Origin of the sequence: Shewanella sp. LC6, from assembly GCF_006385735.2 — a bacterium.
Classification (GTDB): Bacteria; Pseudomonadota; Gammaproteobacteria; order Enterobacterales; family Shewanellaceae; genus Shewanella; species Shewanella xiamenensis.
The window spans coordinates 3,703,399-3,818,741 of the sequence record NZ_CP043902.1 but is presented as its reverse complement, the minus strand read 5'-3'; the positions used below and the strand labels follow the sequence as shown (position 1 = coordinate 3,818,741).

Below are 115,343 nucleotides of genomic sequence, written 5' to 3'. Positions count from 1 at the left end.
CTGTGATTTCACTGGCACCTAATCTATTCTTCGGCACCACCATTGCGGTAAATATTTTAGTGCTGTCTAAACACAAAACCGACACCACCACCCAGTTTATCGATGCCAGCGGTTTGTTTAAAAAAGAAACCAACAACAACACCCTCACCAACGAACACATCGAAAACATCATGAAGGTGTTTGCCAGCAAAGAGGACGTGGATCACTTTGCCAAATCCGTTGATTTGGATGTTATCGCAGGCAACAGCTACAACCTTTCGGTGAGCAGTTATGTAGAAGCGAAAGATAATCGCGTAGTCACAAATATTACTGAACTCAATCGAGATCTAAAAACCACTGTTGCAAAAATCGATAAGCTTCGCAGTGATATTGATGTCATCGTGGCGGAAATTGAAGGTGAGGAGCTTGAGGCATGAGCAATATTAGCTTTATGGAAAAGCTGTTGGATGGTGTAGAGGTGGAGTGGAAAGCGCTGGCTGAGCTAGGCGAGTTAGTCCGTGGAAATGGCTTACCAAAAGCCGATTTTACGACTTCGGGTGTGCCTGCTATTCATTACGGACAGATTTACACTCATTACGGGCTTTCTACCGAAACAACGATATCTTACGTTTCGCCTGAAACAGCCAGAAAACTAAAAAAGGTAAACACAGGTGATGTTGTTATCACAAATACAAGCGAAAACCTTGAGGACGTGGGAAAGGCTTTAGTTTATCTGGGTAACTCAGAAGCGGTTACAGGTGGACACGCAACCATCTTTAAACCCAATAAACTTATAATCGGCAAATACTTTGCGTATTTCACGCAAACATCTACTTTTTTTTCCGCGAAGAGAAAACTTGCAAAAGGAACTAAAGTTATTGATGTTTCTGCGACCGATATGGCAAAGATTCAAATCCCCATCCCATGCCCAAATAACCCAGAAAAATCGCTGGCAATACAAGCTGAAATAGTGCGTATTCTGGACGCATTTACCGCCATGACCGCCGAGCTGACCGCCGAGCTTAACATGCGCAAAAAACAATACAACTACTACCGCGAAAAGCTACTTGCTTCAGAACTTCCTTCTAGTAAGACAGCTACTTTAGGTGAAATTCTTGATATGCGTGCTGGTAAGCACATTAAAGCAAAAGACATCTCTGCAATTAAAAATGCTGAGCATAAATACATTTGTTTCGGTGGAAATGGCTCGCGTGGGTTTGTTCAAGAATACAGCCATGAAGGCGATTATGCATTGATAGGTAGGCAAGGTGCTTTGTGTGGAAATGTAAAGCGGGCTAAAGGCAAATTTTATGCGACAGAACACGCGGTTGTTTGTACTCCGAAGGAAGAGATCGATATAGATTGGGCTTTTCATATGCTTACTTTCATGAACTTAAACCAATACAAATCACAATCAGCGCAACCCGGTCTTGCAGTAGGAAATTTAGCTAATTTGACTATTAACGTCCCAACTATTTCTGAGCAAAGAAAGATAGCCAAAATTTTAAACAAATTCGACACGTTAACAACTTCGCTGCAAGAAGGTCTCCCCCGCGAAATCGAGCTACGTCAAAAGCAATACGAGTATTATCGTGACCTGTTATTGAGTTTCCCTGCCAGTCCGGCAGGCGGGCCGAAATCTCATTCAGATGAGGCAGCCTAATGGCCTATCAACCACCTTTTACCATCACCACCGATATTTTGAACTTGGTGGCACAAATCAGCCAGCAGGTGGGTGAATTAAATGCCAGCCAGCTCAATGCCTCGCCGCAACTGCGCAAGCAAAATCGCATTAAAACCATTACTGGCACGCTGGCGATTGAAGGCAATAGCTTAACTGAAGAACAAATCACCGCCATTGTTGAGGGTAAACCTGTGCTGGGCAGCGTGCGTGAGCTGGCCGAGGTAAAAGGCGCGATTGCCGCTTATGATGCACTGCCTACTTTTACGCCTAGCGCCATTGACGATTTACTCACGGCGCACGGTTTAATGCTGTCAGATATTCTTGTGAATGCCGGTGAGTTTCGCAGTAAAGGCGTGGGTATCCATAAAGGTGGTGTGGTGCACCATGTTGCGCCGCCTGCGCATCAGGTATCCGGTTTAATGGCAGATTTACTCCAATGGCTTAAGCAAACAAAAGATCACCCATTGATCGCCAGTTGTGTATTTCATTACGAATTTGAGTTTATTCACCCCTTTGCCGATGGTAACGGCCGAATGGGGCGGTTATGGCAAACACTGATTTTGTCCAAGTGGCATCCGTTGTTTTTATCTTTGCCACTAGAAAGTGTGATTAAAGACCATCAGCAAGCCTATTATCACGCCCTTGAGCAGGCTGATAACCAAGCAGACAGTACGCCGTTTATTCATTTTATGTTGTCGGTTATTCAGCAAACGCTAGCACAAAACGCCTCTGTAAACGCCCTTCTAAAGGAAGGTCAAAACGCCCCTGTAAATACCCTTATCAATGTAACGGGCCTTAAAACGCCTGAGGCTATTTTAGCATTGCTCAGTAACACGCCCGAGCTAACCCGACAACAACTCGCCGATACCTTGAATAAAGACGTTAGAACCATTGGTCGCGCCATTAGCAAACTACAAAAAGAAGGCAGGTTAACTCGGGTAGGTTCAGATAAAACCGGCCATTGGCAAGTCACTGAATAATGCGATGCAGTGGCTGGTTCCATTTTGGAAAACACCACGGCTAACAAAAAAGGATGTAAACGAATGACGACTTATAAAGCGGTGGCAGAATCCAATAACTTTATTGTGTTAGATAAATACACTAAAGAGTGGCAGGTTAACGAAAGCTTTCAAAGCGAAGGTGATTTAGAACGTGAGCTGATTCAGGACCTAAGCAACCAGGGCTATGAGTATTTATCGGCACTAACCACGCCCGATGCCATGCTGGCGAATGTGCGCAAGCAGCTACAAGCCCTTAATAAGGTCGAATTTACCGATGCCGAGTGGGCTCGCTTTTGCGAGCAATACCTGAACACACCAAGCGACAATATTCTTGATAAAACTCGCAAAGTGCACAGTGACTATATTTTCGATTTTGTCTTTGATGATGGCCATATAGAAAACATCTACCTGTTTGATAAGAAGACCATTGCTCGTAACAAAGTGCAGGTCATTAAGCAGTTTGAGCAAACGGGAAGCCATGCCAACCGTTACGATGTGACGATTTTGATCAATGGTTTGCCTTTGGTGCAAATCGAACTGAAAAAGCGTGGTGTGGCGATCCGTGAGGCGTTTAATCAAATACATCGCTACAGCAAAGAAAGCTTTAATAGCGATCACTCCTTGTACAAGTTCTTGCAGCTTTTTGTGATCTCTAATGGCACCGACACGCGCTATTTTGCCAATACCACCAAGCGCGACAAAAACAGCTTCGATTTTACGATGAACTGGGCGAAGTCAGACAATACGCTGATCAAGGATTTAAAAGACTTTACCGCCACTTTTTTCCAGAAAGAGACCTTGCTTGAAGTGATCTTGCGTTACTCGGTGTTTGACGTCAGCAATACCTTACTTGTAATGCGCCCTTACCAAATTGCGGCTACTGAGCGCATTTTATGGAAGATAAAGAGCGCGTTTAACGCTAAGAACTGGAGCAGCACCGAGAGCGGTGGGTACATTTGGCACACTACGGGTTCAGGCAAAACACTCACCAGCTTTAAAGCGGCACGTTTGGCCACCGATTTAGACTGTATCGATAAAGTCTTCTTTGTGGTGGACCGAAAAGACCTCGACTATCAGACGATGAAAGAGTATCAGCGGTTCTCGCCTGATAGTGTGAACGGTTCAGACAGTACCGCAGGGCTTAAGAGTAACCTGGATAAAGACGATAACAAGATTGTCGTCACCACAATCCAAAAGCTCAACAACTTAATCAAAAGCGAAAGCGATTTAGCTATATACAACAAGCAAGTCGTTTTTATTTTTGATGAGTGTCATCGAAGCCAGTTCGGTGAGGCGCAGAAAAACCTGAAGAAGAAATTCAAAAAGTACTACCAGTTTGGCTTCACAGGTACGCCCATTTTCCCAGAAAATGCACTGGGCGCAGAAACCACGGGTAGCGTGTTTGGCCAGCAGTTGCACACGTATGTGATCACCGATGCCATTCGTGATGAAAAAGTACTCAAGTTCAAAGTGGACTATAACGATGTTCGTCCGCAATTTAAGAGCATTGAGACTGAGCAGGATGATAAGAAGCTTAGTGCGGCGGAGAATAAGAAAGCCTTCTTACATCCAATGCGCATTGGTGAAATCTCGCAGTATATTCTGAGCCATTTTAACCAGAAAACACATCGAGCCTATTCTGGCGCCAAAGGGTTTAACGCCATGTTTGCGGTCAGTAGTGTTGATGCGGCGAAAGCCTACTATGAAACCTTCAAAACATTGCAGGCCGAGGCTGAGAATGGACCTACAAGTAAACCTCTGCGCATTGCAACTATCTTCTCATTTGCTGCCAATGAAGAGCAGGACGCCATTGGTGATATTTTAGATGAGAGTTTTGAAGTCAGTGCCATGAACAGCAGCGCAAAAGAGTTTTTGAGCGCCGCGATTAAAGATTACAACGCCATGTTTAAATCTAACTATGGCGTGGACAGTAATGGCTTTCAGAACTACTACCGTGACCTTGCTCAGCGCGTGAAGAATCAAGAAATAGATCTGCTCATAGTGGTGGGGATGTTTTTAACGGGCTTTGATGCGCCTACGCTTAACACCTTGTTTGTTGATAAGAATTTGCGCTATCACGGCTTGATGCAGGCATTTTCTCGCACTAACCGCATTTATGATGCGACGAAGACCTTTGGCAATATTGTTACCTTCCGTGATTTGGAACAGGCAACCATTGATGCAATCACCTTGTTTGGTGACAAAAACACCAAAAACGTGGTGTTGGAGAAGAGCTACAAAGAATACATGGAAGGCTTTAACGATATTGCTACTGGCCAAGCGCGTCGAGGTTTTGTTGATATCGTCAAAGAGCTGCAAGAACGCTTTCCAAACCCAGAAAATATTGAAAAAGAACAAGATAAAAAAGAGTTTGCCAAGCTGTTTGGTGAATACCTAAAAGCAGAAAATATTCTACAAAACTACGATGAGTTTGCTGGATTAAAAGCACTGCAAAGCTTAGATACCAGTGATGAACAAGCTGTTGAAGAGTTTAAGTCAAAGTACTATCTGGACGATGCTGACATCGAGGCAATGCAAACCATCGATATGCCGAGCGAACGTGCTATCCAAGATTATCGCTCTACCTACAACGATACCCGCGACTGGTTGCGACGCGATAAAGAAGGTCAGGATAAAGATAAGTCAACGGTAGACTGGGACGATGTGGTCTTTGAAATTGATTTGCTTAAATCGCAAGAAATCAACCTCGATTACATTCTTGAACTGATTTTTGATCACAATAAGAAGAACAAGAGCAAAGAAGGCTTGATTGAAGAAGTTCGTCGTATGATCCGCGGTAGCCTCGGCAATAGAGCGAAAGAGAGCTTGGTGGTTGATTTTATTAACCAGACAAACCTAGATGAGATCAATGACAAAGCCAGCATTATCGACGCTTTCTTCAAATTCGCCCAGGCGGAGCAGAAGCGCGAAGCCGATGCCATTATTGCCTCTGAAAAGCTCAATATCGATGCTGCCAAACGCTATATTGCGTCATCACTCAAACGTGAGTACGCCTCTGAAAATGGCACAGCACTTAATGAGGCACTGCCCAAACTTAGCCCATTGAACCCACAGTACCGAACCCAGAAGCAAACGGTTTTTCAGAAAATTGCCGCTTTTGTTGAAAAATTCAAAGGTGTGGGTGGGCAGATATAAGTGTTATTACGTGCTCTTTAGGTCGCTGTTTTTACGAAAAAGTTTCCAGGAGGAAAATAATGGTCACATTTGATCAGCTTATGCTCCCGCTAATAAAGGCATTAGTTAACCTTGGCGGCTCAGGCAGCATCGACGAGATATACGAAGCAGTTGTCGAGCTTGAGAAGTTTGATGAGGATACTTTGGCGGTTCTGCACAACCCCGAAAAAAGTAGCCAAACTGAGGTTGGATATCGATTAGCTTGGGCTCGAACCTACCTGAAGAAAGCTGGATACCTTGAAAACTCATCTCGTGGCGTTTGGGCACTTACAGATAAAGCCAGACAGGAACCGGAAATTGATAGCAGAGAAATTGTCAACTTTGTTAGAGATCTGGACCGCAAGCCTGAACAGGCTAATGCTACGACATCTACTCCAGAACTGTCGTCCGATGACTCCCCAGAAGAGGCTATGCTTTGGCGTGAAAAACTGCATCATGTGCTAATTGAAGAAATGAGCCCGGATGCGTTTGAGCGACTAACACAGAGGTTATTGAGAGAATCAGGTTTTATCCATGTTGAAGTGACTGGTCGCACGGGTGATGGTGGTATCGATGGCAAAGGAATTGCCCGAATCAACGGTTTGATGAGCTTTCATATCGCTTTTCAGTGTAAAAAGTACAAAGGTTCCGTTGGGGCTTCCGAGATCCGTGATTTTAGGGGCGCAACCGTTGGTAGAGCTGATCGTGGGATGTTTATCACTACAGGTAGCTTTACAAAAGCTGCCATTGAAGAAGCCAACCGTGATGGCGTTGCTCCGATTGACTTGGTCGATGGTGATCAGTTAGCTGATAAACTCAAGGAACTTAGTTTAGGCGTTAAAACAGAGTTAGTTGAAAAAGTAACTGTTGAACCAGACTGGTTTTTAAGTCTTTAGCTCTATCATCGCTACAGATAAGTGCAAGTTTCTTGCGACTATCTAACAACCTAATTGTTAGTGAACCTTCACACTATCGTGTCGGAGGTTCACTATGTTCAAAAACCTATTTTTTCAAGCCAAAGCACTACCAGAACTGTCATCTCAACTGGATGCAGAAATCCCACGCTATCCGCCATTTCTGAAAGGGTTGCCAGCTGCGTCCCCCGAGGATTTGCAGTCCACACAAGACGAGCTAATTGCCAAACTGCGCCAGGTACTTGGCTTTAATCAGCGTGAGTTTCAAAGGCTAATTCAGCCCTGCATTGATCATCTGGCTGCTTATGTTCATTTGTTGCCAGCTTCTGAGCATCATCATCACAGTGGTGCTGGCGGTTTATTACGTCACTCGTTGGAAGTTGCTTTCTGGGCTGCACAAGCTGCTGAAGGGATCATCTTTGTTGCCAGTGGCACACCGGTTGAGAAAAAAGAGCTGGAACCTAGGTGGCGTGTTGCGGCGGCATTAGGCGGTTTGTTCCATGATATTGGTAAGCCCGTTTCAGACTTGTCCATCACTGACGAAGATGGACGCTATCAGTGGAACCCTTTTTTAGAAACCTTATCCCAGTGGACCACAAATAACAGCATTGAACGCTATTTCATTCGCTGGCGCGACGGACGGTGCAAGCGGCACGAGCAATTTTCAATTCTGGTGTTAAACCGGGTGATGACACCTGGGCTGCTCGCCTGGTTAACCCAGCCGGGCCCTGAGATTTTGCAAGCCATGCTGGAAGCGATTGGCAATACCGATCCAGAGCATGTCCTGTCTAAATTGGTTATTGAAGCTGACCAAACCAGTGTACAGAGAGATCTTAAAGCTCAACGAATTTCCGTTGACGACAATGCCCTTGGTGTCCCAGTTGAACGCTATCTTCTTGATGCCATGAGGCGATTACTTGCCAGTTCGCAATGGCTGGTCAATCAGCGAGATGCCAGAGTTTGGATACGAAAATCGAATCAATCAACCCATCTTTACCTGGTTTGGAAAAGCGCTGCTAAGGACATCATTGAGCTGTTGGCCAAAGACAAGATACCTGGCATTCCAAGAGATCCCGATACCCTTGCGGACATCCTCATTGAGCGAGGATTGGCCACTAAATCCGCCTCAAATGAGCGATATGAAAGCCTTGCCCCTGAAGTTCTGATCAAAGACGACAAGCCAATCTGGTTACCCATGCTGCATATATCTGAGGCCGATTTATTGTTCAGCTCGAATGTGCCAAGTAGCGTGGCACTGTTTAGCAAATCTGAATGGGAAGCAAGAAAGCAAACACAAGCAGAGCCACAGAGTCGCTCCAGTGAGCAGCCAGGCTTGCCTGAAGCGTCATCATCAATTGAACTCAGCAATTCGGCTGAGTCGCCATCGACAAAATCATCCGAACAAGATGATGAACTTCGTCATGCCAGTGATGTTAATAACCCCCAGGCAACTGAAAATGCTCCAGGTGATGGATGTGAAAAGCCTAACAATTCATATGATGGCGCTATCTCAAATAACGTAAACCAGCACGATGCAGAGGCATTGAATCTCCCTGAATCTTTGGCGTGGCTCCCAGAGGCCAGCAGTGCGTTGGTTATGGTTGGTGAACAGATACTGATCCGCTATCCCGATGCCGTAAGACCTTGGTGTGCCCCCCGAAAACTGCTTGCTGAACTCAGTCGATTAGATTGGCTTGAATTAGATCCCGCAAACCCGACTCGTAAGGCCAGAACTGTGACTACGAATGATGGCGTTCAGGAGCAAGGGTTACTGCTGAAAGTGCCAGTTTCTAAAGGGTTAACTGCAATATTAGACCTTTCCAAACAAGACGCAGAACCGGCGGCAGCAATTCAGAACAAAGAGGCTTCACAGCGTCCGAGTCGAACTGAGACAACCACTGCCCAAGCAAAAGAACCCGCCACAAGAACGGAGCGAAAGCAAAAGCCGATTGCGGCCAATGCGAACTCAAGTACCGACCCCAAACACGTGCAGCGGCAACAGATGGTTAATTTTGTGAAAGATTTGCCCATCTTACTGACCGATGGCGATTACCCAGACGTGGATCATAGTGCCGATGGTATTCGCGTCACGATTCAAACCTTACGCCAAGTCGCCAATGAGCATGGCATTCCAGCCGGACAGCTGCTTCGGGGGATCTCGGCCAGTGACCAATGCCAGTTTGATGAGGGGGAAACGGTTCTGTTTACCGCTCACGCTGAACGTTAATCCATTTGAAATTAATCGGATTGCAAACGGTTATGTTGCGGAGCATGAATGAAAGAAAACGCATATGAGATGCCCTGGCGCACGAACTATGAAGCCATGGCCGCAGCAGGTTGGCTGGTTGGTGCAACTGGGGCAATTGCCGCAGAAATGCTGACTGAGCTACCACCTGAGCCATTTTGGTGGATGACAGGGATTTCCTCGGGCATGGCGTTGTACCGCCTGCCTGAGGCTTACCGCCTTTATAAGTTACAGATGGGGCTAAAAGGCAAACCATTGGCATTTATGGCGCTGGCGCATTTGCAAAAGGTAATGGCAAAACATCCTGATGAATTGTGGTTAGGGTATGGCTTTGAGTGGGACCAACGTCATGCTCAACGCGCTTATGAAATCCTAAAGCGGGATAAGCAAACCTTGCTTAACCAAGGTCACGCCTCTTATCGAAAGAATAGCCAAATGGGTTCGACCTGGATTCATGGTGTCGAGCCCAAAGAAGAAGATGTGTACCAGCCAGTTGGTCACACTGAGGGGCACACCTTAATTGTCGGCACGACCGGTGCCGGAAAAACCCGATGCTTTGATGCGATGATCACCCAGGCCATTTTGCGCAATGAAGCCGTGATTATTATTGACCCCAAGGGAGACAAAGAACTTAAGGATAATGCACAGCGAGCCTGTATTGCCGCCGGTAGTCCTGAGCGCTTTGTGTATTTTCATCCGGGTTTTCCAGAGCATTCAGTACGACTTAATCCCCTGAGGAACTTTAACCGGGGTACTGAAATTGCTAGCCGAATTGCGGCCTTAATTCCATCCGAAACCGGTGCTGATCCATTTAAAGCCTTTGGTCAAATGGCACTGAATAACATAGTGCAAGGTCTGTTGCTTACGTCACAACGTCCTGATCTGAAAACACTGAGACGATTCTTGGAAGGTGGCCCAGAAGGCTTGGTAGTAAAAGCCGTCACGGCTTGGGGGGAGCAGGTGTATCCGAACTTTAGTGTGGAGATCAAGCGCTTTACCGAAAAGGCCAATACCTTGGCTAAACAAGCCATGGCGATGCTGCTTTTCTACTACGAACGCATTCAGCCCGTTGCCGCCAATACCGATTTAGAGGGGCTATTGAGCATGTTTGAGCATGACAGAACTCACTATTCCAAGATGGTGGCCTCATTGATGCCGGTGCTCAATATGCTCACATCAAGTGAACTTGGCCCACTGCTATCACCGATTGCAAACGATGTGGATGACAGCCGGTTAATTACGGATTCTGGCCGAATTATCAACAATGCCCAAGTGGCGTATATCGGCTTGGATTCATTGACCGACGCCATGGTTGGCAGCGCCATTGGTTCGTTGCTTTTATCTGATCTCACCGCCGTGGCCGGTGACCGCTATAACTATGGTGTTGAAAATCGCCCCGTAAATATCTTCATCGATGAGGCTGCTGAAGTCGTAAACGATCCCTTCATTCAACTGCTCAACAAAGGCCGTGGCGCAAAAATGCGTTGTGTGATTGCTACTCAGACCTTTGCTGACTTTGCCGCTCGTACAGGCAGTGAAGCTAAGGCTCGCCAGGTGTTAGGTAACATCAACAACTTGATAGCCCTTCGGGTGATGGACGCCGAAACGCAGCAGTACATTACTGACAATCTGCCTAAGACTCGGTTGCAGTACATCATGCAAACTCAAGGTATGTCGTCCAACTCGGACAGCCCCGCGTTATTTACCGGCAATCATGGCGAACGCTTGATGGAGGAAGAAGGCGATATGTTTCCACCGCAGTTATTAGGCCAGCTCCCAAACCTAGAGTACATCGCCAAGCTTTCAGGTGGCCGCGTGATCAAAGGTCGCATTCCTATTTTAACCAGCTCTACACAGGCAGCATAAGGAGTCTGTATGCATCATTCTGTCTGTCTGAAAATGACAACACTTACCAGTAAAGAAATGCTCGCTCAGTGGCAGCAACATAACCCTCAGTTCAAGGAAGCTTTAAGACTGCTTGAAACCGACTGGCCTCATGCGTTGGCTTCAGTGCACTGTTTGGCGGACTATTTAACAGATGCGCTCACGTTAGATGGCCATTCCATCTTTGATTTGTGTCTGTGTAATGGCTTGGGCAGTTATGAAGAAGTCAGTTGTGATGATGACAGTGTACGCCTGTGGCATTTCATTGAGGCACTGACCTGGACTGCCGCCAGTGCTTTAACGGGGATTCGCCTGCGTGATCCTGACCATTTCGAGTGGGCCGCCGTGGATGGTGTGTATTTCTACTCCTGGATTCGTAATCGTCCAAATCGAATGGCGTATCTGGCTGAAGGACACATCGATGTGCGTTATGTCAGTGGCCATACATCGACAAAGCGGCTTCAACAAGTGATTAAAGCCCGGATTATGACGCCAACCGTTGCAGCCATGCTGGCGCGAGTAGAAGAGGATGTTTGGCATGAGCAAGCATAAGTCGGTTTGGCTGCTGTGTCTGGCACTGATGCTGGAGATTATTGCCATTGGCGTGTTAGTGCCCGGTGATTGGACTGGCCGGGTCATTAGTAAAGAAAAGCAGATGATCCAAAATCAATTGGGCGCTCAAACAAGCTATTGGATAGGTCAAACTAGCCATGGCTGGTATCAGTCATGGATTGTGGATACACAGATGGAGCAATCTGTGCGTGATTTTCTAATCCCCACTGAAGAACAACGACTGCGCTCTAAAGGGATGGAGAACATGGGAGGCTTTTGGTTTGTCTGGGTAGAAGACCGCATTCAGGCATTTTTTGATGTGCTGTACCAAGTGTTCACTCGATTTGCTCTGCTGATGGTCTGGTTGCCTTTTGCGCTTATTCTCATGTTACCGGCGCTGTGGGATGGCTTAATGACCTGGAAGATTAAGAAGACAACCTTTGATTTTTCGAGCCCTATCATTCACCGCTACAGCATGATTATCCTGGGCTCAGGTGTCATTTTGCTGTTTATGGGATTGTTCGCCCCGCTGGCCATTCCACCGGTGGTGTTACCGTCGCTGATCATCGGCTTGGCATTGATGGCAGGGTTGGCGTTAAGCCACTTGCAGAAGAAGATTTGAGGCCTCGGTTAATGGCCACCAAGACAGGATGATATGAATATCTGGCTTATTCCTGTCATTATTTGATTCGATTGTGGGTTTGATTCGAATCATGCTATGATTTGAATATACTGTTATTTAAATCAAAAGGCGACAAGATGTGGATCTGGCAACAAGCTGATTGGCCAAACTTTATCTGGGATGAAAAAGTCATTGAACCCAAGTTACGCGACATTCGCTTTCACCAAGGAATGTTGTTGGGCAAGATGTCGAGCCAACCTAAAGACCAAAGGCAAAGTATGTTAGACACGCTATTGGCGAACATTATTCATTCGAGTGCCATTGAAGGTGAGAAGCTCAATGCTTTTTCTGTTCGCTCGTCCTTGGCCAATAAGCTTGGTCTTTCTGAAGAAAAACCATTTCCAACTACTGAACGCACTGATGGCTTAGCAGAAATAATGTTAGATGCGGTGGAGAATTTAGACTCGCTGCTCTCACTTGAAAGAATATTGCAGTGGCATAAACGACTGTTTCCTGAGGGTTACACCTTGTTCAATCCTGTTATAGGAGGGCAGTTGCGCGGGGACGAGCCAATGCAGGTTGTGTCGGGAAGAATAGATAAACCCACGGTGCATTTTGAAGCACCGAGCCGAGATGTGCTTGAGTCAGAACTAGACGTGTTTATCCGCTGGTTTAATGACTCTCGTGAGGACCCCGCTTTAGACCCTTTGCTTAGGGCTGCGATAACGCACTTTTGGTTCGTGACGCTCCACCCTTTGGATGACGGCAATGGCAGGATCACCCGCTTACTCACTGATTTGGCGCTGGCCCAGGCTGAGCGTCAATCTGTCCGTTTCTATGCAATGTCAGTGGCGATTTTAGCCAACCGTAAAAGCTACTACGAAATATTAGAGCAATCCCAGAAAGGTGAACTTGATATTACCGCTTGGCTTATGTGGTTTTTAAACACCTTAGGTGAAACATTCACCAATGTGCTTGAAGAAATCGACCAAACGGTTTTTAAAACAAACTTCTGGCGAAATGTCGATCAAACGCGACTGTCCTCGGAACAAGTAAAAGTGCTCAATCGAATGCTTGATGGAGATTTTGACCAAGGCATTAATACGTCGCAATATCATAAAGTGGCGAAAGTGAGTAAGCCAACCGCTTCTCGTCATTTAGCGGCTTTGGTCGAGCTTGGTTGCTTGGTAAAAAGTGAAGCCGGGGGGAGGAGTACTCGTTATAAGCTCGCGCACTTGTGTTAAAAACACGAACATTGAGAGCCAATTATCGTGCACTAATTGTAACCATTAAGGTTGCGATATCAATCTGATTGTAAGAGCAGAATCACCAAGCCACCTCAAAACCTTCAAGAATTCGGCATCTAGCTGACCACTGAACCTGTCAATCTCAAGGCATTCTTCACTTCTCAATTCAAACAACGAGGAGTGACTATGGAACCTGTGAGTATTCCGTCCTATATCGATGACCCGCCGCACTTCCTGCTTTGGAGTGCCGATGAGATGGCTCCCATTCTGTTGGGGCTAGTGATCGGCATTTTTACCGGTAATGCCTTGGTTTTATGCCTGTTGGGGTTGGTAACAACCAAGCTCTATCGGCGTTTTCGTGATGGTCGCCCAGATGGTTTTATTCTTCACGCCATCTACTGGGCTGGACTGTTGCCCACCAAGGCCAAGACGATCCCTAACCCATTTATCAGGAGCTATCTGCCGTGAAGTTCGACGTGTTTTTAAAATCATGGCAAGGCACGCAATTAGAGAACCGATGGCAGCGGTTCCTGATTGCAGTGCTGGTGCTATCTAATTTGCTGCTTGCGGTAGCGGCATTTTCTCGCAATACCGTGGTAGCTATTCAACCACCAACCTTGTCTGAAACGGCTGAAGTGTCACGAAACCAAGCCACTCAACCTTACCTTGAATCCTGGGGACTCTACCTGGCTGAGCTTATGGGCAACGTGACGCCGGGTAATGTGTCTTTCATCCGGGTTGCCATTGAGCCGCTACTTTCTCCAGCGGTGTACCAGCAAGTGGTCGATGCACTGGAGATTCAGGCAAGACAGATCCGTGAAGACCGAGTCACGCTCAAATTCCAACCCAGACAAGTGGAGTATGAGTATGAAACCGGGCATGTCTTTGTGACCGGTTATTCCTTGGTTTCTGGGCCATCAGGAGATGAACAGCGCCAAACTCGCACCTATGAGTTTGACATCGATATTGAGCAATACCGTCCAAAGCTCAGTTGGATGGATACGTATGAGGGGCAAGCTAGAACGAAGCGCGTTCGTGAAAAGTTGACCCAAGAGCAAAACCGGAGGGTGAATGATGCGAACCAAAATTAGTCGATGGATGACACCAGGCTTAATCGCAATGAGCTTGAGTGGCGTTCTGTTATCACAAGCGTCGTATGCAGACGTGGAATTGCCAATTGTGCCAGCCAGTGTGATGAAGCAGTCTGCTACTGCAAATCCACCGGTTCAAACCAATACGGCTTCAACGGATGCGCCAACAACGCTGCTGATGACACCGGGAGTCAATGAACTGATCCCTGTAGCACTTGGCCATCTGAACCGGATTGTGACGCCGTTTGAATCGCCTCAGGTGAGAACAACCAGTGATGCACAGACGCAAATCAAGGGGAATGTTGTATATGTGGCCACGGACAAAGAATCACCGGTTTCACTTTACATCACTCCGCCTGGTCAGGAAGCGCCCGCATTATCTGTCACCTTAGTACCTCGTCGTATTCCACCGCGTGAAATCACCTTAGCGATTGATGGTCAGCAGTGGCCTATTAAGGGCGTCGTGAACCGCAAAGCCGCCACTTGGGAAACGGCTCAGCCATACGTCGATAGCTTACGTGATTTACTCAGACGCCTTGCACTAAATGAGTTACCACAAGGCTATGACATCCGTTTGGCTGGCCAAACTGACACAAGCCCGAAATGTTTTCAGCCGGGCTTAAAGTTTGGTTTTAAGCAGGGGCAAATTGTGACGGGACATTACTTCACCGTCTATGTAGGACTGGTTGAAAGCTTTGCCGATGAGCAGATAGAAGCCAGTGAAATAGCCTGTCATGTACCAGATATAGTGGCAAGCGCCTACTGGCCTCGCAATATCTTGTTGCCGGGTGAAAAGACTGAGTTGTATGTGGTTGTTCGCAATCATCGTGAAGAAGCGGTGGAAAGTCAGCGACCTTCGCTTCTTGTGGGAGGTGAGCTTTGATGAAAGCACAATGGGAACAAATGAGCCCGAACATGAAGCGGGGCCTATCGGTTGCTGGTATTGCTGGTGGTCTCATCCTTATGGTGATGGTGTTTTCACCTAATCCTGACGATGGCTCAAGCAGTCGGAACCGACAGGAAACGATCCGGCACATTCTTACGGATACCAATACTCGTGATGTTGGGATCGATAGTTTGGCTGCGAACGTAAAACTACTTAGTGAGCGCAATGAACAGTTACGTCGTGAAGTTGAGCGCTTGCGTCGTGACGTCGATTCAGGACGGCTAAGCCCAGGTTCACCTTCTATACCAAGTGAGGTCAATGCGGAGCTGGCCCGCCTTAGAGCGGAACTTGATGATGTTCGCGCAGGAGGTGATGCAGCAGTTGAAGGCACAAATAGCCGTTTTGAAGTGCCTTTATCTGCCATGGAATTGCCTAAAGACGAAAAGCCACTGCCGTCTAACCCAGACGACTATTTTGCCAATGCGCCGCTGCCTGCTCCGCTCTATCAGCAGCCAGTCAATGGTCAAGGTACACGAGCACGAGATGTTCCATTGCCGCCAATCACGATTCGTATGATTGAGCCTGAAATGGTTGCTGAACCAGAGGTTGTTGTGCAAGAAGCGCCGCCTTTGTATCTACCGGCGGGCAGCATTATCTCGGGTACTTTGATCACGGGTTTGGATGCACCTACTCACGAGTCCGCAAGACGCGAACCTTTTCCTGCATTGCTGAGGATTCAAAAGGAAGCCATTTTACCCAACCGATTTAGAGCGGATATCAAAGAGTGTTTCTTGATCGCCGCAGGTTACGGTGATTTGAGCTCTGAGCGTGCCTATTTGCGAGGCGAGACCATTTCATGTGTGAGAGAAGATGGTGGCGTCATTGAAACACGACTGGATTCTTATGCCGTGGGTGAAGACGGCAAAGCCGGTATTCGTGGCCGATTAGTGTCGAAACAAGGCCAACTGGTGGCCAAATCAATGATGGCCGGATTCCTTCAGGGCTTGGCAGGCGCATTTGATGTGAATCCTGTACCAACGATTCAGACGGGTAATGCCGGTGATACTCAGCTTTACCAGCAAGTCATGAGCCAAGAAGCATTACAAGGCGCTGCGATTAAAGGCACCGGTAAAGCATTGGATCGCGTGGCCAAGTTCTATTTGGACATGGCAGAAAATATGTTCCCAGTCATAGAGGTAGACGCTGCAAGGAAAATTGAAGTCATAGTCACTCGTGGGGCCTCGTTGTCATTGGCCACTTCACAAGGGGTAGGTGCAAGAAGATGAAAAAATCCTGCATGTTGCTAACCGATCGAAGTCCGCTTCAGACAATAAGATGTGTATCCAGAGGAGAGTTAACCATGACGACATCAATGCAGAACAACCCAAAGCACCAGTCAAAACAGTGGTCTAAAGCTGGATTACTTTTATTGGCAGTCGGCTCAACCTTATTGTCAGGCTGTAGTTCATTGGGTCTTGGGAGTAGTGAATATGGATGCCCAGGTATGCCTGACGGTGTGCGCTGTTTATCCGCTCGTGAAGTCTATGAGCTTACCAGTAATGGCGCTGCACCCAAGACGATTGATGCTGTGGCGACTCGAATTGGTTCTCCCTCTGGGTATTCACAATCTGATTTAGAGACAGGACTGCTGAGCCATCCGGCATTACCCGAGACGCAGCAATCTGCACCTATTCGCATTCCTTCAAGGGTAATGCGGATTTGGATTGCGCCTTGGGAGGATGACCGTGGGGATCTGAATTTATCCAGCTACGTGTTTACCGAAATTGAACCGCGCCGGTGGGATATTGGGGTGTCAGCACCTCGAACGGTTTCGCCAGTGCTACGTCCACTTCAGACTCAAAGTGATTCAGCCTCAGCGGGAGCTGATGGTAAGCGCGATAACTTGAGTATCTACGGAGAAACTAACGAATGACAAATGCAGTTCGCACCATTCAAACTCAGCGCTTAATGACCATTGGTGCGCTTGGTTTAATGGCGTTAATGATTTCGGAGCCCTCATTTGCGGGCACCGGTGGTGATGCTTTCACCGATGTGTGGGATACCCTAAAAGACTGGACCCAAGGTACTTTGGGACGGATCGTAGCGGGAGCCATGGTACTGGTGGGTATTGTGGGCGGTATCGCTCGCCAAAGCTTGATGGCTTTTGCCTTGGGCATTGGTGGCGGTATGGGTCTCTACAATACGCCAACAGTCGTTGAAAGTGTTATGTCTGCAACTTTACCTGTTGTTGCCAGCACTCAAGAAGTTATTGGCACAACTGTTCCAGCAATCAGCGCCGTTTTACTGAGCACCTAATAATATTGACGGCTTCTCTTGTGAAAGGGGAGCTGTCATCTCAGTCTATCGACAATGATTTTTCGATATCGCAGATCCTTGCCATGAGTACTAAAGGATCAAACGTCGATTCTTTGAAGCCAAATTTCTTGTAGAACGTTTGCGCAGTGTCATCAATAGCATGGACTAAGATTCCTGCTCCACCGACAGCGTTCATTGCTTGTACTGAGCGAATGATGCAATCTTTTAAAAGACCGGCTGCAATGCCTTGACCTTGATAGGCATTATCCACCCCAAGCCTTGCTAGAATCACCATGGGAATGGGATCAGGACTATTTCTTCTTAATGAACTGAACGCTTGCTCTCTGGAAACTGATCCCATTGCAATGGCATAGTACCCGACCACTTGATGGGCGTCAGTGTCATTGACCACATACACTCTCGCAGTTCCCCGTTTTTGACTTTTTAACGCCTGTTTTCTTAACCAGGTATCGAGTTCTTCGATGCCACATTGAAAGGCATTAATTTGGTGCTCATCAGCGAGTAGTGTTGGTGCGCTTATTCCCAAGGCGCTTTCCTTTTAAACAGATCTTTCATGCCTTCAAGAGTCTGTGGATTTGCACGAAGTTCGTTATCAAACGCTTCAAAAGCCTTTGCTTCAAGAACAAAATCCCGCTGTTCTGCCAGTATACTATGCGCTTCATTGAGCGCTGCCTGCTGAATGAATACAGTTCTATCGACTTTTTTTAAACTTGCTGCGGCATCGATGATGTCTCTTACCGATGGCAGTACTCGCATGTTGATTGGCGCTGTCTTTGTAGCCATGACACCATCCTCTGTATATCTATTTAATACACAGTTTAAAAGGTTTTTGCGTGTAGTCAATAGATACACGTTATTTTTTGGTGACTGCGATAGGGAAAAGCGGTTGTAGTTGGTTGGATTATGATCGTAGCTTAGATGTAAATTGCTTGTCAGAGCACCCGCCCCAAGAGCAGTTGTTCAACTACTATGCAAAGCATTGTCGTTAACTAGATGGGTATTTCTGCCAACTCGTTTTAAGTCTCTGTATGCAGTTTGTTTCGTTGCTAACCTAAGTGGTCTGCCAACTAAACTGGTATTTTCTAAAATGTTTATCGGATTTCGCTTTGTATGCGTAAATTCAATTGTACCCAAAGGTGTTTTGAATTCACCGGAACGTCCCGTTGTCATAACAGTTAACCTATCTACTGGAATTTGCGAAATAACACCATAATCAGAAAGAGCAGACTCCAAGCTAAGGTAGTTATATTCCCCACGTCGAATAGTTTTAGCAATTTGCTCCAACGTATCGCTGCCTTTCGACTGCGCTAAATTGAATAAGTACACACCATTAATCATTCGAGTTAGCAAGCCATCGTCTTGCAAACGTTTAATTCCTGCACGCAATGCTCGTTCGTTATCTTGATGAAAGATTTTGGCCAGATCTGAATTAGTAAAAACACAGCGACCACGCTTGTCATATTCTAAGAGCTTTTTAATTGCCTCAGCCTTTCTCACAATACGCCTCTAGTTGTCAAGGATGACACTTAAACATGTCATGAGTGTAGACTTAGCTTTAGAAGGATACAAGTTTACAAAAATGACATCAAAAAGTGTTAAATATGTTGACTTGGTTTCTAGGGGGGGATTAAAAGGACTTGGTTTGTTTAAAGTGTGATAAATTTTAATACCCAGGGTGTGAAAAAACGGGCTCAGCTAAACCGGTTGGCTAGCAACGGCGCTTCTGCCATCGCTTGTAGGCGATAAAAGTGTTATGTCTGCAACCTTACCTGTTGTTGCCAGCTCTCAAGAAGTCATTGGCACAACCGTTCCAGCAATCAGCGCCGTTTTACTGGGGACCTGATAAACTCAAAAGAGGCCTTTAAAAGGTTTGGGTCTACAAAGTCACTGCTTTGTGGACCTTATTTTTTATCAGGATTGGCTTATTTGATCAGTCTTGGTGGGTAAATCTGTTTAACTTCAAGCACAATGCTCCTCCCTTTATGTACGCCTTTAGGTGATGTTGTTAGTTCATAAAGCCCAGAGACGGAACCATTTTCTTTATGACGTTTTGAAAGTTCATGTTTCAACTTGTTGACTTTTAGTTTGGTTGGATTTGTTCCCTGAAAATGGCTCAATGCCTCAAGAGAACATAGTTGTCTTATGTGATCTATGATGCCCATACCAACAATAAAATCATACCGTTCAAAGCTCATCCACATTAAACTCTCTGCAATCAGATCAACGTATTCGTTTAAGCGGATGATGCTTTCTTCCGGGGTCGTAGGACCTAAGCGAATAATATTTCCACCACCGTCAACAGTATCACGTATTTTCCAGATGGGTTCATAGTGGCCAACCCTGTTTCTAAAGTCCTTTATAAATTTAAATCGATGATGTAATGCGGTCCTTGTTGCGTTCGTGCTTTTTGCATTTGGGAACACTTTTGGAATCAACGTTGGCCAAAGTTTGGTATTTTTCACTGGGTCATCGTAGTTCTGCGTAAGTAAATTAACCCAAAAGCCAAAGCTCAAGGATGCTACAACGGTATCTGAAGATGGTCTGGGAGTAATTGGTGTTTTACGATCTTTTTTCAGGTATTGCTTATCAGCCTCTTTTTTCGCAGAGGGAAATTTCTTCATTAAAAACCATTCTTTGTTACCACTGAAATGGCCGGATGCAGCTGAATGAATTGAATTTCGTAAAGTAATTTCAGTCGCCTGAAGCAGGGGGTAAAATGCTGTTGATAAGGACTTATTCCAAAGATACGTTCCAAGAGCTTCAGCATCATTTTGACAGCTGAAGTATGTGCGGTAGGTGTCCAATCGGGACTTCGAAAGCGTTACCTCTAGTGCGTTGATGAACGCTTGATCTACTTGCAAATCTTTATCTCCAATCCTATACTGTGTCTGTAAGTCCTAGATACACCCCCTCCGAGCATCGGCTCGTGATATGGCTCTAGGGCAGAATCTGACTAGAAATTGCTTTTAAATCATAGGTTTTTTGGCGAAATCTAGAAGAATTTGAAGAGGCTGCTGAAAGGCGGCCTTTTTCATTTCTGCTCGTTATAAGCTGTACACTGTTTATTCCTCCTAATTCTAACAGTTATTTCCAAATAGTTAAGCACCCTAGCAAGGCATCCAATTCTTCAATCTATCTAACCGAGTCCACATAGGACAACTGCATAGACTGGAGCCTCGATTTACATTAACGAGGACTCCTCATGCGAAAACTATCTCCAATTATTCTGGCGCTTGCGCTGTCTCCTTTGGTTCAAGCTGAACCTGTGTCTGAAGTGTCGCCCGTTGGCAAAATTGACGGCATGGTTTCTTTGCCGGTCACGGGTATTAAAGCGGTCGAAAGCAATGGCCGTATTGTTTTCATGTCAGACAGTGGCCGGTTCGTCATTGATGGCACACTCTATGATGCCTGGTCCAAAAAGCCGCTTACCAGCCTTGAAGAAATTCGAGAAGCGGGAAACACGCTGGATTTAAGTCGCCTTGGCTTAAAAATGGATGATTTGAACCCACTGACGCTGGGCGAAGGCAAAAAGAAAGTGGTGGTCTTTGTTGATCCACGATGCCCGCACTGCCATGAGCTTTTGAAACAAGCTTTACCGCTAACCAAAGAATACACCTTCCAAATACTCCCTGTGCCAGTGCTTGGTCCTGATTCAGAGCGTCAGGTTCGCCAGCTTGGCTGTGCGCGTGATAAAAAAGCAGCCACCGATGCATTGCTGAATGGCCGGATTGGTAACCTAGAGCAGGATGATGCCTGCAACTTGGAGCCAATGCAGCGTACTTTGGTGACGGCTCAAATTCTGGGCATTCAAGGTGTACCTTTCATTGTCGCCAATGATGGTCGCATCAGCCGAGGCCGTCCTTATGACCTTTCTGCTTGGTTGGAGGGGATTTAGATGAAAGCCTCTCTGTATTCAGGGCAACGCGCTTCAGAGCTCTTGCCAGTATTGGCCTATTCAGACGATGAGCAACTGTTTTTCATGGAAGACCAAAGTGTTGGCTTTGGTTTTCTATGTGACCCATTGCCGGGTGGTGATGAGTCTGTTGCAGACAGGGTTAATGTTATACTTAACAACGACTGGCCAAAAGACACTTTGCTACAATTTGGCCTGTACGCCTCGCCTGATATTCAAACCGACCTTCAACGCATGATGGGCTTACGGCATCGTCAATCCGATCCATTGCTCAGGGCGTCGATACGCAAACGTGCGGATTTCCTCGATGGGGGCACGGTTCAACCGATAGAAGAATCGACCCAGACTCAGGTACGCAACTTTCAACTGATCGTCACCTGCAAATTGCCTTTGGAAAGTCCTATGCCGACTGAACGTGAATTGAGTCGAGCATCCGCGCTGCGGGCTTCTTTCTCGCAAGCGCTGGCAACGGTTGGTTTTCGTGTTACTGAGATGACTGACCGAAATTGGCTCGCAGCATTAAGTGCGCAGCTTAACTGGGGAAAAGATGCTTCTTGGCGCAATCCATCTCCAATCCGCAGTGAGGCAGATAAACCACTTAGGGAGCAAGTGTTGGATTATGACCGAGCTATCAAGGTGGATAGCCAAGGTCTGATGCTGGGTGATTACCGAGTTAAAACCTTATCATTTAAGCGCTTGCCTGAGCGGATCTGGTTTGGTCATGCCGCAAGTTTTGCGGGCGATATGATGACGGGCAGTCGCGGTTTACGCGGCAGCTTTTTGCTAAATGTCACCATTCACTTTCCCTCAGCTGAGGCGATGCGATCTCGTTTAGAGACGAAGCGTCAATGGGCGGTCAATCAAGCCTATGGCCCGATGCTCAAGTTTGTGCCGGTGCTTGCAGCCAAGAAAAAGGGGTTTGATGTTCTTTTTGAAGCTTTGCAAGAAGGTGATCGTCCTATTCGGGCAAATATGACCTTAACGCTGTTTTCCCCGACGGAAGAGGCGTCCATCAGCTCTGTTTCAAATGCTCGAACCTATTTCAAAGAGCTCGGATTTGAGCTGATGGAAGACAAGTACTTCTGTTTGCCCATTTTCCTGAATGCCTTGCCATTTGGTGCTGACCGCCAGGCGATGAACGACTTGTTTCGATTCAAGACCATGGCGACACGGCATGTCATCCCTCTGTTGCCTTTGTTTGCGGATTGGAAAGGCACTGGCACGCCGGTGATTAACTTTGTTTCCCGTAATGGCCAGATCATGAGTGTATCCCTTTATGACTCGGGCAGTAATTACAACTGTTGCATAGCAGCGCAATCGGGTTCGGGTAAGTCATTCCTGGTGAACGAAATCATCTCCTCCTACTTATCTGAAGGCGGGCAATGCTGGGTGATTGATGTTGGCCGCTCCTATGAAAAACTGTGTGAAGTTTATGACGGAGAGTTCTTACAGTTCGGGCGGGACAGTGGCATTTGCTTAAACCCGTTTGAAATCGTTGAGGACTATGACGAAGAAGCGGATGTTTTGGTTGGGTTATTGGCCGCAATGGCCGCGCCTACGCAGTCATTAACCGATTTTCAGATGGCCAACCTAAAGCGTCAGACCCGTGAGCTGTGGGAGAAAAAAGGTCGTGCCATGTTAGTTGATGATGTGGCAGAGGCTTTAAAAAATCATGAAGACCGACGTGTGCAGGACGTGGGTGAGCAGCTCTATCCGTTTACGACACAGGGCGAATATGGCCGCTTCTTTAATGGCCACAACAATATTCGCTTCAAAAACCGTTTCACCGTTTTGGAGTTAGAAGAGCTCAAGGGGCGCAAGCACCTGCAACAAGTGGTGTTGCTTCAGCTTATCTACCAAATCCAACAAGAGATGTACTTAGGTGAGCGGGATCGTCGCAAGATTGTGTTCATTGACGAAGCCTGGGATCTGCTGACTCAAGGTGATGTCGGTAAGTTCATCGAAACGGGTTACCGTCGATTTCGAAAATATGGCGGCAGTGCTGTGACGGTAACGCAGTCGGTAAACGATTTGTATGACAGCCCTACAGGAAAAGCCATCGCTGAAAACTCGGCCAATATGTACCTGCTTGGCCAAAAAGCCGAAACCATCAACGCGCTCAAAAAAGAAGGCCGTTTGCCATTAGGTGAAGGCGGTTATGAGTACCTGAAAACGGTTCATACCGTCACGGGTGTCTATTCCGAAATTTTCTTTATTACCGAGATGGGCACCGGGATTGGCCGCCTCATCGTCGATCCGTTTCACAAGCTGTTGTACTCGTCCCGTGCAGAAGATGTAAACGCGATTAAGCAGTTAACGCGCAAAGGCCTTTCTGTTGCTGATGCCATCTCCCAGTTGTTAAAGGAGCGAGGCTATGAATAAGACCACGCTTTGGCCATTTATGGCCTCTATTACTTTGTCTGTTGCTGGTAGCGGTTTAATGACCAGCTGGCTCTTAATGAAAACACTCGAACCCATCCACAGCCAGTTGGCGTTAAGTACGCCCATTGCGGTCGTGGATTTTGGGGAGGCTGTGCTGTCACTGGGCCCCAATGCCAGCGAACAAGACATCGAATCCAGGTTGCTTCAGACCAATCAGCAAATTGAAAAGCTAAAAGCAGCCGGTTTTATCGTGCTGGATGCCCAAGCGGTGGTGGGTGCTGATGATTCCGTATTTGTGCCATTAGGCTCAAAGGAGGTGTCTCATGCAGATACTCCGTAAAAGAATGCCTTGGCGGCCATACCTCATCCAGTTGACTGTTCTTGCGTTAATCATGGCCTTGGTAGGCACCTACGCCATGATGCGCTACCGAATAGGTATTGATACCCAGCAAGAGCGCTGCCTGCCTGATACCACGGTGTATCTGATTGACCTATGGAATAAAAAGCCCGTTAAGGATGGTTTGTATGCCTTCCACTCAAAAGGACTCGCTCCGTTATATAACGACGGTACTCGGATGCTGAAACGCCTAACAGGGATGCCTGGGGATGAAGTCAAGGTGACGCCTGAGCATGTGATGGTGAACGGTGCTGAAGTCTCTACCGGCATGGCATTAGCCCAGCGTCTTGGTGTGGCGGAAACAGAATTTAGCCGCTCATTGACGCTGCAAGAAAACGAATATTGGTTTTCCGGTGAGGCTGCAACGAGTTTTGACTCCCGCTATTGGAATGCCGTTAAGCGCGAGCAGATTGTTGGTCGCGCTTGGCCGCTTTGGTAGGAGGTGGATGATGAGAAGACTATGCCTCTTATTTTTGTTGGTTGCTCCATTGGCTTGGGTTCAAGTGTCCTGGGCACAAGAGCCTTATCCGTTGTCTGATGAGGACAAAAAGATCGTTGAAATGAGCCGCAGCATTTTACAAAGTGCTGTGGATGGCTCATCTGAATTTATTGAGCCTTTTGCACCGGTTGAACAACCTGTGTCGCTCAAACACAGCGATGAATGGTTGATATTTGCGTCGTCCTCATTGGGTGATTCCTCACTGAAGCAGCTATTTAAAGAGGCCAGTGCTACCGGCGCTATTGTGTTGTTTCGGGGAATTCCTGAAGGAAAGACCTTGGGGGCGGCGATCCGTGATTGGCATACGCTGATGGTGGGACTTGATCCTGTTCCTCAGGTTCGAATCGATCCGAAAGCCTTTGTGCACTGGCGGGTGACTAGCGTGCCTGCCATTTTCCGCATAGAAGATGACAAGGTGACTGCAAGTGCACTAGGGGTTTACAGCAAGGACTGGTTGCAGCGTCAAATTGAAACAGGCAATACCGGTTCATTGGGTCAACGCGGTCCTATTCATTCCATTTTAGAACCGGATTTGATGCAAGTGGCGATGCAGCGTTTACAGTCGCTTGACCTGGGCGCGTTAAAGAAAAAAGCCATTGAGCGTTTCTGGTCTCGCCAAACTTTCACTGACTTACCCAAAGCCACGCAGTATCGGATAAGAATGGTTGATCCAACCATCGTCATGAAGCGGCCACTATTGGATGCCAATGGCCGAACATTGATCCCAGCAGGAACGCGTATTAACCCGCTAAAAGCCTTGCCGTTTACTCAGCAGCTTGTGGTGTTTAATGCGTCGAACGCTGAAGAAGTGGACGCAGTTGCGCATTGGCTTGAGACGCAAGATAGGACACTGCGCCGCATTACGCTTATCACCACGCAGCTCGACCGTACTCAAGGTTGGAATAGCCTCAATGCGCTCGAAAAGACATTGGATAGTCCGGTTTACCTTCTCAATGCCTCGCTAAAGCAGCGCTTTGATTTGCAAGTCACCCCATCGTTTGTTCAAGCAAAGGGGCTCGCGTTTGAAATAGAAGAAATTCCAGCAAAGGAGCTTGTTCATGAAAAAGCTCAATAATACGTATCGTCTGTTGCGGACTCTCGTTGTCATGATTGTTCTGGGCGCATCTATTCCTGCTAAAGCCGAACTGACCTGCCCAGACGCGGGTTTATTGTCGGGTAAGTTGCTGACGGATGTTTGCTGGTCATGCATTTTTCCTATCCGGGTTGCAGGGCTTCCTCTTGGCTCTGGCAATGTCCCAAGCGGCGCATCAAACAAGTCGTTTTGCTTATGTGAAGACAACTTAGGCGTGCCAAGGCCAGGTATTGTTACCAGCATGTGGGAGCCTGCGCGTTTGATTGAACTGGTCAGAACGCCAGGTTGTTCGCCTTCACTGGGAGGGATTCGCTTACCCTTAGGTGATAGGCGATTGCAAGGTGGTCATGGCGAGGGTGAATACGATACCGGTGATCTTGCTTTCTACCATTACCATTATTACGCCTTTCCGCTTTTGGTCATGCTCGATTTGTTCATGGATGGCAATTGCAATGCAGATGGTTACATGGACTTTGACTTGATGTATTTGTCGGAATTGGACCCAACATGGCTGAACGATGAACTGGCCTTTTTTACTCAGCCTGAAGCGGCTGCCGTTGCCAATCCATTGGCTATTTCGGCTTGTACCGCTGACGCTGCCTCATCAACGCTTGGTAAACCCATCGACCAATTGTTTTGGTGTGCTGGCAGTTGGGGCCATCTCTACCCGTTATCTGGCCACACATTAGCCTTTGGCTCAATAGCAGAAAACACCAGCCATTTAGCGGCGCGTGCAATCGCGGCTCAACACAGGCGTGGTCTTGCAAGGCGAACAATGGGGAACAGTGCGCTATGCCGACCTGTTATCGAACCCATGCTGCCGAAATCCCAATACAAGATGAGTATGTTCTTCCCTGTACCGGAAACTGAAAGTGCGCATGTCATCGGTGAAAGCACCATAAAATGGGGAGAGTGGCGAACGATCCCCGGTGCCGGTGAAGATGCGCTCTACATTTTGTGGCGCTGGCAAGACTGCTGTAACTCGGGAGGTTAACCATGAAACCAACACTTTTTACCCGAGTTTTAGCGGGTGTTTTATCAATCACTATGGCGTGCCTGCCCCTACATGGTGTGGCCGCTGATGTGCAGCGCCAATCCGGCCTAAGCGGACAACAAGAGGGTAAGCAATTGCTGCAAAACTGGACGATGCCCGCACTCAATGGCAATACATTGTCGGTGCCGAATGGCAGTGGTCATGAGTCAATTAACTTGCAAGAGCTTTTCCCTGGTATGGATCAGGGCTCATTGGATGTCTTAACGGGCGTTTATGGCTCTGATGCCAGCATGAATCAATTGGGGACACAGCGCCAAGAGAGCATGGCATCCGAAAATGGCGCTACGGGTGAAGCATTTCGTTCGCTACAGCAAATCAAAGACAGGTCTCGGCCAGATATGGTCAATGATCCGCTCTGGGCATTAACCGATGCGGTTCAAACTGACCCAAATCTATTAACTCAAAGCTTCCCCGGCTGTGAGTCTCAAAGTGAAGGCAGCCCAAATTACCAGCAATGTGACAGGCTCAATACAGCGGTTAACAGCTGCACTATCACTCACGATTACACGGCAGGCATCATTGAGCATGTTTCAGGGCCGATGAACCTTCGCTCTTGTGGTGAGGGTTGTCTTGAGGTTTGGATAGGGCGAATTGGTGACAACTACTGGAGTGGCAGTTGTAAAGTATTTGAACAGGCCATCACACTCAAAGTCGTGAATCCCGATGCGATTACCTCAGCCGTTCTTGAGTACGCAAAATGGGATGACTACATGCAAGTGTGGCTTGGTGATCAGAAAGTCTGGTCTGGGCCGAACAATAACTTTCCACCAGAAACGGCAGGTCGCTGCGAGCTTAGTACCAGTTGGGAACGCAATCCTAATACTGACCTCACCGCCAAGCTAAAAGCGGTAGAGCCCGGTTTAGAAGTGCCAGTCAAAATTCGCGTATCGGTAACGGGCAGTGGTGAGGGGTATGCACGCATCAAGGTACGCTTTGATCCAACCAAGGTGGTGATGAATGATAGTTGGTCGCCGCAATCCTGTATCGAACAAGCCGCGGATATTCCGACAAAGTTTTCAGACTACAGCATTCAATGCACGGATCAGCCGTCATCAACCAACGGATGTACGGTGGTCAATGGTGTTTCAGTCTGTGAATCCTACTTTGCCCCTAGTCCTGTGGCTGGCATATCGCCTTTATGTCGGCGTGTACAAGTTAGTGTGGATGACGAAAGCTATAAGGGGATTGAAAATCAGGCCTGCCAAGTGCTTGAAGCGAATCCTTCCTGTGGATTCATGTCGTCAGAATGTGCCGAGACCAATGATAAAGGTGAATGCATTCGTTTTACCGATACCTATGACTGTGGCTTGCAAACCAGTGATCCAAAGTGTGTGGTATCCAACCTTATGCCAAGTAGTTTTGAGGCCTGCGAGCCTACTCAGACGATTACGCCATTTACTGAAACCAAGCATGTACCGGATTACCAGGTGTGCGAGAAGATCAGCACGCTTACTGAGTGTCAGTTAGAACGACGTGTATCCGCTGAAACCCATCAACAAAGCTGGTCCATTGAGCGCGGTTGCTTTAGCTCTGAAACGCTCAGCTTTGTTCCACAGCACAGCAGCACTATGCAAACTGGAAACGCGACGCTGAGAGTGTTTGATAATCAAAATACTGAGATAAAAATCACCGAGTCGCCGTCCAAGGCAAATGGCTGGAAAACGACACTCTCATTGACGGGCAACAAGGAGACGGTCACAGAGACGAAACCGTCTATTAAATACCCTGAAATGACCTGTCCAAAAGGAACCTTGGTTGGCTCATTGTGCAAGGTCGTTAATGGGTCGATTATTTCGTGGCATGAACCGCAGGAAGTCACGCGTTCCAGATGTGAGTCCGGCTGGAACAAAGTCGATTTCGATACTTGCAGCCGAGAAGTTCAGAAGTGTTTGGCTCCTGCGAAACTGAGTGCTTCCTTGACCTTCTCCGGCAAGTTCTTAGAGCAGGACATTCTTCATCAATCAAGTGATCCGGGCATAGACCAATGCTTGATGCAAACGGATCAGTTTACTGCGGTGCAGTGGCAGTGTTTGGATACGGGCACAAAACGAATCGACGGGGTAACGGTTGGTAGTGGCGAGTTGGCAAAGCTTGGAAGTCTTTATCCGGCGGTTGTTTCGTCTCCTGCTCATTTAACCAGTCGTGGTAGCTCTGATGGACTGGGGCTCTCATGCTGGAGGGCAAAAGCGACCTACAATGCCTCGACTGCTCACCCAGAGTTCAACATGGGCAGCTCAGATAGCTGGGTAGATGCCAATGGTAATATACAAACCATCGTCAATAACGGACAAAACACGACCACCAATACGTGTTCCGCGCTGGAGCAAAACCCGGCCTGCCAGTACGTCAGAACCGAATGCACTGAAGGTGGGGCTGGTCATGAAGGCTTCTGCTATATCCAAAGTTTGGTGTATGACTGCGGACAAAGCGTTGAAGTGCAAAACGCTCGGATGGAAACTCAATTCAACTGTGAGGGGCCAGTTCGCTGCATGGGCACTGATTGTTTAGAGCCAGAGTCAATCAAGCAGGCTAACTTTGCAGAAGCCGCAGCGATGCTTAATGCGGCGCAGTTTATGACCAATGATATGTCATGTACGGGAGCTGATGGCCAAGATAACGTCGAGTGTACGGTCTTTAAAGGTAATGCTGGCCAGTGCAAAAAAGCCGTTGGCGGCATAGTGGATTGCTGTGAAAAGCCAAGTGGCGTGTCGTTATCGGATTACATCACAATGATTGTGGCGGTCAACAAGCTTGATACGGCAGTCATGGCCATGAATCCGTCTTCGGCAATCTATGGTTCCTGGAATACGCTCAGGGAGCCAATCACGAGCACTTGGAGTGCAGTCAAAGAGCCTTTTGTGTCTGCATGGGACTCTCTCATGGGGGCTGGGCCATCAACGGCTGCTGGCGCGGGAGCGGAGCAAGCTGCGACTGGCTTCATGCAGGTATTGACCAACAAAACGGCTGAATGGGTAGGTACGACCTTTGGTTCGGGGGCGCAATCGGCACTGTTTAGCAACGTTGGTGGCGCGGTTGGAGCCGATGGTGTCGTTTCGGGCGGTAACTTTGCCTTGGGTGGCGCTGCGGGTGCGGTTCTGAGTACGGTTATGACGGCCTACATGATTTATTCAGTCACCATGATCCTCATTCAGCTTATCTGGAAATGTGAGCAGAGTGAGTTTGAGATGAACGCCAAGCGAGTATTGAAGAGTTGCCACTATGTAGGTTCTTACTGCAAGTCTAAGTTCTTAGGTGCCTGTGTTGAAAAACGGCAGTCATATTGCTGCTTTACTTCGCCACTTTCACGGATCATTCAAGAGCAAGTGCGTCCGCAATTGGGTCTTGGTTGGGGCAGTGCAAAGTCACCAAACTGCGAAGGTTTGACCGCGAGTCAGTTAAACCAGGTAGATTGGAGCCAAGTCAATCTGGATGAATGGATAGGTATCTTATCGATAACAGGCAACCTACCCGAAGTACCGTCACTGGATCTGGAACGACTCACAGGCTCAGGAAGTACGCTAAACGTGGATGGAAACCGTCAGAGTGCCGCAGACCGAGCTATTGAAAGGCTAAACGGAATGGATGCTCAGAAATTACGCCAGGAGGCGACGGAAGAAATTTCGGGGAATAATTGAGCGCACTCTTAGAACAGAAGGCTTTGTGATGCAAAGCCTTCTATATCGATATGGAATAACCATTGAACTTCTGAGAAAACATTACCCAACCTTGGAATTTGTATTCCTTGCGTGCTGAGCTGTACAGTTCTCAATTTACATTTCATGTAAAAAACTTAGACAAATAGGTCTGATGTGTTGACACGTTAGGCTTATTTGTCTAAATTGATGGTGTGTTAGTCATATTTGTCTAGAGGTTGGTATGGAAATGGAAGATAAAGCGAAAGTCGCTGGTGCTGTTGGTGGCCTCGGCGGTGTAGGTGGTTCAATTGGTGCCGTATCAGCGGCAGGTTCCGTTGCAGGTTTAAGCGCTGCTGGTGTCACTTCCGGTCTTGCCGCCATAGGTGGTGTAGTTGGTGGTGGAATGGTTGCCGGACTTGCAATTACTGCGGCAGCTCCATTGGCGATTGGTGCTGGAACTTACGGTATATACAAGTGGCTGAAATCATAGGTCTGAAAAATGAAACACGATGAACTAAATGAGCGTTTAAGAACTTTCTTAATTTCAAGCCGAGAAAATGCGGGTTTGTCCCAAAGTGATGTTGCTGCAAGATCTGAGGTTTTTGGAATTGGAAGAACACTGGATCAACGGGCTGTTTCAAGAATTGAAAGTCAACCAATGAATGCTGATGCAATTAAGATTGCTGGGTATTTATCAGCTGTTGGGATTCAGCCAAGCAAGTATTATGAAATTTTAACGGAATACACTTATAAAGAGGATGATTACATTATGTCAGAAGTTGGTGAGCAAACTATCAAAATTAAGGTAGAGGCAGCGAAGTCGCTTATTTCATCAGTGAAAGATAGTATCGATTGCTACAATCATGAATATATCGATTCAATAGGGCTTAAAAGTAAGGTTGAACAGCTTGAGGCTGTAGTAGATGGACTTAATAGAAAGCCTGTAATTGGATGTTTTGGTCATTTTGATGCAGGTAAGTCAACACTGATTAACACTGTTATCAATCAGTCATTGCTCCCGACCAAATACCAACCAGCAACATGTGTTGTTAATCTTCTTATGCACGAATCAGATAAGCCTAAAACAATTTCAGGAAATGTGGCTGTGTTTAAGAAGGGCTTTAAGCCGCATATGGTTCATTCACCAGTTGATGTCGAAAAATATTTAATTGAACAAGGTGGTTCAGAAATATTGGATAGATTAGGAGTACACAATCATGAAGATGATGTATTAAATGAGGCTTATATCGCAATTGTTTTTTCAGATTCCGAGATACTTCGTTCGGTTTGGTTGTTGGATACCCCAGGGGATCTTAACGGTTCAGATGAGTCTGATACTGAGAAGGCTCTCGGTGGTGTAGAACTTGCTGATGGTGTTGTTTTTGTTTCAAATCATACCGGGTTTTTCAAAGATAGTGATTTAGGGTTTGCATCAAATATCATCAGGCAGAGACCACCAGTGGATAAGGAGAAACCACTTGATCATTTAATGTTCATTCAGTCTCATTGTCACTCTGAAATAAGCAGGGATGATGTGGAAGCTGTAGGTCGTGTAACCTTCAAGAGAATTAAGAAGCAACTAGATAATTTAATATTTTCATCATGGATGGAAGATGGATTTATTACGCAATTACCAGAAAGTTCAGAACTAACAGCACGAGTTCAACCATTTTGGCGTGAAAATAATGACTATCGTAGTGATACATTGCGAAAAATCACTGAAATGGCTTCGTCTCTAACTTTGAACCAAGCATCAATAGTAGATAAGTATATTTCTAATATTCTAAAGAATATCGAAAATATGCTATTGAGTGAGATTGATAATCTAAAGAACAAGAAATCGGAGACTTTCGAAAGAATTAAGGAGGTCAACGAGAAGGATGCGCGATTTCGTGAGTTGTTTACTCAGTTGATAAAAGATTTTAACTCCCTCATTGAATCATGTAATAGCCACAAAAAACACGACTTGGATGTTATGAGTACCTATTACAAATACAATACTTCTGTTGAAGGTCTCGAAGAGCTTATCAATGACACCTATTCGGACAAGAAAGAGGCTCAATCTGAGTTAGGCAATTATATTGGTCAGCTTTTGACTACAAAATTAGAAAGCACATTAAAGACTAGTGGTAAAGCCGTATCGACGGAATTAGATTCTTTGTTGCTGAGATGGCAGGAAGCTGCCCCCACCATCTCAACTACAGGAATTGATACCCAAATATCTGGATTGGGTGCAGAGTTTAGTGCATTTAACTCGAGAGCGGCTTTTGTTGGAGGTCTTGCGGGATTAGGAAGTCTTGGAGCTATGGCATTATATGTATCGACTATAGCAAGTAATTTAGGTGCATATATTTTAGTTGGAAAGGCAGCTGGAGTATTGGTGTCTTTAGGGTTGGTTGGAAGTGTTACTACAGTAACTTCATTCGTTGCAGCCATCGGTGGCCCTATTACCATAGGTATTGCTCTTGCTGCGGCAATTGGTTACATAATATATCGACTAGCTGGTGGTAGTTGGCAAAAATCACTCGCAAAAAAAGCCGCAGAAGCAATTCGTAAAGAGTCGGTGTTTGATGACATAGAGAAAGCTGTAACTGAGTATTGGAATAGTACATCTAAGGCAATCAAAGCTGGTTTGGATGAGCTAATCATCAAAACTGATGAGTATATTGAAAATTTAAAGGCTGATGCGAAAGTTGAATATGATATTGATGAAGTTGATGTATGTGTCTCACTTATCGATGACACGTTATTAATTCTTAAGTCTAGCGACTAACTCTTGATGGGAGGTATTTATGGCTTGGTGGTTCGCTGCTCCTCTTGTTATATGGGGGGCAAAAAAAATATATGATGCTGTTACCGAAGATGATGAGCCATCATATAGCTCAAGTTCAAGTAGTACACTATCTTCTGCGAAGACTGCTCGTACAACGTTAAGGAAAAAACTCATACGAGAAGCAATACTTGAAAATAGGAAGTTTCTGATATCAAAAGCTTTTAGTTATAAAGAGTCAGAGACTGTGAAGATGGATGGCTCAAGTAAGGCCGATGCTATCTTGGACGTGTCCGGTTTTAATGTTGCTTTAGACAATCTTTCTAACACAATAAGGTTATTAAATCCTACCTATAGTGACAGCTGTAGGAAGATTGATGATTCGTTGTTGGTTTTCACAGATTTAAATGTAGAAGTCAATAATGTCGCAAAAAAGGCCGACGATGAATATGGTTCAATGGCAGGCATCGATCACTACAATGAATACGATAGATCCATAGATCCATTCGTAGCTAACTTGCAAAGTGAGCTTTCGAGATAGACACTGTTGAATTAGTACCGCTAATAAAATAGGGGTCGTGTCCCCTATTATTATATGATTTTTTGGATTGCCTTGTAAGGCGTTAATTCGGTTTTCGCAAGTAATTCCCATTCATCAACTGGGTCAATTAAAATCGAACAAGAAGGCAAAGTGCTGAAGAATCCCCTGATGATTTACAAATAAATCATCAAATTAGGGTGGAAGCGCATCTTGTTGCATGATCAAATGGTTTCGCTAAAAACTACACTTGGACAACAAGATGCGCGAAGCCAATATCCTACAACATTCTTTACACCAATACTGCCCAGAACTTCACCTAAAACGATTAAACAGCTTGATGCTGGCCTCTAAGGCACTGATTGAATGTAAGACACTGACCTTGACTGAGTTAGGTCGAAATTTACCAACCACGGCCCGAACCAAGCACAACATCAAGCGCATTGATCCGTCATTCCGCACCTAATTTTCGATTTAAAAAACTTGACGGCGATCGGTCATTCTGATCTATTACTCTCTTTTGCAGGTAATTCATCATGGCCGCTCCCGCTATCTCTATCCGTAACCTCGACCACCTTGGTTTGGTCGCTGCACTTTGCCAAGAACTCGGCATTGCTCGCATGATTGATGCGGTGCTACCCAAAACGCCGCCCTACAAAGTCTCACATGGTGAAGCGTTGGTGGCGATGATACTGAACGGTCTTGGCTTTCATAGTTCGACCTTGCACATGTTCCCGCAATTCTTTGCCAACAAGCCTGTAGAACGCCTGATTGGCCCGGGGATCTGTGCCGATGACCTCAATGATGATGTGCTCGGCCGCTGCCTTGATGCCCTCTTTGAGGCCGATGTCAGCACGCTTTATCAGGTGATGGCGGAGCAGGTCGTTGAACGATTGGGGCTCAAAAGTACTGCAGTACACCTCGATATCACCAGCTTCCACGTCGATGGCGCCTATGACCAAGCCGATGGCGAGCAGCTCGGTAAGTTGCAATTGGTACGGGGCTATAGCCGCGACCATCGGCCAGAGCTAAACCAGGTTATCCTGGAGCTTATCTGTGAAAATCAGGCCGGCCTGCCCATCTACATGCAAGCCTTGAGTGGTAATATTAATGATACCAAGGCCTTTGCCCAGACGGTACGGCGCCACTTGAGCAGTCTCAAGGCCGCGCAGGAGAGTCGTTATCTGGTCGGCGATGCGGCGCTGTATTGCGCCGACACCTTGCAACTACTGGCACAACAGCAACAGTTGTTCGTGACTCGTGTGCCTGTCACCCTCAATGAAGCCAAGCGAGCCGTGGCAACCATTGGCACCCAGTCGCTGGTTGCGCTGGGCAATGGCTATCATGGCTGTTGGCAAAGCGCCAATTATGCCGACGTCGCGCAGCGTTGGTTGCTGGTGCGCAGCGAACAGGCCAGCCACCGTGAGCAGCAAACATTAGCCAAAAACCTACTGAAAGACAGCACGCGTGAACTGAAAGCCTTCAACAAATTATGTGCCCAGCGTTTTGCCTGCGAGACCGATGCGCAGGCTGAATTAGCCCGTTTTGCTGTCAGCTTAAATCTGCTGCAACTAGAAGCAGAAGTCGTGAGTGAACCTATCTATGCAGGGCGCGGAAGGCCCCAAAAGGGTGAAATGCCGGTGAACTACCAATTTCACATCAAGGGGTTAGCCGCAAGTAGCTTGGCGCGGGTGGCTGAGGCGCGCAACCAGACAGGGGTGTTCATCCTCGCGACCAATGATCACAGTGAAACGCTCACCATGGCTGAGCTGTTGGCTACCTATAAAGCCCAGCAGAATGTCGAGCGTGGTTTTAGGTTTCTGAAAAGTCCCGAATTTTTAACCTCCTCGTTATATCTTAAAAAACCGGAACGTATCGAAGCGTTGCTGATGGTGATGACCTGTAGCCTGATGATTTATGCGGCGCTGGAGCACCGGATCCGGCAGGGCTTAGTAGAGCAGAACCGGAGTGTGGCGGACATGAAAAAGAAACCCACGCAAAAACCGACTGCGCGGTGGATTTTTTTACGCTTTGGCGGGGTGCACGAGTACCAGTTGGGAGAGGCGCCACCTCAAGTCACAGGACTCACAGTGGACCAGCAGATCATTCTCGACGTGTTAGGCGAACGGTATCGGCAAATTTATTCCTAAATCAGGTGCGGAAAGTCGGATTGATCGTTTGCTCGGCAACACGCATCTGCATCAAGAACGGTTAGCTGTCTACCAATGGCATGCCAGCCTCATCTGTTCTGGTAACCCTATGCCGATTGTGCTCGTCGATTGGTCAGACATCCGAGAGCATAAACGCATCATGGCTCTGCGCGCCTCAATAGCCTTCAATGGCCGCTCTATTACCCTGTATGAGAAGTCCTATCCCCTATCAGAACAATGCTCTAAGGCCTCCCACAACGGTTTTTTAGCGGACTTAGCCAAGATTTTACCTTTGCATGTTACCCCTCTCATCGTGACTGACGCGGGGTTCAAAGTGCCTTGGTACAAAGAGGTTGAGGCGCATGGTTGGTTTTGGCTAAGCCGTATTCGCGGTACAGTTCAATTTGCAGATATTGGCGCTGAAAATTGGCGTGCAGTTCGCAGTACACATGACTTGGCCAACGGTCAAGCGAAGAGCCTGGGTTGTAAGACCTTGACCAAAACTAACCCTATCAATTGCCATCTCACGCTTTATCGTAGCAAACCTAAGGGGCGTACAAATCAGCGTTCAACGAGGACTAATTGCCACCATCCATCGGCAAAAACGTACTCAACATCGGCGAAAGAGCCTTGGGTGTTAGCCAGCAATTTACCACCAGAATCTCGGAGCCCAAAGCAGCTGGTAAACCTGTACGCCAAACGTATGCAAATAGAGGAAACCTTTCGTGACCTCAAAAGCCCGGCATACGGCTTTGGCTTACGCCAAAGTCGTACCAACAGTCCAGAGCGATTCGACATCATCCTACTGATAGCGTTGATGGTTCAATGCCTGTTGTGGCTAGTTGGTTTACACGCACAGCAACAGGGCTGGGATAAGCATTTTCAGGCCAATACCATTGGGCATCGAACGGTACTCTCAACGATTCGCTTGGGATTGGAGGTACTCAGGCGGCCTGATTATCAAATCACGGAGAAAGAATTGCTGGCGGCCTGGGTATTATTCGCCAATCAGTTGCTCAAATATGGCTATGCTATGGCTGATTTATGAGGGGATCCTTCAGGGCAAAGTGCTCTTCGGTATCTAAGCCTGGTTAACTTTGAAAATCAAAATGTCGCTTAATGAAGTGTCTAGTATTGCTGGTGCAGATCAATTAACTAAGGGGGAGTTTCCTTGTCCTTTCAATTTAACGAGCTTTATGCGCAGGCAAAAAAGCTTGCTACTCCTTTTATCGCAAGCAAAAAAGCAGTGTCAGGTAATGTTGGCTGCGTATTGAGCACTCCTGATGGAAAAGTGTATAAGGGCGTAAGCGTGAATACACCATGCTCACTTGGATTTTGCGGTGAACATGCTGCAGTTGCAGCATTGATGGCAGATAGAAAGGCCGTCATACACTCTATTATTTCCGTTGATGATGATGGTGAGGTAATGCCTCCCTGTGGGCGTTGTAGGCAGTTGCTACTCTTCCTCCATGAAAATAATCAGAACACAAAAATTTATATCAACAATAACGGTGACTTCGTCACATTATCTGAACTCATGCCCTATTCTAAGGGTGCTTAAAAGGAGCACGGATGTACTCAATTAAAGAATCAACGATTGGCAAGGCGTGGATATCACTAGTAAAGCTGGTGCAAGATGAAGGGACTCCGTTAGCTAATGAGGGTATGGAGATCACTAATGTTGTAGTTCAGTTCGAGCATGATACTAATCAAATAGACTCTATTCTAGAGGAATTTGCTGATCAGAAAATGATCGAAAATATGGGCTTTGTTTTCTTCGGTCGTGGTGAGGACCGCCTTGGACATAGTTACAAAGATTTGATAATGGGACCGCTTGGGGAAAATGATTTCAGTGATGTCATCGCACTATTGAAAGAAAAGAACGTTTGTAAGAGAGCGACAATTACATTTAAACCTAAGGGGACTGGTAAGGTACCATGCCTTAATGTAGTCAATTTCATTGTACGAAATGATCAGGTGCAGGTAAGTTATTTTGCCCGGGGTCAAGATGCATATAAGAAGTTTTTTGCCGATGCAGTTGCTGTTGCAGAGATGCAGGGACTGGTAGCAAAAGAACTGTGCCTTCCTGTCGGTACTATTACCGGTTTTATAGCATCTGCCCATAATTACTTTGAAGACGCACCACAATATGAGGCGTTGCTACAGGAAAATAAGTCATGAAAATTCTTTTTGTCGTGCCGCGTTCCTTCAACAAGAAGCAGATGTATAAGGAATACCCACTAGGAGTGGGGATTTTGGCTACTCTCTGTCGTCAGAACGGGCATGAAACTCTTGTCTATGATGGGAATGTGGAAGATGGTGAAGGAGAGAATGTAGAGCATTGGGTGGAGGATTTTCAGCCTGATGTAATTTCGTTCTCGATCATTACACCAAACTATCCAGTTGCAAAGATGCAAGTGCTCAAGCTGAAAGAGATTTATCCATCTGCAATCTTTATTGCTGGTGGTTTGCATCCCACATTGTTCCCTGACTTGGTGCTTAAAGATGGTTACGACCTAGTTTGTCTTGGTGAAGGCGAAAGACGCTTCCCTATGATCATAGATGCAATTGAGAGTAAGGAAGGTTTCCATCACATTGATGGTGTGCTTTTCAAGGATGGTTCTACAATTTTCAATAACCCAATGACAGGAGAGCGTGTGGATTTAAACCGACTACCTTTCGTAGATCGTAATGTGTTCAACTTAAAACGGTATACGCACCACTCTTTGGTAGCCTCTCGTGGGTGTCCATATAAGTGCAATTTCTGTTGCAATTATTCAGGAACTATTCTTCAAAAAGGCTTGTCCGTTAGCCCAGCAGCTCGTGTACTCGACGAGCTTGAATACCTTGAAAAAACTTTTAATGCTAGTGTTGTGTTTTTTTGTGATGACATTTTCTTTGTAAAACGCAAGGAAATACTTAAGTTTTGTGCTGGTTACAAGGAGCGAGGTTTATCATTGAAATGGATCGGTCAAATGAGAGCCGACACATTGGACGATGAAATAGCAGTGGCTATGGCACAAGCTGGATGTCAGCGGCTTTATTTCGGCATCGAATCTGGCTCAGAGGAGGTGCTTGTGTCAACAAACAAGCGTTTGACCAAGGCACAGATGTTAGCAGGTACCAATGCCGCAAAAAAAGCAGGAATACGAGTGAAAACAGGATGGATATTTGGCCTACCAGGTACCTTGGCTGATCAAAAAGCTTCAATTGATTTTATGCTGAATATGCGGCCACATGAAATATCGATACACCAGCTGATACCCTTCCCCGGTACTCCATATTACGATTTACCAGAGCAGTTTGGTATTCGTATCAGGGATAAACTAGACTTCGAGAGTTTTTGTTATGGAGGGATCTCGGATAACATCCAGTTTGATTACCTAACTGAAGATCAGTTGATTGAACTCTATTTTGAAGCTGCCAAACGATTGGAAGCGGCTGGATATGTGGCCTCGGATAAAGCCAAGCTCGGCGATGAGTACCTGTATAGTACCCCGATCAATAAGAACTTCATGCCCGTATTTCGTAAGATTAGTTCCGAAAATAAGGAAAGATTAAATGCGGAATAACAACAGTCTCGAAGCCTTGGCTGGATTACTGTGGGAAAATCTGGCTTTGCCAGCGTTTCACTCAAGTGAGAGTCATACACCTGTATTAGCGCTTGAAGGTCATAATGGAGCTGGAAAATCTACGATTGCTACGCTGATATGTGAGTTCTTTAATAAAGATGTCCATCTAGGTGTGCCAGATTTGTTTCTTGCAGATGGTCGTAAATATAGGATGATCGCAGAAGCAAATTGGCAAAGTTCCGCACTTTATTTTCTGTCTGGCGTTATAGATAAAATTCGTGAACTTCGAATGCTAAGTCATCCCGAAGACTTCCACCTGATAGAAAGATCCTTATGGTCCACATTATCCTCTCATGCATCTGAAGATCCTGATAGATTAGCAAAGCTTGTAGCAGTCATCCATAAGATGGGTATAGAGTGTTGTGAGCCAGATTACACCATCGTTTTAACTGCTACTTTTGAACACTGTTATCAGCGGATTCAATTAAAAAAAAGTGAGGAGGAAAAAGCGCTGGATTTTTTGGTCACACATGAAGCTTATTATCTGAAAGAGGCATTGTTTTATCGCTGGTTGAAACAACAGAGACCTAAGAGGGTGTACGAAATTGACGTTACCGGCAGAGAGTCAGTAGATGTATTCCGCGAAGATATTCTTCCTATCTTGAGTAAGTTCAATGGGGAAAAACGGTGAGCATAAAATTATTGAGTAGCAACAACAGAAAATTTGCCTCATTGGAAGCTAAGTTGTCACAACTCGGTATAGAACTGCTGATCAAAGACCTAGATCTTGTGGAAGTTCAAAGCCAAGATGTTACTGAAACTGTCAAAGCCAAAGCCAAGTCTGCTGCCAAACTTCTCGGAGAGCCCGTGTTGGTGGATGATGTAGCCCTTTACCTCAATACTTACAACCAATATCCGGGTCCATTGGTCAAGCATATGATCGAAGGCATCGGTTTTGATGGAATTAAGGCATTGCTCAATGGAAAAGACAATTCTGCCATGATGGTATGTGCACTGGCGATTGATTGTGGGGATGTAGTGTTTAGCTACAAGGGGATAGTTAAAGGTCGCATAGATCTTGATGCAGAAATTGAAGATGAAAAGATGCTGCTCTCATCAATCTTTAAGTGTGATGATCAAGAGGCTCTTGGGATGCGCCATAGGGAGTTAGCTTTCGATAAATTAGCTAATGAGATACTGGCGATACGCGCAAGTATCGCTACAAAAAACGTTGACGCTGGAAAGCAGCCAGACGTATGCGATTTAACATCTGAATATAACTGCGTGTTCTGCCAGGAATTTGATTATGTAGAGACTTCTGTATTTGCCAATTTGGTAGGAGATGAGATAAAGAACCGTGTTGTCTATGAAGATGACGACTTTATCATCATTGTGCCAATTGGCCAGTTTGTAGAAGGAGGTTTATTATTGCTTTCTAAAGAGCATATCCATAGTTTCGCACATTTATCGGACGATAAATACCAAGCCTTAGAAGAATTAGTGGAGAAGATTAAACTGGCTGTAAAGGAGCACTGGGGTATCATGCCGATAGTATTTGAGCATGGACCTGCGATTGATAAAACTAAGGGAAGATGCTGCGTCGATCATGCCCACTTTAATATTTTCCCGATACCAGATGACACGGTGCACGATAACCTCAAGGACCGATATCCATATTCAGTAGGACATGTAAATGGACTGCAGTTGTATAAAGATCTAGAAGAAGGGTATCTCTATGTTGATTCGCCGATAACTGGAAGGCATGTGTACGATGGTAGTAATGTACCAAGCCAACTAATCCGCCGTTATATCACAAAACATATGGGGATTGCAGAGCGCTGGCATTGGCGCCATTACATGGGAGTCGATGAGATGAAAGCTACGCTTTCTAAGCTGGAGAATTTTAAGTGAGTAATGGTCTAAATCAATCACTATATGAAATATCAGATAGTTATAATGAATACGGTAATAGAGACATATCTACGATCGCTAATCGATGGGATGCGAAAGCAGATCTATGGGATGAACAACTTCGAAATGCATATAGTCATCTCAACCAGGACGGTGCTTACGAACAGTTTATTCTTGATGCTAAAGCATTACTGGAAACGTTCAACTGCAAATCAGTGCACTTATTGGAGATCGGGTGCGGCACGGCTCTGGTAGCAGAAGCGCTTCAAAAGCCAAGCGTAACTATAACAGGCTTAGATATCAGCGAAATGATGCTCAAGAAGGCTAGAGAAAAAAGAATTCTCAACGCATCCTTTCATAATGCAGATGTATTTGCATTACCTATAGCTGGTATACCAAAAGCTGATCTGGTCTTAAGCCGCGGTATCCTGCTATCTCATTATTCAAAGCATGATGCCTGTATAATGTTCAGGGCGATAAGGAACTGCTGTAAACAGAAAGCCTCTGTTGTTATGTTAGATTTTCTTAATGTTGAAGCTTCTGATCCAAATCATCACCGTCCTGGCAATAAAACTTACTATCATCCAAATGAAATAGCGGAAATGGCTCGTAAAGCTGGCTTTAAAAGTTGTCGATTCACTGGAACGCATAAACATCGTAGCAGGTGCACTATAATAACACTTTGAAAAGTTATGTTCCTTTTAACGTAACTATTCACCCGTGAGCTATTGACACCATTTATACCAAGACGGGAGGACGCCTCAGCTTTTACAACACTTTTGAATGATTGGTTCACTACCATATATTCGGCGTCTAAATAGGCTATTTTACCCGCGCCATGATGTAAATCCGAAACCTATCACTACATCGGCATTTAATACCTTGGTCAAGTCAAGCTACTATGTAGTGTGGCCTGTTGAAGTTGGTCAATAATGAAGAGCCCCTTCGAGAGGGGCTGGTTGATGGGAGCCTAGTTGGCTAGTTGGCGGGGTTATCTGTTTCCTCTTCAGTGATATCGTCATCGGTAGAAGGCACCGCTTGTTCAACTTCAGCTTGTTTACCCTTAGCTTTGGCTGATTTTCGTGCTCGAATTTCGATATCAATAATGCGTCGCGCCAGTTTGATGATGCGCTGTTGCCATGCGTAGTTACCATCAACACGTTGCTTATTGCTAAGCACGCTAGACAACCAGAGTGTGTCCATTGAGATCATCAACGCATCGAGTTTGCGAACTAAGCCGACAAACTGGCCAACCTGAGGCGAGCTGATTTTGGCGTTGAAGGTAATCGGGTCGGTGTAGTCAGGTACTTCATCGATGCCGTTGGACTCCATCAGTTTGTCCAAACGAGCTTGTTCGTTGTCTACCGCTTTAGCGCAATCCTCGATCAACTGGCTAATGATCTGTTCCACTTCATCAATTTCGTTCTCATCGCCAATGATGCGCAGGATGACATCAATTCCGTAAAGCGCACTGACCGTCCGTCTAAAAACACGGTCAACGACACGTTGCGCCTGTAAGCTATTAATTGTGAATGATTGTTCAAAGATGGGTTTTGAGTAATTGGGTTTTGCTTGGGCCATAAGTTTGCTCCTGATATGACATTAATCAGTCCCTAGCCTAATCCTCTGTGAGGTAATGGCCTTTCAGCTAGGTGGAAGAATTGAGCATCTTTCTAACTATCCTGTCTGGATAAGACGGTTACACTGACTATCAAATATTGCTGATCTGTTTCAGTAATATCTGCGCCTGAGAGCATGAGCTCAAAGGAAGCCCGCCGCTGAGTATTCTCAGTGGTACTAAGAGGTAGCTAGCCTCCTTAAACAAATAGCCTGCATGTTTTTACATGCTCAACCATGCGTTCCTTACGGTTCGCCTTTTCATCACCCAACTGGGGGAGTTTTCCCCAGTTGGGGGGGACTCCTTCAAAACCAAATTAAGGAGTCACCAATGGAATATATCTTCGGATTTATTATCCAAGTCGCAGGCATTATGTTGCTTGCAAAACTGAGCTGGTCGCTTTTGCGATTGGTTGCTCGTCAAAGCGTGCGCCCGTTTCGATTTGTACTTACTCAAATCAAGCGATTGCTCACACCAACACCAAAACGTCGTCCAATGGCAGTGCCTAAAGCTCCTGGTATGCCCCGTTTGACATCTACGTTTTACAAAGAGCCACATCAGTACGACATGGCTTTACTCGAAATACCAACCTATCTGCGTCGTCAGTCTTCTTTGCCCAGCAGGGTAGAAGCGACTGTGTGCACAGAGTTCAACTAAGACGAGGAGAACATCTTGACTGCTCCCCTCCCTAAAGGAAGGGGATTCTTGTTTCAAGGCGTTATGCCCGAAGTTCATTAGAACAATCGGGACTTACTTACGCTCCACAAGCTAACACCGCTTGCCCAGCGGCTTTGATATTAATAGCGGCATTGGTATCACGGTCTAAGCGCGCTTCACACGCTGGACAAGTCCAATGCCTTATATGTAACGGTAGAGAATCAACTACGTGACCACAGCAATTACAACGCTTACTAGACGGATACCACTTGTCAATCTGGACAAGTGTTCTGCCGCGCCATTCTGCTTTGTACTCAAGCTGCCTAACCATTTCGCCCCAATTGGCGTCACCAATGGCCTTAGCAAGTCGCGGATTCTTGACCATGTTTTTAACGCTCAAACTCTCACAGCTAATCACTTGGTTTTCGTTTATCAACGTAGTGGTGAGTTTGTGGGTAAAGTCGCGGCGGCAGTCGGCAATCTTCGCCTGAATGCGAGCAACTTTGATTCTGGCTTTGTGGAAGTTGGCCGTTCCTTTCTTCTTCTTGGAAAGGCGGCGTTGCGCCTGAGCCAATTTCTTCTCGTACTTTGCAGTATGGCGGGGATTGCCAGATTTAAACCCGTCAGCGGTAATCACAAGGTCGGTCAAACCCAAATCAATACCCGTTGTCTTTTTGGTAACAGGCAGTGGTTTAGGCTCGAAGCGGCACAGCATAGACACGAAGTAGCGGCCTGCACTGTCTTTCGAGATAGTGACGGTAGTTGGTTCGCTAGGAAGTTCACGCGACCAGCGAATATCAAGCGGCTGTTTGGACTTGGCAATGTAGATATTGCCATCTTTGAACTTAAACGCCGACTTCGTGAATTCTGCGCTTTGCTTGCTGCGCTTCTTCTTAAAGGCTGGATACTTCGCCCTTCCTTCAAAGAAGTTCTTAAACGCAGTTTGTTGATGGCGCAAAGATTGTTGGAGCGGTACACACGACACGCTGTTAAGCCATTCAAACTCAGTTTGCTTCTTGAGTTCGGTCAGCTTAGAGCTTGCCGTGTTGTAGTTAACCTTTTTGCTTTCGTTGTAGAAAGCGTCGGTACGCCATTTAAGGATCGCGTTGTAAACGAAACGCACACAGCCGAAAGTCTGCGCAAGCAATTGAGCCTGTTCAGTCGTTGGGTAAAAGCGTTGTTTAATAGCGATCTCTTTCATAGTTCACAAGAATACAGTTGTTTTTGTGAAAGTAAATATTAACATTAACCAATCGGGTAGTTTTTGCTTCTTCGGAGCAACCGCTATCCCTCCTCGCCCTAGAAGGACGGGGTTTCTCGCGGGATTTAGATGAAAAACCAAGTAACACTCATAGGCTACGTTGGCTCTGAGCCAGAGACGCGAGCCTATCCATCAGGTGATTTAGTGACCAGCATTTCGCTGGCCACTTCTGAGAAATGGCGCGACCGTCAATCCAATGAGCTCAAAGAGCATACGGAATGGCATCGGGTCGTTTTTCGAGATCGAGGTGGATTTAAGTTAGGGCTCAGGGCAAAAGATTTAATCCAAAAAGGAGCGAAGCTTTTTGTTCAAGGCCCTCAGCGCACGCGTTCATGGGAGAAAGATGGCATTAAGCATCGATTGACCGAAGTGGACGCGGACGAGTTTCTGCTTCTTGATAGTGTGAACAAAGCATCTGAGCCATCACCGGCGGATGATGCGGGCTCCCAAACTAATTGGGCACAAACATATCCTGAACCAGATTTTTAACCGAGCGATAACGCTTTAACCCAGCCGGGAGTACTTTCCCGTCAGGGGCAGACTCCCACTTTGATTGTCGGAGTCCAAAATGGAAAAACCAAAGCTAATCCAACGCTTTGCTGAGCGCTTTAGTGTCGATCCAAACAAACTGTTCGATACCCTAAAAGCAACAGCATTCAAGCAACGTGACGGTAGTGCACCGACCAATGAGCAGATGATGGCGCTCTTGGTGGTTGCAGATCAGTACGGCTTGAACCCTTTCACCAAAGAGATTTTTGCGTTCCCTGATAAACAAGCTGGAATTATTCCAGTGGTAGGTGTCGATGGATGGTCTCGCATCATCAATCAACACGACCAGTTTGATGGCATGGAGTTCAAGACTTCAGAAACCAAAGTCTCCCTGGATGGCGCGAAAGAATGCCCGGAATGGATGGAATGCATTATCTATCGGCGCGACCGTTCGCACCCAGTCAAAATCACTGAGTACCTGGATGAAGTCTATCGACCGCCTTTTGAAGGTAACGGCAAAAATGGCCCTTACCGTGTGGATGGTCCATGGCAGACGCACACTAAGCGAATGCTAAGGCATAAATCCATGATCCAGTGTTCCCGCATTGCGTTTGGCTTTGTGGGAATTTTCGATCAAGACGAAGCGGAGCGAATTATCGAAGGCCAAGCAACACACGTTGTTGAGCCATCTGTGATTCCACCCGAGCAAGTTGACTCACGAACCCGAGGGCTTGTTTACAAGCTTATCGAGCGGGCGGAAGCTTCAAACGCATGGAATAGTGCATTGGAATATGCCAATGAACATTTTCAAGGTGTTGAACTGACGTTTGCGAAACAAGAAATATTTAATGCACAGCAACAAGCAGCCAAAGCGCTCACACAGCCTTTAGCTTCTTAGCGCCACGCATTCATTTTACGAACCCTGGCGGGATTATTCTCCCGTCAGGGGGAAGGTCTCGTCTTTTTTTGGAGATCTTCCATGACTAAATCAGCCTCACTTTTTCGCTTGGTATTGGTTGTTGCCCTTGTCGTAGGTTCGATTCAAGCCGGTAAAGCGGCAATTGATTCGGTTCAAGCAAGTGTTGTTCAGCACCAAACAGCGTTAGCACAAGCTGCAAAGTAACCACTTAACCCTGAAGGGGAGTTCTCTCCTTCGGGGGAGTCTCCCCTCAAAGGAGGCAATATGAAGGTTATCGACCTATCACAGCGTACTCCTGCATGGCACCAGTGGCGCATTGCAGGGGTTACGGCATCTGAAGCCCCAATTATTATGGGGCGTTCACCCTACAAAACACCTTGGCGATTATGGGCAGAAAAAACCGGATTCGTATTACCGGAAGACCTGTCGAATAATCCAAATGTGCTTCGCGGTATACGGTTGGAGCCTCAAGCAAGGCGAGTATTTGAGAATGCGCATAATGACTTTCTTCTGCCGTTATGTGCAGAAGCCGATCATAACGCAATCTTTCGAGCCAGCTTTGATGGCATCAACGATGCGGGCGAACCCGTTGAACTGAAATGTCCTTGCCAGTCAGTTTTTGAGGATGTGCAAGCTCACCGAGAACAAAGCGAGGCGTACCAGTTGTATTGGGTGCAAGTACAGCATCAAATACTGGTCGCCAATAGCACGCGAGGTTGGTTGGTATTCTATTTTGAGGATCAACTGATTGAGTTTGAAATACAACGAGACGCGGCGTTCTTAACTGAGTTGCAAGAAACAGCGCTTCAGTTTTGGGAGTTAGTACAGACCAAAAAAGAACCGTCAAAATGCCCTGAGCAAGATTGTTTTGTTCCCAAGGGTGAAGCCCAATACCGTTGGACATCGCTGTCTCGACAGTATTGCTCAGCACATGCCGAAGTGGTCCGACTGGAAAATCACATTAAATCTTTGAAAGAGGAAATGCGAGACGCTCAGTCAAAATTGGTCGCTATGATGGGTAACTACGCTCATGCCGACTATGCTGGGGTCAAACTCAGTCGCTACATGATGGCGGGCACGGTGGACTATAAGCAATTGGCCACCGATAAGTTAGGCGAGCTGGATGAACAGGTTTTAGCCGCTTACCGAAAATCGCCACAAGAACGGTTGCGCATCAGCACCAATAAGCCAGATCAGCCCGTTGAAACACCAATCAAAATCAGTCTTGAGCAAGAAAACTTGGTTCTGCCAGGTGACTCGCCGAGCTCATTTTACTTTTAACGTTCACTTGGAGCCGATTTCGGCTCCTTTCTCATGCGGTTACATCGAGTGCATCAGAAAGCAGTTTCACTCGTAGCCAATGCTGGGTACGAATGATAGAGCGAGCTGAACTCTTACATACACAGCCATACCACAATCAACATACCACCCGACGGGGACTTCATTCCCTGTTGGGGCATGAGGCCTCGTCAAAACAGATGAGGTTTACCATGACTGAACAATCCCCATTTTTGGTTCAAGTGAATCAAGCGTTTAATGTCCCGGCTCCTGATGCTTTCGTTCTGGAAGGATTTAGTGCCGACACTACCCATCCAAACATTCCCGTTCGCAAGGACGAGTATGTTTTTAGAAAAGAAGACTTACGTGACGTATTGGCGTTCTTGTCTCACCCAGACGGTGACGGTTTGTATATTACAGGCCCCACCGGATGCGGTAAGACCTCGCTAATTTGCCAAGTTGCTTCTCGATTGAATTGGCCTGTTCAGCAAATTACTGCACACGGTCGATTGGAGTTGTCCGATCTTATCGGTCACCACACGCTGGTTAATGGCAACATGACCTTTGTGTATGGACCGCTGGCACTGGCTGTAAAGCATGGCCATTTGCTGATCATTAATGAAATGGATCTTGCTGAGCCTGCTGAACTGGCTGGGCTCAATGACATTTTGGAAGGTGCCCCGTTGGTCATCGCACAAAATGGCGGTGAGATCATCATGCCACACAACAAGTTTCGTTTTATCGCTACCGGCAACAGTGCGGGCAGCGGTGACCAAACGGGCTTGTATCAAGGCGTGCTTCAACAGAATTTGGCTTTCCTTGATCGCTTTAGAATCATTGAAGCGACCTATGCAGAACCATCTGTAGAGGAAGCCATTCTGGAGAACGTTGCGCCGGGCTTACCAGAAGTCTTTCGCCAAAAAATGGTGAAAGTAGCCGGTGACATTCGCCGTCTTTTTATTGGGGGCGTGGATGGCGGTGCTGAGCTTAGTATCACCATGTCCACTCGGACCTTGGTGCGCTGGGCAAAGTTAACACTTGCTTTTAAAGGCGCTCCTAACGCAGTGGAGTATGCACTGGTTCGGTCTTTGACGGCTCGTGCTGAGTTGGAGCAACGTGAAGCCATTCACCGTATTGCCGCTGATGTCTTCGGTGACCACTGGGAGGATTGATGATGGAAAAGTGCTTTGCTCTTTACCGTTACAGTCATTCTGATGGGACAGCCAAAGAATGGGCCATTTACGTTGGATCAGATACCCAGGAGATTGAAGTTCGGTTTGGAAAAGCTGGTCAATTGTCGCAGCAGCGATTGATTGATTCGACTGATCCTAACGCTGAAGCAGACCGAAGAATCAATGAGAAAATCAACAAGGGTTATCTATTTGTTGGACAAGTCGGCATTGATCATCAAGGGCGGCCATTTGAACTCTCAAATGCGCTAGATAGCGTCGCGCGCGCCAATAACGTCAGTTGGGAGTTTCGTACTCGCAAGGACGTCAATGGCCAAATATCGCTGGCGCAAAAAGCGTTGTTCGATATGGCAAAGCTGCTTGAAGCCTATGGCTTGGCTGTTATTGATGATAACCAGGTCAGGATTGGAGAATGGTCATTAGGGTTTTGCAAAAGCGGATTACCTAGTACCAATCAAATCAGCATGGTGTCAGGTGAAGGCGCTGGCATTGTTAACACTGATGATGGCCCGTGGCCATTGTTGCTGTTACTGGCCTTTAAGCGTCAATTACCACCACTGTGTTCGCTTACAGTAGCGAGTCCTGAAGGGATAGAAGTATCCGACCAACTGAAGTTGGAAAAAGATGTATTGCGGTTGCTAGGCAGTGATTTAGAGCGGGTTCGCCCGATTGCTGAAGCACTGGACTTAATGCCTGCGAAAATCGATCTCAACCAATCGTCGCCTGATTCGCAAAATTACTATTTTTGATAGTGATGTTGCCATTAGCGCGTCAACTACTACCACCCAAACGGGGGCCATTGCTCCTGTTGGGAGTGGTGCGTCCCCATCTCGCATGAGGATGCACTATGAGTATTCAAACCCTCGACAAACTCTTGATTTGTCACATCGACTGTTCCATCTGGAGCGGTAGAAAAAAACTAAGGCCTGAAGATTTCAGACTAGCCAATGGCAGCCAACTTCCACCGAAGGATGTTGCCAGCTTAGGGAGTAAAAAAATTTGCGACCCTGAGGCATTGGCGAACTTTGAAAGGCTTAAGAAAGAAGCGCAACGCTTGTGTGAGCAAGTCGGTGTGCGGTTTTTAGGTGGCTATGCCGTCCCTGAAGACCGAATTGATCAGATTGTTCCAGAGCTTGACCGGATCGGTCAGGAGTTTGCGCAGTGCAAGCAGTTGTTCTTGGACAACTATGATCAGGTGACTTTTGATTGGGTTGCAAAACACCCGGAATTTGCAGATGCAATCCGGCGTGCGCTGTCACCCATCGAAGACGTGAAACAACGGCTTCAGTTCGATTATGCCATCTATCGAATGCAACCGGCTGATCAAGCTGGCGGCTTAGATGACAAGGTCAATGGTATGGGACAGACCCTCTTTAGGGAGGTAGCTCGTGATGCCAACGAACTGTTTGAGCGCTCCGTTGCAGGTAAGAATCAAATCAGTCAGCGAGCCCTTAACCCTCTCAAACGGTTAAGAGACAAGTTGGATGGTTTGTCATTTCTGGATCATCGAGTTCAGCCGATGGTTGAAGCGATGGACAATTTATTTGTTCGTCTGCCGAAGACCGGCCCTGTGACAGACAATCTCTATCACGAACTAATGGCGACCATTTTAATTTTGTCTGATCCAGACAAGATGAGAATGCACGGTGAAGGTCAATTGGATATCAGACAACTGATGCCCAAACCTGAACCTAAACCCGCACAGCCAGTATCTGCTCAGGCAGATAACTTGCGTGCAATACCCCAACCAACCGTCAGACCAAACCTTGGTTCGACTGTACCAAACTCATTTTATTTCTAACGTCCTTGAGGGCATGTTGCCCTGAAGGGCGCATGTCCTCTGAACTATGTAAGAGGAAATTATGCAATCAACCATCCATAACCCCAGCCAACTGAACCAGTTTGAACCGCATTTTCGTGGTGTGACTGATGCTGTTGAAAGTGAATCGATACCAGAAGTGGCGTGTTGTCGAACGTTAGTACAACGGTCGTACTCAACACATAGTGTCGTGATCCCCAAGAACCCTGTGCTGATCGCAGATGCGGACGCACAAGGTGTTTGGGTAACGGCCATGGTATTTGTTCCAAACATGGCATTGCAGCAAACCGCTCACGAGCGGGCCTGGCTGCAATATCAACACGAGGTGTCTACTCAGTTACAAGACCAGTACGGTCTGACATTGGATGACATCCTGAGTTTAGACCAGCTTAAAACGTCATTTGAGCAGCACGAGAGTCCAGCTGAATTGGTGGCTTGGTTAGGTCAAAAATACGACCTAGATAAGCTAAAAGCACAGGTTTAAACACTTACATTCCCAGCGGGGAAACGCTCCCGCTGAAGGAGTATTCCCCCTAATGATTAGGAGACTCCCATGAATCATCCATTAAAAAACGCACTGCCAATCGTTGCCGCCGCTTATGGCGAAAAGTTTGGTGTGAAGGTGCTTATTCAAGGACAAGATGCGTTTACCGATGGTGAGCGGATTGTGATCCCAACAGCAAACCCAGACGACCCACACTATCAACAGATAGCTTGGGGTTATCTGGCTCATGAAGCGGCGCATATTCGGCATACCAATTTTGACATGGTGCAGAAGGCGTCGTCCAAGCCGATCCGTAAGGCACTTCTCAATATCATTGAGGACGTTCGCATTGAAAACGAATTGGCAAAGGATTACCCCGGAACCCGGCGCAGTATTTTGCAAGTGATTGAGTACATGGTGGACACACAGCAAATGTGTGTACCTGAACAGCCTGAGCCTGCATCTAACTTGCAAGCCTGGTTGTTGTTCCGCTTGAGATGCCATTTTCTGGGCCAGAAAGCGCTGACGCCTTTGTATCAAGCAGTCGATGAAAGAGTGAGACAACTCTTTCCTGCCGCAGCGATGAGCCGGTTAAGCGCCATGCTGACAGCAGTGCCTAGCCTGGCGTCTACAGGTGAAGTGCTAAAACTTGTCGATGCCATCGTTGCCATGTTGGAAGAAGAATCTCGTTCACCACAGGATGAGTCGGATGCTGATAGCGGTAATGACATTGGACAAGAGGCGAGTAATGACAGCAATAACAGTAGTGACAGTCAAACCCCGGAAGCAGACTCGTCTGCAATGGGGGATGCTGCTGAAACGGGGGATTCAGATAACTCTGATCAAGCTGACAATTTGCGACAAGCCTTAGAGGCCAGTGCCGCTCAGTTTGAACCCGATACCTTTGTCCAAGTGGCAGAAGTGTTGTCGGAACAAGCTGAAGGACATCAGGGCGTCACTCCACTCAGTTTGCCCCAAGCAGAGCAGGCTATGTTGGGTGATGAGGCCATTTTGACCTTATCGGCGTCTGAGTCCGCTCAAATTCGAGCCAGGCTTAGGGGCATGGTTCAGTCCAGTCAGGACAATCGGAATCATGCCAAACGGCACGGTCTTCGAGTTGCAACCCATCGTCTTGCTGCCTCACAAGCAGGTGAATCGAGATTGTTTATTCAAAGGCAGCCGCGCATTGCGCCTAATGCTGCTGTGCACTTGCTTGTCGATATATCGGGCTCAATGGGTAAGCCAATTGGCGAAGGTAATCGCAAGTACTTTCATGTTGCCAATGAAGCCGCTTTGGCTTTGGCCATGGCATTGGAAGGTATACCGGGTGTTGTATCTGCGGTCAGTTATTTTCCTGGTATTCATCAGGAAGTTTCTATCGCGTTATTGCCCAAGCAATCGGTTCGACATCGGGCCGCCTGTTTTGACCAAAAACCACGAGGTTGTACGCCTATGGCACAAGCGATGTGGTTTGCGGCAAACAGTTTGTTAGCACAAAAACAGAAGCGAAAGCTAATGATAGTGCTAACGGATGGTGATCCAGATGATTGGGCTGCTACGCATGACATTGTTGACCGGTGCAGACGCAGTGGCTTTGAGCTACTGGGGATCGGGATTCAAACACGCAGTGTTGAGAGATTCTTTCCACAAAGCATCGTGATTAACGACGTCAAAGATCTAAAGCGTGAGTTATTTGAAGTAACACAACAACTGTTAATTCAGTAACCACATCAATTTTACCACCCTGCGGGGACGATTCCGTCCCCGTCTGGGCATGGGTTCGTCTCCGCTTTTTTTTGGGAGACTCCTATGAAAAACAGAAAGTTCTTAGCTGGCGAAGAAGCCGGTACTTATATCGTTCCTGAGCAAGTGACTGAAGCGGATATCTTAGATATGGCGCTTAAGCTTGCCCGTGGTCGATTAAGTAAAGGTCGCAAAATTGAACAGCCATCGTCGGCGTTCTCATACCTGCAAACACTGATGCACGAGTATGAGCACGAGGTTTTTGGTGTGCTGTTTCTTGATACAAAGCATCGCGTCATTCGATTTGAAGAGTTGTTCAAAGGCACTTTAGATGCGGCGAGCGTGTATCCAAGGGAAGTAACAAAACGAGCGCTAGAACTTAATGCGGCAGCAGTGATATTGGTTCATAACCATCCATCGGGTGATCCTGAGCCAAGTGAAGCTGATAAACGCATTACTCATCGACTCCGTGACGCCTTGTCACTTGTTGATATTCGAACGCTTGACCATGTTGTGGTCGCATCCGAGGGCTGCGTTTCGCTTGCCGAACGCGGTTATCTTTAATGAATGGGCGCATTGCCCATTCTCCTACATCACAAAAGCATTCCCATCAGCACACATCAGCACAGCTCGAATTTCTATTTGAGTTTGATGATGCCCCTATCACTTGGTCTGACACGGAAATCTGGCAGTTACGCGAAGGCATTCTATTGGATGCGATCCGTGTATTGCTAGACGGTCGTGTCAGTACTCGATTGCGAAAGGATGTGTTGTCGTGGATTCAAAATGACGAATTAACGCCATTTTGCTTTCGTGTTTGCGCAATGGCTGCGGTTGTCGATCCTGATGTGCTTCGTGACTCCATCATGTGGCTATTAAGACGACATGGTATCCAGCTTGACTAACGTTCCTGTATTAACCGAACGGCTAATGCAGGACCTAAGCTGACTTTTATCACTTGTGGTAGGAGTCGGCTTTTTACTTAAGGAGGTTATATGGCGTTACCTTTACAAATTGAAACAGTAAGGCCATATCTTAATGGCCAATGGCTTCAAATACTGGCGGCGTTGGTGCCAGAACTTGATGCCGCTATTGCTCGAAAAGGCCGTCATGTGGCGTGTCCTGTTCATGGCGGTCGTGATGGCTTTAGGCTGTTCAAAGATGCTGAATATACCGGAGGTGGCGTTTGTAACACCTGCGGTATCTTTCATGATGGCTTTGAACTGTTGTCTTGGATTAATGGATGGAACTTTGCTCAGTCTATTGAAGCAATCGGCCAAGTTCTAGGTATTCAACCCGGACAAATACAAGCGCCTACTCGGCCAATACCGAGTAACGCTGTTGATTGGAAGGCTAAAAAGCAGGAAGAGGACAAAGCGATTATCTATCGCTTGAATCAAACCTGGGGAGAAACGTTTTCTCTTGCAGATACTCGTGCGCAACCAGTTTGGAACTACATGCATCGTCGTGGCATTGTTATCCGGCTTCGTCCTGAATGGGATTCGGTGCTGAGGTATCATCCAAACTTGCCTTACCATGATGAAGATGGCTTGTTTATCGATAGCTACCCAGCGCTGCTAGGTAAAATCGTTACTCAGCAAGGGCGTTCGGCCACGTTTCATCGGATCTACCTAAGTGAAGATGGATTCAAAGCGCCGGTTGAAAAGCCTAAAAAGATGATGCCGATACCAAGTGACAGAACAATCACTGGTGGTGCTATTCCGATAGGTGAGCCTGGTGAGGTATTAGGTGTTTCTGAAGGCATCGAAACAGCTCTAGCGGTTACCAGAGCTACGGGACAAACATGTTGGTCGGTTGTGAATGCTACGCTACTGGCTAGGTTTGAACCACCAAGTAATGTGAAAATGCTGTACATCTGGGCAGATCACGATCTCTCTGAGACCGGCCTGAATGCAGCGAATGAACTCAAGAAAAAAGCCTGGCAGAAAGGCATTCTGACACAAGTCCTGATCCCTCCGATACCAACGTCACTTGGCGTGAAAAGTTGGGATTGGAATGACGTGCTGAATGTTTACGGTGCCATGGGCTTTCCGAAAGTTCATATCTGATCCAAGGGGCTTCGGCCCCTTTTTTTGCGTCTTGCATATTTGAAAAAACATGGAGAATGAAAAAATAGATAACCAATAGGAGAAACAAACATGATGGTATTAACCCTGTTAACAAAGCAGATTGATGGTGAGTTTACGGTTTACTGGAAGACCGGCCTTCGAAGAGGTGGTGAGCTAAAGGTCGATTTAGGTGAGCAATACGACAAGCTACCTGAGCAGCAAAAGCCAATTGCAGCTGAGCTTTATCATACACGGCTTGATATATCAGAAACCCTGTTTGCTCATGAACTCCGACTTCCTGCTGCAGTCGAACCCAACCGGAGAGCATCATTTCACCAGTGTCCATTGACCGTTGCATGGCGAAGCGTCTCACGGGCTCAGAGTACATATCATAGCCAAACGCCCTCAAGTTACGCCCCGAGAATGGCTCAAGATAGATTATCGAGGAATAAAGATCTCTTTGGCCTTCAGGGAGTACGCTGTAGGATGGAAACCCTTCAGCACGAATTTGTTCAATATGTACCTGCAGTTCTAATGGATGAATTGCCTTGGCAAATCCAATACCTTGGATGCCAGGTAAGTAGCGTTCAAGAGCCTGACGCTCGTAATAATCTCTAAATTGATGTCGGTCGACAATTTTGTAAATATTAAAAATACCTGCCGTGCCACGAAGTACCTGTTGGTAGGCTGCCATACGGCTCTTCCCGGGCTCGGAACTCGAAATAGACTTGCTCACGTTCGTGGACAGAATTGACAATAATTTGATATATCACAGCAGTGGAGCCCAGCCCAAGAACAAAAACCACTACAGCCAATAGAAACTGGATGGCATGGCTCGACTTCCCTAATGCATTCATGCTAGATATGTTCCAAATCTCAGACCACATATCATTTTACTTGATGGTATTTCACGTGCAGGTGATATGTCGTTCAATTTTTTGGAAACTCCTTCATGGTAGCTAACGTTAGTTGGTTTCGACCATTACGTTTTGACTTATACAAGGCTTCATCGCAACGGCTGATCAGCTGCTCTAAACTTTCTTTCTGAAATAATGATGCAACTCCCAGTGACACGGTGACCTTGCCTACATTCTGAAACTGCTCTGAAGCAATTCGCAATCGCAAACGTTCAGCTAATTCTGCCGCGACCATATCAGTGCAATTCTCAAGCAGGATCAAAAACTCCTCGCCGCCCCAACGAATTACCCGATCATTACCCCGAACCGACTTTCGAAGCAGACCCGATACTTGAGCTAAAATCTGATCACCAACAGGATGCCCAAAGCTATCATTAATCTGCTTAAAGTGGTCAATATCGCAAAGAATGAGACTCATGGACTCTTCCCGGCTAAGAGTAAAGCTATAAGCCTCACTTAACAACGCCTTACCATGATTGCGGTTAAACAAACCAGTTAGTTGATCCACTGTTGCCGATTCACGAAGCGCCTGCTCTTCACGAAGTCGCTCAGTGACATCTTTTCCAACACTAACATAGTTAGTAATGTTACCAGCTTGGTCTTTGATAGCGGAGATACTCTGCTCAGAATGATACAAGGTACCGTCTTTACGTTTATTAATGAAAATTGCCTGGAACGTCTTTGTTGTCATTAAAGACGCTTTTAAGTTCTTATAAAAGTCATCGTCGTGTAAGCCTGACTTGAAAAGTGTTGGTGTATTGCCGATTAATTCTGATTCTTCGTAACCGCTAACCTGGATAAACGATTGATTAACAAAGATTATCTTTGCATGCGCATCGGTAACGAGTATCGGCTCTGCTGCGGCATCCAGTGCCTGACCAAGAATTTTACTGGTCTCTTCTACCTTGGCATAAGCAGTCATATCTTGCTGCACTGAAACAAAGTGCGTGATGTCACCCACCTCATCTCGTACCGGTGAGATATTCCAGCGCACCAAATATGGCGAACCGTCTTTGCGGTAATTAGTAGTCATACCCTCGAAGTATTCACCACTGGTAAGACAACTTCTAAGCCGGTTAATCACCTTCTGATCTGTAGCAGGGCCTTGTAACATCTTCAATGACTGACCATACAACTCATCAATTGGGTAACCTGTCATCTGACAAAAAGCAGGGTTCGCAATTTTTACAGGATATCCTGCTGCCCTGTCAGCACTGGTAATCACAACCGCGTTCCAAGACTGCATAATCGCCATTTTCAGCAAGCTAAGTTCAGAATTTTCCATCGAATTTTTCTCTTCCGTTGAAAACAAAAGACTGACATGAACAGCTTATATAATCAATGCCTTAAGTATAAATGGTTTTGATTATTATAACAAAAGTATGTTTTTGACACCGTTATGGACACTCAACGCTTTTCAAATCATCGGTTATTCTCTTGATAATCTTATACAACCTATATCTAATTGATTTGCTAGTAAATTATGGTAAAGATATATGACTTTGCGTAATTCGAGGAAACTAAATCAGAAGGTTGCGATCTGATCGGCTAAGTAAGTTAATCATCCTAGTCTCATGCCGAAACCTCGCTACAAAACAACGAACTGGAAACAGTACAAAGCCCTGTTTACCTACAATCCTATTTGTATCATTGTTCACAAATAAACGCGATTACAATGTGTTACGTAGAGATTTTGATTTTAAGGAAACATGAATCATAATCGCTGATTTCCTGACTATACGATAGACTTGTAATTAACAAGTACGCAATGAGCAAATCGAGCGTATGCAGTTCGTTCTTAGTGACAAAATCATCAAATCAACTTTATCTATGGCTCATCAGACGTTAGCTGTTTTTACCAGATCACAACAGCTAGTCAGAAACACACACGATTCCTTCATCTATCTGGCCAGTCACTCTTAAGGGGATCTTTAGCATGTTAGCTCTATGAAATTTTCTGGAGCTGACAATGAGAACCCCCTTGTTCCCTTGGTTCATCCTATGGATGACCATCCCAATCATTATTTTCTTTCTATTCATCCTGCCCGCCCATGCTAGTGATGGGCAATTCTATCAGCGTGGTCAGGAAGGCTGGTTTTGGTATCAGGTCATTCCTGAACCTGAACTGCCTGATGAGCTGATAGAGCCGGAAGCTGGTGTCGTGGAGTCCAGTCAGAGCGAACTAAAGCCCTTCAGTGCCGCATGGTTCCGAGAGCATATGCAATCGTTTATGGACAAGGCAATTGATGATCCGACGAATGAGAACGTCAGAGCCTATCTGTATCTACAGCGCGTTATGATGGATAAGGGCTCACTATTTGCTGATGTTAGTCAGCAGGTGGTTATGGGCGATCCAGTTTTGGATGAAATCAGTCGCAGACCCTTGGCGACCTATGCTGCCAATCGGATGGATCGAGAAGCTGGCGCTCAACGGGATGTTGCTTTAGGTGAAGTAGCAAAACGGGCTGGCTTGTTCTTTTTCTATCGTTCAGATTGCCCTTACTGTCATGCTCAAGCGCCAATTATCGAATCAATGGCTTTGAACTACGGTTTCGAGGTGTTTGCTATTGCTGTCGATGGCTTGCCTTTACCTGGTGGAGAGTTTCCTAATTACAAAGTCGATTCAGGACAAGCTCAATCTTTGTCCGTTACGACTGTCCCTGCCGTGTTCTTAGTTGATCCGCCTAATGTCATTACTCCGATTGGCCAAGGCGCAATGAGCCTTGATGAGCTCAATAATCGAATCATTCTCGCAGCCCATCAAGCCGGTTGGATTGACGATGAAACTTACTATGCCACCAGGCCTGTTCAACCCGGCGTGTCACTCGCGATGTCAGCCCAAGAGCTTAACGATAAGATATTACAGGACCCTGAGTTCCTTGTTCGCTATCTGCGTGCACAAGGAGGGTTATAACGATGAAAAAAGTATTCCGAGTATCGCTAATCGTCTGTGCGATTGGTTTTTCGTCTATGAGCCAAGCAAGCTTGCAACAGGAGATGAATCAGTTGTTTGGTTTAATGACCAACACCACTGCTCCTGGTGTATTCGAGAGTCAGCGGCGTGGCGTTATATCTGGTGGAAGCGTTGTTGTCCGTAACAGGATCATGAACGAGAACCTCGTCTCAATGGTGCCTCCGTCATTCCAAGCCGGTTGTGGCGGCATTGATATGTTCGCGGGAAGTTTGTCATTTGTTAACGCGGATCAGTTTGTTCAATTACTTCGCTCTGTTGCTGCAAACGCCAAAGGATATGCATTCCAATTGGCGCTCAGTGCTATGTGTGAGAAATGCTCTCAGCACATGGAGACACTGCAAAAGAAAATCCAGCAGTTGAACGAGTATTTCGGCAATTCCTGTCAAATGGCTCAGGGAGTCGTGAACGATACCCTGGCTGCTTTTGGTAAAAAGGGGCAAACAGAAGCCAGCATGTTGAGCTCACTTAAAGGGGCTGGAGACGTTTTTACCAGTTGGAGTGAATCCAATGGTAAGAACCCATATGAGAACGCTTCGAGTGTCGCGGCATCTGATGTGAACAAAACGATTAAAGGTAATTTGGTTTGGCGAGCATTGAAACGTCACTCGGCATCAAGCTGGTTTGCATCGGGGGATGACCGTTTTCTTGAAGCGGTTATGTCGGTGACTGGTTCGATCATTGTTGGTGATCTTGCTAATGCCGCTGATGGCCAAGGTAAAGCCCCAAAACTGACCAGGCTGAATGGCAATAAAGTGACTATTGAGCATCTAATTCACGGCGGTAACGTCGCTATGTACCGATGTGACACAGTGACGCAAGACGGTTGTCTGAACCCGACAATTACTAACGTGACTCTTACTGGGTTATCAACCCAGGTAGAAAATTTACTTCTAGGTACAGGTTCTAGTAACGGCATTATTTTTAAATTTGCTCGAAATACAGGGGCAGCTAGCACCACTGAAAAAGCTTTTATGACCTCGGCTCCTGCAAGCATTGGCGGCATGATTCGAACACTTTCTGCATTAAATGAAGGGGCTGCTAGGTCGTTTGCTTCAAGAGCTGCGCCATTTATTGCTGTTGAGATGGCCCGAGCATTGGTTGAAGACATGCTCAATGCAGCTAGAAGTACCTCCGGCGTGGAAGATCATGCCTATGCGAAGTTATTAACGGAAGACCTTGAACGTGCACGTCGCCAAATCAATGAGGAGTACGCTGCGTTGCAGCGAAGATACGGCTCAGAGCAAGAATTGCTGGCGCATTTTAATCAGGTGATTCAGACCATTCGCAAACAGCGTTATTACACCGTTAAATCTACGGCGCTGGGGGAATAGATAATGTGGGAGATCTATTCCATCGGGGATTCAGCATTTTTAGAGCAGGTGTTGAACGCTGTCGCGATGATCACTGGTACAGGTGACTTTACTTCAATGGTTCGGATTGGCTTGCTCATTGGGGTATTGATGGTCTCTGTTCAGGCCTTAATGCAAGGTGGTCGTGGGATTAACTTTCAACACGTTTTAGTCTCATGGCTAGTCTTTGCAACCATGTTTGGGCCCAGTACCCGAGTGAGCATTGAGGATGCGTACACGGGACAAGTTCGAGTGGTTGATAATGTGCCCATCGGTGTTGCTGCCGCAGGCAGTACGATTTCGACTGTTGGCTTTCAAATCACGCGATTGTTTGAAACGGCGTTCTCAACTCCCGCCATGACGGAATACGGCTTTGCATCCAGTTTACAGTCACTGATTAAAGTGAGAAAACAGGTGATGGATCGCTCGGGGTTGGGTGATGCAAATCGTGTTGGTGGCTCGGACATCGAGCAATCGTGGTTTAACTACATTAAAGAGTGCACCTTGATTGGTATCGACATCGGCCAAAAGAACCTAGATCAGGTGCTGAGTGATCCTAACCCGATGACTGCGATTAGGTTTGATTCGCGCATTTATGGCACGCGCATCATGCTCAGTGGTAGCAGTAGCGATCTGGACTGCACCGACGCCTACAGCCAACTGAAACTCATGACAGAATCAACCTTCATTCCAAGGCTTAAACAGGTTCTGTCAGCCTCATTGGGAACTTCGTCAGCCACTGACACTGATGACGTGATCCGAAATGCACTGAATAACCTTGGTTTGGCTTCGGTTAACACCCAAGAGTACATGACCGCGTCAGTGCTTTTGCCTATTTATGAGCAAAGCGTGACGGGCAAGTATATGGATGATCAAGCTTTCACCGCAGCCGTTATGGTTAACCAAGCGATTGAGCAGCGCAATACACAATGGGCGGCGGAGCAGACGCTGTTCCAAAGTATTGTTCGTCCGATGATGACGTTTTTTGAGGGGTTCATTTACGCCATTACCCCATTGATGGCCTTTGTGATTGCCCTTGGCCAAATCGGGATGCGAATGGCCGGGAAGTACTTGTTAATCCTGCTTTGGATTCAACTTTGGATGCCTGTCATGGCCATCATTAACCTGTATATTCATTTAACCGTTGCTGGGAAAATGTCGGCGCTTGATGCCTTTGCAGGTACAGAAGTGCCATCTTTTGCTGGGATGATGCAGATGGATTCAGTGCTGCAAACCTGGATAGCTACTGGCGGCATGTTGGCGTCGAGTGTTCCGGCAATTTCGCTCATGCTCGTGTATGGCTCAGCAATAACTGCAACCCACTTGGCTGGACGTCTTCAAAACGGTGATGCCATTGATGAAAAGATGGCAAGTCCAGATGTCGCGAAAAATGCCCCGGTAATGCAATCACAGTCAATGTTCCAAAATTCAGCCCTTACGGGTTCTGCTATGACCGGAGCGTCAAACCTACTAAGCAGTTTCTCTGTAGGAAACGCAGTGGGTTCAATGGTCGGCTCTGCAAAAGAATCCATGACTCAGGCAACCCAAGCCTTTAGTCGTCAGGTTGGGAATACTATGAGTCGAACTTTTGGTGAAAAGCTAAGTTACGACAACCTGTCTTCGGTTGGACGTCAGATCGGCTCATCTAACTCCGCATCTAGCGCCGTTGTTAATCAGGTGACTGATGACCTGCAAACTCGGTATGGTTTTGGAGACGATAAAAAAGACGCTGTACGTGGCTTGGTATCGGGCGTGCTATCGGGAGGCCTAAGGGTCGGTGGCGATGGAACCATTACTAATCCCGGTGAGAAAGAAGTTGCTGATAAGGGCTTTCTTGGAAGGCTTCTTGGTACTGGCGGCAATGATTCTCCACAGGGCAACTTGCCAGGAGTCGATAAGCCAGACTCATCTCGTGTACCAAAACTATCAAGGGTACGAGCAGGGCTGGATTTAGGTGGTAACTTTAGTGGCCAAGTTGAGTCATCAGAAGGCAGTTCTCGATCTACGACCGCAAATACGCTCACTGGTGAGATGCAAAGCTTGGCATCAAGTGATTCACGACGTGCTGAGTATCGCGATGCAATGGTTAAGGACCTTTCAGATTCAAGACGTTCTGGCGTTGAGATGTCCTTGTCTAACCAAGACTATCAGTCTCTTCAGAGTTCAGCACAAGACGTTGTCACGGCATCAAACCGCTTTAGTGAGCTTGATCAGGCCAGCTACAGTCTATCAGGACAAAGAAATACTGATGGTGCGACGTTAACCCGATTAGCGGCGGATAATCCTGAAGTCATGGATTATTTAGGTCGCTATATGAACCAGCATGTTGAAGCCGGTTACCGATTACGTGAAAACCTTCCAATGTATCAGCGCTTGTTACCTGATGATAATCAGGCGTATGTGGCCGCAGCTATGGAGTCTTTAACCTATAGCAACTCTTCAACGCCCGCTGAACGCGACAATGATTATCAAGCAGCAATGACTGTTATGGCCATGGCTACCGGAGCCGATTTACGATCAATTCAGCCGCGCTCTAATGAAGGCTTGTCATCAGCTGCACCTACTTTTGGTGGTATTCAAAGCCAAGTTGAATCGGGTGTATTGGGCGGATACGAGGATGCAGCAACAGTTCAAACTCAGTTCAACGCAGCTCAATCGGCTTACCAAACCAATCTGTCTGGTATAGATGGACAGTTGAATGCGCATCAGCAGCAAGCTCAGCAGGCCGTAGCTTCTGACACAAGTACCTATCAATCTGGACTAAACAGTGAAGCTGGATCTCAGTGGCGATCACGCATTATGGCTGATGATAGCGGAGTTTCTGGTGCTGAAATGTTCTTCAACAGCGCCAGTGCTATTGGTGATTTCAGTGGCAAGCATACTGATGCAGCACTGCATACCTTGAATCACTTTGGCGAAGACTATGAGAGTTACAAAGAACAAGCGCTTGAAGATCCTGGCTCACGAGGTTTCTTGCACAACGCTACGGTGGCCAGCAAATCAACCTGGGATGGCTTAAAAGCCGCCGTTGATGCAGGAACCTCTATGGAAAATCCATTGACGGCGTTTAATGATGCATACAGTGGATCGAGTTCGCAGTATGCCTCCGAAGTAAACTGGGGCACTAAGTCTGAAGCCATGTTGGCGGGGGTATTTGGTGCGGCAGTTAACAATCGGTATGGTGAGTTCTTAGAACAGTACGCCGATGATTTTAAACAGGAAGCATACAGCGAAGGGCAGAGAATGGGATTGACCCCGATTCAAAGTCAAGTGTTCGCTCAAGCTTTCAATGAAGGTTTGGCGGGGCGCGTATTCAACTCTGAAGACTCATCGACTTGGTCGCCTGAAATGCTTGGCCTAAGGGAGCAAATGCTAAATGAGTATCGTCAAAAGGACGAGAGTGGCGCTTACATCCCTGACAGTGTGTCCGAAGAAGATAAAGCATTTGTGGATAAGCAGATAGCGGTGATCTCAAATGCATCGCTTGCGGGAGATTATGCTCAGAACAACTTGATCGATATTAGGGCCTATAACCAGGCATCAGGAAGGAACTGAAAATAGAAGGTAGCCAGCTTGTGATGGGCTGGCTATTTTTTTGGCTTTTTGGGATACCTTGGATAAAAGCCATCAAAAAACGAATGGAGCTTATACCAATACCATTTTTCTTCAATGCTCAAAGTTCTACCCGAATCTTTAACTTGGCTACTCAAGAATCTAATTCCAGTACAAATAGCTAAGAAAAAGAGTCCCAAACCAACAATTGTCCAACTCGCTTGCCAATATGCGATTGCTACAAGCATAGTGATTATGGCTATAAGTCCGATGGGATTACAGGTCGCTTTGAATCCCAAGTAGCTGAAAAAAACGACGGTGCAGAACAGAAATGGCAAAGCCGCTAACTTGGCAGATGCCGTTAATATTTCTGATGGAAAGAAATGAGCCGCAGCCAAAGTCGCCAGAAAAAGCCCCAGTGATATAACCCAGCAGCGTGCTGGTAAAGATTTAAGTAAGTTTGTCATCTTAGTACTCTCAAAGTGCACGGGCGGTGCACAATCAAATCATGTATCAGCATGTTAGTTCTCAAAAAGTGCTCTAGTGGTTTGCTCGGCCATAATCTCGCACACAGGACATTTAAGCTGAATGCGCTGTTGAGATACCGTCAAATACAGACTACCGCATCGACACCGGTGTAAGGATGCAAGCTGTGATCTTAAATCACGAGCTAGAACCCAACCTTCATTGATGGTCAGTTTTTTCCAGGGGATTTCAGCTGGAAGGTCTGCCTCTTCTCTTGCAACCAAGTACGCATCGTAAGCCTTCATCAAAGCATCGATATTTAATTGCTTGTAGACATTATCACCACCAATATTGACATAAAGCGCCATCAGCAGGGAGCCTTCAACTAGGGCTCTTCTGCTTTTAACGATGGCATCAGATTCTGGCAATTGACCAGGACAAGGTGACTTGCCAGTCACTTCTTTGTGCAGCCTTCTGATAATGTGGATTGGCAAACCTGTATCGAGCGCGATAATGGTCGTTCGAAATCCGTACTTAATAAGCAGCGAGGCTCGGGTAAACAGCTCACTTTTGGACAGGTTATCAATCATGCATCCCCCTTGTTTAGGGTTGATAATAAATAAGCGATTCTTGGGATACCTGTGCCTTTGCTCTTCACCATCTCAATCAGTTGGCTTTGGTTACCCCTTGGTTGAAACAGCATGAATGATGAGGTCGCCACTCGTTGCAGGTCGTCAACACCGGCATTAATCAGTGCATTCACCACGTCGCGTGTAAGTCCAAAGCGCAAGACCGCCTCTTGCGGATCAATTCGCGCTAATTCACGTGCTGCGTGTAGGTACGCCAAATTTAATTGATAGAAGTCTTGTTGATTGGTTGTCATTGACGGACCTCCAGTTCATGTAAAATATTGCGATAGATAGAAAGCACTCTTTGCCCATACCAGCGTGCACGCTCTTCGTTCCAACTGTGATAGCGGCCTATGCCAAGCTCTAAATCGTTTGGTGAAGACTTGATTGCTTCGGCCAAAATACTGGAGCCGACAGTAAGGTTGGTGATGGGGTCTAGCAGTTCAGCTGCTGAGCTCACTCGATGCCCATGCCAATGCAAATTGATTTGCATAAGGCCAATATCGAGCTGGTATTTTTCACTCTCTTGAAGTGCCTGGTTTAACAGTTGCTCCGCTTCTGTCTTAGATTTGGCGTAGGTTGCGTTTGAACCATTGCGAATTGCGTATGGCCATGGACTGGTCATGTTAAGACCTCGATGTGAGGCCGACTCAGCCAAGGCAACGGCGTAGAGCATGACTGGATCAATACCAACACTTTGTGCTGCTTTTTCCCACTGATAGCCCGGAAACGCATAGACTGAAGTGCTTGCGGACATGGCTATCACTAGGGCAACGGTTTTTGCTTTAATCGTTTTCATTTTTGTCCTCTAATTGATTTCCGAGAAGCACCTGAATGGCTTTCGGGCTTATTCTTTTCAAAGGCACTGCGCTAAAATTGGCGATGCCTCTCGTGTAAACTTGTGCCGCTTTTGACCAGTCACCCACGGCAACAGGCGCTTGCATATCAAATCCTTTTTGCTGGTTCTGATGGTCTGCAATACCCTGTAATAGCCTTGGGTATTCACCCACTTCGTCCCGTAGCAAGTAAGCCTGGTAGCGTGTTAAAAACTCTTTTTGCTTAAAGGGGTATTCCCTGTCATCAACCTTGCAGAGTTCAACCCATCCACCCATGTCTGAAATCACGCTGTGGATAAGTGCATCGTCAAACATCACGGATGTCCAAGCGCCAACCTGACGAACAGCCTTGTCAACTTTGTTCCAAGCAACCATGGCTCTTGATCCCGAGTTGCCATCGATATGCTTGATGACGTCAGCGGGCTTTGGAAAAAATTGCCCAGTATCCGGTGATTGAATATGCCGAGTCAGACCGATTCGCACTTCTTCAATGCTATAAGCACGAAGGGCTTCAAATGCGATGGATAGCAATTGCGGTGATACGCTTTTGCCATACATGGCCCAAGCTGCTCCCCAAACTTCAGCAAACTCGCGTTTATCAACCTCCTGCACTTGAACGAACCTCCCGAATACCTGGTCCGGCCCAGCTTTCAGCGATGCGACGATTGCTTTCTTCAATATTCAATTGGTGATTGCTGCCCTTTAGGCTCGTCGATGATCGCTGTACTTCATCAACGCGAATGTACTCGTCTTCCCATTGCCGGTTTAAAAGCCAGTTATGTGGCATAGGGGTCTTAGTCCGATCTTGATACTGCAATCGGTTGTCACGTTGCTCTTTCCAGCGTGTTAGCACTTCCAAGGCGAGTTCATGGTCTTCATTGAGGCCCATGCGTAGCCATTCTTCTTTAGCTTTCGCTTTCTTTTCTTTGCGTATTTGTACATCCCAGAAGTCTTCAAACTGTATGTGGCCAACAGTTTTAACTGTTGACTTATTGCTTCTCTCAGAGTCATCCGACCGTTGAGAGTCCCTTACCGGGTTGCCATCAGGCATAAACAATGATGAAAATTCTTCTGGAAGCCGAGCTTGGAAAGCGGCAAGTGACTTCAAAAGCGATGCCATACCAATGAAGTCGGCAGGTACATCTTTAAGCAACCGAAAGGCTGCTTTACCTTGGTTTGGGTTTTCGATTGGGTTGTGCTTCAGAAAGCTCCGAATCAAAGTCCAACCGGATTCCTCGCAACGAATCAGGAACTGATCTTGTTCTAACTCATTTAGAGCCTTGGCAACCTGTTGCTCATCCCAATTCAAGTCAGAAGCAACGTAACCAATCGGCAATCGAAAGCAGCCAAGCAAATTACAATGTGGGCATGTAAGCAAATACAGTCCTAGCAACTTCGCTGAGTCACTCCAGGACAAAACGTTTTGCTTTAGCCAAAAGCGGGTATAGACCTTGCCATAATCACGCATGGAGGAACTCGCTTTTGTGTTTACGTAAAATGCTGACCATTATTTGCCCTTAATCCTACTGGTTACTGGCTTTCAGCTCGCTTGGGCATTCGGGATAGATGTCCGGTCTTAACTGAGATCGGGTTACCTGTCCTTGCGTAGCTTGTTCGATGGGTAAAACGAATTCAGCGGGAACACGCCCTGATTTATTCAACCAAAACCAGACGTTTTGCTGTTTTGAGTTGATGGCTCGTGCTAATGCTGATTGCCCGCCGACCAAGTCAATGGCACGGCGGAGATGTTTTTGTGTTGTGTTGAACACTTCCATACCGTCTCCTGTTACAATAATAACTGTTACAAGATTGAATGTTACAGTTTAAACTGTAGATTAGTCAACAGTTAAAATTGTTGAAAGGCTACAGTTTTATTTGTAGAATACGGGCTTATGAAAACTTTATCCGAACGACTAAACCATGCCTTGCAGCTTACTGGGGTGACTCAGTCTGAGTTGGCTCGCCGCATTGGTATCAAACAGCAGTCGATCAGCCAGATTTGCTCTGGTAAATCGGCTAGGTCTCGTTACACCATGCAGATCGCGGAAGCGCTTCGCGTGAATGCTCATTGGCTCGCCACAGGTGATGGCGAGATTGGCTTGGGGGTCGGTAATGTAGAAGTAGGGCCTGACATTAAGGGAAGAATTCCTCTCATTAACTGGGTTCAGGCTGGTGATTGGACTGAAATAGCGGAGGGATTTGCCCATGAAGATGCTGAAGAGTGGCGTGAAGTCACTGGGAAAGCACATGAGGGTTGTTTCGCACTTCGCGTAAAAGGCGACAGTATGGAAAATCCAAGCGGGAAAAAATCCATACCTGAGGGGGCAGTGATAGTTGTTGATCCTGAGTTACCTTACTCTTCAGGTTCATTGGTTGTTGCGCGTTTGGATGATTCGAAAGAAGCAACCTTTAAGCAGTTGGTCATTGACGGTGAACAGAAGTACCTAAAACCTTTGAACCCCCAATACCCTGCAATACCGATCAACGGCAACTGCACCATCATTGGTGTAGTACGACAAGCTATCATCGATTTTTGGTAGCGAAGGAGTTTGTGGTTTAGCCACAGTTGTTCATGAGCTGAAGAAGCAACGATTGCAAACAGCTACAACTGAGCATTGGCGCACGCTGAGAGTAAATGCTAACCGATTAGATAACCATTGATTGTTTATAAAGTCAAGATCAGCGAAAATAGCGGCCAATTACGATTAACACGACGGATTTGACAAGCGAAGAACTGAAAAGAGAGTACTTCCAAAAGTGTGTACAAATCCGTGTACAAACTAAAAGAATTTATACATGGCAAACCAAGATTTTCTTAATGAAATCAATAAGCGAAGGACCTTTGCTATCATCTCGCACCCCGACGCGGGTAAAACCACCATTACCGAAAAAGTGCTGTTATTCGGAAACGCGCTGCAGAAAGCGGGTACCGTTAAGGGCAAAAAATCGGGTCAGCATGCTAAGTCTGACTGGATGGAAATGGAAAAAGACCGTGGTATTTCGATTACTACGTCTGTCATGCAGTTCCCCTATGGTGGCGCGCTCGTTAACCTACTCGACACTCCCGGCCACGAAGACTTCTCGGAAGATACTTACCGCACCTTGACGGCGGTAGACTCTTGCTTGATGGTTATCGACTCGGCAAAAGGGGTTGAGGACCGTACCATCAAATTGATGGAAGTAACGCGTCTGCGCGATACGCCTATCGTGACCTTTATGAACAAACTCGACCGTGATATTCGCGATCCTATCGAACTGATGGATGAGGTCGAGAACGTACTTAATATCGCCTGTGCGCCTATCACTTGGCCTATTGGTAGTGGTAAAGAGTTTAAAGGTGTTTACCATATTCTGCGTGATGAAGTGGTACTGTACCAGAGCGGTATGGGACACACGATTCAAGAGCGCCGCGTGATTGAAGGCATCGATAATCCTGAGCTGGATAAAGCGATTGGTAGTTATGCTGCCGATTTACGTGACGAAATGGAACTGGTTCGCGGTGCATCGAATGAATTTGATCATCAAGCCTTCTTAAAGGGTGAACTTACGCCAGTCTTCTTCGGTACCGCTTTGGGTAACTTCGGTGTTGACCATATCCTCGATGGTATTGTGGAGTGGGCGCCAAAGCCGTTGCCTCGTGAAAGCGATGCGCGGATGATCATGCCTGACGAAGAAAAATTCACCGGTTTTGTGTTTAAAATCCAAGCTAACATGGATCCTAAACACCGTGACCGCGTTGCCTTTATGCGCGTTTGCTCGGGTCGCTATGAGCAAGGCATGAAGATGCACCATGTGCGCATTGGTAAAGACGTTAACGTCAGCGACGCCTTGACCTTTATGGCGGGTGACCGTGAACGCGCTGAAGTGGCGTATCCTGGTGATATTATTGGTTTACATAACCATGGGACCATTCGTATCGGTGATACCTTCACCCAAGGTGAAAAGTTCCGCTTTACCGGCGTACCTAATTTCGCACCTGAAATGTTCCGCCGTATTCGTCTGCGTGATCCACTCAAGCAAAAACAATTGCTTAAGGGCCTAGTTCAGTTGTCTGAAGAAGGTGCCGTGCAGGTGTTCCGTCCATTAGACTCGAACGATTTAATTGTTGGTGCTGTGGGTGTGCTGCAGTTTGAAGTGGTTGTCGGCCGCTTAAAGAGCGAATACAACGTTGAAGCGATTTACGAAGGTATTAGCGTTTCAACGGCACGCTGGGTTTATTGTAAAGATGAGCGTAAGCTAGAAGAGTTCCGCCGTAAGTGTAGCCAAAACTTGGCGCTCGACGGTGGCGATAACTTAACTTACATTGCGCCAACTATGGTTAACTTAAATCTTTCGATGGAAAGATACCCTGATATCGAGTTCGCTAAAACGCGCGAACACTAACAGGTAAGTAACTCTAGGGTAAAAGGCGGTGATTCACCGCCTTTTTTGTATCTATAATTTGTGGGATGACTCATGATTCATTGGATAACTCGGGCGTGGCGTGCCTATATTCGTTGGTGTGACAAGATGGGGCTGACGCCAGATAATCGCCGTTGTTGTATGCCTCGGTTGGAGGACCCGCCATTAGCTCGCAATAAGCCGAATTGCTAACAAAAGGCGCCTGCATCCCAAGGAGAAACAAAATCGGAGTAACAGATTGATGATGCTAGATACCCACGCGCACCTCGATTTCGCAGAGTTTGATAGTGACCGCGAGCAGGTCGTGCAGCATATGCGACAAGCGGGCATCGATAATCTGATTATTCCGGGAGTTTCCCCGCTGCATTGGGAAAAGCAGTTGGCGATTGCAGAGCAATATCAATGTTATTTTGCCTTAGGGATCCATCCTTGGTTTTGCCTCGAAGATGTTGATAAGGCTATTTCTGCATTAACATTTCAAATTTCTCAGTTACGAGAATGTCCCCGTTTTGTTGCTATTGGTGAATGCGGTTTAGACAAACTTTATGCTGATAATTGGAGTCAGCAGTTAGCCTTTTTTGACGCGCAACTCACCCTTGCCCATGAGCTGAACCTGCCGGTTATTGTCCATGCCGTCAGAGCTCACCAAGAGGTGTTGTCCCATTTAAAGCGCCACAAACTCCCAAAAGGTGGCGTAATACACGCCTTTTCTGGCAGTCCAGATATAGCTGCTGAATATATTAAGTTGGGTTTTAAGCTAGGTATTGGGGGCTTAGTGATGAATCCCAATGCGAAAAAACTGCTCAAAACCGTCAGCGAATTGCCCCTAGACAGCTTCCTACTTGAGACTGATTCTCCTGCCATGACCCCGCAAAATGTTACAGAAAAACGGAATCAACCCGCTAACGCTGTACTTTTTATAGACAAAATTGCAACTTTGCAAAAAAAATCTAGTGTTCTAATATCAGAACACTTGGTGTCGAATGCAATGCAACTGTTTGACCTTTAGTTGTTTTTGGTTAAACAGGTGTAGGTCGCAATAGCATTTTGCTCTAAGCGGTTGACATTAAACTCCAAAATTTTGATCAAAACGACGATTTTCGACTTTCTCTCGGGTATAATCTGACTCGGAAATAGGTTGATTAACAACATAATTAAAAAGTGTTAACAATAGGGTGATGGTTAATGAATATATTGATGAGCTTAGTAGGGGTGGTCGTCCTACTTGCGATAGGTTTCCTCCTATCGAATAACAAAAAAGCAATTAACTTGCGTACTGTGGGTGGTGCATTAGCCATCCAGGCTGCCTTCGGTGGGTTTGTACTGTACATTCCTGTCGGTAAAGATATCCTGAAAAGTGTATCTGACGCGGTTTCTAGCGTTATCGGTTATGCACAAAACGGTATCGGCTTCCTGTTCGGTGATTTAGCTAACTTCAAACTTGGCTTTATCTTCGCAGTAAACGTGTTGCCAGTTATCGTGTTCTTCTCCTCTCTGATCGCCGTTCTGTACTACTTAGGCATCATGCAGTGGATCATCCGTATCATCGGTGGTGGTCTGCAAAAAGCATTAGGCACAAGCCGTACTGAATCTATGTCTGCGACTGCTAACATCTTCGTTGGTCAAACCGAAGCGCCGTTAGTGGTTCGTCCATTCATCCCAACTATGACTCAATCAGAACTGTTTGCGATCATGGTGGGTGGTTTAGCTTCTATCGCAGGTTCAGTACTTGCTGGTTACGCGCAAATGGGCGTGCCTATTGAGTACTTAGTTGCTGCGTCATTCATGGCGGCACCAGGTGGTCTATTAATGGCTAAACTGATGCACCCAGAGACTGAAGTGGCTAAAAACGACATGGATGAATTACCAGAAGATCCTGATAAGCCAGCTAACGTATTAGACGCTGCTGCTGCGGGTGCTTCATCTGGTATGCACTTAGCGTTAAACGTAGGTGCAATGCTGTTAGCCTTCGTTGGTTTGATCGCAATGATCAACGGCATCATCGGTGGTGTAGGTGGTTGGTTTGGTGTTGAAGGTTTAACACTGGAACTGATCCTTGGTTACATCTTCATGCCTTTAGCTTTCTTAATCGGTGTACCTTGGAACGAAGCGCTGGTTGCTGGTTCTTTCATCGGTCAGAAGATCGTTGTTAACGAATTCGTAGCTTACCTGAACTTTGCTCCATACTTAAAAGACATCGCTGATGGCGGTATGGTTGTCGCTGAAACTGGTTTAGCTATGACTGACAGAACCAAAGCGATTGTTTCGTTTGCTCTGTGTGGTTTCGCTAACTTGTCATCAATTGCGATTCTGCTGGGTGGTTTAGGTGCTATGGCTCCTAACCGTCGTCACGATTTAGCTAAAATGGGTGTTCGTGCTGTTATCGCCGGTTCTTTAGCTAACTTAATGAGTGCAACAATTGCGGGTCTGTTCTTAGCTATCTAAGTGCAGAAACGTTGGGGAGTCTCTCCCCACTAACTGGGCCTTGACCATGCAGGGCAGGGCCTAAGTTAATTCAACCATTTTCCAATAGTGATTCCTGAAGTGAGTAGTTTCTCCGATTGTCTAAGGTAGATGACGGTTAAACTATAGCTGTAATGCTGCCTAAACTGTCGTGATGTACGGTTAAGTTAATTAGTCGTAAATAGTAAGTCGCGACTTTGTTCACAATTAAGAATTTTGTGTTCGTGATTTTACGCCAGATTATTGAGATTTTTTTTAATCGAGGTAAAATGCGAGCGCCACAAAAAGAACGCTACCCAAGACGGTAGCAACCAAAATAATGGGGTTGATGATGAAAAACGTTAAAACTTTAGCTTTAGCCGCTACAGCAGTAGCTGCAATCTCTGGTAACGCATTTGCTGCAGACCGTACAGACCTTCACGGTTCTGACTACAAGTGGATGCAGTTCAACGCTATGTACTCTATCGGCGAAAAGCCAGATAACCCAGCTTCTGGTGACCAACACAACTACTTAGAAATGGAGTTCGGCGGCCGTTCAGGTATTTTCGATCTGTATGGTTATGTTGACGTATTCAACTTAGCAAACGAAAACACCAAAGACGGTGACAAGAACCCAGGTTCTGGTACCAGCAAACTGTTCATGAAATTTGCTCCACGTGTATCTATCGATGCATTAACGGGTAAAGATTTATCTTTCGGTCCAATCCAAGAAGTTTACTTCTCTACTCTGTTCAACTGGGACGGTCTGAACGGTGAAGGCGTTAACTCTACTTTCTGGGGTGTTGGTGCTGACGTAAACGTGCCTTGGTTAGGCAAAACAGGTATGAACCTGTACGGTTACTACGACATGAACGCGAAAGAATGGAACGGTTACCAATTCTCTGCTAACTGGTTCAAGCCTTTCTACTTCTTCGACAACAAGAGCTTCCTGTCATTCCAAGGTTACATCGATTACCAATTCGGTGCTGACGAAGACAAGACAGCTTTCGTACCAAAAACTTCAAGCGGTGGTAACATCTTCTTCGGTCTATACTGGCACTCAGATCGTTACGCTCTGGGCTATGGCCTGAAAGGCTTCAAAGACGTTTACCTGTTAGAAGACGGTGCTGGTGCACTGGCTCTAGAATCAACAGGTTGGTCACACTACCTGTCAGCTACTTACAAGTTCTAATTTCTTGTAAGAGCCGTTGGAGCCGCGATGGCGGCTCCATCTTTTATGTGTCATGAATCTTTATCTAAACCCATTTATAATTCGAGCAGTGCGTTTATATAAAGGTTTGTGTTTTTCTCGCGCTAAAACGGATTTTTCGCGGAAAAGTAGGAACAAGACATTATTCGTATCCTCTCTTCCGGTCTTCAAGGATTCAAGTCGTGATCACTTATAGTCAATTTAAGTGTCAGGATGCCTAGTTATGTATAGGCAAGATTGAATACCTAATAAAAATGTAATTTGCCCTACACAAATTACTCGGCATCGCCTGAAGGCCCGGCCATATAAAAATAATCAAAATAATGCCACCTCTAAGCGTTGCTTATAAGCGACTGATTTCTGTTTATTTGTTTTTTCTTTTGGAGAGCTATTATGACTGATTTAAAAAAAGCAGCACAACGCGCCATCGAACTTATGGATTTAACCACCTTAAACGATGACGATACTGATCAGAAGGTGATCGACCTGTGTCACAAAGCGGTAACGCCAGCGGGTAATACTGCTGCCATCTGTATCTATCCTCGCTTCATTCCTATCGCACGTAAGACCCTCGATGAGCTGGGCGCCGAAGACATTCAAATCGCGACAGTAACCAACTTCCCACACGGTAACGACGATATCGCTATCGCGGTATTAGAAACCCGTGCCGCCGTTGCCTATGGTGCCGATGAAGTCGACGTAGTATTCCCTTACCGCGCGCTGATGGAAGGTAACGAAACAGTCGGCTATGAGTTAGTCAAAGCCTGTAAAGAAGCTTGTGGTGAAGTATTACTGAAAGTGATTATTGAATCGGGTGTATTAGCCGATCCTGCGCTTATCCGCCGCGCCTCTGAACTGTCTATCGATGCGGGTGCTGATTTCATCAAGACTTCTACCGGTAAAGTACCTGTCAACGCGACCCTTGAAGCGGCCGAAATCATGCTGACTGTGATCAGTGAAAAGAACACCAAAGTGGGCTTTAAGCCTGCTGGCGGCGTACGTGATGCTGCTCAAGCTGCAGAGTTTTTAGGTGTGGCTGAGCGTATTCTTGGTGCAGAATGGGTCTCTCCACGTACCTTTAGATTTGGTGCTTCAAGCTTACTCAACAGCTTGTTACACACTTTAGAATTAGCCGATGCACCTAAGCCGATTCAAGGCTATTAATCGAACATTGCATCTCGATTAATACCAAAATCGTATATCGAAACTAATTAAGTGTGACCTAAATCTAGTTGGAAACATCAAAACTTCGATAGCATGTAATTGTAATATTGCTACAGTTTTGATGTTTCATTGCAAAGCTAAATAACGGATATGTTGTATTAGTATTTAGCTTGGAGGCAGTATCATGTTTCTAGCTCAAGAAATTATACGTAAGAAACGCAATGGTTTAGCCTTGAGTGCCGAAGAGATCCAGTTCTTCGTTAAGGGTATAACCACCAATGCAGTGTCGGAAGGTCAGATCGCCGCATTAGGCATGGCTGTGTATTTTAATGACATGAATATGGATGAAAGAATCGCTTTGACTACGGCAATGCGCGATTCTGGCACTGTACTCAATTGGCAATCACTTGGTCTTAATGGCCCTGTCATCGATAAACACAGTACAGGTGGTGTCGGTGATGTGATTAGTCTTATGCTCGGCCCTATGGCCGCTGCCTGCGGTGGTTATGTGCCGATGATTTCGGGTCGCGGACTCGGACATACAGGCGGTACGCTCGATAAGTTCGACGCTATTCCCGGTTATCAAACCGAACCTTCGAGTGAATTGTTCCGCAAAGTGGTTAAAGACGTTGGTGTGGCGATTATTGGCCAAACTGGTGATCTGGTCCCCGCCGATAAACGTTTCTACTCCATCCGTGACAACACTGCGACCGTCGAATCCATCTCCCTCATTACCGCCTCTATTCTCTCTAAGAAATTAGCTTGTAGTCTCGATGCATTGGCGATGGACGTTAAAGTCGGTAGCGGCGCATTTATGCCAACTTACGAAGCCTCTGAAGAGCTTGCTCGCAGCATTGCGGCGGTAGCCAATGGCGCAGGTACTAAAACGACGGCCTTACTCACCGACATGAACCAAGTATTAGCCTCATGTGCGGGTAATGCGGTTGAAGTGAAAGAAGCCATCGACTTCTTAACCGGTGCTTACCGTAATCCTCGTCTGTACGCTGTGACTATGGGTCTTTGCGCCGAGATGTTACTCCTTGGTGGCTTAGCGACCGATGAAACGGATGCCCGTGCCAAGTTAAACCGTGTACTCGATAATGGCCGTGCTGCCGAGATCTTTGGCAAGATGGTTTCAGGCCTCGGTGGCCCCGTCGATTTTGTCGAAAACTACAGTAAGTACTTACCGCAATCACAAATTATTCGCCCTGTCTTTGCGGATACCCAAGGTTATGCTTACAGCATGGATACCCGCGAACTCGGTTTAGCCGTGGTTACCTTAGGTGGTGGTCGTCGCAAACCTGGTGATGCACTCGACTACAGTGTTGGTTTGACGCAAGTCTGTGCCCTTGGCGATAAAATTGATGCTTCTACGCCGATTGCTGTGATCCACGCGCAATCTGAAGAAGCCTTTGCGCAGGCAGAAGAAGTGGTGAAAAAAGCGATTCATATCGATGAAGTCGCTCCAGAAAAAACACCTGAGATCTATGCTTATATTCGAGCTTCGGATCTTTAAGGAAGAATTATGAAACGTACAGTTATAATGATGTTGGATTCCTTTGGCGTGGGCGCTGCTGGTGACGCCGCCAAGTTTGGGGATCTAGGTTCTGACACATTTGGCCATATCGCTAAAGCGTGTGCCGAAGGTGAAGCCGATATCGGCCGTGAAGGTCCGTTAACGCTGCCAAACTTGGCCCGTTTAGGTTTGGCCCATGCGGCGATGGAAAGCACGGGGGCGTTTGCTCCAGGCTTTGCGGACAATGTTGAGTTGATTGGTGCCTATGGCCATGCTCAGGAATTAAGTTCGGGTAAAGATACCCCGAGCGGTCACTGGGAAATGGCGGGAGTACCCGTATTATTCGAATGGGGCTATTTTAGCGAGCACCAAAACTCATTCCCTAAAGAGCTGACCGATAAGATTTTGGCCCGTGCGGGACTCGATGGCTTTTTAGGTAACTGCCATGCTTCTGGTACTACTATTCTGGAAGAATTAGGCGAAGAGCACATGCGCTCTGGTAAGCCAATTTTTTACACCTCGGCAGATTCTGTATTCCAGATTGCATGCCATGAAGGCACATTTGGCTTAGAAAATTTATATCGTCTTTGCGAAATCGCCCGTGAAGAGTTAGAACCTTATAACATTGGCCGCGTGATTGCGCGTCCATTCGATGGTACTGGCCCAAGCGACTTTGCTCGTACTGGTAACCGTAAGGATTACTCCCTCGAGCCGCCAGCGAAGACAGTGTTAGATAAGTTAAAAGCCGCCGGTGGTGAAGTGGTGAGTGTGGGCAAGATTGCCGACATTTACGCTTACTGTGGCATCACCAAAAAGGTGAAGGCAAACGGTTTAGAAGCGTTATTTGATGCAACGTTAGCCGAAGTGAAATCAGCGGGTGAAAATACTATCGTATTCACTAACTTTGTTGATTTTGACTCCCACTATGGCCACCGCCGTGATGTAGCAGGTTATGCGAAAGGGCTGGAGTATTTCGACTCGCGTTTACCTGAAATGCTGGCGCTGCTGGATGAGGACGATCTGTTAATCCTCACCGCTGACCATGGTTGCGACCCAACATGGCAAGGTACGGACCATACTCGTGAATATGTGCCTGTATTGGCCTATGGCGCAGGACTGAAAGCCGGTTCACTCGGTCGCCGTAACAGTTTCGCTGATATCGGCCAATCTATCGCAAGCTACTTCAAGCTTGAGCCGATGGAATACGGTGAGTCGTTTATCTAAGTAAACGTGCAAGATCTCGATTTGGCGGCCAGCATTGGGCCGCCAGTAAACAAAGACTTAAGTCTTAATAAAATAAACAGGGGTTATTTCGATGGCAACACCACACATTAATGCTGTAGAGGGCGCATTCGCTGAGACGGTTCTGTTTCCAGGCGATCCATTACGTGCAAAATATATCGCTGAAACATTCTTAGAAAATGTTGAGCAAGTGACTGACGTTCGAAACATGCTAGGTTTTACTGGTACTTACAAAGGTAAACGTATTTCTGTTATGGGTTCAGGCATGGGTATTCCTTCATGCTCAATCTATGCAACCGAATTAATTAAAGACTACGGCGTTAAGAACCTGATCCGCGTGGGTACTTGTGGCGCGATCAGCACTGACGTTAAAGTGCGCGATGTGATCATCGGCATGGGTGCTTGTACCGATTCTCAAGTTAACCGCTTACGTTTCAAAGGCCAAGATTTCGCGGCTATCGCGAACTACGAGCTGATGAATGCCGTGATCGAGTCTGCCAAAGTTAAAGGCACTAAGATCCGTGTTGGTAACGTTTTCTCTGCCGACCTGTTCTACACTCCTGATCCACAAATGTTTGACGTGATGGAAAAAATGGGCGTGTTAGGCGTAGAAATGGAAGCCGCTGGTTTATACGGTGTTGCCCATGAATTCGGTGCCCGTGCATTGTGTGTGGTAACGGTATCTGACCATATCCGTACTGGCGAAAAAACCACTTCTGAAGAGCGTCAAACCACGTTCAACGATATGATCGTGATGACATTAGACGCTGCAATTACGCTGTAATGTGTTGCTAATGCAGTCATAAGAAAAGGGTTCGCATTGCGAACCCTTTTTATTACCCTGTCTTCTTTTAGATTAGCCTGCTAAACCGTCCTGCCAAATGTTCGATGGATAAAATCCTGTAATGCGGCGCAGACCAAAGATGCCTCAGTTTGACCTGAGACGCTTCAATTAACCCGTTGAGTCTGTGTCTAAATCGCTCGGTTGAACAGGGACTTTCTCCGTGGAGGATTTCGAGGTATTGGTCTTCACGCGGCGGACAGATTTAACCTTAGGTTTATTCGGGGTGGATACTGAGGTTTGTGGCTCTGTGGCCGACGCAGCAGCTTGCGTCGACTGCGTTTTAGACTGAGGCATAGTGTTGGATGATGATTCATCCTTTGCTCCCATCTCAGGAGCTATCTCTGGTTTTAACTCAGTTTTCAGATCAGACACTTGCTCTGGCGTTTGCTCAGACTCAGTTTTTGTTTCTGTAATGGCTTTGGCCTTCTTCACTTTAGGCTGAATACTGGCTTGATTACTGTTTTCATCCGGCACTTTAGCGTTTTCTGTGATTTTTTCTAAAGGCAAAGTATCTGTAGTTGGTTTATTTTCTTCGGTTTCTTTATTTTCTGTCGGCTTTTGAGCGGCCTCTGTATCACTCGCGATGACTTCATCCAACTGCTCATCCTGATGACCCGCAGGCTTCGATTCCTCAGCCGCTTCAGGGTTTTTTATGGCTTTATTCTTTTTAGGGTTTTTACGCAATTTGGCGCGGGTGCGGCGACGGTCAAAATCGGCGCGCTTAAAAGATAAGGCGCGGGATAGCAACATGCCGATAAGGCCGGCAACAAGCAGCATGATTTGTTGTTGCTCCATATTTAGGTTATGCGCTTCTTTGATTTCATTAAAAAATAGTTTGGTATCGAGCCTAACCTCGACATAACCTAAATTCTTGCCATCCTGAGTCACGGGTTCAACATAGGGCGGATATTTGCTCAGTAGCAGACTCATTTCTTCTGATTCGGGATCTAAGGCATCTTTAGTCAGGCTTTGAGCAAAGGCTAAGCGTATTCCTTGATCGCTAAATATTGCAGCCGACATCACCTTAGGATCTTCAACTAGGGCGCTGGCGAGCCACTGGAGTTGCTCATCATTTTGTAATTGTAGGGCGGGCGCCGCGCTATAGGCCGTTTGCTGCACCAGTAATCTGGCCATCTTTTGCGTTTGGGACTTTAGAAGCAGCTGACCTTGTAGTAGGCTTGTTTGCCACAATTGCACTAAGCCGACCATCAAGGTCAAGGCGATGGCGATTTGGAGCAGTCTACTGATTTTATGGCTTTTCTTTAGCCCTTTAAGATATAACACTTTGACCCTTAATAATGAGAGCGCTTGCCTAATCATAATTGATTCTGCGTGAGCCCGATAGTTGGAGAACACGAGTCCTATGGAAAGCTTGAACCAAAATCCGCTGTTTGTATGGTTAGCAGCTAACCCTTTACCTCGTTTTGAATATCAGGGGCTCAGTTTCGAGGCTTATCAGGAATCGTCTACGCGGCCATCCTTGAGTGTATTTGCTATGCGTCTGATTTACGAAGATTTAAGTCTTGAAGACTCATTAGCGGCTTGGATTGTTTCTCTAGCTAAAAGCCTCAAATTGGCCTCGCTCTCCATCGCACCTATTCGTCGTCAAGTGGCACTGCATTGCGTCGAATTAGCGCTTCCTGTAGAACCCAGTGCCGAATTGTTAGCAACCTGTCCATCTCAGGTCGAGTTACATTTAATTCACGGCCCATTACCTAAACTGAGCGAGCCCGGTTTACTGGTGATGGACATGGATTCTACCGCGATCCAAATTGAATGTATCGATGAACTTGCCGCGATGGCTGGGGTCGGCGAGCAAGTGGCGGCGATCACTGAGCGCGCGATGCAGGGGGAGCTCGATTTTGAGCAGAGTCTGCGCCAAAGGGTTGCCCAGCTTAAGGGCGCCGATGCCAAGATTATTCAAACCTTGTGTGACACTTTGCCATTGATGCCGGGTCTTGAGGCTATGTTGACCGAGCTTAAGTCGCATCATTGGCGCCTCGTTGTGGCTTCAGGAGGCTTCACGCCGTTTGTTGGTCACTTAAAACAGCTGCTGAATTTAGATGCGGCCTTTGCCAATGAATTAGTCATAACGGACGGTAAGCTGGCGGGAGCCGTCACCGGAAAAGTCGTCGATGCCCAGTTTAAGGCCGATGTGGTCAACCGTTGTAGCCAAGAATGGCAAATCCCAGTGGGGCAACGTGTGGCGATAGGTGATGGTGCTAACGATATTCCTATGGTGCAGGCGGCTGACTTTGGTATTGCCTTCCATGCCAAACCCAAACTTGCCGCCGCAGCAGATGCTCGGATCCGTAGTTTGGACCTTAGAGTATTGCCTTATCTATTGCAGTTTTAAATAAGTGTCTCAGTCGATTATGTGGTGACATTAGAGTAATGACTCTTGTTTTTTGAGGCTTAACTGGTAGTTTAGTGTTCATTAATGGACTACCAGTGACTGATTTTGACTTCAACTCCAGATGAGCATTCTGCTCAAACATTTTCACAAACCTCCCTCTATCTTCCTTATCGGGATGGACAGTTACACCTGCGCCAGTTGTTGCCAATTACAGCTGATTTTTCTAAACCGCCGATCCTGATGTTGCATGGCGCTATGTCAAATGGCCGAGTTTTTTACAGCCAGAGCGGTCGTGGTTTGGGATGTTTTCTTGCTAAGGCGGGTTTTGTGGTTTATGTGTTCGATACCGCTGGACGAGGATTAAGTTTACCAAAAATCAGTCGAGATTTTACCTTAGGACAAGGTGAGGTGATCCGTGAGCAATTGCCATTAGTACAGCAGTATATTTTGAATATTCATAATCAGGCCTGTCAGGAACAGGGGAAAATATCCCCCTCACGTGTGCATTGGTGCGCCCATTCCTGGGGCGGAGTGTTGATGGCGAGCGCCTTAGCGCGTTACCCTGAACTGCAGCAAAGTGTGCGTTCACTGCTCACCTTCGGCAGTAAACGCACTATTCGCGTCAAATCTTTCAAAAAATGGTTGATGGTCGATGTGTTTTGGAATCGCCTTGCACCAAGTTTAGCGGTTGGGCAGGGATATCTCGCCGCCGATAAACTGCGTGTCGGTATGGATAACGAGAGTCGGGCATCATTGAATCAAAGTATTGATTGGGTGCGAGGTGAGTGGCGCGATCACGATGACGGTTTTGATTATGCCAAGGCGGCTAAGGCAGCCAACTGGCCCGTCGCTTGGTTTATAGCGGGGCAAAACGATACTGTGCTTGGGCATCCTGAAGATGTCGCCGATATGATCTCTGAGTGTGGCTTTCGCCAAGTGAAATTCACTTTGCTCTCAAAGGCGAACGGCTTTAAACACGACTATGGCCATGCGGATATGCTGACTCATCTGGATGCGATGAGTGACCATTTTCCGCTGATCCGCGATTGGTATTTAGGCTTTGAACTCGCGGTATTAAAAGACGAGGAATAAGTTAGGCCTGTTTATGTAACACTGGGTATCTTAATTCCACTTCTTGGGTGATATCCAGCAATTCACCTACACCGATAATGCGCCAGAGCTGATCTTCAAGTTGTTTTGCCCTGTGATTTGCATGGATATTGATATATTCCAATTCGCGGCGCAGATACCCCATATCCGGTTTTTCGGTGGCACCTCGATAAATTCGTAGCGCCATAAAGCGTCCAGCCAATTTACTTTGGGTGATAAATGCGACTTTAGCTTGAGCATCACCGACTTCAATAGCGGGTATACATTTTAAATGGAATCGGCCGCGAGACTGACGCGTCAGTTGAATAAAGACTTCAATAAAATCCATATCCTGCTGGGGTTTCATTTGGCGGATGGGGTCGAGAATATCCCGTTTAAAAAAGCCATCCTTGAGCAGCGGAGCGAGGTTATATTGCAACGTATCTGAAGAACCCGCGGCAAAAATATCACTAATTTCATCATGTTCAGTACTGACGCCTAAGCAAGCCACTTGTGCTGATTTAGTCGTTTTTTCAACGAAGTAGGGCACAGAATGGAGTTCGCGTAATAGGATATTTTTAAGTCCATCAGCAAGCTCGTTTGCTTCACTATTATTTTCAGTGAGTTGTTCTAGCTTTTCTTTATTGTGGGCGATTAATTTGTTTAAAAACTCGACACCGACATGGGGCGTATGGCCCATGACAGCGGCTAAATGTAACGTGACGCCATTCTTACGGGTTCGAACTAAGCGGTAGGGTAAATTCTCGAGTTGAGTTTTGCCGGCAATGGTTTGCAGTTTAGGTAAACTGATCATTAAGGGTTTATTGGTTACAAACGTCGTGGGATTGTCGAGCGTGAGCTGCATGCCACGACCTGAGATATCTAAGGTGATTCCTGTTGCTTTTAGGCCACCCTGCGAGACATTGACTAAGGTTTTAAAGGCGAAACGCGCTTCCTGCCGCCGTTCACTAAATTGCATTGCAATCGGTTTGATTTGGTGGGTGCTGAGCCGTTGCTGGCCGAAAGCTTTTAGCGCATTGGCATTGCTATCATCCTGCCAAGCTTTATAGGTCGCTCTTTCATCCTCGTTGGTCAGATCGATAAGTTGCAGCATATGGCTGAACTGGGCTAATTGTTGCTCCACCAGCGGGCTGTATTTAGCTTCATCCCCTGGCAAGGTCGCTCGGCGATAGCCTTTAGCATGGTAAATTTTATCTGGAACCAGTTTAAAAATACGCCAGCTTGGTTTGGTTGAAGCAAAACCTAAAAACAATGATACCAAGCCCTTAACTTTTAATTCGGCTAAGGTTGCCGAATAAAAATACAAGCAGCCTTGGGCGTTGTAGGTAAACGTAAAAAATAACCCATAGTCAGGATTTTCGGGATGGCTAAGTAGCGCAGAAAGCCGTGCTGATGTCAGCATTGCTGGTAACTGGCTGATATCGTTCTCATCTTGAAAATAATGCACTATCTGCTGATTATCTCGACTCAGCAGCATATGGCTAATTGATTGGGTTTGTTGATTCAAAAATAACGGTAAATGTGGCAAATGCGGCAGATAATGACGCTCGAATCCAAGGCCGGATGCGGTTACTAATACGTCATTAACATCGAGTTTATAACGGAGTTTATAGCCTCGAATCAAATTGCCCAGCATTTCGCCTAGCGCATCAGTGCCACCAATACGCTTCAATCTTAACCAAATAAATTCACCATTAGTTTGGCTATCAACAATGTGGTAATCGACTCCAAGTTGTAGATCGGGGTAATAATATTCTTCACTTAGCTCGAGAAGCTTTACCTTTAGCGGTTTATCGAGGTCAAAAGGATGATTCGCCGCCAAGCGAACGCGCGCACCACCAATGGATAAATCAACGGTGATCCCCGGCATTTCAGGTCTGCCAGGTTGGGAAACGGCAATGCGGATACTGTAATTCATCCGCTCTTCAGTGCGATTAAAATAACTGCCGAGTACAACGCCTGGCACCATAAAGGGTTCGAGTTCGACGGTATCGCTTTGTTGTGTCACCTGGCGTAATTTTTGTCGTCGAAGTTGATGGGCGGCGATGACGTATTCATATACGCCTAAAGTGTATTTGTTACGGTATAAGGACATGGCCTCTTGCAGGCTATGTTTAGCTGGCTCATCGAGAAAATGGCGCTGCTGACCCAGCATGACTTCACTACAGGGCAACTCTGACTTATCCCTAAGGTCAATAATCCGCGTGCAGGGCGAGGCTAAACGATTCAACTCCATTTTTAATAAAAAACGGGTGGAATTGTTTTCATCGACAGTCAGCTGCTGGAAAATCTCCTGGAAGTTAGGTTCCATGAGCAGCGGCTTGAGTTGTTCTATGAGTGCACTATGGTTATCTAAACTCATGTAGTGGTCTTTTCTAATGCTGATTTTATGCGTGCTGTGTTAGTCTAATGTCGGCAGTATTCACAGTTACTTAAATTGATTTTATACAGATTTTAATAAGTTATGGCAAAGAATAAAACCGCGTACGTGTGCAATGAGTGTGGACAGGATTTTCCCCGTTGGCAAGGGCAATGCAGTGCTTGTCACGAGTGGAATACGATAACTGAAGTGCGTTTAGGTGCCGCCTCGCCCGGACGGGGGACTCAGTTTGCCGGTTACGCTGGTGCAGGCAGTAGCGAAGTCAAAACCTTAGACCAAATTGATCTCAATGCCTTGCCACGTATAGTGAGCCACTTTGGTGAACTCGACCGGGTACTTGGAGGCGGCATCGTGCCTGGCTCGGCGATTTTGATTGGCGGTCATCCCGGAGCTGGTAAGAGTACTTTGCTGCTTCAGACCCTATGTCATTTAGCCGAGCAAATGCCCGCGCTTTATGTTACTGGGGAAGAATCGCTCCAGCAGGTGGCGATGCGGGCCCATCGTCTTGGCTTGCCAACTAATAAACTGAGGATGTTATCCGAAACCAGTGTGGAGCTGATATGCGAAGTCGCCCTGAAAGAATCGCCAAAAGTCATCGTTGTCGACTCTATTCAAGTTATGCATATGAGCGATGTAGCGTCGAGTCCCGGCAGCGTGTCGCAGGTACGTGAATCAGCCTCCTATCTAACCCGTTTCGCCAAGCAAAATGGCATTGCTGTTATTATGGTGGGCCATGTCACCAAAGATGGTAGCCTCGCCGGGCCAAAAGTGCTCGAGCACTGTATCGATTGCTCGGTGATGTTTGAAGGGGATAGCGACAGCCGTTATCGCACTTTGCGCTCCCACAAGAACCGCTTCGGGGCGATCAACGAGCTGGGCGTATTTGCCATGACGGAACGTGGCCTGAAGGAAGTGGCAAACCCATCCGCAATTTTCCTCTCCCGCGGCGAGGAAGAATCCTCGGGCTCCTTGGTTATGGTGGTGTGGGAAGGTACGCGCCCGTTACTGGTTGAACTGCAAGTACTGGTGGATAATTCTGCCATGTCCAATCCGCGCCGTGTGGCAGTGGGGATGGATGCAAACCGTTTGGCCATGTTGCTTGCGGTGATGCATCGCCACGGTGGCTTGCAAATGTCGGATCAGGACGTGTTTGTGAACGTGGTCGGCGGGGTTAAAGTAACCGAAACCAGTGCCGACTTAACCCTGCTACTGGCTATGGTATCGAGTTTTCGTGGCGATATTTTACCGAGTGATTTAGTGGTGTTTGGTGAAGTGGGCTTATCTGGCGAAATTCGACCTGTGCCAAATGGGCAAGAACGTTTAGTCGAAGCCGCTAAGCATGGTTTTAAACGAGCGATAGTGCCTCGAGCGAACGTGCCGAAAAAACCACCAGTGGGAATGGAAGTGGTGGGCGTTTCCAAACTATCAGAAGCCCTTGAAGCAATCTAATCTAAAAAAACAAACAGCGCCTTAAGCGCTGTTTGTTTTTTCTCGGGAGTCAAGCCCGTACCTAATCATTATCCGTGCAATCACTATCCGTGGTGTTTAATCGGCGGAATGATGTTTTTCGACAAAGAGCGCCAATTCACGGTTCAGAATTGAGGCATCGCCTAAGTTAAGCTCAACGATGCGTTTGAGGTGGCTGATGCTGTCGACATCGATAATGTTACATTTAAGCCCAAGTTGGTGATTACGTTGATGCACCAACTCAGTTTCCATTTGCAGCTCAATATCCGAGCCCTGCAGAGTAAAGTTAAGGATGATAGGTTCATCTGAATGGCTAAATCCTGCGGGTTCTTCCACTAAAGCACCATTTAGGCTGAGATCCAATATTGAGGTTTGCCATTGCTTTTCACCTTGGTGTATTGACGCACTTGCGGCAAAGAGGATCCGTGAAAAATGTCGTCTTTCATCAATCACTAATTCTTTATCTTTCATAGTTTGTTAGCGCCCACACCAATCAATATGCCTAAGCATATGTCATATTGAGGAGAGTGTAAAAGCTCGGCAGATTTTTGTGCAATAAAGTAATGTAGATCGCATATTTTACCTTTCCTTCATATGCAAATATGAAAAAGTATGAATAATTCAGTTAAGCAAAATAAGAGAAGTTGAACATGGCCTATAGTGTGCTCGTTGTCGATGATGAAGCAGTTATTCGTGCGCGATTGAAGGGATACTTTGAAAAGGAAGGTTATCGTGTGATTGAGGCTGCCGATGGCGAGCAAATGTGGTACGAGTTTAATCGTCAACATATCGATTTAATTAACCTCAGATCTGGTTAAGCCAGCACTAAATTAGAGCTATCTAACAGTTCAAGCTCCTGAGCTGTTAGATTTAACGATGGCTTTTCTTCTTTTAAACAATATGCAATCAATCCACCAAGTAGATTGAGCATGAACCCATGCTCGCTGCGGTGTCTTGAGTGTTCAATATAGGAAATGTTCTTCAATTGGTCATTCACTGTTTCAATGATGAATCGCTTTTTTAAGATTGCTCTATCCCATAGAGAAATAAACTTTTTCTTCATGTTCTTACGAACTGTGGTGATTAACTCAACGCCCTTTTCCAAAAGCTCACCTGTTAGGGCTTGGCTAATATAGCCTTTATCACCATAAAGCTTACCAAAAAGAGACTCAGCCATTTCACTGACAGGTTGCCTGTCATCGACATTACCTTTCGTCAGTTTTAACGCTACAATTTCACCCAAGTGATTGATAATAAGATGCAGTTTAAATCCAAACGACCAGCCCATAGTTCCCTTTCCATGTTCGGCAATGCCTTCAAAAACCTTATTTCGCTTCGCTCGAATAATATGACAGACTTCAATTTTAGTGGAGTCGACAAACTGAATTCCCGTTGGCTTTCCAAGCTTTGAAGTCAGATAGCTACACATAGGGACAACGACGCTAGGCATTAATGCAAGGAAACGAGTGTAGCTCAACAACTCTGGAAAATAGGGTTTTAGCTGGCGACAAACATAGTGCAGATAATAATTTTTGAAATCTCGGTAATGTGATTGATGGAAATGAATGATAATGGTCATCACTTCTGCGGGAGAAAGGCGACAAGGTCTATTACGCTTCATTTCACCATTATCAAGCAATAAGCGTTGCCAATGTGGGATAAATAACTGACAGAAATCATCGACATCACAGTAAGTTTCAACTAGTTTGTTCATGCTCGTTCCTTTTTCTAATCACTCTTGGTCGAATGATCGGATCAGGGAACGAGCATTTAGTTCCTTTTGGGAGCTAAATTCTTATCCGAAGCTCAGGTTAATTATGTTAGATATTAACCTGCCTGGGGTCGATGGCTTAAGTTTAACCCGCGAGTTACGCAGCCGCTCCCATGTGGGGATTATCTTAGTCTCTGGCCGTGATGAATCGATTGATAAAATCGTTGGCCTGGAGATGGGCGCCGATGATTATGTGACTAAGCCCTTCGAACTGCGGGAACTATTGGTGAGGGTAAAAAATCTGCTTTGGCGGATTTCTTTGGTAAAACAAGCCGAACAGGCGCTGGTGCAGGAATTATCACAGCCCGATGATTTGATAAGTTTTGAAGGCTATCAGCTTGAATTAAATAGCCGTAAGCTGCGCCAAGGGGAGGAGCTTATCAAGCTCACTAAGGCCGAATTTGAGTTATTAACCGCCTTTGTCTTACATCCACAACAGGTGCTTTCTCGCGAGCGCTTAATGCAGCAAACCAGTCATCGCAATCATGATGTGAATGACAGAACCATAGATGTCATTATCCGCCGCCTGCGTAATAAGCTTAATCCTGAGCTCTTTGTCACTGTCCATGGTGAGGGGTATTTATTTGCCGCTAAGGTGGATGACTGATCTCTAACTTAGATCTTGTGTTAAGCGCTCAAGGGCGCACTTGATACAAGGGATAAAAATCCGCTTCGGCAAGGCTAAAACCAAGTGCCGACAGGGTATTTTTTGAGGTGGTGCGCTCAACGATAGCTGGACCTATATCGCCAAAAGACGCGGCGCCTTCGAGCTGTTTTACCGTAACATCGATGGCGAGTTTGCCCTGCAATACGACTAAGTCATCATTGCTGTAGACCACTTTTTGCCGCATCAAGCCGCGCAGAATCGCGGGGGATAAGTAACTGCTCACCAGCTTGATATCTTGCGTCAGCTGTTTTTGTTTGAGGGTGCTAACGGCGGCTTCTATCGCCACCGCACTACCTAGAATATAGTTAGGCTGCTGGGCTTTTAGCAGTATCTGTAGTTGATCGCGGTAGAGATTGCGATTGTTATCGGCGTGCTGAATCGCACTGATGTTAACATTGCTCCCTTCAAGTGCATGACGAATCCCTTGCTCGACTAAATCGGTGCCGCCGAGGTTTTCGGGGCCAGCTAACAGGGCCAAGGTGGTCGGCTGGGTTGGCGTATGTGCCTTGGCATCCGCCTTAATAAAATGGCCCGCGCTTAGCCCCATTTGATACCAGTTAACGCCGATATGGGTCTGCACTTGGTCTGAATTGAGTTTATTCACTAGGGCGAGCACGGGTTTGGTTAGCGGCTCGGAAAACTGTTCGAGCAGATTGGGGCTCACTGCGCCGAGTAAAATTGCGTCGTAGTCACCGCTCATGCAGGTGCGTAACTGTTTGAGTTGCTTATCCTGATGGTAGTAGCTGCCCGCTTCGAACAGATCTAAAGATACGCCAAGGAATTTGGCATGTTGGATTAGGCCATAATCGATGCCAATCCAATAAGCGTCCTTCAGGTGAGGGACGAGGACACATAGACGCCAAGCTTGTTGGGCTTTAGTGAGAGGATGATAATCAAGCGCCTGCGCCTGCTGAATTTTGGCATTAAAGGGATGGCGTTGCTCTAATGGCCAAGTTTGGCTGTTGGCATTGGCAGGCGATAAACATAACAGGCCAAAAGTGGTGAGTGTGAGCAAAGCTTGCCAAAATTTTCCCATTGTCTCGTATCATCCACAGTGATTATCTCGAAGGCATTGTAACAGAAGGAACAAGTGTGGCGCCTTTATCTTTATCGCGAAGTAGTTTAACCGGCAGACTCATGCTCGCCTTCGGTGTGCTTGGGGTATTGCTGTTGCTACTGGTTAGCTTAGGTAGCCTGAGTTTACATTGGCTCAAGCAGGCCGACAGTTATCTGTATGAAGAATCCTTACCCGCCTCTCAAGCCGCGCGCCAATTAGTGCAGGCCTCTAATGCCTTATCCGATGGCGTGACCCAGTTAGGCCAAGTGGAAGATGAGCGGCAGCGGGAATTTATCGGCCGTAAGCTCAGCCTTGAAAGCGCCACAATGTTAAATAGCATCAAAGTGTTACTAACACTTGATGTGAACGAAGATAATCATTTATCCGTATTAGCTGGGCAAATCATCGAGCAATTAACCTTATTGGGTAAGAGTGTGGGCCAGCGCATTACCTTGGGCGATGAGTTGCAGCTTAGGGCCCGTGAGTTATCACTTGCCGCAGCCCATGCCTCTGAGTTATTGCAATCCGAATTGGCGGTAGTCGACTCGGCGATTTTAGCAAAACTCAGCCAAGCCTACCCGGATATGGCGGGGAATAAACGCAGTGGGCAACTGCTTGATGATGTGATTGAACGTGAGCTCGATATCCAAGAACAGCTCAATCGCGCGCTCAAGTTAGTGCATCAAATTGCGCTGCTCAGTCAGTTATTTGAGGCATCTGAATTACAGTCCGAGCTGCAATTGAGTGTTCCCCGTTTATTGGCAACCTTTGCCAGCACTGCATCATCGCACCCCATGGCGCAGAATCATCCAAAACAAGGGACGGCTATCGATCAGGCATCGAGCGCAAACACAGATTCGCCTGCGGCAGAGGTGGGTATCGATTTAATGGCGCTAACGACAGTTTCTGAGCTGATACGCGATCCCGGCAGGCTCAATGCGCTAAAGGCGGAGCTGGCTGTTCTTCTCCATACCCCCAAAATTATTAAATTACAGCGAGAACTGAGTCAAAGTTTGCAGCGGCAACAGCGGCAGCAGCAGGAGTTAGCGGAAAAACTCTATAGCCTCAATACGCTGGTGGATAGTGCGCTTAATCAACAGCAACAGCGGGCGGAGCTGGCGCGTAGTGATTATTTAATGCAGTTGTCTTACGCTCGCTTGGGATTGTGGGGCACGGGCATATTAATGTTGGTTATCATAGCAGTCGTGGTTTATCGGGTGATCTATCGCGGCATTGCCTTGAGGTTAAATCAGGCGACCGAGGCTATGTCGCGCTTAAGTTTAGGGGACACCAATGTGAGCCTCGATGCCCACGGCGATGATGAATTAACCGCCATGGCCAATGCCATCGAGGCATTTAAGCGAAAAACAGCCCACAACCTGAAATTGCAGGCGGATTTACGTCTGGTCGCCGATGAGCTGACCGAGCATAAAAAGGCCCTTGAACAAACCGTGGCCACGCGCACACAGGAATTGGCCGAAGCCAACCTGCGCCTTGATGCGGAGGCCAAAGGCCATGCTAAGGCAAGAATCGTTGCCGAGGAGGCGAGTCAGGCAAAATCCCAATTCCTAGCGACCATGAGCCATGAGATTCGCACCCCGCTCAACGGCTTACTCGGGACGCTTACCTTGCTCGGCCATAGTCAGTTACCGCCCGCGCAGCAACAGATGCTCGCGTTGTCGCAATACAGCGGCACGCTGCTGCAAACCGTGCTGAGCGATATTCTCGATTTCTCCCGCCTCGAGCAGGGCAATTTAACCAATGAGCTGCGGCCAACGGATATCAACGTACTGCTCGATGAAGTGCTGGCAATTATGGTAGCGGGCGCCAATTTGGCGGGATTGAGTCTAAGACTTAATCGTCCCCAGTTACCCGCGTGTATTCAGATCGATGGCCCTAAGCTGAGGCAAGTGCTGTTTAACCTGATTGGTAACGGCATTAAATTCACCCCCGAAGGCGGCGTGAGTCTCAATGTCAGCGTGCGGGGCGATAAACTCGCTTTTGTGGTGGCCGATACCGGCGTAGGGATTGCGCCCGAGGTGCGCGAGCAATTATTTATGCCTTACTGCGTATTGCCTAATCAGGGGCGCAGCCGTGGGACAGGCTTAGGGCTTGCCATCTGCAAACAGTTAGTTGAACTGATGGATACCGAGGGGCCGGGCATTTGGGTCAAGAGCGAGCCAGGTAAGGGCAGCGAGTTTGGTTTTGAGCTGAGCTTTACCCCGTGTGATAAGGCATTCGATACGCAAACTGAGGTGCAAAAACGGGTTAATCCCCTGCGGGTGTTAGTGATCGAAGACAACAAGGTCAACGCCATGGTCGCGCAAGGATTTTTGGCGCATTTAGGCCACAGTTCCAGCTTGGCCGTCAGTTGCCAGCAGGCGCTGGAGTGTGTGAGAACGGATAAGGCATTCGATGCTGTGATGCTCGATATCCAACTGAATGATGGTTCAGGGCTAGCATTATTACCACAGCTAAAGGCATTACTGACAAATGACATTGTTAATGAGAGTGTTAATGAGAGTGTGAAGTTCGCCGCCTTTACCGCGCAGATGCAGACGGAGGATCTTAGCCTCTATCGGGAGGCGGGGTTTGATACTGTGTTAGCCAAACCCTTGAGCCTGCAAACCCTGACAGAATGGCTGGGCGTTGCTTCGTTGCCAGCGTGTGTGCCATCTTCTTCGGGGAGTGAGAGTCCTGCGTTGCCAGCGAGTCATTCCTTAACCTTCGCATCTTCGGAGTCATTGGCTCAATCGGCTAAAACCTTTTTAGATCTGAATCAGTTACAGCAAGATCTTGAGGTCTTAGGTTTGAAAGCCGTGAGTGATATGTTGGCGCTCTATCGAACCTCCAGTGCCGAGCAAATTGAGCGACTCTCGGCGTTAAGCTCTGTGGCGCATTTCAGCGAGGGCGCAAAACTATTGCACGCGCTTAAGGGCAGCAGTGCCAGCATGGGGCTAAAAGCACTGACCGAGTGTTGTCAGCAGTGGGAGAATACACACAACACCACAGGGGAAAATGTATTGGATAGCGAAGCCGTCACTGAATTAACCGCTTGCTGGCAGGCGTCGATGACAGCGTTTGAGCAGTGGCTTGCAACACAGGGCTAGCAGCAAAGGATTCGCGACAAGACGTTAACTCTATAAGTGAGTCGTCTTTAACTGCATGTATTTTGCCTAATCAATGCAAATCGAGGAATAAAAAAGCGGCTCCCATGGGAGCCGCATTTTGTTAACTTATTTCAGGACGAGACATGAGTTATCACCTTGAGTCTTAATGCTACTCTGGTTTAACGCTACTTGGGTTTAACGCTACTCGGGTTTTAGGCGGGTGGCGATCAATTGATTGTCTGTTCTAACTGCTGTTTATCTTGCTGCACCCAAGCGAGGGTGAGTGTGGCGAGAGCACTGTAAAAGCCATTGCTGTGCTTGCTATCGCACTCAACGACCTTGGCGACAAACTTTGATAACCATGAATCTATACAAGCGTTTAGGAAGCTTAACTGGGCAGCATCTTCACTGTGGCAAGCTAAGTGTCCCATATAGGCGAGGATCACGGCTAAGTGATCGGCAGGTTCAGGGAAGTGACTCTGCACTTGCAGTTTGCTCTGGTGTAAAAACTCGCTCATTTGTTGATGCTGCTGCCCAAATAGCAAGGGTTCTTCCTCGGGGCTCAAGTACAGGCTGGCATAGGGCGAGGCGCTGTGTTTTGTGCCTACGAGGAATAAACCGCAATAATCGGCGGCAAGTTCGAGCAAGGCTTCATCGCTCGTTAAGCCATTCAGCACCTTCTGTATGCTGACGACTGGCGCACTAAACTCGGGCGCATAACCCAGTTGTGTCCAGAATTGCTGCGCTTGCTCACTGGTGAGTTGCTTAAGGCGTTGCTCATCAATTTCACGGGCAAACAGAGAAGACAGCAGCTGATACACTAAGGCTCTGGCATGATTGATATCGACGTTGCTCATCGCATGTTCCTCAAGATTAACAGTGGAATGCGCCTAGTTGACTAGGCGCATCGCCTTGTGGGTTCGGTTAGATTTCGACTTCGATAGGTCCATCGAAGGAGCTGACCTTAGGGACTTTGCCTTGGTATTTCTCAAACTCGACCAGACAAGTATAGGCTGAGCAGGCTTGCGCCAACTTCGAGGTGCCAATGTCTAAGGTCAGAGTATTTGGATCGCCATAGCTACACAGGGCACCGATTTCGGCGCCACCTTCGACGCTGCCATCTTTACCCACTGGGCCATACCATGCGCCTTCATGAATTCGCACTACGCCTTTAGGGAAGCGATCCGATACCACGGCGCCCGCTAACAGTTGGCCACGGTCGTTAAAGACCCGCACTATATCGCCATCTTTAATGCCACGCGCTTTAGCATCCACAGGGCTGATATAGATGGGTTCGCGGCCGTTGACTGTGTAGGTTTCGCGGTATTCCTTCGACTCACACATTTGCGAGTGCAGACGTTTATCCGGATGGCAAGATTGTAGCCACATAGGATATTTGTCCGAACCTGGGCCACCATGGCTACGCTCGGCTTTTTCCATCCAAATGGGATGGCCTTGGCAGTCCTCATAACCGAACTGTTCAATCTTACGGCTGAAGATTTCAATCAAGCCAGAAGGCGTGCCTAGTGGATTGATTTCAGGATCGTTTCTAAAGTCGGCGTGGCGTGTCCACAGCTCGCCATCGCCAAAGTGCACATAACCTTGCTTCCAGAAGGTGGCAAAATCTGGCATCTCATACTTACCTGCGTTCGCGGCTTTACACTCGTTATAGAGGGTTTCTATCCACTCCATTTCGCTCATATTGCGGGTGTATTCTTTCTCTTTACCCATCAGCGCGGCAAAGCGAGTGAAGATTTCAAAGTCTGACAAACTTTCAAACAGCGGCTCGACCATCTTCTGCATCGCCAAAATACCGCGGTTAGCATAGGCGCCGTATACATCGATATCGTTGCGCTCATAGGTGGTGCAGGCGGGCAGCACTATGTCGGAGAAGCGGCAAGTCGCCGTCCAGTTCACATCGATAGTGACCACGCATTCAAGCTTTTGGAAGGCTTGCTTCATGCGGTTACGGTCTTGATGGTGATTCCATGGGTTATTACCCGAGAAAATCATCATCTTAATATCGGGATACACCACTTTCGAACCGTTGGCATCAATGGTTTTGCCGGGTTCGAGGATCGCATCAATCCAACGGGCGACGGGAATGGTGCTGCTCGCGCCTTTAAAGTCGGTGCTGTCGAACAGGGGTTTTTGGTTCTCGTCTAAGTTACGCGGGAAGGCGCCGGGCGCCGCCGCATTTGTCGCAGGTACACCAATACTGGAATAGTGATGACCATAGCTGATGCCACCGCCGGGCAAACCAATTTGTCCTATCATGGTCGCGAGGACTGCGGCCATCCAGTAAGGTTGCTCACCGTGTTGTTGGCGCTGAATACACCAACCCATCATGATTTGGGTGCGACCCTTAACTAAGGTTTTCGCCAGATCGCGGATGATGTGTGGCTCAACCCCACAGATTGGCGCTGCCCACTCAGGGGTTTTGGCGATACCGTCTTTAGTGCCCATCACGTAAGGCACAAACTCTTCGAAGCCTAAGCTATAGCCTTGGATGAATTTATCATCGTAAAGTTTTTGGGTGATCATCTCATGGGCGATGGCCAGCATCAGCGTCACGTCAGTCTGTGGGTTCACATACAACTGCTCACAGCCAAGGTAAGCCTGGGTTTTAGTCACCACAGGGTCGATACTTATCACGCGGATCTTGCCCTGTTTGACCTTCTCTTTTAACTGCGCGAGGTAAGCGAAGGCCTCATGGGTTTCAGCGTTCCAACCCACTTGCAGGTTTTTGTAAGGATCGTTTGACCAGAGCACAATCGTGTTGCTGTTTTCTAAGATCAGCGGCCAAGAGGTGCCTTGGGCATACACTTCGGTTGAGCCTAACACATATGGCAGAATGGTTTGGCCTGCACCGGTGGAGTAGTCTCCGATTTTCTTCACATAGTTGCCGTGCATCCCCACCGCGCGCTGCATATGGCTGGTGCTGGAATGCAGTTGCCCGGTTGCGCGCCAACCTGTTTGTCCTGCGTGTAAGCCCGATGGACCGTATTGGGTTTGGATTTCATCGAGTGAGTGTTTAAACAGCTTTAATGCTTTATCCCAGGTCACGCGAACGAAGCGGAAATCCCCCCGTTGCTGGGTATTGCTCTTATGGCCTTTCAGTAAAAAGTCTAAGCGAACCATAGGGTAACGCACACGGGATGGGTTATAGACCATACCGCGGATACCGTTAATCATATCCGTTGGATATTTATCTAAATCGAAGGCTTTGACCTCGGCAATTACACCGTTTTTACGTTTGATTTTAAAGGCGCCAAAGTGTGAGCCTGTGGTCAGCCATTCGTCTTCATTTAAGCCTGTGCTGGCGAGCGCATTTAAGGGCGCTAACACTGAGCTGCCACCTAAAGCAACGAAAGAGGTTGAGGCTAAGCCTTTTAAAAAGTCTCTTCTGTTCATGGTATTACTCCCGAATTAGTGCTCTTTTTTCACGAAGGTTGACGAATGTTCTTGCAGATATTTCTGCACCAGCGCTTGAGTGTCTTGGTCCATGTTCACGAAGGCCAACATGCCTTGGAACATGCCTGGCCAGGTATTGGCATCGAAATGCGCTTCATCTGGCTGGGTATGGCACACACTACAGCTTGAGCGGAAGGTATCGCGGGCATAGCCCCAGAGTGGTTGCAGCTCGGTGAGCAGGTAATCTTTATCGGTCCAGATTTGGGCTTCAACCCGTTGCCATTTCAGGCCTGTCATTGGGTCTTCTTTCTCTTCAAAGGTTTGGATAACACCTTCGGTTTCTGCTGCATCTTTGCTTAACTGTGCCGACAGAATGTTTACGCCAAAGTCCATGTAGATCACGCGGCCTGCGCCGATTTTCTTACGCCAGCCATCGATAGCAATTTTGATGCGCTTACCTTTAGTTTCGAGCACTTTGACTTTAGTCGCGACGTTTAAGGTACCGGCTTCAACATCACCTTTTTCACTAAAGAACAGAGGCTTAGTTAGGGCACTGTAGTAGGTTTGGTTGGTTTCGACTGAGCTGACGCCAGCGCCGACTTCGGCGATGAGTTCAGGTGCACGGGCCGTGCCCATTTCAGGTAGATGGTGGGCAATGCCTTTGTGGCAATCGATACAGCTTTGGTCGATTTCGGCGGCACGTTTCATCTGTTTTTGCGCCAGTGGTGACATGCTTTCCCACTTCATCGAGTTGTAGTTGTGGCAGTTCTTACAGGCCAGTGAATTGTCGCGATCGAAACGTTTCCATTCGCGGCTCGCCATTTCGAGACGTTTAGCTTCAAATTTTTCAGGGGTGTTGACCGTGTTGAATAACCAGCCCCAAACATCGTGGGAAGCTTCCATCTTACGGGCAATCTTACGGCTCCAGTTGTGGGGCACGTGACAGTCGGGGCAGGTGGCGCGCACACCTGAATGATTCGACCAATGCACAGTTTCCTGTAACTCTTGGTAAGGCTTGCTTTCCATACTGTGGCAGCTAATACAGAAGGCTTCGGTGTTGGTGGCTTCCAATGCGGTGTTAAATCCGCCCCAGAAGATGATGCCCATGATAAAAGCACTGATGCTGACAGCGCCTAAGGTGAGAGCTTTTGTGGGTTTGTTTAGTGTGCGCCAGAGGTTGATTAACCACTTCATAATAGCGTCCTCAAAGTATCAGTGAATTAGTGGCCGACAACGCCGCCGAAGGCTTGGATCATCCAAATGATGAAACCGTAGAGACTGATCCCCGCGATAGTCAGTGCGGGAAAGAGTATGAAAATGATGAATCCCAGCGCCTTTAACTCATTGCTGCGTGAGGACTTATCCGATGTTTGCATGGTGGGCTTTGTCATTGGGAAGAGCTCCGTTCGAAAGCGATTTTTGATGGGAGCACTATAAAGGGGAGATGTGAATGGACTTGCCTGCTGGGATGAATGGGCTTTGACAATATATGAAAAATTATGAAAATTTTAAAAGTCTCATCATTTTTTGTTTTACTGACAGAGCGTTAATCTTATTTCTGTGATCGCTATCGGCAGTTTGATATGCAGTTTAGGTGTTTTTTTAAACACTGATTTTGACTTTTTTGGCTAATTATTTACTGAAGTGCAGGCGAGGTCTTAGCTATCTGGCGGCGTTTACAGTATTATCCGCGGCCAACAAAGGCTGCGTTTGCATGGTTAAAGTGATTTTAACTGGGCAAAGCGTCACTGCTTGCAGATCATGGATTTTTCCCGATGTAGGAGAATGATGTGGATCTCTCACCCAAGTCATTGGATTTGGGGCTCTAATCTGCCGCAGCCGGCGTCGCCAATGGTAAAACCAATTGGTATCGACCCTATTTTAAGAGATCACAAGGTATAACAAGATATGTCTGAGCAATTGAGTTCAACAGCCGTACCCTCTGGTTCGTTTCTGAACCGTTTTTTTTCAATTCAACAACGTGGTAGCACAGTTCGCCAAGAAGTGATTGCAGGGTTAACCACCTTCCTCGCTATGGTGTACTCAGTGATTGTGGTACCCAATATGTTAGGCAAAGCCGGATTCGACCCTGGTGCCGTGTTCGTCGCTACCTGTTTAATTGCCTCCTTTGGCTCGCTGCTGATGGGACTCTGGGCGAATCTGCCCATGGCCATTGGTTGTGCGATTTCACTCACCGCCTTTACCGCCTTCGGCTTGGTGTTAGGTCAGGGCATGAGTATCCCTGTCACCTTAGGCGCCATCTTTTGGATGGGCGTGATTTTTACCATCGTGAGCGTTACGGGTGTGCGTCAATGGGTGCTGGCTAACCTACCCAAGGGCATTGCCCATGGTACAGGTATCGGTATTGGCTTGTTTTTACTCTTAATTGCCACTAACAGTGTGCAGTTGATTGTGGCCAATGACGCGGGTCTGCCAGTGAAGTTAGGCGACATTAACAGCTTGCCCGTTATCGCGACCGTCCTAGGTTTAGCAGCGACGATTGGTTTAGAGCGTCGCGGCGTACCCGGCGGGATTTTATTGGTGATTATCGGCCTATCCCTGTTTGGTTTAGTGTTTGATCCAAGCGTGAAATTCCAAGGTTTATTCGCCGTGCCTGATTTTACCTCTGAGCACTCGCTGATTGGCCAAATGGATATTATGGGCGCCTTAAATCCAGTGGTATTACCGATTGTACTCGCGCTGGTGATGACGGCGATTTTTGATGCCACCGGCACTATCCGCGCGGTAGCTGGTCAAGCTAATCTGCTGGATAAAGACGATAATATCGTTGGCGGTGGCAAGGCATTAACTTCGGATTCTGTCAGCAGCATGTTTGCGGGTATCGTCGGCGGCGCACCTGCGGCCGTGTATATCGAATCGGCAGCGGGTACGGCGGCGGGCGGTAAGACGGGTTTAACTGCGACCATAGTGGGCGGATTATTCCTGCTAATGGTATTCCTTGCTCCGCTCAGCTATTTGGTGCCGGCTTATGCCACTGCGCCTGCGCTGATGTATGTCGGGCTATTGATGCTCAGCAATGTGACTAAGCTGGACTTTAATGACAAGGTCGATGCGATGGCGGGCTTAACCTGCGCTGTGTTCATCATCCTCAGCTGTAACATTGTGACCGGTATTATGCTCGGGTTTGTGACTTTAGTGGTTGGCCGTATTTTTAGCGGTGAAATTCGTCAACTTAAGTTAGGCGTACTCGCCATTACGCTGGGCCTTGTAGCCTTCTATATGGGCGGCTGGGCAATCTAGTTTTTTATACCAATCACATTAAATATCTAATCAGTTCAGAGCCTCACAGACATCTCAATCCAAGGCGCATTGACGAAGAAATGGTTATTCCCTTTTAAGTCAATGTAACACGGGAGTGAGATGCCTGTGAGACTCCCGAAGGGCGGGGTTGAACGGGCTTTATACTGCGTTTAAGGCTTTCGACAGAGCACCACTATGCCTTCAAGCCTTCGCCTTGTCTAAAGCCCGTTTAACTCCCGCTGAATGAACAGATATTTGATACGATTGGTATTACTCTATAAAGTCGAAAGCGAGTGCCGTTAGCACTCGCTTTCATTCACCTCATTGTGTTCACAATAGGCTCGCAGTAAATCCTTCCAGGTCACTATCCCCACCAGATCGCCGTTTTCCAGTACGGGTAAACAACCAATATTGTGTTCCAGCAAGGTACGGCTGGCGACATCGAGCGACACATGTGGCGCTACGGTCACCGGATTGCGGGTCATTACTTGATGGACGCGTTTTTGCAGGGTTTCGAGATCTTTCGAGGTTTCGGCGCTGCTGCCCAGATTCGGACTGATAGCACGCAGCAAGTCGCGCTCCGACAGTACGCCTTCGAGTTTATATTCATCCACTACCAGCAGATGGTGGAAGTTTGCCTGCTCGAAAATCTCCTTCGCCACGGTTAAACGATCGTCCATTTCGACTGTGACGACTCGGGTACGCATAATATCGGCGATAATGATCGGCATGATAAACCCTTACAAGGATATGTATCCTTAATGCACTGTATTACAGATACTTATAACAGACCGATGTTTATTTAGCCAATACCTTAAACAGGATTATGCTTAATCCTGCTTGTCTGATCCATCTTCAGCCATCAAAGGATTGCGTAAGTCTTCGGGTAAATGAGCACCGATATAACGTTGGTACTTTTTCCCTTTCAGTTTATGGGTATCGACCAGAACCAAACCATCGACACAGTCGCCAAAATCGGCATCGATACCAAAGGCGAGAAACTTCACCCCATCCTGCTTACACAGCTCGCCATACTGCTTGTACAGGGTTGGCACCGCGGCGCCCATACTCGCCAGCATTTGTTTTAGCTGCTTAAAGTGGCTTTGGTAATCCTCGCCCGAATAGATTTCATCCAACTGCAATTTGCGCTGCTTGGATAGTCCAAAGGGGGACATGGATACCGCGAGCTGCTCTGCTGGCGCAAACTCCTTGGAGTAGAAATGCACTAGCATTTCCCGCGCGCTGCCAGGCAGTTGATTGCTGATGGACACTGGGCCAAACAGGTAGCGGTATTCTGGGTGTTTTGCGAGGAAGGCGCCAATGCCAAACCAGAGGTAGTCGAGACTGCGTTTGCCCCAATATTTGGGCTGCACAAAACTGCGGCCAAGTTCTAAGCCTTGTTTAACAAAGGGCATAAAACCATCGGCATATTGGAACAGGGATTGGCTGTAGAGGGCGTTGTCGCCGTAGCGATTTAGCACTTGCTCGCCGCTGGCGAAACGATAGGCGCCGACAATTTCAAACTGTTCTTTATCCCACAGCACCAGATGTTGGTAGTAGGAATCGTATTTATCGATATCGCGGCGCTTGCCCGTGCCTTCGCCGACGGCGCGAAAGGCAATTTCCCGCAGGCGGCCAATTTCGCGCATGATGGGGTTGCTGTCCTGATGCTGATACAAATAAATCAGCTTGTTATCTTGGGTTTCACCGAGGAGTTCACATTGTTGCAGCGCGGCCTGCAACTCTCGGCGCGACTCCGGGTGGGCGATGGCGCTTTGGGTGATAAACAGCGGGTCTTTATCTTTACCGATGCGATACAGATGATTTTTAAGCAGTTTTATCTTGGTTTTTAGCGGAAAATCCATCGAGCGCACAGCTTCATTCGGAATAAGCTCGCCGATACGAATGGGCATATTACGCTTGGCCTGTTTAAACATCTCCTTGACCAGTAGCAATGTAGCTAAGGGTTTGTAAATCATCGAAGCGCCGTAGAAGGTGGCCGAGTTTTTGGCATCCAAAAAGATTGGCAGCAGCGGCGCATTACAGGAAATCGCCATCTTTAAAAAGCCCGAGTGCCACAGGGTATCGCGCACGCCGCTCGGACGCAGGCGAGAGACTTCCCCCGACGGGAAAATCAGTACCGCGCCTTCATTGCGCAGATGCTGATGGATTTTTTCGAGGTGCTGTTTCGGCGTGCCGCCCGTCATATTGCGCACTGGTAGCAGGATCGAATGCAAAGGCTCGAGCGCCATCAGGAGCTCGTTCGCTACAACCTTGATATCGGGACGGATTTCGCTGACGAGTTTAATCAGGGCGAGGGCATCGAGGGAGCCAATCGGATGATTGGCGAAGATCACCACGCGGCCCTCGCAGGGAATATTTTCGACCTCGTTGGCGGGCACGGTAAAGCTAAAATCGAAACTGGCGAGCACTTGCTCGACAAAATCGACCCCTTGCAGATAGGCAAATTGATTGGCTATCTCGTTACATTGTTTTTCATTCAACAGGTAGCGCAGCATGGCCTTAGTCGGCTTGGCTAACCAAGGTTTGTCCTTGAGGGCGGGCAGGTTTTGCTCCACCACATTATCGACGGTAAAGATCATCGAACTGGCTTTTAAGGCGGGCAGTGGCATGGCTGCGTTCTGCGTTAATGCGTTGGCGCTTAATGTGTTAGGGTTTAATGACTCGGCGTTTGGGGTATGAGGTGTTAATGGGTTCATGATTAGGCGACATCCCTTGGTTGGATTTCTGCTTGTTTGGGGCTGTGTGTGGCCGTTTGTGGAATAGGTTTGGGGGCGTTAACAGGCGCTTGGGGTGGCGTTTGCGCCAGCACAATACTGCTCAGAATATCGAGGTTTACGCTTTGCTCGTTCCAGCGGCAGAGCTGTAATTCCCCGTTTAAGGTTTCGGTGATCAGGCTGCAGTTTTCGACCCAGTCGCCATCATTGGCATAGATTATCTGGCGCTTATCCGGCGTGCTGTATTGGTTATCTCGAGCGTGAACCGATAGCTCTGGCTGGTGGATGTGGCCGCAGATGACGCCATCCACATCATAGTGCTGGGCATAATTCACCACGGCTTGGCGAAAACGGGCTATAGCCGTCTGCGCCTTGCCAACGCGTGATTTCATATAGCTGGCAAGTGACCAATACGGGTAACCTAAACGCTCACGCAGGCGATGGAGGTTGCGGTTGAGAAACAGCAGTAAGTCGTAGAGGTGATCGCCCAAGATAGCGTAGAAGCGGCCAACGCAAACATCTGCATCGAACTGATCGCCATGCAGCATTAATAGTTTGTGGCCGCCAATCCCCTGATGAATATGTTGACGAGCAATTTTGATATTCAGCAGCGTCAGTTCGGCATAGGGCTTGATTAGCTCATCGTGGTTACCCGGCAGGTACATCACCTGAGTGCCGTTTTGTGCCAGTTCAATCAGCTTTTGTAATACCTTATTGTGGCTCTCGGGCCAGTGCAGGCGGCGTTTGAGCGCCCATAAATCCACAATGTCGCCGACCAGATACAAGTGCTGACAACGCACGGTATTTAATAGGCTTAACAGATAGTCGGCTTTGCAATCCTTACAACCTAGATGGATATCCGATAACCAGAGGGCGTTAACTGTGATGGCTTGGTTATTTGCGGCATTGCTGGCGTTGGCAATATGTGGGGTTGAGAAGGAAGTGGCGTTAACACTGGATGGAGCATTGTCGGAAGAGTTGGAAGGAGTGTTACGGGAAGCGTTGCGGGGAGCCTTAAGTGCGTCGATAAGCGTGCGATCAAGTCCCCTGTAATTAGCTCCAGTCATCTCATATTCACCCTATGCGGCTGTTGACTGCCTTAGAGATTAGTGACGGGCTTTGACTGAATGATGAAGCTTAAGTGACATGCAGATGACAAAAGAGTGGATTAGGCTGGAGTTAACCCAACAAGATTCCGTTCTGGGTGCATTGACTGTCGATAGATTGAGTTAACTCATTTTTGCCCCCAAAGTGATTTAACAAGTTGTCTGTGGTGCATCTAAAAGCAGACTTTCTTGCCTAAAAGTTTTCATCCTTAATAACTCAACTTTTGCAATTCATACAGATGACTAAAGGCTGGATAGGCATACAGTCATATTTAAAAATGATGATTTTCATCCTAACTTTGTGCGCGTTTTCACATTTGAATACAAATAAATATATTTATAATCAATTACATATAAATCACATGGATTAGATAATAGGTTTGGAAAACGCGCATGCGCGTTTTTCCAGATGGTGTATTTGGAAGAAAGCTGATAAGTTCTTTGCATACAGATAGTTAACCGTGCGCGTTTTCACTGGTCCAACGAGGTAAACGCGCATGCGCACGAATAAAATGTTAGCTTTCAGGAGAAATATGAAGTTTTATCTCTTTATCTTGGTGATTTTTAGCTCGCAAGTTGCTTACGCTGAAAGCCTTAGAAAAGTACGACTTGATGACACTACGATTTGTTATCCATCTAGTTTTTCACCGGACAGTTCATTTATGAACGCATTTCTGGATCCTATCGCTGACAAGCTCGATAGTTCAGATGGTCAAGAATTGATATACATCCCAGCTCAAAATATTAAGGCTAAGGTGTCGGGATACACATTAAGCCATATCAACAAGAATGGGGTTGATTTTGAGCATGAGCTAATGGGGTTGGCATATGCAAGCTCACAGATTGGCAATCCTAATGGAATGGCTGAAGCAGCTTGGAACGTTTACGACAGAAGAGATACCGTGTTTGTGGAAAAAGACCCAAGCCTGCCTTTTTATCGTGTTTACGAGTATCACGAGCCTCTGTTTATGTGGCACCTTGTTCGATCTGAGCCTTTGAAGAACCCAGGAAAAGCTATTCCAGCGGACTGGTATATAGGCCATTGCTCTGAATCGGCAGGCAGCTTTAGCTGCAAACAAACAATTAATTTTGAGTCCATATTCTATGAATATGAGCTACAAGCACATGATCTACATCTTCGTAGCGAAGTCAGTGAAACCGTGAAATCTCTGTTTAAAGAGTGGAAACAGAACTGTGAAAAAAGCTAACAATGCGCTGTTGTCGGACTGTTTTTCCGCTGCGCTCCAAAACAGCCGCAAAGCGCGGCGTTATGCGTAAAGGAAATACCGAGTGAGTAGCGAAGACTGGTATAGAAACAAAGAGTGGAGCGAAGAAATTGAAAGCAAGTTCTTCGAGAAGCTAAAGCGTGCTCGTCGAAAAGAGCAGTATTTGCGAATCCAGGCTTGCACCATTGCCAGTACAGAACCTGATATTGCACTTTCGCTACTCAAACAATACTTCGAGCTTAACGATGACTTCGACCATGCTCAGGCTTACTGTGATATGGCAACTGCATATATCGCTAAGGGTGAGCTCGAAAATGCAATCAACTCTTATGGCAAGGCTTTAGAAAGAGAGTCGGTATTTCCAAATTTAAAGACCGATGCATATATTCTTTATCCGCTAGTGATCGTTGAGAACAAACTTTCTAAGTTATATCAGTCTGCCAACCAAGTCCTAGATGAACATCAGGAGCGGTTAATGTTTCCAGTTGACCATTTTCGTTGGCATGCAGCAAAGGCAATAATTTCCGCAGAAAGTGGCAACTCTGAGCAGGCTGCCAATCATGCCGGACAAGCATTTGACGCTGCTCAAATAAAGAAGTCTGGTTTTCGGTTCCATCAAAACCTTGGCTTGGTGGGCAAAGAATATAAAGGCTTGGTAAATGAGCTTCGTGCCATTCACGCATAACAAGTCAAAGCACTCGGACTTGGTAAAGCTGTCACCTTTTTCGCTTGCGCAAAAAAGCCGCCAACTTCACCAAGCCGGTGTTAGAGGCGTTAGGCATCAGGAGATATACACATGGAATTGAGTCCCGCAGAGCAATTTGCTCATAGCACTGTACGAATTGAATGTGATATGAAAGGTGGTGGGGTTGGTACTGGTACTGGCTTTTTCTATAGCTTGGATAAAAACGGTGATCAACATATCCCTGTTATCGTAACCAACAAGCATGTAATAGAAGGGGCAACCAGAGGTCGATTTCTCCTAACCTTGAGAAATGCCGAAGGTGGTCCTGATATTGGTAACTCAAAATCATTTGAGCTTGATAACTTTCAAGCAAGATGGCTACCACATCCTGATAATGAAGTTGACCTATGCGTTATGCCTATAGCGCCGCTAATCCGGGAAGCTGAAGCAACAAACACCCAGTTTTATTTTATAACTCTGGATAAGGAGCTTATTCCCACAGAGGCCGATCTAAACGATATGCTCGGGTTAGAGAATATTTTAATGGTTGGCTATCCTAACGGATTATGGGACAAGGCTAATAACCTTCCAATTTTCAGAAAAGGTGTTTTGGCATCTGATTACAAAAGAGATTGGAACGGAAAGAAAGAGTTTTTGATTGATGCGGCTTGTTTTCCTGGCTCCAGTGGCTCACCTGTTCTGCTGTTTGAGATCGGTAATTACCAAACTCGTAATGCGCTTGTGATGGGGTCTAGGATAAAGCTTTTAGGGGTGTTATACGCAGGACCTCAACATACGGTGCAAGGTGATGTAATAGTTGTTCCAGTTGCAACGCAACAACGAGCAGTGGCTGTTGCAGGAATTCCGAATAATTTAGGGATCATCATAAAGGCGGAGCAGTTGTTGGCCTTTGAAGGGAAGCTGAAATAATGCCTAACAAATCAATTAACTTCGCGCCTTCGGCGCCGGACGCGCTACCACGCGCCGCTTATTTCAGACGTTAGGTGTCAATAGCAATTCATCTCATGGCTTCTCAAATGTATATGAAAAAATTAAGTGAAATAACAAGAACGGAAGTTTTTTTTACTTCATCTCTGCATCATGCGTATGTCAGCGATCGTGAACCGCTTCAAACGTTGTTAATCAATAAGCTAGGTTTGGATAGTGGTGTTGAAATAATAGATAGTGGCTATGAAATATGTTTATTCAGAGATTTAGCGAAAGAGGGATATATTGGTCGTGAAGATAAGTCGTTTGAGAAACAGACATTCGATAATGTGTTTGTTCTTTCTGATGAATCAATCGTATTGGTTGAGGCCAAAGCAAACCAAAAATTTAGCCCTAATCAAATCGAAAAGATGGTTCTTGCTAAAGAAATGATACAGAGTAGTGAGCTACCTTGGAATCAAGTTTATCTTGTAGGGTTGTGCTCATCGAAATACAGGCCTAAAGCAACTACTGTTAGGAATTTCGACGCCGTTATTACTTGGGCTGAAGTTGCGGTATGTTCAAATGAACACAGAGCTGTTTTTGAACGAGCCGATAACATTTACAATGACCGCGCAGCGCACAGCTAACAAAGTTGTAAACGCGAACAAAAAACCGTTGGCTTTGTTCGTGCCTCACAAAATTTTAGCCAACAATTTTTTGCCGATTACAACGCCGTTATCGCCATAGAAATTTTTATCCGAAATTCGCCTGATGCAGCCGAGGTTCTGACACGCTTTTGTCCCTTAGCTTTTTGCGTACATACGGCAAATGGGTAGTTAAAATTGGCATTGGGGCATCAGTGACCGTTGGCGACATGGATGTCGCCGTCGAGCCTATAGGGATATATTCACGGCGAGTCACTGGGGAAACAATGACAATAAACTCGTTGAGCAGATCAAATGGCTATTTTGCTTTTATTCTTAAACTGAGTTGTGTGGTTACGAGTGGAGTTTGGACAGTATAAAAAAGGGGAGTCAGTTAATCTGACTCCCCTTGATATTTTAGGTGATGTTGCGCTTAGAACAGCAAATGAGCCACGCCAGCAATGACTGGCAACGTCACTAAGGTACGCAGTACGAACACGACAAATAGCTCAACAAAATTCACTGGGATCTTACTGCCAATCAGCAGCGCGCCCACTTCACTCATGTAAATCAGCTGTGTGACTGATAAGGCAGCAATCACAAAGCGGGTCATATCCGATTCGATAGAGCTGGCTAAAATCGACGGGATAAACATATCGGCAAAGCCGACAACGATGGTTTTAGAGGCTTCGGTCGCTTCAGGGATATGCAGCAGTTCCAGTAACGGAATAAACGGCATACCTAAGTAATTGAAGATGGACGTATGCTCGGCGATGATCAGCGCCGTGGTACCAATGGCCATTACTACAGGGAGAATGCCAAATATCATATCGATAACGTTTTTAATACCTTCATTTAAGACGGCTTTGATACCACCAGCACTGGCCGCTTTCTCGAGCGCTTTATCAAAGCCCCAAGAGAGTGCGCCGTGTCCTGCGGGGATCATCTCATCATCGGGTTGACGTGGCGTATCGTCGATATAGTTATCCTTCTTCCACGACAGTGGCGGTAACTTAGGTACAATCACGGCCGCCGCAAAACCCGCTAAACACACAGTCAGGTAGAAGGGCACAAACATATGCTCTAACTTCACCTGTGAGATCACCACTAAGCTGAAGGTAATTGACACCGCCGAGAAGGTGGTACCGATAACCGCGGCTTCCCTTTGGGTGTAAAAACGCGCTTCGTATTGCTTGCTGGTCAGCAGGATCCCAACGCTACCATCACCTAACCAAGAGGCCATACAGTCGATGGCGCTGCGACCTGGCAGGTTAAACACGGGGCGCATCACTTTAGTCAGCAGAGTACCAAATAGCTCTAATAGACCGAAGTTTAATAGCAGTGGCAGCAACATACCGGCGAAGATAAACACCGAGAAGAGTACGGGTAACAGGTCGTTCAGCACTAAGGCACCAGTACTTGAGGAGTTAATCGCTTCAGGGCCAATGCCAAAGTAGGTCAGCACGATAAAGACAGCGCCAACGACACGGGTGGTAAGCCACAGCGGGCTGATGTTGAGTAAACCATTGAGGAAGTGATTGTTCAGCACAAACTTAGGTTTGAGTAACTTTGTCAGCACAGAGGCAAAGGCCATGGCGACAACAATCACAGTCACGATTAAGGTTAATACATCGCTTAACACGCTTTGCAGTGCTTTAGAGATGATTGCGATGGGAATCGTTATCGCATCGTTATAGCTGATAGGGGTCATAAACAGCAGCAGACCGATCAGCGAAGGGACGATAAAGGTGAGTATCGTCTTAATGTTGCGGTTTTTATGTTCAGTAGCCAATGGTGTACACCTTAAAGTACGAGTCGCACAAATAAACTTGAATAAATGCTCTCTCAAAACCGCATTCTTTGCTGGGGTGAGGTGCATTTTCATTCAACTCAAAATCGAGAAGGGGGAAGATTACTCGCTTAGCGCCGCCATGTAAAACGATTCGGAAATTTGTTTGAGATAAGCAGCAAAATAGCATAGTTATTTGGACGATTTCTAATGAATGATTTGGGCATAAAATAGCGTTTTGATGCAGTTTATTTTAATTTAATCAACTAATTATAGAATGGTGTTGCGAATTGTTTATTGAGTTGTTTTGCTCTTGGGGTTATTGGTTTTTTTGTGATATTTTGTTCAAAATTTTCTCAATGGATCTTCACTAATTACACTTTTAGATGCTTTTTTGTCCATGAATCGTATCGGGGCTTCAGTTGTTGCTAACTTAATGTGAGCCAACTAACACTGGTGAGAATGATGGGGTAACCTTTTGGGACGATACAGCGATAATTGAATTTATTGTGATTATTTATTCATTTTTAACTTTGGATTTGCATATATTTTATTGAAAAATGACTAAATTACGAGTGTTTTTGCGATGACTAAAAAATCGCGAATAGTGATGAAATAAAATATTACGCTAAAGAGGATAGGGGCCGCTTTAATTCTTTGTAATTCCATGTAAGTTAGTACTACTTTGGTTTGGCTAAATTATCCATGACTGTTATAAAAATGAATATGGCGACAAGGGGCTCGGCACTTGCCACTAAGTTTGGTTTTCTTGGTATTTTTGGATTGATGCTGGGGATCTGTGTGGCGGTATTCGGATTTGATTATTCTGAAACACGCTCCTTCAATTTTTTAAATCATACACTGAGTGAATTGGGAACCTATGGCCATTCTAGCTTTGCCGTGGTGCTCAATGGCGGTTTATTTTTTGGCAGTTTAAGCGTTGTTTTTTATTGTCTTTCCTCCCTACAGACTGTAAGCGGGTTTTGGGGATATCCTTTCTTTTGCGCTCTAGCACTGACGTTTTTAGCCTTAGCCTGTGTTGGGCTATTTCCAGTCAATGTGTATCACTTGCATATCCTCGCACTTAAATGGTTTTTCTACTTTGGCAGCTTAAGTGCAATTTGTTATCTACTATGGGTGGGATTCGGCTCGCAGCACCGTCAGCGCTTGACGATATTATTAGCGCTGTTGGTATTGCTCAGTATGATGACTTTTCTCTATGTGCCGCTGTTAGCATTGGGCTTAACGGAAGGAGACAGACCTTTCTATCAAGAAATGGTGCTGCAATTGCCAAGGCCCGATTTATGGTGGCCTGCATTGTTAGAGTGGATTGCGCTTGGGAGTTTATTAAGTTGGACGGCGGCGCTACTGCTTACTCCACAGTCACTCGCTCAGGAGCCAGCTCCCGAGTGAGTGATTAAGCTGATAGCCCATAAAGCTATCAGCTTAAGGATTTCAGTAGCCTAAGGATTTCAGTCCTGCCTCGCCAAACCAGTAACCGTTACAGTGCTCATCGCTAAGAGGAAACTGAGCGTCCGTTGCCCTAGTCTTTAACGCCTCGACCAGCGCATCGGCCTGAGTGATACAGGCTAAGCTGCTGGGCGAAACCCGAAACACATCTACGCCAACCTTTATCATTTCATTGATTTCACTGCGTAAATCGACACAGCTGGCCGACTGGGTTTGAATGCCATTTAACCTCAGCAAAGGTTGAGCTTCTTGGGTTTGTGCTAGTAAACCCTTGCTGTATTGGCGGCAAACGGTTTCGCAGCTGTCCTTCGACAAATGTTGATGCCTAGCGGTAAAGCAGCGCGCCGAGTGGGCGAGCGGCAAGTAGCCATGGCCGAGCACTTCGACTTCGAATGCGGGCTTGTTCTCTATCACTTGGCTAAGCCAAGTCTTCGACAGTTCTACCGGCATCACAAAGCGCTGCATACCAAAGCGCTGCAAAATATCTAAACTGGCGCGGTTGTAGTTATTGATGCTGGCGCCGCAGACAAAGGGTAGCTTGTGCTCCTTGGCGAGATACACGGCCGCCATGTCGTTGGCCTCAATGCTAAATTCGCCATTATCGACCTGACGTTTAAGCTCTGTGTATTCCGAGGGCGCTTCGATAAGGGCGAGTGTCGACAGCACTACCTCTTTACCCGCAGATTTCAGCATTTTGGCCAGTTCGAGATAGTCACCAAATTTGAGTTCGCGTCGACGGCTACAGACGGCTTCACCCAAATAAACTAACGGGATCTGACTATTGGCCACCTGCTGGTAAAAGTCGATGACCTGTTGTTTTTCCCAGCAATAGAGCAGTGGGCCGAGGGAAATTTTCATAATCGTTTCTTCTTCGTGGTTATCGCTAGGGCTATTGCCAGTCGCGCTCGTAGGCGCCTAAGGTGGTAATTTGGCCTTCGGAGACTTTAGCAAGGGCTTGCTCCCAATGGGCCTGAGTCTGGAATTTATCTGGCTGATGAAGATAGGTATCAATCGCTTGGCGCCAAACCTTGGTCACCTGTTCTACATAGGCAGGGCTGCGCTGACGCCCCTCAATCTTGAGTGACACTATGCCCGCTTTGGCAAGCTCAGGCAGCAAGCTAAGGGTATTTAAACTGGTGGGGGACTCGAGCAGATATTGCGGTTTATCATCGTCTTGGGTGAGATAACGGCCTTTACAGACGACGGGGTAGCCCATTTGCTCATCGAGCCCTGACTTATCAATCAAGACTTCGTTGAGGCGGGTCAATCTGTCTTTGCCCTGTTCTTGCCAGCGCACGTGTTTCGCTGGCGAGCAAGAGCCACCAGTGTTTGGCGATTGGCCGGTAACATAGGAGGATAAGTGGCAGCGGCCTTCGGCCATAATGCACAGGCTGCCAAAGGCAAAGACCTCTAAATCGACAGGGCTGACCTTGGCTAAGTCACGCACTTGTTTCATCGATAGCACTCTGGGTAACACCACCCGCGCGATATTAAAAGCCTCTTTATAAAAGCTCAGTGCGCCCAAGTTGGTGGCGCTCGCTTGTACCGATAAATGCAGCGGAATATGCGGATATTGCCTATGGGCATAGTCGAGCAGCGACAGATCGGCGACGATTAAGGCATCAACGCCAATGCTGGCCGCCAAGTCGATGGCCTGATACCAACGGTGCTCCTCATTCGGCTTAGGAAAGGTATTTAGGGTGAGGAAGATTTTCTTGCCCCGCTGATGGGTCAAATCGGCGGCTTCCTGTAATTTTGCAGGGGTGAAGTTTAAGCCCGCGAATGAACGTGCATTGGTATCATCCTTTAACCCAAGGTAGACAGCATCGGCTCCGGCCTGCAGCGCCGACTTTAGCGAGGCCAGGTTTCCTGCTGGACACAACAACTCCATAATGGTGCTCCCGATAAAATAACAGGGGCAGAGTGTAGGGAAGATTGAATGGCGGTGAATTGATTTAAAACAGGTTTAAGATCATAAAATCTCGGTAAACTGGGAGATATAGTGTTTTTTATCCTTAGGTAACTGCTTATGTCCGCTGTTTTTTCAGCTAATCTTGCAAAACAACTGCTCGAACTCACCCCAAAACTGATCCGTTTGCCACTCTCTAAAGTGCCCTTTAGCCTCAAGGCTAAGGTGCTAAGCCAACTACTAACACAGCTGCTGGCGTCGCAGGCTGAAGATGGCGAGTTAGATTTTTTGGCAGGTAAGTGGGTTGCGATTCGAGTTGAAGATCTAAATCTGCATTTTGAAGTGAGTTTCGATGGCCGTTGGCAGGTGCGTGAACTGACCGATGCCCAAGTGACATTTAGTGCCAAGTCTGCGGAATTATTGTTGGTTGCGGCGGCGAAAGAAGACCCTGATACGCTGTTTTTCCAGCGTAAACTGAGTATTGAAGGCGATACCGAGTTAGGGCTTGAGGTAAAAAATCTGCTGCTCAGTATCGAATTTGCTAGCTTGCCGACACCCATTCGCTTGAGCGTTGAAAAACTGGCCGATGCCATTGTGCGTTTGCAGCTTGAGGCAAAACCGACGGTGATTTTAGCTAAATCCCCAAGCTTAAGCTGATGCGAACGTGGCTGTAATCAACCGATAAACAAAAGCCCCGCTTAGATTGCGGGGCTTTTTGTTAAGTTTAAACGGCTGACGCTCAATCAAATTTTTTGCGTGAGTATGGCAAATTTGACTAACAGCTCGTCGTGGGACTCGACACGGTTAGGGTCAGGGTCAATACAATCAATCGGACAGACGGAAACACAGGTCGGCTTATCGTAGTGGCCTACGCATTCGGTGCAGCGGTCTGGGTCGATTTCATAGATTTCTTCCCCCATGGTGATAGCCTGATTTGGGCATTCAGGTTCACACATGTCGCAATTGATGCAGCTGTCGTCGATCAGTAATGCCATGCCTTAGCCTGCTTCGTGTGGGTTACGGGTATCCTGACCTTGAGGCAGGTTACGCAGTAAAATGCCGTGGTTCAGATCAACCTCTTTCGGCACGGGCAAGTAAACGGTATGGCCCGAACCTAATCCCGCTTCAACCGCTTCGGCTTTGCGGTTTTCGAGTTGTTCGATGGTGAGGCTGATATTGCCCTGCGGCGTCATTAATTCAACGCTATCGCCGACGGAGAATTTGTTCTTCACTTCGATTTCGGCAAGGCCAGCCAGATTGCGTTTACCGGTTAATTCACCCACAAATTGTTGGGTATCGCTGACCGAGTAGCCATAGTCGTAGTTTTGGTATTCATCATGGACATGGCGACGTAAGAAACCTTCGGTGTAGCCGCGGTGCGCTAAGCCTTCGAGTTGATTCATCAAACTGCGATCGAAGCTCTTGCCTGAGGCAGCATCGTCGATGGCCTGACGGTATAGCTGTGCGGTACGGGCCACATAGTAGAAAGACTTAGTACGGCCTTCGATCTTCAGCGAGTCGATGCCCATTTTGGCCAAACGCTCAACGTGTTGGATTGCGCGCAGGTCCTTAGAGTTCATGATATAAGTGCCATGCTCATCTTCAAACGCTGGCATATATTCACCGGGGCGATTGGCTTCTTGCAGCAGGAATATTTGATCGGTCGCAGGACCCGCGCCTAAGGTCGGCGTCTCGATTTGCACCGTATTAGCTTGTGGCGACAGAGCAATGATATCGCCCGAGTCGGTTTGCTGCGCTTCATGCACATCGTATTTCCAACGGCAGGCGTTAGTGCAAGTGCCTTGGTTTGGATCGCGTTTGTTGATGTAACCCGACAGCAAACAACGGCCTGAGTAGGCCATACACAGGGCGCCGTGGACAAACACTTCTAACTCGATATCGGGGCAACGTTGGCGAATTTCTTCGATTTCATCTAAGGATAATTCACGGGATAAAATCACCCGTTTAATGCCTTGGGTTTGCCAGAATTTGACCGACGCCCAGTTAATGGCATTCGCTTGCACCGATAAATGCACCACCTGCTCAGGGAAAGCCTCACGCACCATCATGATAAGGCCAGGATCTGACATGATCAGCGCATCGGGCTTCATCGCCACTACTGGCTCCATATCTTTGATATAGGTTTTGAGCTTGGCGTTGTGGGGAGCAATGTTACTCACCACATAAAGCTTTTTACCCAGCGCATGGGCTTCTTCGATACCCGTTGCGAGGTTTTCCATCTTAAAGTCGTTATTACGTACCCTTAGGCTGTATCTCGGCTGACCGGCGTACACGGCATCTGCACCATAGGCAAAGGCGTAACGCATGTTTTTCAGCGTCCCAGCGGGAGATAACAACTCTGGTTTAAACATAATGACTCTCGAATTGGTTGGTAGATGGAGGCGCAATGCGCGGGGGCGGCATTTTACACAATCAAAGTAGGCTTATGCAAATTGCTACGTCTAAGATTAGGTATAGTTCGCGTTTTACGAATATACCTACCATTCTTACTCTGACGATCGTGCGAGACCATGAATCCATTTGTGTGTTTCCATTGATTTTCACCTTTAACTTAATCTGAGATATCAAAGCGTAAAATGTTTTGTCGTGAGACTAAATTGATAACAGCGTCATACAAATAATTAACGTCTGATGCTTTTTTCTGCCCATCAAATGATCGTCAACTGATATACTCCAACTATTACCGCTTTATGTTTGCAGATTGATGGGAGCGAAGATGTCTACTGAACATCTACTGTTAGTCGGATTACTTAAAAAATTAAAAGATGATGCCTTAGTATTGCCAACCTTGCCTGAAGTCGCCATGCGGGTGCAAGAAGTGGTGAGCCGCTCAGATGCAAGTCTTAAGCAAGTGGCAGAGGTGATCGGTCAAGATGCGGCCATTTCGGCGCGTATTATTAAAGTGGCCAACAGTGCCTTGTATAGTCGTGGGATTCCCGCCGAGAGTATTAATAGCGCAGTCTCCCGTATTGGCTTAATCCAAATTAAGAGTATTGCGACATCAGTGGCGATGGAGCAGCTATTTATTTCCACCAATGAAATGGTGTGGGAAGTGATGGATGAGGTTTGGCGTACTTCTATCGATGTGACGGCCGCGGCTTGTGCCATATTGCAGATGTACAATAAGCGTCGTCCTAGCCAGTTAAATTTAGACACTTTAACCCTTGCAGGTTTAGTCCATAATATCGGTGCTTTGCCTGTGCTCACTGAGGCGGAGGCCCATCCTGAGTTATTTACCAGTATTGAGCAATTGCGTTCTTTAGTACGTAAAATGCAAGGCCCTTTAGGTCGTGCCGTGTTAAAAAGTTGGGATTTTGCCCCTGAGGTGATGGAAGTAGTTGAGCGATGGGCTGATTTGCCCTATTTACCCGACCATGTTACCTACTTAGATTTTATCCGTGCCGCGGCATTCTACACTGGCGAGTTACGCGCAGGAGCTGATTTTGAGCAGCGGATGGATGTGTTTGTTAGCCGTGGATTACCCGTCTCGGCGAATGACTTAGCAAGTGATGAATTTATGGATAAATTCCATTCAATCAAAGAAAGTTACCAGTAATCCTAGGGCTTAGAAGGAAATTAATCTTGTCCTATGGTGAGGAAATATTGGTCATTAGCTTACGCTGTAAGATTGAGG

102 protein-coding genes and 4 pseudogenes (1 of these 106 running past the window's edge) are annotated in these 115,343 nt (G+C 46.9%); 74 read left to right on the top strand and 32 right to left on the bottom strand.

The genetic code is table 11. From position 1 onward, the window contains the following. The 16 genes from FJD32_RS17155 to traA form a co-directional block, all read left to right on the top strand. On the top strand, nucleotides 1-416 hold the final stretch of the coding sequence (locus FJD32_RS17155) for a type I restriction-modification system subunit M (protein WP_140907604.1). Its footprint begins 1,144 nt before the window's first position; only the last 416 of its 1,560 coding nucleotides appear in the window; the start codon falls outside the window, past its left edge; its stop codon occupies nucleotides 414-416. Continuing rightward, nucleotides 413-1,642, top strand: a complete 1,230-nt coding sequence (locus FJD32_RS17150; protein WP_140907603.1) for a restriction endonuclease subunit S — start codon at nucleotides 413-415, stop codon at nucleotides 1,640-1,642. Before FJD32_RS17155 ends, FJD32_RS17150 begins: the two co-directional genes overlap by 4 nt. Then, nucleotides 1,642-2,643 (top strand): Fic family protein, encoded by a 1,002-nt coding sequence (locus tag FJD32_RS17145; protein ID WP_140907602.1) that lies wholly within the window; start codon nucleotides 1,642-1,644, stop codon nucleotides 2,641-2,643. Before FJD32_RS17150 ends, FJD32_RS17145 begins: the two co-directional genes overlap by 1 nt. A 63-nt stretch (nucleotides 2,644-2,706) precedes the next feature. After that, a complete protein-coding gene (locus tag FJD32_RS17140; RefSeq protein ID WP_054104206.1) occupies nucleotides 2,707-5,820 on the top strand; it encodes a type I restriction endonuclease subunit R in 3,114 nt (1,037 codons plus the stop codon). A gap of 59 nt (nucleotides 5,821-5,879) precedes the next feature. Continuing rightward, nucleotides 5,880-6,734 carry a restriction endonuclease gene (locus FJD32_RS17135; protein WP_029627963.1) on the top strand — a complete coding sequence of 285 codons (855 nt, stop codon included), beginning with the start codon at nucleotides 5,880-5,882 and terminating at the stop codon, nucleotides 6,732-6,734. 94 nt (nucleotides 6,735-6,828) lie between these two features. Beyond that, nucleotides 6,829-8,979 carry a MobH family relaxase gene (mobH, locus tag FJD32_RS17130; RefSeq protein ID WP_029627964.1) on the top strand — a complete coding sequence of 717 codons (2,151 nt, stop codon included), beginning with the start codon at nucleotides 6,829-6,831 and terminating at the stop codon, nucleotides 8,977-8,979. 48 nt (nucleotides 8,980-9,027) lie between these two features. Next, nucleotides 9,028-10,863 carry a conjugative transfer system coupling protein TraD gene (gene traD, locus FJD32_RS17125; RefSeq protein ID WP_084998262.1) on the top strand — a complete coding sequence of 612 codons (1,836 nt, stop codon included), beginning with the start codon at nucleotides 9,028-9,030 and terminating at the stop codon, nucleotides 10,861-10,863. A 9-nt stretch (nucleotides 10,864-10,872) separates the two neighbouring features. Next, complete coding sequence (locus FJD32_RS17120; protein ID WP_029627966.1) at nucleotides 10,873-11,433, top strand: hypothetical protein; 561 nt, start codon at nucleotides 10,873-10,875, stop codon at nucleotides 11,431-11,433. Then, on the top strand, nucleotides 11,420-12,055 hold the full coding sequence (locus tag FJD32_RS17115; protein ID WP_029627967.1) for a DUF4400 domain-containing protein: 636 nt from the start codon (nucleotides 11,420-11,422) through the stop codon (nucleotides 12,053-12,055). The genes FJD32_RS17120 and FJD32_RS17115 overlap by 14 nt, the downstream gene beginning before the upstream one ends. A gap of 137 nt (nucleotides 12,056-12,192) precedes the next feature. After that, a complete protein-coding gene (locus tag FJD32_RS17110; protein WP_029627968.1) occupies nucleotides 12,193-13,299 on the top strand; it encodes a Fic family protein in 1,107 nt (368 codons plus the stop codon). Between the two features lie 189 nt (nucleotides 13,300-13,488). Then, nucleotides 13,489-13,770, top strand: a complete 282-nt coding sequence (traL, locus tag FJD32_RS17105) for a type IV conjugative transfer system protein TraL (RefSeq protein WP_000433891.1) — start codon at nucleotides 13,489-13,491, stop codon at nucleotides 13,768-13,770. Then, nucleotides 13,767-14,393: a TraE/TraK family type IV conjugative transfer system protein gene (locus FJD32_RS17100; RefSeq protein WP_000667170.1), complete on the top strand. Its 627-nt coding sequence runs from the start codon at nucleotides 13,767-13,769 to the stop codon at nucleotides 14,391-14,393. The genes traL and FJD32_RS17100 overlap by 4 nt, the downstream gene beginning before the upstream one ends. After that, nucleotides 14,377-15,276, top strand: coding sequence for a type-F conjugative transfer system secretin TraK (locus FJD32_RS17095; RefSeq protein WP_109247985.1), 900 nt, complete (start codon nucleotides 14,377-14,379; stop codon nucleotides 15,274-15,276). The genes FJD32_RS17100 and FJD32_RS17095 overlap by 17 nt, the downstream gene beginning before the upstream one ends. Continuing rightward, nucleotides 15,276-16,565, top strand: coding sequence for a TraB/VirB10 family protein (locus tag FJD32_RS17090; RefSeq protein WP_109247980.1), 1,290 nt, complete (start codon nucleotides 15,276-15,278; stop codon nucleotides 16,563-16,565). Before FJD32_RS17095 ends, FJD32_RS17090 begins: the two co-directional genes overlap by 1 nt. Nucleotides 16,566-16,639: 74 nt before the next feature. Then, complete coding sequence (traV, locus tag FJD32_RS17085; protein WP_001944091.1) at nucleotides 16,640-17,212, top strand: type IV conjugative transfer system lipoprotein TraV; 573 nt, start codon at nucleotides 16,640-16,642, stop codon at nucleotides 17,210-17,212. After that, a complete protein-coding gene (gene traA / locus FJD32_RS17080; RefSeq protein WP_029627973.1) occupies nucleotides 17,209-17,595 on the top strand; it encodes a TraA family conjugative transfer protein in 387 nt (128 codons plus the stop codon). The genes traV and traA overlap by 4 nt, the downstream gene beginning before the upstream one ends. 40 nt (nucleotides 17,596-17,635) lie before the next feature. Here the strand turns inward: traA and FJD32_RS17075 are convergent, their stop codons facing one another. The 4 genes from FJD32_RS17075 to FJD32_RS17060 form a co-directional block, all read right to left on the bottom strand. Continuing rightward, nucleotides 17,636-18,142 (bottom strand): GNAT family N-acetyltransferase, encoded by a 507-nt coding sequence (locus tag FJD32_RS17075; protein WP_029627974.1) that lies wholly within the window; start codon nucleotides 18,140-18,142, stop codon nucleotides 17,636-17,638. Further along, a complete protein-coding gene (locus FJD32_RS17070) occupies nucleotides 18,133-18,399 on the bottom strand; it encodes a DUF1778 domain-containing protein (RefSeq protein WP_032481064.1) in 267 nt (88 codons plus the stop codon). The genes FJD32_RS17075 and FJD32_RS17070 overlap by 10 nt, the downstream gene beginning before the upstream one ends. A gap of 177 nt (nucleotides 18,400-18,576) precedes the next feature. Next, a complete protein-coding gene (locus FJD32_RS17065) occupies nucleotides 18,577-19,113 on the bottom strand; it encodes a DUF6088 family protein (protein ID WP_029627975.1) in 537 nt (178 codons plus the stop codon). Between the two features lie 425 nt (nucleotides 19,114-19,538). Then, a complete protein-coding gene (locus tag FJD32_RS17060; protein ID WP_029627976.1) occupies nucleotides 19,539-20,477 on the bottom strand; it encodes an Abi family protein in 939 nt (312 codons plus the stop codon). Nucleotides 20,478-20,818: 341 nt separating this feature from the next. On the opposite strand from FJD32_RS17060, the gene FJD32_RS17055 reads away from it, so the two are divergent. The 19 genes and pseudogenes from FJD32_RS17055 to FJD32_RS16965 all read left to right on the top strand — a co-directional run bounded on the left by FJD32_RS17055 (nucleotide 20,819) and on the right by FJD32_RS16965 (nucleotide 42,216). Continuing rightward, entirely contained in the window at nucleotides 20,819-21,511 is a 693-nt protein-coding gene (locus FJD32_RS17055; RefSeq protein ID WP_029627977.1) for a DsbC family protein, read from the top strand. Further along, a complete protein-coding gene (traC, locus tag FJD32_RS17050) occupies nucleotides 21,512-23,911 on the top strand; it encodes a type IV secretion system protein TraC (RefSeq protein WP_029627978.1) in 2,400 nt (799 codons plus the stop codon). It abuts the gene before it with no gap. After that, nucleotides 23,904-24,251: a plasmid-related protein gene (locus FJD32_RS17045; protein WP_140906849.1), complete on the top strand. Its 348-nt coding sequence runs from the start codon at nucleotides 23,904-23,906 to the stop codon at nucleotides 24,249-24,251. Before traC ends, FJD32_RS17045 begins: the two co-directional genes overlap by 8 nt. Further along, nucleotides 24,235-24,747, top strand: coding sequence for a S26 family signal peptidase (locus FJD32_RS17040; RefSeq protein ID WP_181159794.1), 513 nt, complete (start codon nucleotides 24,235-24,237; stop codon nucleotides 24,745-24,747). The genes FJD32_RS17045 and FJD32_RS17040 overlap by 17 nt, the downstream gene beginning before the upstream one ends. Nucleotides 24,748-24,757: 10 nt before the next feature. Then, on the top strand, nucleotides 24,758-25,882 hold the full coding sequence (locus FJD32_RS17035) for a TrbC family F-type conjugative pilus assembly protein (protein ID WP_140906850.1): 1,125 nt from the start codon (nucleotides 24,758-24,760) through the stop codon (nucleotides 25,880-25,882). After that, complete coding sequence (locus tag FJD32_RS17030; protein ID WP_140906851.1) at nucleotides 25,866-26,894, top strand: TraU family protein; 1,029 nt, start codon at nucleotides 25,866-25,868, stop codon at nucleotides 26,892-26,894. Before FJD32_RS17035 ends, FJD32_RS17030 begins: the two co-directional genes overlap by 17 nt. A 2-nt stretch (nucleotides 26,895-26,896) precedes the next feature. Beyond that, on the top strand, nucleotides 26,897-30,589 hold the full coding sequence (gene traN, locus FJD32_RS17025; protein WP_140906852.1) for a conjugal transfer protein TraN: 3,693 nt from the start codon (nucleotides 26,897-26,899) through the stop codon (nucleotides 30,587-30,589). Nucleotides 30,590-30,830: 241 nt separating this feature from the next. After that, nucleotides 30,831-31,079 (top strand): hypothetical protein, encoded by a 249-nt coding sequence (locus FJD32_RS17020; RefSeq protein ID WP_011788505.1) that lies wholly within the window; start codon nucleotides 30,831-30,833, stop codon nucleotides 31,077-31,079. Nucleotides 31,080-31,088: 9 nt separating this feature from the next. After that, nucleotides 31,089-33,362: a dynamin family protein gene (locus tag FJD32_RS17015; RefSeq protein ID WP_140906853.1), complete on the top strand. Its 2,274-nt coding sequence runs from the start codon at nucleotides 31,089-31,091 to the stop codon at nucleotides 33,360-33,362. Nucleotides 33,363-33,381: 19 nt separating this feature from the next. Then, the gene (locus FJD32_RS17010) at nucleotides 33,382-33,900 is read left to right on the top strand and encodes a hypothetical protein (RefSeq protein WP_140906854.1); all 519 of its coding nucleotides are present in this window, start codon (nucleotides 33,382-33,384) and stop codon (nucleotides 33,898-33,900) included. A 259-nt stretch (nucleotides 33,901-34,159) separates the two neighbouring features. Further along, nucleotides 34,160-34,345, top strand: a pseudogene (locus tag FJD32_RS17005) (IS4 family transposase); the annotation flags it as partial. An 88-nt stretch (nucleotides 34,346-34,433) separates the two neighbouring features. Next, nucleotides 34,434-36,047, top strand: a complete 1,614-nt coding sequence (locus FJD32_RS17000) for an IS1634-like element ISShes12 family transposase (RefSeq protein ID WP_011715680.1) — start codon at nucleotides 34,434-34,436, stop codon at nucleotides 36,045-36,047. Between the two features lie 16 nt (nucleotides 36,048-36,063). Beyond that, nucleotides 36,064-37,095 (top strand): annotated as a pseudogene (locus FJD32_RS16995) (IS4-like element IS10A family transposase); the annotation flags it as partial. Nucleotides 37,096-37,218: 123 nt separating this feature from the next. Then, nucleotides 37,219-37,608 carry a cytidine deaminase gene (locus FJD32_RS16990; protein WP_140907069.1) on the top strand — a complete coding sequence of 130 codons (390 nt, stop codon included), beginning with the start codon at nucleotides 37,219-37,221 and terminating at the stop codon, nucleotides 37,606-37,608. A gap of 11 nt (nucleotides 37,609-37,619) precedes the next feature. Then, complete coding sequence (locus tag FJD32_RS16985) at nucleotides 37,620-38,228, top strand: hypothetical protein (RefSeq protein WP_140907070.1); 609 nt, start codon at nucleotides 37,620-37,622, stop codon at nucleotides 38,226-38,228. Then, nucleotides 38,225-39,619: a radical SAM protein gene (locus tag FJD32_RS16980; RefSeq protein ID WP_140907071.1), complete on the top strand. Its 1,395-nt coding sequence runs from the start codon at nucleotides 38,225-38,227 to the stop codon at nucleotides 39,617-39,619. Before FJD32_RS16985 ends, FJD32_RS16980 begins: the two co-directional genes overlap by 4 nt. Then, nucleotides 39,609-40,310, top strand: coding sequence for a deoxynucleoside kinase (locus FJD32_RS16975; protein WP_140907072.1), 702 nt, complete (start codon nucleotides 39,609-39,611; stop codon nucleotides 40,308-40,310). Before FJD32_RS16980 ends, FJD32_RS16975 begins: the two co-directional genes overlap by 11 nt. After that, nucleotides 40,307-41,530 (top strand): non-canonical purine NTP pyrophosphatase, encoded by a 1,224-nt coding sequence (locus tag FJD32_RS16970; RefSeq protein ID WP_140907073.1) that lies wholly within the window; start codon nucleotides 40,307-40,309, stop codon nucleotides 41,528-41,530. The genes FJD32_RS16975 and FJD32_RS16970 overlap by 4 nt, the downstream gene beginning before the upstream one ends. Further along, nucleotides 41,527-42,216 carry a class I SAM-dependent methyltransferase gene (locus tag FJD32_RS16965; protein WP_140907074.1) on the top strand — a complete coding sequence of 230 codons (690 nt, stop codon included), beginning with the start codon at nucleotides 41,527-41,529 and terminating at the stop codon, nucleotides 42,214-42,216. Before FJD32_RS16970 ends, FJD32_RS16965 begins: the two co-directional genes overlap by 4 nt. Nucleotides 42,217-42,508: 292 nt before the next feature. Here FJD32_RS16965 and FJD32_RS16960 read toward each other — a convergent pair whose 3' ends face one another. After that, nucleotides 42,509-43,111, bottom strand: a complete 603-nt coding sequence (locus tag FJD32_RS16960; RefSeq protein WP_140907075.1) for a hypothetical protein — start codon at nucleotides 43,109-43,111, stop codon at nucleotides 42,509-42,511. A 367-nt stretch (nucleotides 43,112-43,478) separates the two neighbouring features. On the opposite strand from FJD32_RS16960, the gene FJD32_RS16955 reads away from it, so the two are divergent. Further along, nucleotides 43,479-43,805 (top strand): plasmid-related protein, encoded by a 327-nt coding sequence (locus tag FJD32_RS16955; protein ID WP_140907076.1) that lies wholly within the window; start codon nucleotides 43,479-43,481, stop codon nucleotides 43,803-43,805. A 97-nt stretch (nucleotides 43,806-43,902) separates the two neighbouring features. On the opposite strand, the gene FJD32_RS16950 is transcribed toward FJD32_RS16955, so the two are convergent. Further along, nucleotides 43,903-45,006: an RNA-guided endonuclease TnpB family protein gene (locus FJD32_RS16950; RefSeq protein ID WP_032479266.1), complete on the bottom strand. Its 1,104-nt coding sequence runs from the start codon at nucleotides 45,004-45,006 to the stop codon at nucleotides 43,903-43,905. A gap of 129 nt (nucleotides 45,007-45,135) precedes the next feature. Between FJD32_RS16950 and ssb the strand changes: the two genes are divergently transcribed. The 12 genes from ssb (at nucleotide 45,136) to FJD32_RS16890 (ending at nucleotide 55,057) form a co-directional block, all read left to right on the top strand. Beyond that, the gene (gene ssb, locus FJD32_RS16945) at nucleotides 45,136-45,555 is read left to right on the top strand and encodes a single-stranded DNA-binding protein (RefSeq protein ID WP_000795986.1); all 420 of its coding nucleotides are present in this window, start codon (nucleotides 45,136-45,138) and stop codon (nucleotides 45,553-45,555) included. Nucleotides 45,556-45,634: 79 nt separating this feature from the next. Further along, the gene (gene bet / locus FJD32_RS16940; RefSeq protein WP_029628704.1) at nucleotides 45,635-46,453 is read left to right on the top strand and encodes a phage recombination protein Bet; all 819 of its coding nucleotides are present in this window, start codon (nucleotides 45,635-45,637) and stop codon (nucleotides 46,451-46,453) included. Between the two features lie 81 nt (nucleotides 46,454-46,534). Next, the gene (locus FJD32_RS16935) at nucleotides 46,535-46,678 is read left to right on the top strand and encodes a hypothetical protein (RefSeq protein ID WP_000167275.1); all 144 of its coding nucleotides are present in this window, start codon (nucleotides 46,535-46,537) and stop codon (nucleotides 46,676-46,678) included. A 60-nt stretch (nucleotides 46,679-46,738) separates the two neighbouring features. Continuing rightward, the gene (locus FJD32_RS16930) at nucleotides 46,739-47,755 is read left to right on the top strand and encodes a lambda-exonuclease family protein (RefSeq protein WP_140907804.1); all 1,017 of its coding nucleotides are present in this window, start codon (nucleotides 46,739-46,741) and stop codon (nucleotides 47,753-47,755) included. Between the two features lie 209 nt (nucleotides 47,756-47,964). Beyond that, nucleotides 47,965-48,924: an AAA family ATPase gene (locus tag FJD32_RS16925; protein ID WP_140907806.1), complete on the top strand. Its 960-nt coding sequence runs from the start codon at nucleotides 47,965-47,967 to the stop codon at nucleotides 48,922-48,924. Next, entirely contained in the window at nucleotides 48,924-49,691 is a 768-nt protein-coding gene (locus FJD32_RS16920; protein WP_140907803.1) for a hypothetical protein, read from the top strand. The genes FJD32_RS16925 and FJD32_RS16920 overlap by 1 nt, the downstream gene beginning before the upstream one ends. Nucleotides 49,692-49,789: 98 nt before the next feature. After that, entirely contained in the window at nucleotides 49,790-50,743 is a 954-nt protein-coding gene (locus tag FJD32_RS16915; protein ID WP_140907802.1) for a DUF3150 domain-containing protein, read from the top strand. Between the two features lie 61 nt (nucleotides 50,744-50,804). Continuing rightward, nucleotides 50,805-51,245, top strand: coding sequence for a hypothetical protein (locus FJD32_RS16910; protein WP_001192022.1), 441 nt, complete (start codon nucleotides 50,805-50,807; stop codon nucleotides 51,243-51,245). Nucleotides 51,246-51,314: 69 nt separating this feature from the next. After that, nucleotides 51,315-52,970: a VWA domain-containing protein gene (locus FJD32_RS16905; RefSeq protein WP_140907801.1), complete on the top strand. Its 1,656-nt coding sequence runs from the start codon at nucleotides 51,315-51,317 to the stop codon at nucleotides 52,968-52,970. An 84-nt stretch (nucleotides 52,971-53,054) separates the two neighbouring features. Continuing rightward, nucleotides 53,055-53,552 carry a DNA repair protein RadC gene (gene radC / locus FJD32_RS16900; RefSeq protein WP_000797298.1) on the top strand — a complete coding sequence of 166 codons (498 nt, stop codon included), beginning with the start codon at nucleotides 53,055-53,057 and terminating at the stop codon, nucleotides 53,550-53,552. Further along, nucleotides 53,552-53,893 carry a hypothetical protein gene (locus FJD32_RS16895; RefSeq protein WP_001014426.1) on the top strand — a complete coding sequence of 114 codons (342 nt, stop codon included), beginning with the start codon at nucleotides 53,552-53,554 and terminating at the stop codon, nucleotides 53,891-53,893. The genes radC and FJD32_RS16895 overlap by 1 nt, the downstream gene beginning before the upstream one ends. A gap of 90 nt (nucleotides 53,894-53,983) precedes the next feature. Beyond that, entirely contained in the window at nucleotides 53,984-55,057 is a 1,074-nt protein-coding gene (locus FJD32_RS16890; protein ID WP_001207589.1) for a primase-helicase zinc-binding domain-containing protein, read from the top strand. 298 nt (nucleotides 55,058-55,355) lie between these two features. On the opposite strand, the pseudogene FJD32_RS16885 reads toward FJD32_RS16890, so the two are convergent. Further along, nucleotides 55,356-55,751, bottom strand: a pseudogene (locus FJD32_RS16885) (CHASE domain-containing protein); the annotation flags it as partial. A gap of 236 nt (nucleotides 55,752-55,987) precedes the next feature. Further along, nucleotides 55,988-57,259 carry a diguanylate cyclase gene (locus FJD32_RS16880; RefSeq protein ID WP_140907800.1) on the bottom strand — a complete coding sequence of 424 codons (1,272 nt, stop codon included), beginning with the start codon at nucleotides 57,257-57,259 and terminating at the stop codon, nucleotides 55,988-55,990. A 684-nt stretch (nucleotides 57,260-57,943) separates the two neighbouring features. Between FJD32_RS16880 and FJD32_RS16875 the strand changes: the two genes are divergently transcribed. Genes FJD32_RS16875 through FJD32_RS16865 form a run of 3 tightly spaced genes read left to right on the top strand, consistent with a single transcriptional unit; the run spans nucleotide 57,944 to nucleotide 63,852 of the window. Further along, complete coding sequence (locus FJD32_RS16875) at nucleotides 57,944-58,888, top strand: thioredoxin family protein (protein ID WP_001260105.1); 945 nt, start codon at nucleotides 57,944-57,946, stop codon at nucleotides 58,886-58,888. Nucleotides 58,889-58,890: 2 nt separating this feature from the next. After that, nucleotides 58,891-60,279 carry a conjugal transfer protein TraH gene (locus FJD32_RS16870; RefSeq protein WP_000755291.1) on the top strand — a complete coding sequence of 463 codons (1,389 nt, stop codon included), beginning with the start codon at nucleotides 58,891-58,893 and terminating at the stop codon, nucleotides 60,277-60,279. A gap of 3 nt (nucleotides 60,280-60,282) precedes the next feature. Continuing rightward, a complete protein-coding gene (locus FJD32_RS16865) occupies nucleotides 60,283-63,852 on the top strand; it encodes a conjugal transfer protein TraG N-terminal domain-containing protein (RefSeq protein WP_000263681.1) in 3,570 nt (1,189 codons plus the stop codon). 32 nt (nucleotides 63,853-63,884) lie between these two features. On the opposite strand, the gene eexS is transcribed toward FJD32_RS16865, so the two are convergent. From eexS to FJD32_RS16830, 7 genes are read right to left on the bottom strand one after another with little or no spacing between them, the layout of a single operon-like run. Continuing rightward, nucleotides 63,885-64,316 carry an entry exclusion protein EexS gene (eexS, locus tag FJD32_RS16860; RefSeq protein WP_000183215.1) on the bottom strand — a complete coding sequence of 144 codons (432 nt, stop codon included), beginning with the start codon at nucleotides 64,314-64,316 and terminating at the stop codon, nucleotides 63,885-63,887. A gap of 54 nt (nucleotides 64,317-64,370) precedes the next feature. Next, nucleotides 64,371-64,904 carry a FlhC family transcriptional regulator gene (locus FJD32_RS16855; RefSeq protein WP_000566753.1) on the bottom strand — a complete coding sequence of 178 codons (534 nt, stop codon included), beginning with the start codon at nucleotides 64,902-64,904 and terminating at the stop codon, nucleotides 64,371-64,373. Then, nucleotides 64,901-65,197, bottom strand: a complete 297-nt coding sequence (locus tag FJD32_RS16850) for a flagellar transcriptional regulator FlhD (protein WP_000210565.1) — start codon at nucleotides 65,195-65,197, stop codon at nucleotides 64,901-64,903. The genes FJD32_RS16855 and FJD32_RS16850 overlap by 4 nt, the downstream gene beginning before the upstream one ends. Next, the gene (locus tag FJD32_RS16845; RefSeq protein WP_000848909.1) at nucleotides 65,194-65,742 is read right to left on the bottom strand and encodes a lytic transglycosylase domain-containing protein; all 549 of its coding nucleotides are present in this window, start codon (nucleotides 65,740-65,742) and stop codon (nucleotides 65,194-65,196) included. Before FJD32_RS16845 ends, FJD32_RS16850 begins: the two co-directional genes overlap by 4 nt. Beyond that, nucleotides 65,729-66,391, bottom strand: a complete 663-nt coding sequence (locus FJD32_RS16840; RefSeq protein WP_140907799.1) for a DUF6475 domain-containing protein — start codon at nucleotides 66,389-66,391, stop codon at nucleotides 65,729-65,731. The genes FJD32_RS16845 and FJD32_RS16840 overlap by 14 nt, the downstream gene beginning before the upstream one ends. Then, a complete protein-coding gene (locus FJD32_RS16835) occupies nucleotides 66,378-67,247 on the bottom strand; it encodes a hypothetical protein (protein WP_140907798.1) in 870 nt (289 codons plus the stop codon). Before FJD32_RS16835 ends, FJD32_RS16840 begins: the two co-directional genes overlap by 14 nt. 55 nt (nucleotides 67,248-67,302) lie before the next feature. Further along, nucleotides 67,303-67,554 (bottom strand): helix-turn-helix domain-containing protein, encoded by a 252-nt coding sequence (locus FJD32_RS16830; RefSeq protein ID WP_000451746.1) that lies wholly within the window; start codon nucleotides 67,552-67,554, stop codon nucleotides 67,303-67,305. Between the two features lie 117 nt (nucleotides 67,555-67,671). On the opposite strand from FJD32_RS16830, the gene FJD32_RS16825 reads away from it, so the two are divergent. From FJD32_RS16825 to deoD, 9 genes are all read left to right on the top strand, one after another. Then, nucleotides 67,672-68,319, top strand: coding sequence for a LexA family transcriptional regulator (locus FJD32_RS16825; protein ID WP_000854920.1), 648 nt, complete (start codon nucleotides 67,672-67,674; stop codon nucleotides 68,317-68,319). Nucleotides 68,320-68,575: 256 nt separating this feature from the next. Further along, entirely contained in the window at nucleotides 68,576-70,162 is a 1,587-nt protein-coding gene (gene prfC, locus FJD32_RS16820; protein WP_140907797.1) for a peptide chain release factor 3, read from the top strand. Nucleotides 70,163-70,424: 262 nt separating this feature from the next. After that, the gene (locus FJD32_RS16815; RefSeq protein WP_181159902.1) at nucleotides 70,425-71,189 is read left to right on the top strand and encodes a TatD family hydrolase; all 765 of its coding nucleotides are present in this window, start codon (nucleotides 70,425-70,427) and stop codon (nucleotides 71,187-71,189) included. A gap of 176 nt (nucleotides 71,190-71,365) precedes the next feature. Then, nucleotides 71,366-72,625 carry a NupC/NupG family nucleoside CNT transporter gene (locus FJD32_RS16810; protein ID WP_140907795.1) on the top strand — a complete coding sequence of 420 codons (1,260 nt, stop codon included), beginning with the start codon at nucleotides 71,366-71,368 and terminating at the stop codon, nucleotides 72,623-72,625. A gap of 349 nt (nucleotides 72,626-72,974) precedes the next feature. Then, nucleotides 72,975-73,814 (top strand): outer membrane protein OmpK, encoded by an 840-nt coding sequence (locus FJD32_RS16805; RefSeq protein WP_140907794.1) that lies wholly within the window; start codon nucleotides 72,975-72,977, stop codon nucleotides 73,812-73,814. A gap of 411 nt (nucleotides 73,815-74,225) precedes the next feature. Next, a complete protein-coding gene (gene deoC / locus FJD32_RS16800) occupies nucleotides 74,226-74,996 on the top strand; it encodes a deoxyribose-phosphate aldolase (RefSeq protein WP_140907793.1) in 771 nt (256 codons plus the stop codon). A 184-nt stretch (nucleotides 74,997-75,180) separates the two neighbouring features. Next, on the top strand, nucleotides 75,181-76,512 hold the full coding sequence (gene deoA / locus FJD32_RS16795; protein WP_140907792.1) for a thymidine phosphorylase: 1,332 nt from the start codon (nucleotides 75,181-75,183) through the stop codon (nucleotides 76,510-76,512). Between the two features lie 9 nt (nucleotides 76,513-76,521). Beyond that, nucleotides 76,522-77,736, top strand: a complete 1,215-nt coding sequence (locus FJD32_RS16790) for a phosphopentomutase (RefSeq protein WP_011716154.1) — start codon at nucleotides 76,522-76,524, stop codon at nucleotides 77,734-77,736. Between the two features lie 91 nt (nucleotides 77,737-77,827). Further along, nucleotides 77,828-78,538 (top strand): purine-nucleoside phosphorylase, encoded by a 711-nt coding sequence (gene deoD / locus FJD32_RS16785; protein ID WP_011071449.1) that lies wholly within the window; start codon nucleotides 77,828-77,830, stop codon nucleotides 78,536-78,538. A 168-nt stretch (nucleotides 78,539-78,706) separates the two neighbouring features. Here the strand turns inward: deoD and FJD32_RS16780 are convergent, their stop codons facing one another. After that, on the bottom strand, nucleotides 78,707-79,882 hold the full coding sequence (locus FJD32_RS16780; RefSeq protein ID WP_086024079.1) for an AhpA/YtjB family protein: 1,176 nt from the start codon (nucleotides 79,880-79,882) through the stop codon (nucleotides 78,707-78,709). Nucleotides 79,883-79,961: 79 nt separating this feature from the next. On the opposite strand from FJD32_RS16780, the gene serB reads away from it, so the two are divergent. Next, nucleotides 79,962-80,954 (top strand): phosphoserine phosphatase SerB, encoded by a 993-nt coding sequence (serB, locus tag FJD32_RS16775; protein ID WP_088585942.1) that lies wholly within the window; start codon nucleotides 79,962-79,964, stop codon nucleotides 80,952-80,954. A 105-nt stretch (nucleotides 80,955-81,059) separates the two neighbouring features. After that, nucleotides 81,060-82,046, top strand: a complete 987-nt coding sequence (locus tag FJD32_RS16770; protein ID WP_181159901.1) for an alpha/beta hydrolase — start codon at nucleotides 81,060-81,062, stop codon at nucleotides 82,044-82,046. A 1-nt stretch (nucleotide 82,047) separates the two neighbouring features. On the opposite strand, the gene FJD32_RS16765 is transcribed toward FJD32_RS16770, so the two are convergent. Then, nucleotides 82,048-84,426: a PilZ domain-containing protein gene (locus tag FJD32_RS16765; RefSeq protein ID WP_140907791.1), complete on the bottom strand. Its 2,379-nt coding sequence runs from the start codon at nucleotides 84,424-84,426 to the stop codon at nucleotides 82,048-82,050. A 102-nt stretch (nucleotides 84,427-84,528) separates the two neighbouring features. On the opposite strand from FJD32_RS16765, the gene radA reads away from it, so the two are divergent. Then, a complete protein-coding gene (gene radA / locus FJD32_RS16760) occupies nucleotides 84,529-85,893 on the top strand; it encodes a DNA repair protein RadA (RefSeq protein WP_037415324.1) in 1,365 nt (454 codons plus the stop codon). 96 nt (nucleotides 85,894-85,989) lie between these two features. On the opposite strand, the gene FJD32_RS16755 is transcribed toward radA, so the two are convergent. Beyond that, nucleotides 85,990-86,382, bottom strand: a complete 393-nt coding sequence (locus FJD32_RS16755; protein WP_086024078.1) for a PilZ domain-containing protein — start codon at nucleotides 86,380-86,382, stop codon at nucleotides 85,990-85,992. A 179-nt stretch (nucleotides 86,383-86,561) separates the two neighbouring features. Here FJD32_RS16755 and FJD32_RS16750 point away from each other — a divergent pair. Further along, nucleotides 86,562-86,711: pseudogene (locus tag FJD32_RS16750) on the top strand (response regulator); the annotation flags it as partial. A gap of 14 nt (nucleotides 86,712-86,725) precedes the next feature. Here FJD32_RS16750 and FJD32_RS16745 read toward each other — a convergent pair. Next, nucleotides 86,726-87,625, bottom strand: coding sequence for an IS982 family transposase (locus tag FJD32_RS16745; RefSeq protein ID WP_088585327.1), 900 nt, complete (start codon nucleotides 87,623-87,625; stop codon nucleotides 86,726-86,728). Here FJD32_RS16745 and torR point away from each other — a divergent pair. Next, nucleotides 87,624-88,289, top strand: coding sequence for a two-component system response regulator TorR (torR, locus tag FJD32_RS16740; RefSeq protein WP_258195945.1), 666 nt, complete (start codon nucleotides 87,624-87,626; stop codon nucleotides 88,287-88,289). The genes FJD32_RS16745 and torR overlap by 2 nt on opposite strands. Nucleotides 88,290-88,317: 28 nt before the next feature. Here torR and torT read toward each other — a convergent pair whose 3' ends face one another. Further along, on the bottom strand, nucleotides 88,318-89,385 hold the full coding sequence (torT, locus tag FJD32_RS16735; protein WP_140906912.1) for a TMAO reductase system periplasmic protein TorT: 1,068 nt from the start codon (nucleotides 89,383-89,385) through the stop codon (nucleotides 88,318-88,320). Nucleotides 89,386-89,441: 56 nt separating this feature from the next. Between torT and torS the strand changes: the two genes are divergently transcribed. Further along, the gene (gene torS, locus FJD32_RS16730) at nucleotides 89,442-92,516 is read left to right on the top strand and encodes a TMAO reductase system sensor histidine kinase/response regulator TorS (protein ID WP_140906911.1); all 3,075 of its coding nucleotides are present in this window, start codon (nucleotides 89,442-89,444) and stop codon (nucleotides 92,514-92,516) included. A 227-nt stretch (nucleotides 92,517-92,743) separates the two neighbouring features. Here torS and torD read toward each other — a convergent pair whose 3' ends face one another. From torD to torE, 4 genes are all read right to left on the bottom strand, one after another. Continuing rightward, complete coding sequence (gene torD / locus FJD32_RS16725) at nucleotides 92,744-93,373, bottom strand: molecular chaperone TorD (RefSeq protein ID WP_055647272.1); 630 nt, start codon at nucleotides 93,371-93,373, stop codon at nucleotides 92,744-92,746. Between the two features lie 67 nt (nucleotides 93,374-93,440). Further along, complete coding sequence (torA, locus tag FJD32_RS16720) at nucleotides 93,441-95,930, bottom strand: trimethylamine-N-oxide reductase TorA (RefSeq protein ID WP_055647271.1); 2,490 nt, start codon at nucleotides 95,928-95,930, stop codon at nucleotides 93,441-93,443. A gap of 15 nt (nucleotides 95,931-95,945) precedes the next feature. Continuing rightward, complete coding sequence (torC, locus tag FJD32_RS16715) at nucleotides 95,946-97,124, bottom strand: pentaheme c-type cytochrome TorC (RefSeq protein WP_140906910.1); 1,179 nt, start codon at nucleotides 97,122-97,124, stop codon at nucleotides 95,946-95,948. Nucleotides 97,125-97,150: 26 nt separating this feature from the next. Beyond that, nucleotides 97,151-97,321 (bottom strand): trimethylamine N-oxide reductase system protein TorE, encoded by a 171-nt coding sequence (gene torE / locus FJD32_RS16710; RefSeq protein ID WP_011071462.1) that lies wholly within the window; start codon nucleotides 97,319-97,321, stop codon nucleotides 97,151-97,153. 517 nt (nucleotides 97,322-97,838) lie between these two features. Here torE and FJD32_RS16705 point away from each other — a divergent pair. Continuing rightward, nucleotides 97,839-99,191 carry an NCS2 family permease gene (locus tag FJD32_RS16705; protein WP_037415303.1) on the top strand — a complete coding sequence of 451 codons (1,353 nt, stop codon included), beginning with the start codon at nucleotides 97,839-97,841 and terminating at the stop codon, nucleotides 99,189-99,191. 299 nt (nucleotides 99,192-99,490) lie between these two features. Here FJD32_RS16705 and FJD32_RS16700 read toward each other — a convergent pair whose 3' ends face one another. The 3 genes from FJD32_RS16700 to FJD32_RS16690 all read right to left on the bottom strand — a co-directional run bounded on the left by FJD32_RS16700 (nucleotide 99,491) and on the right by FJD32_RS16690 (nucleotide 102,996). Beyond that, entirely contained in the window at nucleotides 99,491-99,922 is a 432-nt protein-coding gene (locus FJD32_RS16700; protein WP_055647269.1) for a CBS domain-containing protein, read from the bottom strand. A gap of 99 nt (nucleotides 99,923-100,021) precedes the next feature. After that, nucleotides 100,022-101,824 (bottom strand): lysophospholipid acyltransferase family protein, encoded by a 1,803-nt coding sequence (locus FJD32_RS16695; RefSeq protein WP_140906914.1) that lies wholly within the window; start codon nucleotides 101,822-101,824, stop codon nucleotides 100,022-100,024. 89 nt (nucleotides 101,825-101,913) lie between these two features. After that, nucleotides 101,914-102,996, bottom strand: a complete 1,083-nt coding sequence (locus tag FJD32_RS16690) for a UDP-2,3-diacylglucosamine diphosphatase (RefSeq protein WP_037428564.1) — start codon at nucleotides 102,994-102,996, stop codon at nucleotides 101,914-101,916. Nucleotides 102,997-103,568: 572 nt separating this feature from the next. On the opposite strand from FJD32_RS16690, the gene FJD32_RS16685 reads away from it, so the two are divergent. From FJD32_RS16685 to FJD32_RS16670, 4 genes are all read left to right on the top strand, one after another. After that, nucleotides 103,569-104,243 carry a hypothetical protein gene (locus tag FJD32_RS16685; protein ID WP_140906909.1) on the top strand — a complete coding sequence of 225 codons (675 nt, stop codon included), beginning with the start codon at nucleotides 103,569-103,571 and terminating at the stop codon, nucleotides 104,241-104,243. 82 nt (nucleotides 104,244-104,325) lie between these two features. Then, entirely contained in the window at nucleotides 104,326-104,946 is a 621-nt protein-coding gene (locus FJD32_RS16680) for a hypothetical protein (RefSeq protein WP_037428562.1), read from the top strand. Between the two features lie 111 nt (nucleotides 104,947-105,057). Continuing rightward, on the top strand, nucleotides 105,058-105,876 hold the full coding sequence (locus FJD32_RS16675) for a serine protease (RefSeq protein WP_037428560.1): 819 nt from the start codon (nucleotides 105,058-105,060) through the stop codon (nucleotides 105,874-105,876). A 95-nt stretch (nucleotides 105,877-105,971) separates the two neighbouring features. Further along, nucleotides 105,972-106,523: a hypothetical protein gene (locus FJD32_RS16670; RefSeq protein WP_140906908.1), complete on the top strand. Its 552-nt coding sequence runs from the start codon at nucleotides 105,972-105,974 to the stop codon at nucleotides 106,521-106,523. A gap of 430 nt (nucleotides 106,524-106,953) precedes the next feature. On the opposite strand, the gene FJD32_RS16665 is transcribed toward FJD32_RS16670, so the two are convergent. Further along, the gene (locus FJD32_RS16665; protein ID WP_037415367.1) at nucleotides 106,954-108,312 is read right to left on the bottom strand and encodes a YjiH family protein; all 1,359 of its coding nucleotides are present in this window, start codon (nucleotides 108,310-108,312) and stop codon (nucleotides 106,954-106,956) included. A 702-nt stretch (nucleotides 108,313-109,014) separates the two neighbouring features. On the opposite strand from FJD32_RS16665, the gene FJD32_RS25120 reads away from it, so the two are divergent. Then, nucleotides 109,015-109,722: a hypothetical protein gene (locus tag FJD32_RS25120; protein ID WP_240199967.1), complete on the top strand. Its 708-nt coding sequence runs from the start codon at nucleotides 109,015-109,017 to the stop codon at nucleotides 109,720-109,722. A 42-nt stretch (nucleotides 109,723-109,764) separates the two neighbouring features. Here the strand turns inward: FJD32_RS25120 and FJD32_RS16650 are convergent, their stop codons facing one another. Both FJD32_RS16650 and FJD32_RS16645 read right to left on the bottom strand, forming a co-directional pair. Further along, nucleotides 109,765-110,637 (bottom strand): U32 family peptidase, encoded by an 873-nt coding sequence (locus tag FJD32_RS16650; RefSeq protein WP_055647292.1) that lies wholly within the window; start codon nucleotides 110,635-110,637, stop codon nucleotides 109,765-109,767. A 31-nt stretch (nucleotides 110,638-110,668) separates the two neighbouring features. Next, nucleotides 110,669-111,670: a peptidase U32 family protein gene (locus FJD32_RS16645; protein WP_055647293.1), complete on the bottom strand. Its 1,002-nt coding sequence runs from the start codon at nucleotides 111,668-111,670 to the stop codon at nucleotides 110,669-110,671. Nucleotides 111,671-111,808: 138 nt separating this feature from the next. Here FJD32_RS16645 and FJD32_RS16640 point away from each other — a divergent pair, with 138 nt between their 5' ends. Continuing rightward, the gene (locus FJD32_RS16640; protein ID WP_055647294.1) at nucleotides 111,809-112,345 is read left to right on the top strand and encodes an SCP2 sterol-binding domain-containing protein; all 537 of its coding nucleotides are present in this window, start codon (nucleotides 111,809-111,811) and stop codon (nucleotides 112,343-112,345) included. Between the two features lie 86 nt (nucleotides 112,346-112,431). Here FJD32_RS16640 and FJD32_RS16635 read toward each other — a convergent pair whose 3' ends face one another. Both FJD32_RS16635 and yegQ read right to left on the bottom strand, forming a co-directional pair. Continuing rightward, complete coding sequence (locus tag FJD32_RS16635) at nucleotides 112,432-112,683, bottom strand: YfhL family 4Fe-4S dicluster ferredoxin (RefSeq protein WP_011621854.1); 252 nt, start codon at nucleotides 112,681-112,683, stop codon at nucleotides 112,432-112,434. A gap of 3 nt (nucleotides 112,684-112,686) precedes the next feature. Continuing rightward, entirely contained in the window at nucleotides 112,687-114,060 is a 1,374-nt protein-coding gene (gene yegQ / locus FJD32_RS16630; protein ID WP_055647295.1) for a tRNA 5-hydroxyuridine modification protein YegQ, read from the bottom strand. 365 nt (nucleotides 114,061-114,425) lie between these two features. Between yegQ and FJD32_RS16625 the strand changes: the two genes are divergently transcribed. Beyond that, a complete protein-coding gene (locus tag FJD32_RS16625; protein WP_037415376.1) occupies nucleotides 114,426-115,265 on the top strand; it encodes an HDOD domain-containing protein in 840 nt (279 codons plus the stop codon). Nucleotides 115,266-115,343: the final 78 nt, after the last annotated feature.

Excerpts from the sequence above, each read along its gene's own strand:
- FJD32_RS17150 (WP_140907603.1), top strand. The coding sequence starts at position 413 with ATGAGCAATATTAGCTTTATGGAAAAGCTGTTGGATGGTGTAGAGGTG.
- FJD32_RS16875 (WP_001260105.1), top strand. The coding sequence starts at position 57,944 with ATGAGAACCCCCTTGTTCCCTTGGTTCATCCTATGGATGACCATCCCA.
- deoA (WP_140907792.1), top strand. The coding sequence starts at position 75,181 with ATGTTTCTAGCTCAAGAAATTATACGTAAGAAACGCAATGGTTTAGCC.
- FJD32_RS17140 (WP_054104206.1), top strand. The coding sequence starts at position 2,707 with ATGACGACTTATAAAGCGGTGGCAGAATCCAATAACTTTATTGTGTTA.
- FJD32_RS16755 (WP_086024078.1), bottom strand. The coding sequence starts at position 86,382 with ATGAAAGATAAAGAATTAGTGATTGATGAAAGACGACATTTTTCACGG.
- FJD32_RS16950 (WP_032479266.1), bottom strand. The coding sequence starts at position 45,006 with ATGAAAGAGATCGCTATTAAACAACGCTTTTACCCAACGACTGAACAG.
- FJD32_RS16805 (WP_140907794.1), top strand. The coding sequence starts at position 72,975 with ATGAAAAACGTTAAAACTTTAGCTTTAGCCGCTACAGCAGTAGCTGCA.
- FJD32_RS17110 (WP_029627968.1), top strand. The coding sequence starts at position 12,193 with ATGTGGATCTGGCAACAAGCTGATTGGCCAAACTTTATCTGGGATGAA.
- FJD32_RS16745 (WP_088585327.1), bottom strand. The coding sequence starts at position 87,625 with ATGAACAAACTAGTTGAAACTTACTGTGATGTCGATGATTTCTGTCAG.
- FJD32_RS16810 (WP_140907795.1), top strand. The coding sequence starts at position 71,366 with ATGAATATATTGATGAGCTTAGTAGGGGTGGTCGTCCTACTTGCGATA.
- FJD32_RS16650 (WP_055647292.1), bottom strand. The coding sequence starts at position 110,637 with ATGAAAATTTCCCTCGGCCCACTGCTCTATTGCTGGGAAAAACAACAG.
- torD (WP_055647272.1), bottom strand. The coding sequence starts at position 93,373 with ATGAGCAACGTCGATATCAATCATGCCAGAGCCTTAGTGTATCAGCTG.
- FJD32_RS16825 (WP_000854920.1), top strand. The coding sequence starts at position 67,672 with ATGAAAACTTTATCCGAACGACTAAACCATGCCTTGCAGCTTACTGGG.
- traL (WP_000433891.1), top strand. The coding sequence starts at position 13,489 with ATGGAACCTGTGAGTATTCCGTCCTATATCGATGACCCGCCGCACTTC.
- FJD32_RS16635 (WP_011621854.1), bottom strand. The coding sequence starts at position 112,683 with ATGGCATTACTGATCGACGACAGCTGCATCAATTGCGACATGTGTGAA.
- FJD32_RS16845 (WP_000848909.1), bottom strand. The coding sequence starts at position 65,742 with ATGAAAACGATTAAAGCAAAAACCGTTGCCCTAGTGATAGCCATGTCC.
- FJD32_RS16640 (WP_055647294.1), top strand. The coding sequence starts at position 111,809 with ATGTCCGCTGTTTTTTCAGCTAATCTTGCAAAACAACTGCTCGAACTC.
- FJD32_RS16830 (WP_000451746.1), bottom strand. The coding sequence starts at position 67,554 with ATGGAAGTGTTCAACACAACACAAAAACATCTCCGCCGTGCCATTGAC.
- FJD32_RS17040 (WP_181159794.1), top strand. The coding sequence starts at position 24,235 with ATGCAGATACTCCGTAAAAGAATGCCTTGGCGGCCATACCTCATCCAG.
- FJD32_RS16705 (WP_037415303.1), top strand. The coding sequence starts at position 97,839 with ATGTCTGAGCAATTGAGTTCAACAGCCGTACCCTCTGGTTCGTTTCTG.
- traV (WP_001944091.1), top strand. The coding sequence starts at position 16,640 with ATGACGACATCAATGCAGAACAACCCAAAGCACCAGTCAAAACAGTGG.
- FJD32_RS16865 (WP_000263681.1), top strand. The coding sequence starts at position 60,283 with ATGTGGGAGATCTATTCCATCGGGGATTCAGCATTTTTAGAGCAGGTG.
- FJD32_RS16645 (WP_055647293.1), bottom strand. The coding sequence starts at position 111,670 with ATGGAGTTGTTGTGTCCAGCAGGAAACCTGGCCTCGCTAAAGTCGGCG.
- FJD32_RS17035 (WP_140906850.1), top strand. The coding sequence starts at position 24,758 with ATGAGAAGACTATGCCTCTTATTTTTGTTGGTTGCTCCATTGGCTTGG.
- FJD32_RS16850 (WP_000210565.1), bottom strand. The coding sequence starts at position 65,197 with ATGACAACCAATCAACAAGACTTCTATCAATTAAATTTGGCGTACCTA.
- FJD32_RS16955 (WP_140907076.1), top strand. The coding sequence starts at position 43,479 with ATGGAATATATCTTCGGATTTATTATCCAAGTCGCAGGCATTATGTTG.
- torC (WP_140906910.1), bottom strand. The coding sequence starts at position 97,124 with ATGAAGTGGTTAATCAACCTCTGGCGCACACTAAACAAACCCACAAAA.
- bet (WP_029628704.1), top strand. The coding sequence starts at position 45,635 with ATGGAAAAACCAAAGCTAATCCAACGCTTTGCTGAGCGCTTTAGTGTC.
- FJD32_RS16685 (WP_140906909.1), top strand. The coding sequence starts at position 103,569 with ATGAAGTTTTATCTCTTTATCTTGGTGATTTTTAGCTCGCAAGTTGCT.
- FJD32_RS17145 (WP_140907602.1), top strand. The coding sequence starts at position 1,642 with ATGGCCTATCAACCACCTTTTACCATCACCACCGATATTTTGAACTTG.
- FJD32_RS16815 (WP_181159902.1), top strand. The coding sequence starts at position 70,425 with ATGCTAGATACCCACGCGCACCTCGATTTCGCAGAGTTTGATAGTGAC.
- yegQ (WP_055647295.1), bottom strand. The coding sequence starts at position 114,060 with ATGTTTAAACCAGAGTTGTTATCTCCCGCTGGGACGCTGAAAAACATG.
- FJD32_RS17010 (WP_140906854.1), top strand. The coding sequence starts at position 33,382 with ATGGCTTGGTGGTTCGCTGCTCCTCTTGTTATATGGGGGGCAAAAAAA.
- serB (WP_088585942.1), top strand. The coding sequence starts at position 79,962 with ATGGAAAGCTTGAACCAAAATCCGCTGTTTGTATGGTTAGCAGCTAAC.
- FJD32_RS16895 (WP_001014426.1), top strand. The coding sequence starts at position 53,552 with ATGAATGGGCGCATTGCCCATTCTCCTACATCACAAAAGCATTCCCAT.
- FJD32_RS25120 (WP_240199967.1), top strand. The coding sequence starts at position 109,015 with ATGACTGTTATAAAAATGAATATGGCGACAAGGGGCTCGGCACTTGCC.
- FJD32_RS17000 (WP_011715680.1), top strand. The coding sequence starts at position 34,434 with ATGGCCGCTCCCGCTATCTCTATCCGTAACCTCGACCACCTTGGTTTG.
- FJD32_RS16930 (WP_140907804.1), top strand. The coding sequence starts at position 46,739 with ATGAAGGTTATCGACCTATCACAGCGTACTCCTGCATGGCACCAGTGG.
- FJD32_RS16935 (WP_000167275.1), top strand. The coding sequence starts at position 46,535 with ATGACTAAATCAGCCTCACTTTTTCGCTTGGTATTGGTTGTTGCCCTT.
- FJD32_RS16920 (WP_140907803.1), top strand. The coding sequence starts at position 48,924 with ATGATGGAAAAGTGCTTTGCTCTTTACCGTTACAGTCATTCTGATGGG.
- FJD32_RS16835 (WP_140907798.1), bottom strand. The coding sequence starts at position 67,247 with ATGCGTGATTATGGCAAGGTCTATACCCGCTTTTGGCTAAAGCAAAAC.
- torT (WP_140906912.1), bottom strand. The coding sequence starts at position 89,385 with ATGGGAAAATTTTGGCAAGCTTTGCTCACACTCACCACTTTTGGCCTG.
- FJD32_RS16880 (WP_140907800.1), bottom strand. The coding sequence starts at position 57,259 with ATGGAAAATTCTGAACTTAGCTTGCTGAAAATGGCGATTATGCAGTCT.
- torR (WP_258195945.1), top strand. The coding sequence starts at position 87,624 with ATGCTCGTTCCTTTTTCTAATCACTCTTGGTCGAATGATCGGATCAGG.
- traN (WP_140906852.1), top strand. The coding sequence starts at position 26,897 with ATGAAACCAACACTTTTTACCCGAGTTTTAGCGGGTGTTTTATCAATC.
- FJD32_RS16700 (WP_055647269.1), bottom strand. The coding sequence starts at position 99,922 with ATGCCGATCATTATCGCCGATATTATGCGTACCCGAGTCGTCACAGTC.
- FJD32_RS16670 (WP_140906908.1), top strand. The coding sequence starts at position 105,972 with ATGGCTTCTCAAATGTATATGAAAAAATTAAGTGAAATAACAAGAACG.
- FJD32_RS17120 (WP_029627966.1), top strand. The coding sequence starts at position 10,873 with ATGCATCATTCTGTCTGTCTGAAAATGACAACACTTACCAGTAAAGAA.
- deoC (WP_140907793.1), top strand. The coding sequence starts at position 74,226 with ATGACTGATTTAAAAAAAGCAGCACAACGCGCCATCGAACTTATGGAT.
- radC (WP_000797298.1), top strand. The coding sequence starts at position 53,055 with ATGAAAAACAGAAAGTTCTTAGCTGGCGAAGAAGCCGGTACTTATATC.
- FJD32_RS17135 (WP_029627963.1), top strand. The coding sequence starts at position 5,880 with ATGGTCACATTTGATCAGCTTATGCTCCCGCTAATAAAGGCATTAGTT.
- FJD32_RS16790 (WP_011716154.1), top strand. The coding sequence starts at position 76,522 with ATGAAACGTACAGTTATAATGATGTTGGATTCCTTTGGCGTGGGCGCT.
- FJD32_RS16985 (WP_140907070.1), top strand. The coding sequence starts at position 37,620 with ATGTACTCAATTAAAGAATCAACGATTGGCAAGGCGTGGATATCACTA.
- FJD32_RS16695 (WP_140906914.1), bottom strand. The coding sequence starts at position 101,824 with ATGCCACTGCCCGCCTTAAAAGCCAGTTCGATGATCTTTACCGTCGAT.
- FJD32_RS17045 (WP_140906849.1), top strand. The coding sequence starts at position 23,904 with ATGAATAAGACCACGCTTTGGCCATTTATGGCCTCTATTACTTTGTCT.
- FJD32_RS16765 (WP_140907791.1), bottom strand. The coding sequence starts at position 84,426 with ATGAGTTTAGATAACCATAGTGCACTCATAGAACAACTCAAGCCGCTG.
- ssb (WP_000795986.1), top strand. The coding sequence starts at position 45,136 with ATGAAAAACCAAGTAACACTCATAGGCTACGTTGGCTCTGAGCCAGAG.
- torE (WP_011071462.1), bottom strand. The coding sequence starts at position 97,321 with ATGACAAAGCCCACCATGCAAACATCGGATAAGTCCTCACGCAGCAAT.
- FJD32_RS16625 (WP_037415376.1), top strand. The coding sequence starts at position 114,426 with ATGTCTACTGAACATCTACTGTTAGTCGGATTACTTAAAAAATTAAAA.
- mobH (WP_029627964.1), top strand. The coding sequence starts at position 6,829 with ATGTTCAAAAACCTATTTTTTCAAGCCAAAGCACTACCAGAACTGTCA.
- eexS (WP_000183215.1), bottom strand. The coding sequence starts at position 64,316 with ATGACAAACTTACTTAAATCTTTACCAGCACGCTGCTGGGTTATATCA.
- FJD32_RS16675 (WP_037428560.1), top strand. The coding sequence starts at position 105,058 with ATGGAATTGAGTCCCGCAGAGCAATTTGCTCATAGCACTGTACGAATT.
- FJD32_RS16855 (WP_000566753.1), bottom strand. The coding sequence starts at position 64,904 with ATGATTGATAACCTGTCCAAAAGTGAGCTGTTTACCCGAGCCTCGCTG.
- FJD32_RS16925 (WP_140907806.1), top strand. The coding sequence starts at position 47,965 with ATGACTGAACAATCCCCATTTTTGGTTCAAGTGAATCAAGCGTTTAAT.
- FJD32_RS17095 (WP_109247985.1), top strand. The coding sequence starts at position 14,377 with ATGCGAACCAAAATTAGTCGATGGATGACACCAGGCTTAATCGCAATG.
- FJD32_RS17090 (WP_109247980.1), top strand. The coding sequence starts at position 15,276 with ATGAAAGCACAATGGGAACAAATGAGCCCGAACATGAAGCGGGGCCTA.
- FJD32_RS17015 (WP_140906853.1), top strand. The coding sequence starts at position 31,089 with ATGAAACACGATGAACTAAATGAGCGTTTAAGAACTTTCTTAATTTCA.
- traA (WP_029627973.1), top strand. The coding sequence starts at position 17,209 with ATGACAAATGCAGTTCGCACCATTCAAACTCAGCGCTTAATGACCATT.
- traC (WP_029627978.1), top strand. The coding sequence starts at position 21,512 with ATGAAAGCCTCTCTGTATTCAGGGCAACGCGCTTCAGAGCTCTTGCCA.
- traD (WP_084998262.1), top strand. The coding sequence starts at position 9,028 with ATGAAAGAAAACGCATATGAGATGCCCTGGCGCACGAACTATGAAGCC.
- FJD32_RS16870 (WP_000755291.1), top strand. The coding sequence starts at position 58,891 with ATGAAAAAAGTATTCCGAGTATCGCTAATCGTCTGTGCGATTGGTTTT.
- FJD32_RS17115 (WP_029627967.1), top strand. The coding sequence starts at position 11,420 with ATGAGCAAGCATAAGTCGGTTTGGCTGCTGTGTCTGGCACTGATGCTG.
- FJD32_RS17020 (WP_011788505.1), top strand. The coding sequence starts at position 30,831 with ATGGAAATGGAAGATAAAGCGAAAGTCGCTGGTGCTGTTGGTGGCCTC.
- FJD32_RS16890 (WP_001207589.1), top strand. The coding sequence starts at position 53,984 with ATGGCGTTACCTTTACAAATTGAAACAGTAAGGCCATATCTTAATGGC.
- FJD32_RS16905 (WP_140907801.1), top strand. The coding sequence starts at position 51,315 with ATGAATCATCCATTAAAAAACGCACTGCCAATCGTTGCCGCCGCTTAT.
- FJD32_RS16690 (WP_037428564.1), bottom strand. The coding sequence starts at position 102,996 with ATGACTGGAGCTAATTACAGGGGACTTGATCGCACGCTTATCGACGCA.
- deoD (WP_011071449.1), top strand. The coding sequence starts at position 77,828 with ATGGCAACACCACACATTAATGCTGTAGAGGGCGCATTCGCTGAGACG.
- FJD32_RS16980 (WP_140907071.1), top strand. The coding sequence starts at position 38,225 with ATGAAAATTCTTTTTGTCGTGCCGCGTTCCTTCAACAAGAAGCAGATG.
- radA (WP_037415324.1), top strand. The coding sequence starts at position 84,529 with ATGGCAAAGAATAAAACCGCGTACGTGTGCAATGAGTGTGGACAGGAT.
- FJD32_RS17030 (WP_140906851.1), top strand. The coding sequence starts at position 25,866 with ATGAAAAAGCTCAATAATACGTATCGTCTGTTGCGGACTCTCGTTGTC.
- FJD32_RS16960 (WP_140907075.1), bottom strand. The coding sequence starts at position 43,111 with ATGGCCCAAGCAAAACCCAATTACTCAAAACCCATCTTTGAACAATCA.
- torA (WP_055647271.1), bottom strand. The coding sequence starts at position 95,930 with ATGAACAGAAGAGACTTTTTAAAAGGCTTAGCCTCAACCTCTTTCGTT.
- FJD32_RS16975 (WP_140907072.1), top strand. The coding sequence starts at position 39,609 with ATGCGGAATAACAACAGTCTCGAAGCCTTGGCTGGATTACTGTGGGAA.
- FJD32_RS16915 (WP_140907802.1), top strand. The coding sequence starts at position 49,790 with ATGAGTATTCAAACCCTCGACAAACTCTTGATTTGTCACATCGACTGT.
- prfC (WP_140907797.1), top strand. The coding sequence starts at position 68,576 with ATGGCAAACCAAGATTTTCTTAATGAAATCAATAAGCGAAGGACCTTT.
- FJD32_RS17070 (WP_032481064.1), bottom strand. The coding sequence starts at position 18,399 with ATGGCTACAAAGACAGCGCCAATCAACATGCGAGTACTGCCATCGGTA.
- FJD32_RS17055 (WP_029627977.1), top strand. The coding sequence starts at position 20,819 with ATGCGAAAACTATCTCCAATTATTCTGGCGCTTGCGCTGTCTCCTTTG.
- FJD32_RS16910 (WP_001192022.1), top strand. The coding sequence starts at position 50,805 with ATGCAATCAACCATCCATAACCCCAGCCAACTGAACCAGTTTGAACCG.